95 protein-coding genes and 3 pseudogenes (1 of these 98 cut by a window edge) are annotated in these 115,343 nt (G+C 68.7%); 36 read left to right on the forward strand and 62 right to left on the reverse strand.

The genetic code is table 11. From position 1 onward, the window contains the following. Both OG251_RS41450 and OG251_RS41455 read right to left on the reverse strand, forming a co-directional pair. Window positions 1–144: the beginning of an ABC transporter ATP-binding protein gene (locus OG251_RS41450; RefSeq protein ID WP_326682432.1), read on the reverse strand. 1,500 nt of this gene lie to the left of the window's left edge; the window shows 144 of its 1,644 coding nt (coding positions 1–144); the start codon lies at window positions 142–144; its stop codon lies off the left edge, out of view. Next, a complete protein-coding gene (locus OG251_RS41455) occupies window positions 141–1,760 on the reverse strand; it encodes an ABC transporter ATP-binding protein (protein ID WP_326682433.1) in 1,620 nt (539 codons plus the stop codon). The genes OG251_RS41450 and OG251_RS41455 overlap by 4 nt, the downstream gene beginning before the upstream one ends. A gap of 193 nt (window positions 1,761–1,953) precedes the next feature. Between OG251_RS41455 and OG251_RS41460 the strand changes: the two genes are divergently transcribed. The 3 genes from OG251_RS41460 to OG251_RS41470 are packed head-to-tail and all read left to right on the forward strand — an operon-like array spanning window position 1,954 to window position 5,074. After that, on the forward strand, window positions 1,954–2,985 hold the full coding sequence (locus tag OG251_RS41460) for an ABC transporter substrate-binding protein (RefSeq protein ID WP_326682434.1): 1,032 nt from the start codon (window positions 1,954–1,956) through the stop codon (window positions 2,983–2,985). Further along, window positions 2,982–4,016 (forward strand): FecCD family ABC transporter permease, encoded by a 1,035-nt coding sequence (locus OG251_RS41465; RefSeq protein WP_326682435.1) that lies wholly within the window; start codon window positions 2,982–2,984, stop codon window positions 4,014–4,016. The genes OG251_RS41460 and OG251_RS41465 overlap by 4 nt, the downstream gene beginning before the upstream one ends. Beyond that, complete coding sequence (locus OG251_RS41470; protein ID WP_326682436.1) at window positions 4,013–5,074, forward strand: FecCD family ABC transporter permease; 1,062 nt, start codon at window positions 4,013–4,015, stop codon at window positions 5,072–5,074. The genes OG251_RS41465 and OG251_RS41470 overlap by 4 nt, the downstream gene beginning before the upstream one ends. 2 nt (window positions 5,075–5,076) lie before the next feature. Here OG251_RS41470 and OG251_RS41475 read toward each other — a convergent pair whose 3' ends face one another. The 23 genes from OG251_RS41475 to OG251_RS41585 all read right to left on the reverse strand — a co-directional run bounded on the left by OG251_RS41475 (window position 5,077) and on the right by OG251_RS41585 (window position 30,445). Continuing rightward, a complete protein-coding gene (locus OG251_RS41475; protein WP_326682437.1) occupies window positions 5,077–6,465 on the reverse strand; it encodes a condensation domain-containing protein in 1,389 nt (462 codons plus the stop codon). Beyond that, complete coding sequence (locus tag OG251_RS41480; RefSeq protein WP_326682438.1) at window positions 6,462–7,550, reverse strand: hypothetical protein; 1,089 nt, start codon at window positions 7,548–7,550, stop codon at window positions 6,462–6,464. The genes OG251_RS41475 and OG251_RS41480 overlap by 4 nt, the downstream gene beginning before the upstream one ends. Next, complete coding sequence (locus OG251_RS41485; protein WP_326682792.1) at window positions 7,547–8,563, reverse strand: phosphotransferase family protein; 1,017 nt, start codon at window positions 8,561–8,563, stop codon at window positions 7,547–7,549. Before OG251_RS41485 ends, OG251_RS41480 begins: the two co-directional genes overlap by 4 nt. A gap of 2 nt (window positions 8,564–8,565) precedes the next feature. Beyond that, window positions 8,566–9,576: a Gfo/Idh/MocA family protein gene (locus OG251_RS41490; protein ID WP_326682439.1), complete on the reverse strand. Its 1,011-nt coding sequence runs from the start codon at window positions 9,574–9,576 to the stop codon at window positions 8,566–8,568. Continuing rightward, entirely contained in the window at window positions 9,573–10,895 is a 1,323-nt protein-coding gene (locus OG251_RS41495; RefSeq protein WP_326682440.1) for a hypothetical protein, read from the reverse strand. The genes OG251_RS41490 and OG251_RS41495 overlap by 4 nt, the downstream gene beginning before the upstream one ends. Further along, on the reverse strand, window positions 10,892–11,170 hold the full coding sequence (locus tag OG251_RS41500) for an acyl carrier protein (protein WP_326682441.1): 279 nt from the start codon (window positions 11,168–11,170) through the stop codon (window positions 10,892–10,894). Before OG251_RS41500 ends, OG251_RS41495 begins: the two co-directional genes overlap by 4 nt. 21 nt (window positions 11,171–11,191) lie before the next feature. After that, a complete protein-coding gene (locus OG251_RS41505; protein WP_326682442.1) occupies window positions 11,192–12,367 on the reverse strand; it encodes a radical SAM protein in 1,176 nt (391 codons plus the stop codon). An 8-nt stretch (window positions 12,368–12,375) separates the two neighbouring features. Then, window positions 12,376–13,632: an MFS transporter gene (locus tag OG251_RS41510; RefSeq protein WP_326682443.1), complete on the reverse strand. Its 1,257-nt coding sequence runs from the start codon at window positions 13,630–13,632 to the stop codon at window positions 12,376–12,378. A 49-nt stretch (window positions 13,633–13,681) separates the two neighbouring features. Further along, complete coding sequence (rfbA, locus tag OG251_RS41515; RefSeq protein WP_326682444.1) at window positions 13,682–14,572, reverse strand: glucose-1-phosphate thymidylyltransferase RfbA; 891 nt, start codon at window positions 14,570–14,572, stop codon at window positions 13,682–13,684. Between the two features lie 130 nt (window positions 14,573–14,702). Then, window positions 14,703–15,896 carry a serine hydrolase domain-containing protein gene (locus OG251_RS41520; protein ID WP_326682445.1) on the reverse strand — a complete coding sequence of 398 codons (1,194 nt, stop codon included), beginning with the start codon at window positions 15,894–15,896 and terminating at the stop codon, window positions 14,703–14,705. 209 nt (window positions 15,897–16,105) lie between these two features. Continuing rightward, complete coding sequence (gene cs1, locus OG251_RS41525; RefSeq protein WP_326682446.1) at window positions 16,106–17,098, reverse strand: clavaminate synthase Cs1; 993 nt, start codon at window positions 17,096–17,098, stop codon at window positions 16,106–16,108. A 96-nt stretch (window positions 17,099–17,194) separates the two neighbouring features. After that, window positions 17,195–18,532: a hypothetical protein gene (locus OG251_RS41530; protein ID WP_326682447.1), complete on the reverse strand. Its 1,338-nt coding sequence runs from the start codon at window positions 18,530–18,532 to the stop codon at window positions 17,195–17,197. Window positions 18,533–18,693: 161 nt separating this feature from the next. Further along, window positions 18,694–19,524 carry a TauD/TfdA family dioxygenase gene (locus tag OG251_RS41535; protein WP_326682448.1) on the reverse strand — a complete coding sequence of 277 codons (831 nt, stop codon included), beginning with the start codon at window positions 19,522–19,524 and terminating at the stop codon, window positions 18,694–18,696. An 884-nt stretch (window positions 19,525–20,408) separates the two neighbouring features. Further along, window positions 20,409–21,074, reverse strand: coding sequence for a class I SAM-dependent methyltransferase (locus OG251_RS41540; RefSeq protein WP_326682449.1), 666 nt, complete (start codon window positions 21,072–21,074; stop codon window positions 20,409–20,411). 170 nt (window positions 21,075–21,244) lie between these two features. Continuing rightward, window positions 21,245–21,925, reverse strand: coding sequence for an FkbM family methyltransferase (locus OG251_RS41545; protein WP_326682450.1), 681 nt, complete (start codon window positions 21,923–21,925; stop codon window positions 21,245–21,247). Between the two features lie 191 nt (window positions 21,926–22,116). After that, complete coding sequence (locus OG251_RS41550; RefSeq protein WP_326682451.1) at window positions 22,117–23,487, reverse strand: condensation domain-containing protein; 1,371 nt, start codon at window positions 23,485–23,487, stop codon at window positions 22,117–22,119. A 123-nt stretch (window positions 23,488–23,610) separates the two neighbouring features. Continuing rightward, entirely contained in the window at window positions 23,611–24,381 is a 771-nt protein-coding gene (locus OG251_RS41555; protein WP_326682452.1) for an ABC transporter permease, read from the reverse strand. A gap of 101 nt (window positions 24,382–24,482) precedes the next feature. Beyond that, window positions 24,483–25,403 (reverse strand): ABC transporter permease, encoded by a 921-nt coding sequence (locus tag OG251_RS41560; RefSeq protein ID WP_326682453.1) that lies wholly within the window; start codon window positions 25,401–25,403, stop codon window positions 24,483–24,485. Between the two features lie 68 nt (window positions 25,404–25,471). Then, window positions 25,472–26,347, reverse strand: coding sequence for an FAD binding domain-containing protein (locus OG251_RS41565; RefSeq protein WP_326682454.1), 876 nt, complete (start codon window positions 26,345–26,347; stop codon window positions 25,472–25,474). A 97-nt stretch (window positions 26,348–26,444) separates the two neighbouring features. After that, the gene (locus OG251_RS41570) at window positions 26,445–26,951 is read right to left on the reverse strand and encodes a (2Fe-2S)-binding protein (protein ID WP_326682455.1); all 507 of its coding nucleotides are present in this window, start codon (window positions 26,949–26,951) and stop codon (window positions 26,445–26,447) included. 157 nt (window positions 26,952–27,108) lie between these two features. Further along, window positions 27,109–29,394 (reverse strand): xanthine dehydrogenase family protein molybdopterin-binding subunit, encoded by a 2,286-nt coding sequence (locus OG251_RS41575; protein WP_326682456.1) that lies wholly within the window; start codon window positions 29,392–29,394, stop codon window positions 27,109–27,111. Further along, window positions 29,391–30,173 (reverse strand): class I SAM-dependent methyltransferase, encoded by a 783-nt coding sequence (locus OG251_RS41580; RefSeq protein ID WP_326682457.1) that lies wholly within the window; start codon window positions 30,171–30,173, stop codon window positions 29,391–29,393. The genes OG251_RS41575 and OG251_RS41580 overlap by 4 nt, the downstream gene beginning before the upstream one ends. A 23-nt stretch (window positions 30,174–30,196) precedes the next feature. Next, a complete protein-coding gene (locus tag OG251_RS41585; RefSeq protein ID WP_326682458.1) occupies window positions 30,197–30,445 on the reverse strand; it encodes a hypothetical protein in 249 nt (82 codons plus the stop codon). Window positions 30,446–30,997: 552 nt separating this feature from the next. Between OG251_RS41585 and OG251_RS41590 the strand changes: the two genes are divergently transcribed. From OG251_RS41590 to rfbB, 8 genes are all read left to right on the forward strand, one after another. After that, window positions 30,998–31,882, forward strand: a complete 885-nt coding sequence (locus tag OG251_RS41590; protein WP_326682459.1) for an aminoglycoside phosphotransferase family protein — start codon at window positions 30,998–31,000, stop codon at window positions 31,880–31,882. A 472-nt stretch (window positions 31,883–32,354) separates the two neighbouring features. Next, complete coding sequence (locus OG251_RS41595; RefSeq protein WP_326682460.1) at window positions 32,355–33,506, forward strand: hypothetical protein; 1,152 nt, start codon at window positions 32,355–32,357, stop codon at window positions 33,504–33,506. 102 nt (window positions 33,507–33,608) lie between these two features. Next, window positions 33,609–34,727, forward strand: a complete 1,119-nt coding sequence (locus OG251_RS41600; protein WP_326682461.1) for a hypothetical protein — start codon at window positions 33,609–33,611, stop codon at window positions 34,725–34,727. Beyond that, entirely contained in the window at window positions 34,724–35,662 is a 939-nt protein-coding gene (locus OG251_RS41605; protein ID WP_326682462.1) for an NAD-dependent epimerase/dehydratase family protein, read from the forward strand. The genes OG251_RS41600 and OG251_RS41605 overlap by 4 nt, the downstream gene beginning before the upstream one ends. Before the next feature lie 4 nt (window positions 35,663–35,666). After that, a complete protein-coding gene (locus tag OG251_RS41610) occupies window positions 35,667–37,055 on the forward strand; it encodes an NDP-hexose 2,3-dehydratase family protein (RefSeq protein ID WP_326682463.1) in 1,389 nt (462 codons plus the stop codon). Window positions 37,056–37,224: 169 nt separating this feature from the next. Further along, window positions 37,225–38,205: a Gfo/Idh/MocA family protein gene (locus OG251_RS41615; protein ID WP_326682464.1), complete on the forward strand. Its 981-nt coding sequence runs from the start codon at window positions 37,225–37,227 to the stop codon at window positions 38,203–38,205. A gap of 19 nt (window positions 38,206–38,224) precedes the next feature. Further along, window positions 38,225–38,650 carry a sugar phosphate nucleotidyltransferase gene (locus OG251_RS41620; protein ID WP_326682465.1) on the forward strand — a complete coding sequence of 142 codons (426 nt, stop codon included), beginning with the start codon at window positions 38,225–38,227 and terminating at the stop codon, window positions 38,648–38,650. After that, entirely contained in the window at window positions 38,647–39,618 is a 972-nt protein-coding gene (gene rfbB, locus OG251_RS41625) for a dTDP-glucose 4,6-dehydratase (protein ID WP_326682466.1), read from the forward strand. The genes OG251_RS41620 and rfbB overlap by 4 nt, the downstream gene beginning before the upstream one ends. Window positions 39,619–39,785: 167 nt before the next feature. On the opposite strand, the gene OG251_RS41630 is transcribed toward rfbB, so the two are convergent. Both OG251_RS41630 and OG251_RS41635 read right to left on the reverse strand, forming a co-directional pair. Next, window positions 39,786–40,976, reverse strand: coding sequence for a hypothetical protein (locus tag OG251_RS41630; RefSeq protein WP_326682467.1), 1,191 nt, complete (start codon window positions 40,974–40,976; stop codon window positions 39,786–39,788). A gap of 689 nt (window positions 40,977–41,665) precedes the next feature. Next, window positions 41,666–41,941 (reverse strand): response regulator transcription factor, encoded by a 276-nt coding sequence (locus OG251_RS41635; protein ID WP_326682468.1) that lies wholly within the window; start codon window positions 41,939–41,941, stop codon window positions 41,666–41,668. Between the two features lie 667 nt (window positions 41,942–42,608). Here OG251_RS41635 and OG251_RS41640 point away from each other — a divergent pair. The 3 genes from OG251_RS41640 (at window position 42,609) to OG251_RS41650 (ending at window position 46,592) form a co-directional block, all read left to right on the forward strand. Further along, a complete protein-coding gene (locus OG251_RS41640) occupies window positions 42,609–43,613 on the forward strand; it encodes an ABC transporter ATP-binding protein (RefSeq protein WP_326682469.1) in 1,005 nt (334 codons plus the stop codon). Between the two features lie 317 nt (window positions 43,614–43,930). Then, entirely contained in the window at window positions 43,931–45,103 is a 1,173-nt protein-coding gene (locus OG251_RS41645; RefSeq protein ID WP_326682470.1) for an argininosuccinate synthase, read from the forward strand. Between the two features lie 406 nt (window positions 45,104–45,509). After that, on the forward strand, window positions 45,510–46,592 hold the full coding sequence (locus OG251_RS41650; protein ID WP_326682471.1) for an NAD-dependent epimerase/dehydratase family protein: 1,083 nt from the start codon (window positions 45,510–45,512) through the stop codon (window positions 46,590–46,592). A gap of 3 nt (window positions 46,593–46,595) precedes the next feature. On the opposite strand, the gene OG251_RS41655 is transcribed toward OG251_RS41650, so the two are convergent. Then, window positions 46,596–47,702: a sensor histidine kinase gene (locus OG251_RS41655; RefSeq protein ID WP_326682472.1), complete on the reverse strand. Its 1,107-nt coding sequence runs from the start codon at window positions 47,700–47,702 to the stop codon at window positions 46,596–46,598. Further along, window positions 47,699–48,632 (reverse strand): annotated as a pseudogene (locus OG251_RS41660) (response regulator transcription factor). The gene OG251_RS41655 and the pseudogene OG251_RS41660 overlap by 4 nt, the downstream one beginning before the upstream one ends. A 124-nt stretch (window positions 48,633–48,756) precedes the next feature. Here OG251_RS41660 and OG251_RS41665 point away from each other — a divergent pair. From OG251_RS41665 to OG251_RS41675, 3 genes are read left to right on the forward strand one after another with little or no spacing between them, the layout of a single operon-like run. Next, entirely contained in the window at window positions 48,757–49,461 is a 705-nt protein-coding gene (locus OG251_RS41665) for a glycosyltransferase family 2 protein (RefSeq protein ID WP_326682473.1), read from the forward strand. Further along, a complete protein-coding gene (locus tag OG251_RS41670; protein WP_326682474.1) occupies window positions 49,458–50,135 on the forward strand; it encodes a TIGR04282 family arsenosugar biosynthesis glycosyltransferase in 678 nt (225 codons plus the stop codon). Before OG251_RS41665 ends, OG251_RS41670 begins: the two co-directional genes overlap by 4 nt. Beyond that, window positions 50,132–50,938, forward strand: coding sequence for a class I SAM-dependent methyltransferase (locus OG251_RS41675; protein ID WP_442818465.1), 807 nt, complete (start codon window positions 50,132–50,134; stop codon window positions 50,936–50,938). Before OG251_RS41670 ends, OG251_RS41675 begins: the two co-directional genes overlap by 4 nt. Window positions 50,939–51,263: 325 nt before the next feature. On the opposite strand, the gene OG251_RS41680 is transcribed toward OG251_RS41675, so the two are convergent. Then, the gene (locus OG251_RS41680; protein WP_326682476.1) at window positions 51,264–52,574 is read right to left on the reverse strand and encodes a molybdopterin-dependent oxidoreductase; all 1,311 of its coding nucleotides are present in this window, start codon (window positions 52,572–52,574) and stop codon (window positions 51,264–51,266) included. A 198-nt stretch (window positions 52,575–52,772) separates the two neighbouring features. On the opposite strand from OG251_RS41680, the gene OG251_RS41685 reads away from it, so the two are divergent. After that, window positions 52,773–54,167 (forward strand): hypothetical protein, encoded by a 1,395-nt coding sequence (locus tag OG251_RS41685; RefSeq protein ID WP_326682477.1) that lies wholly within the window; start codon window positions 52,773–52,775, stop codon window positions 54,165–54,167. Window positions 54,168–54,206: 39 nt separating this feature from the next. Here the strand turns inward: OG251_RS41685 and OG251_RS41690 are convergent, their stop codons facing one another. Then, window positions 54,207–54,479: a DUF5133 domain-containing protein gene (locus OG251_RS41690; RefSeq protein WP_326682478.1), complete on the reverse strand. Its 273-nt coding sequence runs from the start codon at window positions 54,477–54,479 to the stop codon at window positions 54,207–54,209. Between the two features lie 569 nt (window positions 54,480–55,048). Between OG251_RS41690 and OG251_RS41695 the strand changes: the two genes are divergently transcribed. Next, on the forward strand, window positions 55,049–55,705 hold the full coding sequence (locus OG251_RS41695) for an HAD family hydrolase (protein ID WP_326682479.1): 657 nt from the start codon (window positions 55,049–55,051) through the stop codon (window positions 55,703–55,705). Between the two features lie 27 nt (window positions 55,706–55,732). Here the strand turns inward: OG251_RS41695 and OG251_RS41700 are convergent, their stop codons facing one another. Together OG251_RS41700 and trhA are read right to left on the reverse strand one after the other, a co-directional pair. Further along, the gene (locus OG251_RS41700) at window positions 55,733–57,487 is read right to left on the reverse strand and encodes a dihydroxyacetone kinase subunit DhaK (RefSeq protein ID WP_326682480.1); all 1,755 of its coding nucleotides are present in this window, start codon (window positions 57,485–57,487) and stop codon (window positions 55,733–55,735) included. Between the two features lie 567 nt (window positions 57,488–58,054). Further along, window positions 58,055–58,708, reverse strand: a complete 654-nt coding sequence (gene trhA / locus OG251_RS41705) for a PAQR family membrane homeostasis protein TrhA (RefSeq protein WP_326682793.1) — start codon at window positions 58,706–58,708, stop codon at window positions 58,055–58,057. Between trhA and OG251_RS41710 the strand changes: the two genes are divergently transcribed. Continuing rightward, a complete protein-coding gene (locus tag OG251_RS41710; RefSeq protein ID WP_326682820.1) occupies window positions 58,649–58,798 on the forward strand; it encodes a hypothetical protein in 150 nt (49 codons plus the stop codon). The genes trhA and OG251_RS41710 overlap by 60 nt on opposite strands. Before the next feature lie 294 nt (window positions 58,799–59,092). Further along, entirely contained in the window at window positions 59,093–59,647 is a 555-nt protein-coding gene (locus OG251_RS41715; protein ID WP_326682481.1) for a hypothetical protein, read from the forward strand. 734 nt (window positions 59,648–60,381) lie between these two features. Here the strand turns inward: OG251_RS41715 and OG251_RS41720 are convergent. From OG251_RS41720 to rhaI, 4 genes and pseudogenes are all read right to left on the reverse strand, one after another. Next, window positions 60,382–60,726 (reverse strand): annotated as a pseudogene (locus OG251_RS41720) (heterodisulfide reductase-related iron-sulfur binding cluster); the annotation flags it as partial. A gap of 84 nt (window positions 60,727–60,810) precedes the next feature. Continuing rightward, a complete protein-coding gene (locus OG251_RS41725) occupies window positions 60,811–62,262 on the reverse strand; it encodes a rhamnulokinase (RefSeq protein WP_326682482.1) in 1,452 nt (483 codons plus the stop codon). Then, window positions 62,259–64,301, reverse strand: coding sequence for a bifunctional aldolase/short-chain dehydrogenase (locus OG251_RS41730; protein ID WP_326682483.1), 2,043 nt, complete (start codon window positions 64,299–64,301; stop codon window positions 62,259–62,261). Before OG251_RS41730 ends, OG251_RS41725 begins: the two co-directional genes overlap by 4 nt. 94 nt (window positions 64,302–64,395) lie before the next feature. Then, window positions 64,396–65,565: an L-rhamnose isomerase gene (rhaI, locus tag OG251_RS41735; protein ID WP_326682484.1), complete on the reverse strand. Its 1,170-nt coding sequence runs from the start codon at window positions 65,563–65,565 to the stop codon at window positions 64,396–64,398. A gap of 184 nt (window positions 65,566–65,749) precedes the next feature. Here rhaI and OG251_RS41740 point away from each other — a divergent pair, with 184 nt between their 5' ends. After that, window positions 65,750–66,760, forward strand: a complete 1,011-nt coding sequence (locus tag OG251_RS41740; protein ID WP_326682485.1) for a LacI family DNA-binding transcriptional regulator — start codon at window positions 65,750–65,752, stop codon at window positions 66,758–66,760. A 95-nt stretch (window positions 66,761–66,855) separates the two neighbouring features. On the opposite strand, the gene OG251_RS41745 is transcribed toward OG251_RS41740, so the two are convergent. From OG251_RS41745 to OG251_RS41800, 12 genes are all read right to left on the reverse strand, one after another. Continuing rightward, complete coding sequence (locus OG251_RS41745; protein WP_326682486.1) at window positions 66,856–67,719, reverse strand: fumarylacetoacetate hydrolase family protein; 864 nt, start codon at window positions 67,717–67,719, stop codon at window positions 66,856–66,858. A gap of 36 nt (window positions 67,720–67,755) precedes the next feature. Further along, window positions 67,756–68,793, reverse strand: coding sequence for a cupin domain-containing protein (locus OG251_RS41750; protein WP_326682487.1), 1,038 nt, complete (start codon window positions 68,791–68,793; stop codon window positions 67,756–67,758). A gap of 22 nt (window positions 68,794–68,815) precedes the next feature. Continuing rightward, on the reverse strand, window positions 68,816–70,036 hold the full coding sequence (locus OG251_RS41755) for an FAD-dependent monooxygenase (protein WP_326682488.1): 1,221 nt from the start codon (window positions 70,034–70,036) through the stop codon (window positions 68,816–68,818). 126 nt (window positions 70,037–70,162) lie between these two features. Continuing rightward, window positions 70,163–70,813, reverse strand: coding sequence for a CoA transferase subunit B (locus OG251_RS41760; protein WP_326682489.1), 651 nt, complete (start codon window positions 70,811–70,813; stop codon window positions 70,163–70,165). Further along, entirely contained in the window at window positions 70,813–71,568 is a 756-nt protein-coding gene (locus OG251_RS41765; protein ID WP_326682490.1) for a CoA transferase subunit A, read from the reverse strand. Before OG251_RS41765 ends, OG251_RS41760 begins: the two co-directional genes overlap by 1 nt. Window positions 71,569–71,693: 125 nt before the next feature. Further along, the gene (locus OG251_RS41770; RefSeq protein ID WP_326682491.1) at window positions 71,694–72,437 is read right to left on the reverse strand and encodes an SDR family NAD(P)-dependent oxidoreductase; all 744 of its coding nucleotides are present in this window, start codon (window positions 72,435–72,437) and stop codon (window positions 71,694–71,696) included. Next, a complete protein-coding gene (locus OG251_RS41775; protein WP_326682492.1) occupies window positions 72,434–73,405 on the reverse strand; it encodes a fumarylacetoacetate hydrolase family protein in 972 nt (323 codons plus the stop codon). Before OG251_RS41775 ends, OG251_RS41770 begins: the two co-directional genes overlap by 4 nt. A gap of 182 nt (window positions 73,406–73,587) precedes the next feature. Further along, complete coding sequence (locus OG251_RS41780) at window positions 73,588–74,529, reverse strand: VOC family protein (protein ID WP_326682493.1); 942 nt, start codon at window positions 74,527–74,529, stop codon at window positions 73,588–73,590. A gap of 13 nt (window positions 74,530–74,542) precedes the next feature. Then, on the reverse strand, window positions 74,543–75,547 hold the full coding sequence (locus OG251_RS41785) for an amidohydrolase family protein (RefSeq protein ID WP_326682494.1): 1,005 nt from the start codon (window positions 75,545–75,547) through the stop codon (window positions 74,543–74,545). Further along, on the reverse strand, window positions 75,544–76,674 hold the full coding sequence (locus OG251_RS41790) for an FAD-dependent oxidoreductase (protein WP_326682495.1): 1,131 nt from the start codon (window positions 76,672–76,674) through the stop codon (window positions 75,544–75,546). The genes OG251_RS41785 and OG251_RS41790 overlap by 4 nt, the downstream gene beginning before the upstream one ends. A 38-nt stretch (window positions 76,675–76,712) precedes the next feature. After that, window positions 76,713–77,669 carry a cyclase family protein gene (locus OG251_RS41795; protein ID WP_326682496.1) on the reverse strand — a complete coding sequence of 319 codons (957 nt, stop codon included), beginning with the start codon at window positions 77,667–77,669 and terminating at the stop codon, window positions 76,713–76,715. Continuing rightward, complete coding sequence (locus OG251_RS41800) at window positions 77,666–78,664, reverse strand: fumarylacetoacetate hydrolase family protein (protein WP_326682497.1); 999 nt, start codon at window positions 78,662–78,664, stop codon at window positions 77,666–77,668. Before OG251_RS41800 ends, OG251_RS41795 begins: the two co-directional genes overlap by 4 nt. A gap of 128 nt (window positions 78,665–78,792) precedes the next feature. Here OG251_RS41800 and OG251_RS41805 point away from each other — a divergent pair, with 128 nt between their 5' ends. Next, window positions 78,793–79,707, forward strand: a complete 915-nt coding sequence (locus tag OG251_RS41805; RefSeq protein WP_326682498.1) for a LysR family transcriptional regulator — start codon at window positions 78,793–78,795, stop codon at window positions 79,705–79,707. 308 nt (window positions 79,708–80,015) lie between these two features. Then, a complete protein-coding gene (locus OG251_RS41810; protein WP_326682499.1) occupies window positions 80,016–81,170 on the forward strand; it encodes an MFS transporter in 1,155 nt (384 codons plus the stop codon). Window positions 81,171–81,526: 356 nt separating this feature from the next. Here OG251_RS41810 and OG251_RS41815 read toward each other — a convergent pair whose 3' ends face one another. Next, on the reverse strand, window positions 81,527–82,540 hold the full coding sequence (locus OG251_RS41815; RefSeq protein ID WP_326682500.1) for a LacI family DNA-binding transcriptional regulator: 1,014 nt from the start codon (window positions 82,538–82,540) through the stop codon (window positions 81,527–81,529). Window positions 82,541–82,823: 283 nt separating this feature from the next. Between OG251_RS41815 and OG251_RS41820 the strand changes: the two genes are divergently transcribed. The 6 genes and pseudogenes from OG251_RS41820 (at window position 82,824) to OG251_RS41845 (ending at window position 92,127) form a co-directional block, all read left to right on the forward strand. Further along, window positions 82,824–84,134 (forward strand): ABC transporter substrate-binding protein, encoded by a 1,311-nt coding sequence (locus OG251_RS41820; RefSeq protein ID WP_326682501.1) that lies wholly within the window; start codon window positions 82,824–82,826, stop codon window positions 84,132–84,134. Window positions 84,135–84,227: 93 nt separating this feature from the next. Beyond that, a complete protein-coding gene (locus tag OG251_RS41825) occupies window positions 84,228–85,112 on the forward strand; it encodes a carbohydrate ABC transporter permease (RefSeq protein ID WP_326682502.1) in 885 nt (294 codons plus the stop codon). A gap of 5 nt (window positions 85,113–85,117) precedes the next feature. Further along, on the forward strand, window positions 85,118–86,020 hold the full coding sequence (locus OG251_RS41830) for a carbohydrate ABC transporter permease (RefSeq protein ID WP_326682503.1): 903 nt from the start codon (window positions 85,118–85,120) through the stop codon (window positions 86,018–86,020). 68 nt (window positions 86,021–86,088) lie between these two features. Next, the gene (locus OG251_RS41835) at window positions 86,089–88,653 is read left to right on the forward strand and encodes a family 78 glycoside hydrolase catalytic domain (protein WP_326682504.1); all 2,565 of its coding nucleotides are present in this window, start codon (window positions 86,089–86,091) and stop codon (window positions 88,651–88,653) included. 454 nt (window positions 88,654–89,107) lie between these two features. After that, window positions 89,108–91,585, forward strand: coding sequence for a beta-glucosidase (locus OG251_RS41840; protein WP_326682505.1), 2,478 nt, complete (start codon window positions 89,108–89,110; stop codon window positions 91,583–91,585). 127 nt (window positions 91,586–91,712) lie between these two features. Next, a pseudogene (locus tag OG251_RS41845) lies at window positions 91,713–92,127 on the forward strand (cupin domain-containing protein). Between the two features lie 1,530 nt (window positions 92,128–93,657). Here the strand turns inward: OG251_RS41845 and OG251_RS41850 are convergent. Then, entirely contained in the window at window positions 93,658–94,512 is an 855-nt protein-coding gene (locus tag OG251_RS41850; RefSeq protein WP_326682506.1) for a MurR/RpiR family transcriptional regulator, read from the reverse strand. 63 nt (window positions 94,513–94,575) lie between these two features. On the opposite strand from OG251_RS41850, the gene OG251_RS41855 reads away from it, so the two are divergent. After that, entirely contained in the window at window positions 94,576–95,442 is an 867-nt protein-coding gene (locus OG251_RS41855; RefSeq protein WP_326682507.1) for an EamA family transporter, read from the forward strand. Window positions 95,443–96,143: 701 nt separating this feature from the next. Then, on the forward strand, window positions 96,144–96,692 hold the full coding sequence (locus tag OG251_RS41860; protein WP_326682794.1) for an adenosine deaminase family protein: 549 nt from the start codon (window positions 96,144–96,146) through the stop codon (window positions 96,690–96,692). On the opposite strand, the gene OG251_RS41865 is transcribed toward OG251_RS41860, so the two are convergent. From OG251_RS41865 to OG251_RS41885, 5 genes are all read right to left on the reverse strand, one after another. Beyond that, window positions 96,673–97,353, reverse strand: coding sequence for a hypothetical protein (locus OG251_RS41865; protein WP_326682508.1), 681 nt, complete (start codon window positions 97,351–97,353; stop codon window positions 96,673–96,675). The genes OG251_RS41860 and OG251_RS41865 overlap by 20 nt on opposite strands. 89 nt (window positions 97,354–97,442) lie before the next feature. Then, window positions 97,443–98,555: a cytochrome P450 gene (locus tag OG251_RS41870; protein ID WP_326682509.1), complete on the reverse strand. Its 1,113-nt coding sequence runs from the start codon at window positions 98,553–98,555 to the stop codon at window positions 97,443–97,445. A gap of 374 nt (window positions 98,556–98,929) precedes the next feature. Further along, entirely contained in the window at window positions 98,930–99,526 is a 597-nt protein-coding gene (locus OG251_RS41875; protein ID WP_326682510.1) for a DUF6415 family natural product biosynthesis protein, read from the reverse strand. 272 nt (window positions 99,527–99,798) lie between these two features. Further along, entirely contained in the window at window positions 99,799–100,119 is a 321-nt protein-coding gene (locus OG251_RS41880; protein WP_326682511.1) for a hypothetical protein, read from the reverse strand. A 528-nt stretch (window positions 100,120–100,647) separates the two neighbouring features. Next, a complete protein-coding gene (locus OG251_RS41885; RefSeq protein WP_326682512.1) occupies window positions 100,648–102,438 on the reverse strand; it encodes a YVTN family beta-propeller repeat protein in 1,791 nt (596 codons plus the stop codon). Window positions 102,439–103,653: 1,215 nt separating this feature from the next. Here OG251_RS41885 and OG251_RS41890 point away from each other — a divergent pair. Continuing rightward, complete coding sequence (locus OG251_RS41890; RefSeq protein WP_326682513.1) at window positions 103,654–105,213, forward strand: RICIN domain-containing protein; 1,560 nt, start codon at window positions 103,654–103,656, stop codon at window positions 105,211–105,213. A gap of 551 nt (window positions 105,214–105,764) precedes the next feature. Next, on the forward strand, window positions 105,765–106,004 hold the full coding sequence (locus tag OG251_RS41895) for a hypothetical protein (protein WP_326682514.1): 240 nt from the start codon (window positions 105,765–105,767) through the stop codon (window positions 106,002–106,004). 1,143 nt (window positions 106,005–107,147) lie between these two features. Here OG251_RS41895 and OG251_RS41900 read toward each other — a convergent pair. Then, window positions 107,148–107,468: a MerR family transcriptional regulator gene (locus OG251_RS41900; protein ID WP_326682515.1), complete on the reverse strand. Its 321-nt coding sequence runs from the start codon at window positions 107,466–107,468 to the stop codon at window positions 107,148–107,150. A gap of 871 nt (window positions 107,469–108,339) precedes the next feature. Between OG251_RS41900 and OG251_RS41905 the strand changes: the two genes are divergently transcribed. Next, window positions 108,340–108,732: an ATP-binding protein gene (locus OG251_RS41905; protein WP_326682516.1), complete on the forward strand. Its 393-nt coding sequence runs from the start codon at window positions 108,340–108,342 to the stop codon at window positions 108,730–108,732. A 510-nt stretch (window positions 108,733–109,242) separates the two neighbouring features. On the opposite strand, the gene OG251_RS41910 is transcribed toward OG251_RS41905, so the two are convergent. The 5 genes from OG251_RS41910 to OG251_RS41930 all read right to left on the reverse strand — a co-directional run bounded on the left by OG251_RS41910 (window position 109,243) and on the right by OG251_RS41930 (window position 114,593). Next, window positions 109,243–109,560: an SCO5918 family protein gene (locus OG251_RS41910; protein WP_326682517.1), complete on the reverse strand. Its 318-nt coding sequence runs from the start codon at window positions 109,558–109,560 to the stop codon at window positions 109,243–109,245. Window positions 109,561–109,608: 48 nt separating this feature from the next. Then, window positions 109,609–110,013 carry a CBS domain-containing protein gene (locus tag OG251_RS41915; protein ID WP_326682518.1) on the reverse strand — a complete coding sequence of 135 codons (405 nt, stop codon included), beginning with the start codon at window positions 110,011–110,013 and terminating at the stop codon, window positions 109,609–109,611. A gap of 46 nt (window positions 110,014–110,059) precedes the next feature. After that, window positions 110,060–111,580: a DEAD/DEAH box helicase gene (locus OG251_RS41920; RefSeq protein ID WP_326682519.1), complete on the reverse strand. Its 1,521-nt coding sequence runs from the start codon at window positions 111,578–111,580 to the stop codon at window positions 110,060–110,062. Window positions 111,581–111,906: 326 nt separating this feature from the next. After that, window positions 111,907–112,110 carry a cold-shock protein gene (locus tag OG251_RS41925; protein ID WP_326682520.1) on the reverse strand — a complete coding sequence of 68 codons (204 nt, stop codon included), beginning with the start codon at window positions 112,108–112,110 and terminating at the stop codon, window positions 111,907–111,909. Between the two features lie 1,517 nt (window positions 112,111–113,627). After that, window positions 113,628–114,593, reverse strand: a complete 966-nt coding sequence (locus OG251_RS41930; RefSeq protein ID WP_326682521.1) for a pirin family protein — start codon at window positions 114,591–114,593, stop codon at window positions 113,628–113,630. Window positions 114,594–114,747: 154 nt separating this feature from the next. Here OG251_RS41930 and OG251_RS41935 point away from each other — a divergent pair, with 154 nt between their 5' ends. Beyond that, a complete protein-coding gene (locus OG251_RS41935; protein WP_326682522.1) occupies window positions 114,748–115,101 on the forward strand; it encodes a tetratricopeptide repeat protein in 354 nt (117 codons plus the stop codon). Window positions 115,102–115,343 lie beyond the last annotated feature (242 nt).

Raw genomic sequence — 115,343 nt, forward strand, 5'->3', positions numbered from 1 at the left:
CACCGCCCAGCCCAGGGGCGTTCCGTGTACGAGGGTGGCCGCGAGCAGTGCGGCCACGGTGGCTTCGAGGGCGGTGACGCAGATCCAGGCGAGCGCGACGGCGCGTACGCGCCGCGCGGCCGTGGTGCCGAGCGCGGTCCTCATGCGACCACCTCCCCGTGCTCCAGGACGATGCGGTGGTCGGCCCGGGCCGCGAGGGCGTGGTCATGGGTGGTCAGCACGATGGTGCGGCCGGGGAGGGTGAGCAGGGTGTTCATGACGGCCTCCGCCGTGTCGGGGTCGAGGGCGCTGGTGGGTTCGTCGAGCACAAGCACCGGGGCCTGGGTGAGCAGCGCGCGGGCGAGGGCGAGGCGTTGGCGCTCCCCGCCGGACAGCGGTCCGGCCGGGGCGTCGAGCGGGACGTCCAGGGCGGTGGCCGCCAGGGCCGCCCGTAGTTCCGGATCGGTGGCACGGGGGCGGGCGGGCAACAGGTTCTCGCGGACGCTTCGGGGAAGGACATCGGGCGACTGGGGAACGGTGGCGACGCGTCGTGCCATCGATTCCAGCGGCAGGTCGCGGTAGGGCGTGTCCCCGAGGCGGATCGTGCCGTCGTCGGGGTCGATGCCCCGGCCGAGCAGGCGCAGCAGGGTGGTCTTGCCGGAACCGCTGGGACCGGTCACCGCTGTGACCGCGTTCGGCGTGATGACCAGGTTCAGCGGGCCGACGAGCCGCCGTCCGCCCTCCCGTACGGTGACCGCTTCGAGGACGGGTGCCGGCTTCGGGTCCCCGGCCGCACGGGGGGTACCGGCGGTTTCGTCCCGGGGTGCCGGGCTGTCTCCCGCGGGACCGGGATGCAGCAGGGGTTCGGCGATCAGGGCGTCGATGCGCCGGGCCGCGTCCCGGGCGGCGCCGAGGTAGTCCAGGCCGTGGCCGAGGCGCAGGACCGGCGCGAGGGAGGCGAGGGCGAAGAGGCAGACGGCGGTGAGCTGCCAGACCGGCATCCGGTGGCCGACGCAGAACGCCGCGACCAGGGTCACGCTCGGCTGGAGCAGCGCGGTGGCCACCGCTGCCGGGGTCGCGACCCGTCCGACCCAGTCCCGGAACCCGTGCCCGAACTCCCGTGTCGCGGCGGCGTATCGGGCCGAGGCGCCGGATTCGTCGCCGTGGACCTGGGTGATCACCGCGCCGCGGACCATGTCGTCGACGGCGGTGACGATGCGGCCGACGGTCCGGCCCCGGTCCGCCGCGTAGCGCCGTGACAGCCGCGGGATGACCACCAGGCGGAACACGGCCGCCAGGGCGGCGGGCACGACCGCGAGGAGGCCGGGCGGACCGGCGTATCCGACCAGCAGGACGAGCGCCGCGAGCGGGGCGATCACCACGGTCGCGATCTCGCCGGGCAGATGGGCCACCGCGTGGTGCAGCGCCGAGACGTCGCCGTCGAGCCGGGTGCGCAGACCCTGGGCGCCGAGCCGGGCCAGGGCGGACGTGGGCAGCCGGGAGACATGGGCCGCCAGCACGCGGCGGAGCCGGTGTTCGAACTCCGCCTCCGCGCCGTGCGCCAGCCAGGACGACAGGGAGTTCAGGGCTCCCGCCGCGACGAGGGCCAGGGCGCCCCACCACACCCATCGGGGGTCCGGGGCGCGGACGAACTCGACCACCGCGGCCAGGAGTGCGACTCCCGCCCCGGCGGCGAGCGCCGCGCAGCCGATCCCCGTGGCGAGACGTGCGACCGAGCCGTGCAGCGCCCGTCCGATACCGGGTCCCGTAGAAGTAAGCATTGCCTTACCGTACATGTAAAAATATCCGCAGGATAAGGCTAGGCTTACCTTCCTGCGGCGCTGATCATGACCAGCGACACGTGAGGGCACCGGTGCGTCATCGCCGTCGGCACCCCATACCGCCGCCCCCCGCCGTACCGGCGATCCCGCACACCCTTTTGACGCGAACACAACCCCTGCGAAAGAGAGAACCATGCGCCGCCCCCTCCGCCCGTGGACACCGCTGGTCGGTGCCCTGCTCGCCGCCACCATCGCCCTGAGCGGCTGCACCGCCACCAAGAGCACCGAGGGTTCCGCCGCCCCGGACGCCGCGAGCGGGACGAGCAAGGGCTTCCCCGCCACCTTCACCAATGCCTGGGGCACGGCAACCGTCCCGGCCGCGCCCCGGCGCGTCGTCACCCTCGGCTACGCGGACACCGCCGTCGCGGGCGCCTTGGGCGCGCACATCGTCGGCGCGGTCAAGAGCTACGGCAGCCTCAGCGGGGAGACGAAGGACGAGAACCTCCCCTACACCGAGCCGCTCGACGACTCCGTGACCTGGCTCGACCCGATGAACATCAACACCGAGCGGATAGCGGCGCTCAGGCCGGATCTCATCCTGGCGAGCACCGCGTTCACCCTCGACGAGCCCACCTACAAGCGCCTGTCCACCGTGGCGCCCGTCGTCGCCTACGAGAAGCGGCTCTACGGGGCGGACGCCACCGACGAGGCCCTGCGGATCGGGCGGGCCCTCGGCGACGAGCCGGGCGCGCGCAAGGTCCTGGACACCGCCGACCGAGCGGTGGAGAAGCTCAGGACCGACCTGCCGGGCCTGGCCGGAAAGACATACCTGTACGGCCAGGCCCGTGACGGGTTCGCCGTGATGATCACCGAGGAGACCAACGCCACCGCCCGGTTCATGAACCGGCTCGGCCTGACCCCGCTGCCCGCCGTCGCGAACCTGGAAGGGAAGGGCTCCGTACCGGGCGCCGTCGACGTCAGCTACGAACGGGCCGCCCTGTACGACCGCGCCGATGTCCTCTTCATGACGTACCAGAGCGGCGCGCTCAAGGAGAAGTTCGAGTCCGACCCCGTCGTGTCACGGCTCCGGATCGTCAAGTCCGACCGGTACCTGCCGCTCGGAATCGAGGCGGCGACCGCGCTCCAGTCCCCGAACGCCGCCGCCGTGCCGTGGCTCATCGGTGAACTCCGCGCCACCCTCGCCACCGCCGCCTCCGCTCGATGACCGCTTCCACCCCGCCCGTCGGGCGGCGCGCCCCCCGGCCCGGCGCCCGCGTCCTCGCGTTCGCCGGGGCCGGGTGCGGCGTCCTGCTGCTCGTCGCCGCCGCCAGTGTCGCGTTCGGCTCGCGGACCGTCGGAATCCATCAGATCGTCCAGGGGCTCGCCCACACCGGACCGGCGGACATCGTCACCCTGGTCCGGGAGGTCCGAGTGCCGCGTACGGCGGCGGGGCTCGTCGCCGGGGCCGCGCTCGGCGCTGCGGGCATCCTGATCCAGGCCGTGACCCGCAACCCGCTCGGCGACCCCGGACTGCTGGGCGTCAGCAGCGGTTCCGGCTTCGCCGTCACCCTCACCGTCGCCCTCACCGGATCCACCGGCGTCACCGCCACCGTCTGGTCCGCCTTCGCGGGGGCAGCCGCCGTAACCGTGCTGATCGTCGTCGTCGCCGCGGCGACCGGCAACCGCCACCCCGGACAACTGGTCCTCGTCGGGGTCGCGCTCGGCGCCGTCCTCTCGGGAATCCAGGCCGCCCTGACCCTGCTCAACCCCCGCACCCTCGACACCATGCGCGCCTGGAGCGCCGGCACCCTGACCGGGATCCCGCCCGGCACCACCGCGTTCCTCACGCTCTTCGTCGCCGTCGGGCTGTTCGCCGCCCTGACCGTCGCCAGGGGCCTGGACATGGCGGCGATGGGCGAGGACCTGGCGCGGGGCCTCGGCACCCGCACCCATCTCACCCGGGCCGTCGCCATCGCCGCGATCACCCTGCTCGCGGGCTCGGCGACCGCACTGGCCGGACCCCTGTCGTTCCTCGGGCTGATGGTCCCCCATCTGCTGCGGCCACTCATCGGTCCCGGCACCCGGCGCCTGCTCCTGGGTTCGCTGATCGTCGGACCCGTGCTGCTGCTGACCGCCGACGTGGCCGCCCGGCTCGTCACCCGGCCGGGCGAACTCCCCGTCGGAGTCGTCACCGCCTTCCTCGGAGCACCGCTGCTCCTCATACTGCTCCACTCCCGGAAAGGGCGGATCCGGTGACCGGCCCCACCACCACCGTGCCCACCACCACCGCCCCCGGCGCCCGTCGCTCCCGGGGCAGGCGCCGGCACCGGGCGGCCGGCACCACACTGACGCTGACGCTCCTGGGCGCGGCCGTTCTCATCGCCTCCCTGGCAGCGGGCGACATCTCCGTCCCCGTACCCGATGTCCTCCACGCCCTCGCCGGGCGGGGGGACCCGCTGACCAGCACGGTGGTCCTCACCTGGCGCCTGCCGCGCGCCCTGCTCGCCCTGGCCCTCGGGGCGGCCCTGGGGCTGTCCGGGGCGATCTTCCAGACCCTGACCCGCAACCCGCTCGGCAGCCCCGACGTGATCGGGTTCAACACCGGCGCCTCGACCGGTGCCCTGGCCGTGCTCCTCTCCGGCACCGCCGGTTACACCCGGACCGCACTGGGCGCTCTCATCGGCGGGCTCGCCACGGCGGCCCTGGTGTACGCGCTCGGCGGCAGGCGCTCCACGGCCACCACCCGCTTCGTCGTCACCGGCATCGCCGTGAGCGCGATCCTCACCTCGGTCAACACCTGGCTGATGTACGGCGCCGACACGGCCGTCGCCGCCCGTGCGGCCCAGTGGACCGCGGGCAGTCTCGACGCGCTCGGCTGGGAACACGCCGTACCGGCCCTGGTGGCCCTCGCACCGCTCGCCCTGATCACCCCGTTCCTCGTCCGTACCCTGCGGGTTCTCGAACTCGGCGACGACGTGGCCACCGCGCTCGGTGCGCGGGTCGTACGGGGGCGGCTGATCCTCGCGACGGTGGGTGTCGCACTCACGGCCGTCGCCACCTCGGTCGCCGGGCCCCTGGCCTTCGTCGCCCTCGCAGCACCGCAGATCGCCCGGCTTCTGTACCGCCGCACCCCGGGCATCAGTCTGCCGGGCGCCGCCCTGACCGGCGCCCTCCTGCTCGCCGGGGCCGACTGGGTCGCCGCACACGCCTTCGCCCCCGTCCAGCTCCCGACGGGAGTCGTCACGGTCAGCACCGGGGGCGCGTATCTGCTCTGGCTGCTGCTCGGCCCGCGGCGCGGAGGCCGGAAGGGATGAGGTCAGCGGCCCACTGCCTCAGCCACCCGAGTGCCCGGGTCGGCGGCGAAGCGGCGCAGGACACTCACGTAACGTGCCAGGAACTCCTCCGCCCATTCCGCGCGGTACTCCCCCGTGTCCGTCCGCAGTTCGACCAGCGCGCTCCCACCGCTGTCACGGATGTGCACCCGCATTCCGCCCCGGGGCACCTCGTCGCGAGCGATGCGCACGGTGGTCACGGTCAGCCCGTCGGTCCGGAGCTTCCAGGAGGAGCCGCCCGAGGTGAGGTCGAAGTTCACGTACCTCGGTCCGTGCCCCGTCGCGGAGAGGTAACGGATGCCGTAGTTCTCCGGGTCGAGTTCTCTGGCCATCAGGGCGTGGGGCAGTTCCTGGTGGCGCAGGGCCCCGAATATCGTGCGGCTCTCGCTCTGCGCCACTTCCGCGAGCGACTCCTCGCCCGAGAACGTGGTGCGCAGCACGCACGGAGTGGCGAAGTAGCCCACGGCACGGCGGACTTCGCTCTGGGACCGGTTGGCCAACGAACCCATGATCGCGACATCGGACGCCGTCCCGTCGCTCTCGCCGAGTGCGAGCCGGTGGTGCCGTACGGTGACTTTGAGGGCGGCCGCGCACACCGCGGTCAGCGTCACACGCTGCCGGCGAACGATGTGCGTCAGCCCCGCGTGCAAGGGCTGATCCACGGTGAACCGGTCCACCCGCAGCCTGCGTTCCGCGCCGTCCCCCCTCGCGGGGTCACGAAGCCTCGAAAGGGGGACGGTGGCGACACCGTCCAATTTCCGACGCCAGTAGCTCAGCAGTTTCTCGCGTTCCTGACCGGCCAGGAAAAGGCGCTCCGAGTGGGCGAAGTCCAGGAACTGGAAGGGGAGGGGCGGCAGTTCGGTGCCGTCGCCCGTACGTCCGTTCGCCGCGTAGAGGGCGAACAGGTCCTCGGCGAGGATCTGGCACGACTCGCCGTCCGCGATGACGTGGTCCAGGACGAACCCCACCAGATGGTGCGCGGGTGCCACGCGGATGCACCGCACGCGCAGGAGAGGACCGCTCGCCAGGTCGAAGGGGACCGCGGCGGTCTCGGCGACGAGCCTTCGGGCGGCCTCCCAGGACTCCTCAGCCGTGGCCCCCTCCACGGAGAGGACCGCGAAGTCCAGCTCGTCCGCGGGACGCAGGGCGATGTCGTGGGAGCCCTCCGGGAAGACGATCCGCACGCTCTCGTGGCGCAACTGCAGCTGGGCCAGGGCCGCTTCCAGCCGGCCGGTGTCGAGTTCCCCCTCGACGGAGCAGCCGAAGACGAGCACATTGCTCTGCTGGCTCACCTCGCGGCCGTGGACCAGGCGTTCCTCCTGGGTGAACGACGCCCTCTGGACCTGTCCGCGGTCGGCTTCGTACAGCTTCATTCTGAACACAGGGAGACCTCGCTGCCGGAGAGGGCCGCCGCGAGGTCTCGCGGACCTTCGGCGGCGCCGAGCAGGGCGTGGTGCATCTTCTCCAGCGGGTGGAGGGAGAACCCGTCCGCGCGCCAGTCCTCGTAGCGCACCCCGAATCCCAGGTCGCACCACAACTGGGCGTTGTGGGACTCGTGTTCGCCCGAGGGTTCCAGCAGCACGAGAGGGGTGGCCGACCACAGCGAGTCCAGAAGTGTGCCTCCGCCGGGCTTGCTGACCATGGCGTGTGCCGTACGTGCCAGATCGAAGGAGGAGTGGTGCGCGCTGCCCCGTGTGTAGGTGATGTCCGACATCGACCGGCCCGGCAGCAGGCGGCCGAGCGGGGGGTACCCGTTGTCCAGCCACGGGTGCCACGTCGGACTCAGGGCGAAGTGACGGGCCCGTCCGCCCCGGGGGTCCGCCTCCTCGGCGGCGTGCACGACCAGGTCGATGTCATGCCCGGCGGAAGCGAGTTCGGCGGCCCGGTCGCGGTAGGTTCCCATGCCCCACCCGCCCCCGTGCACCAGGAGGCGCGGTTCACGCCGGCCCCAGTCGAGCGGGGGCTCCGCGGTGACCGGGATCGTCCAGGGCAGCGCGGTGTCCGACCGCGAGGCCAGCCAGACCTCCTCGGTACCCGGCAGGGGGAGCCCCGCGTTCCGGAAGGACGGCGAGGCGACCGAGTCGACATGGCAGAGGATCACGCGCGGCTTCAGGCCGGTGCGTTCGGTGAAGAGACGTACGAGGTTCAGCCAGAATCCGGAGAAGACGACCACGGTGCGCACCCCGCTCGCCTCCCAGCGGCGGAACAGCTCCTCCCGTGCTCCGGCATCGATCGCCGACAGCGGGTCGGAGGCGATCCGCTGCCCCGCTCGCGCCACGCGAAAATCACGGTGGAACACCTCACGTGAGGCGGTCACGGCCGCGAGCCGTTCGGCGGGGAGCAGCCGCTCCAGCACCTCGACCGCGGCGGGTACGCCTCGCTCCCGCAGCCGGGACGCGAGCAGCAGCCCCGGCACATGCACGCCCAGGGCGACCCCCGAAGTGAGTATCGCGATCACTGGCGGCCGCCCTGGAGCCCCGATTCCACGTCCTCCAGTGCCGAGAGGAGCTGGGGGGCCACATGGTTCCACGCCCACTCCCGGTCGGCAGGCGCGGCGTTGCGGGGTTCGACCTCCACGAGCATGATCAGGTAGAGGTAGGTCCGGTAGAGGGCGAGGCGCCGGCGTACGGAGTCGTCGAAGACGGTCTTCCCGCCGGCGCTCGCGTAGCCGGCCAGGAATTCCTTGTCCTGTTCGATGTCGGCGAAGAGCGCCAGTGAGACGAAGTCGGCCACCGGGTCGCCCCAGAACATCCGTTCGCCGTCGATGAGCCCGCTCAGCCGGACGGCGCCGGGCGGCCCGGAGAGCAGGCGGTTTCCCTGCCAGAGGTCGAAGTGGACCAGGGCGGGCCGGGTCACGTCGTCCAGTACGCCGGACGCGGCGGCGAACACCTCCCGGATGGCGGTGGTGGTACGCGGAAGCCGTGCGGCGTACCGGTCCGCGTCGTCCAGGACGGCACCGGCCATCGTGGTGAACGCCTCCCGCCAGGTCGGTGCCAGCGGCCCCAGCGGCTGCGCGGGGTAGCCGAACCCCGGCCCCGTGACCGTGTGCAGCCGCGCCACCAGTCGTCCCAGCTCCTCCCGCAGCCGCCCCTGTTCGCCGTCCTCCAGGGAACCGGCGACCTCGTGCCAGGGAGTACCCGGGCAGGCCGTCATGATCAGGTAGGGGCCGGCATCCGTGGCGGCCCCGGTATCGCTGTGGACCACCCGGGGCACGATGCCCGCGTCGTCGACCGCCGCGGCGGACCCGTAGAAAGTGATCTCGCCGGTCAACAGCCCCCGCTCGTACGCCATCCCCTCAGCCGCACGCGGCGGAAGCTTCAGCACCCACTCACGGCCCCGGTCCAGAGTGACCCGGAGAACCGTGTTGTACGTACCACCGGCCAACGGGGCGAAGCGGGCCGACTCCCGCCCCCGCACACCGACTTCCCCCAGAATCGCGGCAGCCACCTCAGCGGGATTCTCGTGCGACATACTCATTCTCGCTCCTCCTCGACGGACCCGGACATGCTGCGCCGTGCCGACTCATGGATCCGGTCCATGAGCGCGATTCGCGGTTCGGAGGCCCCGAGTTCGGCGCCCCAGTGCGTGCCCTCCTGCCGCAGCAGGGCACGGATGCGTGCGAACTGCTGTGTGTAGTAGGACACCGCGGGTGTTCTGGTCACCGTTCTGCTGCCGTCACGGGCGACCACCGTGATGTTCAGGGAAACAGCCCCGGCGACGGGCAGCAGGACGCCCCGGATCCGGACGGTGCCCTCACGGAACACAAACACGTGCTCGGTGGTACGGGTCGTGCCGAAGGAGCACTCCAGCAGGGCGCGCTGTCCCGTGGGCAGCACCAGGGCCGCGGAGAACCGGCGGTCCACGTTGCCGAAGCCGTCGAAGTCGGAGTGCCCCGTCCCTCGGACGTCGGTGATGCCCACCGTGTCCTGGAGTGCCTGGAGCCAGTACCCCGCGGAGTCGTAGAAGCACCCCCCACCGAGGTCGGGCCGCCAGCGGTAGCCCGGCCCCGGCTGCACCGCGAAGTCGAACCGGCTGCGCACACCGTCGAGTTCGCCGAACGTGCCCGCCCGCAGCCATTCGCGCACCGTCCGGTGCCAGGGGTGTCCGAGCGTGGGCAACGCCTCCAGCACATGGCCGCCCCCGTGCCGCTGCGCGGCGGCGATCGCCGAGAGCTCCGGCCGGGTCAGGCACAGGGGCTTCTCGACGACCACGTGCTTGCCCGCCCGCGCCGCACGTTCCGCCCATCGCGCGTGTCCCGCGGTGTGCAGGGAGATGTAGACCAGGTCGATCGCGGGGTCGGCGATCAGGTCCTCGTAGTCCGCGTGGACGTGCGGGATCGAGTGACGGCGGGCATAGTCCTCGGCACGGTCGGGATCGGACGCGGCCACCGCCCGTACGCTGACATCGTGGTACTCCTGACTGGGGCGGATCATGGTGCGTTCGGCTATCCCGGTCGCCCCGATCAGTCCGATGGCCAGGCTCATACCGGGACACCTCCTCGTTTCCCATGGATCCCCGCACGCCCGGCACTGATCCCGGTACGTGCCCGGAGCCGCGGAAAGTCCTCCGGGGCGCAGAAGGCGGCGCAGAACAGGCGCCCGGACGAGGTGCGGAGCGAGCCGCCGACGAGCGGCAGCACACCTGCCTGCGGTCCTTGTGTGTAGAGCAGCCCGTCCTCCGAGAGCGCGCGCAGCAGCCGGTCGATGCCTGCTCCCGGCTCCACGACGACATCGCTCTGCCACAGGTGGCCGCTCAGCCCGTAGCGGGCGGCCCGCCGGTCGAGATGCAGGCTGAGCAGGCCCAGCGAGCTCCGGGCGTTGACTTCCAGGAGCGGGACCCATGCGTCGCCCTCGACCAGCATCGCGTCGACACCGACCGGGCCGAAGTAGCCCTCCGCCACCAGGGCCGCGGCCACTTCGTCCAGAACCGCCGTGTGGTCCCCGCGCCGGGCGCGGCGCGTCACATCGGGCGCCGGCGGCCCCGAGGCGTGGTGGCGGTAGCCGTCGTTCATCATGTTCCGCAGACCCAGGTGCTCCCAGGTACCGTCGCATCCGATGACGAGGTGGCCGGAGAAGTCCGCACGCCGGGCATGGCGCGGCTGTACCACGAACGTGACCCGCAGCCCGCGCTCCTCCTGGCGCCGGACGTGTCTGACCAGTCGGGCGGATGCCCGGGGTGTCATGACCTCCACGGCGCCCTGGCCGGCGACCCCGTAGGCGTCCTTGACCAGGGCTACGCGCTCTCCCCCGGCCAGTGTGCGGATGAGCGCGGTCTCCAGTTCCTCCGCGGAGTACACGAGGCGGCCCGTCCCCGGGAGCCCGAGGCGCTGTGCCAGCGCCGTCGACCACGCTTTGCCGTTGACCCGGGCCACCGTCTCCGCGGGCGGCACCGCGGACGGCCGCCCTGCCTTGGTCAGCAGCCGCTGCGTGGCGGGCAGCACCGCGAAGGGGAGGGCGCGCTCATGCCCGCTGATGGCCTCCACCGACTCCTGGTCCCGCGCGAGCAGCTCCTCGACGGCGGACTCCTCCGCGATGGCCGCCCCGTCGCCGTCCGCCACCGGCGTTCGCACGCAACGGTGTTCGAAGTCGAAGCCCGCCTTCGCCATCGCTTCCCGGTGCGGTGCCGTCAGCGCTCCCCGGGTGACCAGAAGGTCACCGGGCGAGGTGAAGCCGAAGAGCATCTCGTCCATGCTCCCGACGACGGGGCCCGTCCCCGACGGCGCCAGCCGGGGCAGCTCCGCCAAGTCGTGCGGGCGCCAGTGATGTTCGGCCCCGAACGTGCCGAAGTGGACAGCGGTGGTCACGTCCGCGATTCCTGAGGCTCCGCTCCCTCTTCGCCACCGGCCAGCGGCTGGACGGTCTCGGCGCTGAACTGCCGAACCGAGCGAAGCGTCTGGAGGCTGAGACTCTCGTACTCCAACTCGATGTCGAACTCTTCCTCGATCCGCAGCAGGAATTCGATGGCCTGGAGGGAGTCGAGCCCCAGGTCCTGGACGATGTCCGCGTCGACGGATATCTCATGGGCCTCGAACTTCCCCTTGAAGATATCGACGAGGACCTTCTTCACACGCGTTTCCATGTCGGATTCCGGCACCATGACTCACACCCCATTCAAGTAGAGAAGAATGCACTTCGAGCACACCGGCATCATGCCGGTCTCCGCGAGGATCGATCGGACCCGCCGGAACCTATCGCTCTGCCAGAGGTCGATCACGGGGGTGTCGTACAGATTCCCGACCACGAACTCCGGAAAGAACTTGCAGGAGCTGACGTTTCCGTCGGCGTGGACCTCCATGCGGTTGGTGACGGCCAGGCAGCGCTTGCGCTGCTGAGCCGGCTGCGAGGTACCCCGGATGAACGACTCGACCTCGCTCTCCTCCAGCTGCGGCTGGTAGCGGACACGAGGCCCCCACACCCGGCCGGCGAGCCGCGCCATCGAGTCCCGCAGCACCGGAAGCAGTTCTTCGGGCAGCCGATAGGTGTACGAGTGCCAGGTCGGCTGCGCGGTTCCGGTGTCGGGCTCCAGCCAGGCGAAGTGCTCGGCGTACACCTCGTCCATGGAGTGCGCCACATCCGGGCTGATGTACCAGGGGAACTGGAAGTAGACGGTGTTGACCCCGACTTCCTCGGCCCACTCCATGAACTCGTACATCCGGCCCACGGTGGCTTCCGACACCATGCAGGAGACCGACACCTCGCCCTGGAACTCGCCCTTTCGTTTCAGGTCGAGCATCGCCCGGATGTTGCGCACGGTCCGCCCGAACGTACCTTTGCCCCGCAGCGTTTCATGATCGGCTCCCAGCCCGTCCAGGCTGACCAGCAGGTTCAGATGCCTGCCGATCCTCAGCAGGTCGTCCATCTTGCGCTCGAAGAGCAGGCCGTTGGTGCACATGTTGACCGTTCGCGGGTATCGCTCGATGAGCCGGGACACCTCGTCGAACTTGCTGTGCATCAGCGGTTCGCCGCCCCACAGGAACAGCTTTCCCCGGACCTTCTCCGTCGCCGAGAGGACATCCTCGACGACGCTCGTGTCCAGCTCCGTCCGCTGCTTGGCGACGTCCCAGTCGCGGAAGAATCCCTGGTCGTTCCACTGGTAGCAGTGGGTGCAGCGCAGGTTGCAGCGGTAGGTGAGCTGAAGGCTCACCTCGCGCGGCACCTCCGAGGCGTAGGCGAGGTCGGTACGCATCCGGGCCCGCGACTTGGACCGGATCGACACGGTGTGCTTGATGTCGGCGAATTCTTTGTCGGTGAGCGTGCGACGTGTCTGCGGATACACGGAATCCCCTAGAGTCGGTGGGAATCAACGGTCTGTTCTCTGCCGCTGGTGGCCTGTTCGGCCGGAGCCGGCCGGCCCAGACGGACAACGGCGGGTACGAGCAGTAGCGCCAGGCCTCCCAGGAGGAGGAAAGCGGTTGAAGTCAGCAATACGGCCGAGGCGCCGATTCCCGCCGCGACGGGACCCGCCAGGGCGCGTCCCGCGGGGACCAGTCCGATCGAGCCGAGGACCTCGTAGGAGTGAATACGGCTGAGCACGTGCGGCGGAGAGTGGGACTGGACGGTGGTCGCCCACATGACGGCCCAGAAAGCGTTCGCCGTACCGCCCATGAAGAAGAAGAGGGCCAGCAGGGACAGGGGCGCGCCGAAGGCGATACCCGCGGGCAGTGGTGCGAAAGCCATCAGGCTCAGTACACCGACCATCAGCGGCCTGGCCGGCTTGGACCACCAGGCGAGAACTCCGCCCGCTATGGCCCCGAGACTGAAGGTCGAGATCAGGAAACCATAGGTGGTCGCCCCGAATCTCTCAATGAGCAGAACTGCTTTGAGAACGTCGAACGGACCGAATACCAGAAGTCCGAACAGTGCGAAAACACTCACGGTCGACCACAGCCACGGACGTCCCGCGAACTCGCGCCAGCCCTCCTTCAGTTCGCGTCGCATGTCGGGCCGGCCCACCGGTCTGCGGACGGCCGCCAGACGAATGCGCCGCAGAAGCACGGCGCTGGCCGCGAACGAGAGTGCGTCGAGCACGATCACCACGGGCGCGGAGAGGGCCATGATGACGAACCCGGCGCCCGCCGGCGCCGCCAGGGAGACGACGGACTCCGCCGCCCGCAGGGTCGCGTTGGCCGGCTGGGTGTCCCCCTGAACCACCTGTTTCAGCAGACTTCCCGCTCCGGGCTGAAAGAGCGCCTGGGCCACTCCCGTACAGAGGACGATCACCAGGATCTGCCACAGTGCCGGTCTGCCGGTGAGGAAGAGCAGGGCGAGGACAGCCTGCAGTGCGCACCTCGTCAAGTCCGCCATCACCATGGGAGTCCGGGGCTGGAAGTGATCGAGCAGCACTCCGCCCACGAGCATCAGCGCCACGACCGGGACCATGGAGGCGCCGAGCACCAGGCCCACGGCCGAGGTGCTGAAGTCCTGCTCGACCATGACGGCCGTGAGCCCGATGGGGAACACCGCGTCGCCGGCCCGCGAGAACGACCGCGCGAGGATGAACCGCCTCAGGTTCGGGTCCCTCAGCAACAGCGGCCTCACCATGTACCGACTCCTTCCTCGCTCCGCCGTGTATGGCTGGGGTGGACAGTCCTCAGGGACGTACGGCCTCCTCGCCGGACGGATCGTCGAGCAGGCCGAGCAGATAGCGGCCGTATCCGCTGCGCAGCAGGGGACGGCTCAACTCGCGCAGCTCCCTGTCACCGATGAGGCCGCAGCGCCAGGCCGCTTCCTCCACGCAGCCGATCTTCAGGCCCTGGCGTTCCTCGATCACACGCACGTATTCCGACGCCTGCACCATGGCGGAGAAGGTCCCGGTGTCCAGCCATGCCGTACCCCGGTCCAGGACGGTCACCGTCAGTTCGCCCTCGCGCAGGTAGGCGCTGTTTATGGCACTGATCTCCAGCTCACCGCGGTCGCTCGGCACGAGGTCGCGAGCGAACTTCACCGCCTTGTGGTCGTAGAAGTAGAGTCCGGGCACCGCGTACCTGGATTTCGGTACGAGCGGTTTCTCCTCGATCGAGACCACCACTCCTTTCTCGTCGAATTCGACGACCCCGTACGCCGTCGGGTCATCAACCGGGTAGGCAAAGATCCGGCCGCCCTCCGGATCGGTGTGCTCGCACAGCCCGCTTCCCAGGTTGCCGCCGTGAAAGATGTTGTCGCCGAGTATGAGTGCGACCGGTTCATCCTCCAGGAAATCCGCACCGAGCAGAAGGCCCTGCGCAATTCCTTTCGGTTCTTCCTGCACCATATAGTCCAGCTGTATGCCGAGATGAGATCCGTCACCGAGAAGCCGCCGGAAACCGGGCAGATCGTAGGGGGTGGTGACGAGCAGAATCTCTCTCATTCCGGCCATGATGAGCGTGGTCAACGGATAGTAGACCATAGGCTTATCGAAAACCGGCAGAAGTTGCTTCGAAATAGAATGGGTGACCGGCCACAGCCGGGAGCCGGTCCCGCCCGCCAAAATGATGCCGCGCATTACAGGACAAAGGCCAGAACATACTCGGACATAGGTTTTCTACCCTTTCCGTTACGGGTGCCCGGCATTCGGTCCGCGATGCAGATGACGACGGGACAGCAGCCCGGCACGGCGGTCTCCGGAACCGCGGTCAGTCGGCGATCGCCCGGTAGGCGGCTGTCAGAAACCCGAGGTACACCGGCAGACGCTCCCACTCCGTCCGCTGGAGGATGAGCACCGCCGTCAGGTCCTCGGCAGGGTCGTTGATCCAGTAACTGCCGTACTTTCCGTACCATCCGTAACTCCCGACGGACGGTCCGAAGCGCGCGCTCCGGGTGCGGACCGACACCCCGAAACCCCACCCGTACTCCCTGAAGAACCACTCCGGCGTGAAGCTGGAGACCGCCTTCTGCGCCGGCGTCAGGTGATCACTGGTCATGAGCCCCACCGACGGCCTGGAGAGGATGCGCTCGCCGTGGAGCAGCGCCGAGGCGAACGTGAGGAAGTCCTCGGGGGTCGACACCAGCCCGCCGGCGGGCGCCTTGAACGTCGGCGGCTGCCTCCAGCGCCCGTCGGGGCCGTCCTCGACCACAAGTTCGCCGGTGGCTTCGTCGAGTTCGTACGCGGTCGCCAGCCGTCCGGCGCTCTCGGGGCCCACACGGAAGCCGGTGTCCTTCATCCCGAGCGGCTCGCAGATCCGTTCGCGCACGACGTCCTCAAGGGACATGCCGGTGGCGCGGGCGATGAGCACGCCGGTGACGGTGGGGCCGATGTTGTAGATGAAGCGCTCACCCGGCTGGCAGACGAGCGGCAGCGCACCGAGCCGGCGGATCCACTCGTCCGGTGACGGCCCGGGATCGTCCGGGCCCCGACCGCGCCAGAGCGCATCCAGTGCGTCGGCGATAGGCACCGTTCCCGGCTCGGCGATGATCGCGCCGGTGCCGAGGCGGCAGGTGAGCAGATCCCTCAGCGTGATCGGGCGTTCCGCCGGGACGGTTTCGTCCATCGGCCCGTTCGGATCGGCGAGCACGGTCATGTCCGCCAGTTCCGGAAGGAGCGTGTCGACCGGGTCGTCGAGGCGGAGCACACTGTCCTCGACGAGCGTCATCGCGCAGGCGGCGATGACCGGCTTCGTCATCGACGCGATGCGGACGAGCGTGTCGGCCGCCATCGGCGTCCCCGACCCCGCGCCCTCGAAGGCGAGAGTGCCCGTCGCCTCGATGTGGACCTCGCCGTGGCGGGCGAGCACGGCGACCGCGCCCGGGCCGTGGCCTGCCTCGACGTGACGCTGGAGCACCTCTCGCACCCGGGCCAGCCCTCTCTGCGAGAAGCCGTCTGCCGTCACTCTCTGCACCTCATTCTCTCTGTGTCCGCACGTGGTCCGATACGGGGTCCGCTCGGTGAACGCGGTGGCTCCCGGGCTTCGAGCGGCATCCGTTGACCGCGCCGGCCGAGCGCGGGGGCCGGCGGGCCCGGTGCCCCTGACCGGCGTACCCGGCGCGGAGGACGTAGCTTCCTGTCCTTCCCGGCAACGGACAGCACGCGCACGGCCCGCTACCGACGGGGTACGAAGTCGACGACATCGCCGGCGCGTTCGCCGCCCGACAGCTGTCCGTCCCGATCGGTGCGGACGTAGGCCCGGTGAAGCCACCGGTCCTTGCCGTCCCAACGCGCGGTGAACGGCCTGCGCGCGTGCGCGGTGCGGAAGTTGTCGATGATCAGCAGGGCGCCCGGGACGAGCTGCACCTCTTCGGCCACGTCGTCCAGGGCCCGGGACAGTGCGGCAAGGGCTTCCTTGTCGGCCGGCTCCTCAGCCGTGAGGATCGACCGGTCATAGCCGAGGTGCGGATCGTCCACATCCCCGTGCAGCGGCCTGACGACGGCGGTGACCTCCGGGTCCTCGACACGGTCACCGAAGGTCACTCCGACGGGCCGGGGCAGCTCACGGTCGAACAGACGCTTCTTCACCTCGTCGCCGAGCCGCGGCAGGGCCTTGCGGATCGAGCTGATGACGGTCGCCGCCCTGCGCTCATGGTCGGCGCGCGAGCAGGAGAGGATGATGTAGTTCGGCTGAAGAGCGTGATGGTTCAGGTCCGAGTGAAACTCCAGTTGCGTCTCGGTGGTCCCTCCTGACAGGGGATGCGCGTCGGGTGCCGGGTACAGCTCGTGGAGGACCGAGCGGGAACGACGGTTCCCGTATCCCTGGTCATAGCCGGTGAGCAGCCCCAGCCGGCCCCCGACGACGGCGAGCATCGCCTCCATGTTCAGCAGCCTGCGGTCCTCCGGCGTGGGCGCGGACGTGGGAGTGGGAGGCAGCTCCGCTTCCGACTCGACGGGCAGGCCCGTCAGGAGCAGATAGCCGTCCTGGTTGCCGTTGACATTGAACTCGTCCAGCCCCTTGGACAGTTCCTCCGGCAGGCCCCCGGACAGTTGCTTCGCGGTCCCCAGAAAGCCGTACAGATCCGCGCGGGGAACCTCCGGGAGCGCCGAGGCCATACCGAGCAACTGCTCTCTGAACGGGGCGCAGTCAAGGATCGGAGAGGTCATGATACGTATCTCCCTTGCATTGATTGGAATGTGCGCGGGCGACCTGACGGAGCCGGGGCCATGCGGTCGCGTGGACCTTGGCTGTCTCGTCAGGGGTCAGGGAAGGTCTGCGAAGTAGTGCGGGGGGCCGTACTGTTCGCGAACTCGCAGACTCCCCTTTCCATCCCGGCGGATGTCGGACCGTGCGTTGCCGAACTCCTTGACCAGGGCGTGCACTGCGGCCTCACGTCCTCCCAGGAACGTGAATTCGCTGACACCGAGACGCAGGAGCGGGCCGGGCACGCCCGGGAGGTCCACCTGGACATTCACTCGGATGCCGTGGTCGTAGAGCGCCCGCGAGAGGCTGTCGGTCCGTGCGGCGTTCCCGATCTTCACCCACACCTGGTGTGTGCTGGTGGCATGGCCGTCGTCGTCCGTGACGACGTCGAAGCCTTCCGCTCCCAGCAGTTTGCTGAAGAGCTGTGCATTGCCGATCAATTGCTCCGCATATGCCTGGCCAAAGTGAAGAAACTCCGAAGCGGCAAGACCCAACGCAAGGGTCTCGGCGAAGTGGTGACTGCTGAGCATCTTGAACTGGGCGTCCCGCAGCTTGCGGTGCATTTCACCCGACCGCGTGAACAGGACCCCCTTGTGAGGACCCGGAAAGGATTTGTGGGTGGACCCTCCCATGGTGTCGGCGCCCGCATCGAGCGGGTTCTCCAGGGCTCCCCCGAGGACGAGCCCCAGCGTGTGACTGCAGTCCACATGCAGGAGTGTTCGCGGGGAGTGCGCCGCGATGAGCTCGGCGACGCGGGACACCTGCAACTCGTGGCGGCTGTTCTGGAGGTCCAGGTAGACCAGTTTCGGTGCGCGTTCACGCAGGGCCCGCTCCAGCCGGACCTCGTCGACCCGGCCTTGTGCGACAGGCACCGTGGCGGAGGCGAAGCCGAGCCGAAGCGCCAGATCCGCAGTGGCGTAGTGACCGCCGGACGCTGCATCGACGGAGACAACGGTTCCGCCGGGCTCACCGCCCAGGCCGGCCATGGCGATCATCATGGCCGACATCCCGGATATGGGCCGTACGTTGACGTAGGGGGCCCGGCCCAGCCGGGCCAAGCTGCGAACGGCCAGTCCCGTCTCCAGCTCGGCCGCCGCCTGGCCGCCCCGGAACTGCCAGAAGTCCGGGTCCAGCGCGTCATTGAAGAAGTAGCGGTTGTAGTAGTCACTGCCGAGGGGCATGCTCGCCAGCGGTGACATCTTGTTCTCGCTCGGCACGAGGTTGACAGCGGATTCGGCACTCTTCTCGTGGCAGCGGAATTCGCGGATTGCCTTGCGAAGTTCCGAGATGTCCGCCATCTTAAGTTCCCTTTCTTCCTTGCAGATTTCTCTGACACCGCCGTCCGCCCTGATGAAAACGAGCAGGTGACCGATCGCTCCGAAGGGCTGACCCGTCATGACTGACGGATCAGTGCGCGGTGTCGGATGCAGTGCATCGCAAGTCGGAGAGATGCTCGCATACAGAGGTGTTCGGGCGATCCGACAACCTGGAGAGGCGCCCTGGCTGTCCTCACGCGCCGGGGGTCGGGGGGATGACCCCGGGTATTCCCCTGCTCGGCTCAGCCCTCCGGCCGGGGTGGACGGCCGTACACCGCCCTGACCAGAAGGCGTCGATATCGTGGACTGTCCTGGTATGCGGTACGGCCGTGCGAGACCCGGTCGTTGCGGAATATCAGGGCTTCCCCCGGAGCCAGCCGCACCGTGGTGCGGTATCGGGGCTCCTGAGCTGCCTCCCGAAGGAACTCAAGACCGCGCGCCAGGCTGCCGGCCGAGCCGACGGAATGATTCCATTCGCATGTGTCGTTGTCCGTGAATCGCGTGATGACACTGCCGTCGGGCTCAACAGCGAAGACAGGGCCGATCGCGCTGGCCTCGACACCGGGGATCGTGGCCCGCCGCTCCAGCGCACGTGGGGCCAGCAGCGCGGAAGCCGCTTCGGAGTCGGATGCACGCAACGCCGCGAAAGCGGCCACGGCATTGAAGATCACCGTTTCCCCGCCGGTGTGCGCAGCACGCACACAGTAGAGGATCGAGGTCTTGAGCTTTCCGATCTCGTCCGCCAGACCGTCCGCGTGCAACGCCTGGCCATCGGTCGTACTGAAACCGGGATGCTCGTCCGCAGGGTTTCTCTGCACTTCGTGATAGAGACTCGCGTACTGTTCGGCATTCTCGCGACGGTACAGAGAGGGAACCACTGGATCGCCCAGTCCCAGCGAGGAGGACAGTCTCTTCAGACAGGTTTCAGGGCCGTCTACGGAATCACCCATGACGGCGACGGAAAATCCATTGCGCTCAAGGTCACTCACCAGCGATACGGCTGCGCCGGGAGCAGAGAACTCGATCCTGCGCCCAATATCCTGGCTACGGTAGTCTGCTTGGGCCTGCTTCAACGGATCTCACCTTCCGGAAAATAGAGTTCCATAGGCCGGCGATGGACACCACGCGACGTACCGCTTCCCGCCTCGCGGCACTGCCCCCGAACTGCCCAGGAACGGGTGGCAGATCACCGTGTGCCGCGGCCACCGGACGCAGACCGGTGGAAGCGGTTGCGAAGCGTCCGTCTCGCCCGTCACGGGCCGCTGGAACACCGGTCCGTCGGACTCCGCGTCAGCCCTGCGCAGGGCATGGCCCTCATACAGCGGAAGACGTACCCCGCCCTGCGCTTGTTCCTACCCGGGGTACCTCCTGCACGTTCACCTTTCCGGAGCTCGAAGAGCTCCAAAGACAAGGCGACGGTCTGATGGCTCCTCAGCACCGCGTTCTCCCAGTGATTCGATGCAGAGAATTGACGTCCAATCGTTTCCCCCGAGTACGGGCCCGTTCGTGCTCGCTGGAATACAAAGCGATACTCCTGCCGAGCCCGCCGCTGTGTCTAGTGGCCCATCGACCATGGAGCATCAGCCACGTCACCCCGACGACGGTGAATTGGGGAGCGCCCCATCAAGCGGCTCTGTCCCGCATTCAGTGGTGACGCGGCTCCGCCGCGGCCCTCGACACTCGTGTGCGCGACGACAACACGCCTGCGGATGCGGCGACTTCGGGTCCGGCGGCGCATGGTCGCGTTCCGCCGGCGACGCTCGGGCTCCGCCGCCACGCCACACGGCCATGCGTCCCGCCGCCCGTTGCGCGGCCCGCCTCGCGAGCACCTCAGCGTCTCGCGCCTCCGCACATCTCGGCCCGGATCAAGCGGGGGCCGGACGAGGTCAGGGCCGGGGTCCGCCGTGTCGGCCCGTGGGCACAGTCGGTACGGAGGTACACGCAGGACGCAGTCGGTTCATTGGACCACGCCGATGGCCCAGCAATGAGATACCGGCCTCGTCTCCGGCCCCGGAGCAAGCAGATTCAAGAAGACGTCCGTACTCGGTTCGGCGAAATGCCGTGCGATCTCCCGCACCTTTCCGGACGCAATCGCCTTCTCCCACGCCTCGGTCGGGCCGATTCCCCAGGGCCACTCTGGAACGATGTCGTCCATGACGATCGTCGCGCCCTTTCGGCACATGCGAACGAGGTTTTCGATGTCGGACCGGGCCTCGTCCAGGCTGTGCCCGCCGTCCACGAAAGCCAAATCGAAGGCAACGTCCGGGTGAAACTCCCGGTAGGTCGGCAGCGTCCTGCTCGAATCACCGATCACCAGTTCATGACGCCCGGGAAATTCTTCGTCCACAAATTCCTTGGCGCGCGGAACACATTCATGGAAGCCGATATCGAAGGACGTCACGGAAGCCCTCTTGTTCGCCCCGAGGAAAGCAAAGCTCGAAAGGCCCGCGTGAAAACCCACCTCCGCTATCCTCTCAATGCCTTCGCCTTCGGCTATGTGCATGAGGTCAGCGATCTGATGCACGGACGACGATCCCTCGTGTATCCGGATCCCGTTCGACTGCAAACGAGAATACATCGACCGCACAATGTTTCCGGCCGCAGCTTCCAATTCCGACTTCATCAGTCATCTCCTCCAGGAGTTTCAAGGACCGACTCGTACTGTGTACAGAAATGCGCAGATTCACCGTCAAAGGGCCGTGCGGCACCGGGCAAACGCTGTTCCCGGCCGGCCATAGGGCCACCGCTGCCCCAAGGGCTGTCCCGAAATCCCTGGCGGGACAGCCCTTGGCGTCACTGCCGGCCCGGCCCGGCATCGAAGGGTCCGGCGCTCGACGACCGGAAGATGCCGTCGATCATCAGCATCTGACCGGTCGCGTCGTCGCCGCTGTGGTTCTGCTCCAGGGCGACCACCGAGAAGCCCCGTCCGGTCAGGAAGTTCAGCACCTCGTCGAACGCCGGTGCGCCGCGGTGCATGTCGACCAGCGACAGTTCGAGTTCGAGCAGCGCCACACGGTCGAGGAGCGGCCCCGCACCCTTGAGTACGGAAAGCTCCGCCCCCTCCACGTCCAGCTTCAGGTACACCCGCTGCCCGTCGCAGCCCAACTCGTCCCACAGCGAGCGCAACGAACGCATCGGGACCAGCTCCGTGCCGGCCTCGATGTCGCCGGGCCAGACGCGGCGGTGGAGATCGGTCCGCCGGAAGACCGATGAGCCGAGCGACGTACGTGTCAGGTGCAACTGGACCTGGCCGTCCTCCGGCCCGAGCGCCGCGTTGTAGCAGTGCCAGTCGTCGTCCGACCGGGCGGCGTCGGACAGCACGTCGAACGTCGCCGACGCCGGCTCGAAGGAGATCATCTTTCCGCGAAAACCGCACTGCCGCATCCACTTCGCGTACTGACCGCAATTCGCGCCTCCGTCGATGACCACATCGATGTCACGGAGCAGGAGACGTCGCCGCTCCTGTGAGGTCATCAGGTTCTCCGTGTACGGCGGGAGATCCCTCACCCCCTGTGGTTTCGGACGTTCCATGAGACCCTCGCAATCGCAGGATGAATGGTGGGTACGGAACCGCCATGGAGCGTGGCCGCGCCCCCGCGGATCTTGCTGGTCCTGATGACGGTGCCCGCTCTCCGGGACTGGGTATCGCCTCGTACGAGGGCCGATCATCCGCCGATGGTGGAGTATTCCAACAGGGCATCTCGGCAACGGGACATGAAGGTGTCGACCATGGATTTCTCGTGCAGATATCCGTCATGCAGCCAGCTCATCCTCAGACCCTCGTCGTGAAACTGCGCTCTCACGTTCAGCTCAGGGGCGCCGGTATGCGTCGAGTACGTTTCCTCGAACGGCAGTCGAAGGCGTTGGAACGTGCGGTCGTCCCGCTTCTTCGGGGCCTGCCCGAAGTAATTGAAGTGGACCTGCGGGCCCCAACCCTTGTCGTCGATGTGCCGGCGCATACGGTCCGGGTGCCCGAGCCATCGGAGAAGGCCGAAGCTGATGCCGCTGTTGGGAACGGAGCGGATAACATCGCGTACCCGTTGCATGTACGTCGCAGCGTCACATTCGCCTCGACGAGGCAGCACCACTACACCGCAAGTGGCCAGCCAGCCGACCGTGTTGAAGACCCTGGGTGGCAGGAGATGACGCCTGACAGCCTTCTCGTGGTCATCATTTCCGCTCGCTGAACCATACGTTATCGCTCTGCCGTTGTGGACGACTTTGATGCAGATATCTCGCCCTGTCAGCGATGTCACAGAATCCGCGACGGCGGCGAGGAGCAGCTCCTGTTCGGTGACTTCCAAGATCTTTGGTATCTCTTGGGCGAGGCGTGTCGCCGTATCGGCCGGGATGTCAATGTCCTGACTGCATACCTGGCGGACCGAGTCCGCGTGGTAGTCCGGGGTCCTGGTCGGTATCCGGGTGAGATCTCCCCACGGCAGATTTAGCCAATGGTCGAGTTCGCCTTCGAGCTCGCCGGACCTGGAAAATTCCTGAATCCTGTGCGCATATTCCTCAAAAGGAACCGAGTTGGAGGTGAAATGCTTCCCGGAGGAACGCATGGTGCACGCCGCCTGAAGATCTCGCTCCAGCAACGACAGGGAGATCCCATCCGCCACAAGGTGGTGAGCGGCCACCACAAGGTACGGAGATTCATCCGCTCCGGGATCGACCACGGCGAAGCGTGCAAGTGTTCCGGAATCCACATTGACCATGCGGCCGACCTCTGCCGCTATCTGCGTCGCCACGGTGCGAAGCTGATCACGTGGAATCGTCCTGGCATCGAAGTGGCGAATCGGTACCGAATCCGATCGATCCACTATCCGTTGGCGCCATCCGTCATGGCGGTGCTCGAACTGCGCCCGCAGAGCGGAGTGTGAATTCCAGATATCGTGAATGGCGCCCTCCAGTGTTCGGCGGTCGACATCGTGGGGCATTTTATAGAGTCGTGTCAATGTCCACAGGTTCGGATTCCATAGCGCCGGATGGATCACATCCAGAAACCAGGCTTGTTCGGAGGTAAGAGGAACTTCCAAGGTCTTCTCTCCATGCTCGCTCTTGTTGCGCCAAGAACAGATCGGTCCCTTGCCGCAGTACTCACTCTTCGAATGCGCCGGAAGTGTGCCTCGCTTCGCCGCCGAGACGCGTGGCCGGGCCACTCAATGGCCGCTGCTCGAATAGTGCTTGATCTGGCTCCGCCACAGCCGGTGGGCGAGGAGGAGAAGAACCGGTCCCACCACTGGCGCCCCGAAGGCGAGCCAGGGACTGACGTGCAGGCCAGCGGAGTGTCCCAGCAGCACCCCGGCGGGCAGATAGGCGACAAAAGCCAGCGGCACGAGGAAGGTGAGGGCGAACTGCGTCGCCGTGGGAAAGATTCTCATCGGATAGCCACCGAAGTTGTTGAAGACACTGTCGATGAGCATGCGCAGGGACTGGGTGGACAGGGCCCGAAACGACAGCGAAGCGATGGCGAGCTGCAATGCCCCTTCGATCATGGCGCCTCCGGCCACGGCCAGGAGCAGATAGACCACGCCGAGAAACGACCAGCCCATGTGGAGCCGGGATGCGGCGGCTCCGAGGACCACGACACCGGTCACGAGATCGCCCACGTGTTCCAGCTGGAACCGCTGGGTGAGCAGCTGTACCAGTGGACCGCCAGGACGGATCAGATAACGGTCGAAAACCCCCGTACGCAAGGCCGCGTCAATGCGGTACACCTGGCTGCACGGCACCAGCCACAGCCCGTGGGACACCAGCCGCATGCCGTACAGAAAAGCGACCTCGGCCATGGACCAGCCGTCGATGGCACCGAATCTCTCGACGACCAGCCACACGAAGACCAGCCCGACGCTCTGGAAGGCCGCTCCGCCGGCGAAGGTGAGGAGGAGATTGCTGCGGTACTGCAACTGGGCCCGGACGGCAGCGCCCATCAACAGCAAGTAGGCCCGCCACCACGGCACAGGCAGGTTTGCGACCGGTCGCGGTGGATGACATGCGGGCGAATTTCCGTCCTTTCCTGCGACTCTCATGATCACCCTCCCTGGATGACGACTTGCCTCATGGCCCGGAGCCATACGAAACGCAGTACCAGCCACAGAACTGCTACCCAGGCACACTGGACACCCAGGGCCGTCAGCGTCTCGCCCGGACCGCTGATTTGGCCGAGGTATATGGAGAGCGGCGTGTAGATAGTGGCGTGGAACGGCAGCCATTGAATCTGCGTCGCAAGCCAGTCCGGCATGAACCACAGCGGCACCAGAGTCCCTGAGAGCAGTTGGGACACCATGCGATAGATGAAGAAGATTCCGCCGATCTCCATGGTCCAGAACGCCACCATGCTCACGGTTTCGGACAACAGGACGGTGATCAGATAGGCAGGGACCAGACTGATCAGATAGGCGCATGCCGCGCCTGCCGAGGCGGGTGGCTGCATACCGCCGATCAGTACCGCGAACGGCAGGGCTATCACCGCGAACGGCACCATGGCGAAAGTGGTTCCGACTTGGGAGAAGAACATCTGCGAGGTGAAGCTGATCGGACGGACCAGGTCGATGACCACGCTGCCCTGTCGAATACGATCGGGAATGAGTGAGAGTCTCGACGGATTGAACAGCCAGTATTGAAGCATGGCGAGTGTTGCGTAGGCGATCTGAGTGGAGAGGGTGATCCGGCTTCCGTCGGAGCCGGCAGCCGAGCCCGAGTCCGGGAAGACCGCCGTCCATACCAGCTTGAGCAGGTAGATCTGTGTGAGAATCCCGATCAGACCGAAGAGGAAGTCCGCACGGTAGATCAGCTGCGTACGGATCTGAACTTTTATTATTCCGGCGTAGGCGATGCCCTCCTGACGCCAGGTCATGGGAGGTGCGCCCTCACCGTTCACACTGTCCTGCTTGCCGAACCGGTTTCTCGGTCGCGGTGCTGAGGAAGGAAAACCGAAGCGTGGGTTGTTCATTCGACCCGTTCCTGATTCAAGAGGAGGACTGCGCCGTCCACGGGCACCCTCAGATAGGTGCTTGGACCTCAGACAGCGTTCCTTCCGGTGCTCCGGACCGCCCTGAGAACGGCACGGCGTGTCAGCACCCGTGCCAGGTGAGCCCGGTACTCGGACGGAGTGCCCCCGCAGGACATCGGCGAGGTGCCCTCGGCCGCCGCCCCGGCGGCCCGCGCCACGGCTTCCTCAGTGGCGTCCGCACCGGCCAGCGCCGCCTCGGCTGCGGCGGCCCGCAGCGGGGTGGCGCCCATATTGGCCAGCCCGATACGCGCCTCGGCGATACTCCCGCTCTCGCGTCGTACCGCCACGGCCACGCCGACCAAGGTGGGCGCCTGCGCCGAGGGTTGGAACTTCTCGTAGTGGAAGCCCCAGCCCTCCGCCGGTTTGGGCACCCGTATCCCGACGAGCAGTTCGTCGGCCTCCAGCGCGGTAACCAGGCGGTCGACGAAGAACTCGGCAGCCGGGATGGTGCGCCGTCCTCGCGGGCCCTCCGCCACCATCCCGGCATTCAGCGCCAGCATCACCGGAGGCAGGTCCCCGGCCGGGTCGGCGTGGGCGGCGCTGCCGCCCACGGTTCCACGGTGGCGGACGGCGGGGTCACCGACCGTCTCCGTCGCGGAGGCCAGCAGCGGGGCATGTCGGCGGACCAACGCGTCGTGGATGACGTCGTGGTGGGTGGTCATGGCGCCGATGACAAGCGAGTCCGCCTCCTCCCGCACACCGCGAAGCCGCTGCACCCGGTTGACGTCGATGACCAACCGCGGCCGGGCGGCCCGCCGTCGCAGCATCGGCAGCAGGCTCTGGCCGCCGGCCAGGACCTTCGCCTCCTCGCCGTACTCGGCCAGCAGACGCACGGCCTCTTCGACGCTCGTCGGGCAGGCGTAGTCGAATGCCGCGGGAATCATGCCGCACCTCCGGGTTCCCGCGAATCCCGCGTCCGGGGCGGGACGGGGAAGCCGCGCCCCGGGCCGGCATCGGCGGAGGTGCTGGGCTCCGTGGCGGTCACGGCCACGTCTGCTCACCTCCCGCTGCCGGTGCTGTCACGGAGTCCGGCGCGGCAGCCGCGGCGAGCACGGCCTGGACGATGTTCTGGTAGCCGGTGCAACGGCAGAGGTTGCCCCTCAGCGAGTACCGGACCTCCTCGGGACTCGGATCGGGGTTGTGCCGCAGCAGATCGCGGGCGGCCATGATCATCCCGGGAGTGCAGTAGCCGCACTGGAGGGCGTGCCGCTCGTGGAAGGACCGTTGCAGCGGATGCCACTCGCCGTCCTGTGCGAGCCCCTGGAGGGTCGTCACCTCACCGCCGTCGGCCTGGACCGCCAGGACGGAGCAGCTCTTGACGCTCGCCCCGTCCAGGTCGACGGTGCACGCCCCGCAGTTCCCTGTGTCACAGCCGATCTGGGTGCCGGTCAGGGCCGGCCGGTCCCGCAGGTAGTGGACAAGGAGGAGCCTCGGTTCCACCTCGTCCTCGTACGTCGTGCCGTCCACGTTCACCGAGATGCGATTCATGTCTTCCCTCTTGAGGACGGACGGACGGACGGGCGGACGGGCGGGCGGGCCTTGTCGGTGGCGCGCGACGTGTGCCGGTTGTCCTGTGGGACCGGCGGCGATGGAGACGGCCTTCGCGCGGTCACCCGCACCCGCCCGCCGGCCGGGTATCCGCCGTTCAACGTGGAGACCGTCGCTCGGCGTCCGCTTCCCTGATCGCCGCCCAGACGCGGCCCGGCGTCATCGGCATGTCGATGTGCCGGACACCGAGATGGGCGAGCGCGTCGATGACGGCGTTCTGCACCGCGGGAATGGAACCGATCGTGCCCGCCTCGCCGATTCCCTTCACGCCCAGGGGATTCACATCCGTGGGGGTCTCGCCGGCCTCCAGCTCGAAGTCGGGCAGGTCGGCGGCGGCGACGGCCCCGTAGTCGGCGAGCGTCGCGTTGAGCGGGGTGCCGTCAGCGTCGTATCGCACCTCCTCGAACAGGACCTGGGCGATACCCTGCGCGATGCCGCCGTGTCGTTGGCCCTCGGCCAGGACCGGGTTGAGGATCGGCCCCGCGTCGTCCACGGTCACGTGCCGCAGCACCGTGACCATCCCGGTCTCGGTGTCGACCTCGACGGCCGAGAGGTGCGCGCCGAACGGAAACGTCGGCCGGTCCGAGGCGAACTCGACATCGGCGCAGATGCTCGCCGTTCCGGTGTGGTCGGCGACCTGGCCCCAGGTCAGGAACCGGCCGGGGTCGTCCGCCACGTGCCATGTGCCGGAACCCACGTCCAGGGTGACGTCGCTCTCGCGGACTCCGAGAAGGCCGGCGGCATGCCGCCGGGCCTGGCTCCTGACATCGGAGGCTGCCTTGTGGACCGCGGAACCGCCGAGTTGCAAGGACCGGCTCGAATAGGTGCCGACGGCCTTCGGGATGAGGTCGGTGTCCCCGTGCACGACGGTGATCCGGTCCACCGGAATGCCGAGCTCGGCCTCGACCAGCATCGCCCAGGCGGTGTGGTGGCCCTGACCCTGCGTCGAGCTGCCGGTCAGAACCGTCGCCTGCCCTTTGCCGTCCACGGTCACCTTGGCGGTCTCACCACCGCCGCCGGTCATCTCCACGTACACGGACATGCCGATGCCGAGCACCTTGACGCATCCGCTGTCCCTGCGGGCGGCCTGCTCGGCCCTGAGCCGGGGGTACGCCGCGGCGCCGAGGGCCCTGTCGAGGGCCGCCCCGTACTCACCGGAGTCGTAGCAGGCCCCCGTTGCGCTACGGAAGGGGAAGGCGTCCGCGGCGATGACGTTGCGACGGCGGACCTCGGCCGGATCCATGCCGATCTCGGCGGCGAACAGGTCGACGGCCCGCTCGATGGCGGCCGTGGCCTCGGGACGGCCCGCGCCGCGGTACTTGTTGACGGGGGTCGCGTTCGTGACGACGACCCGGTAGCCGGACTGCACATGCGGGATGTCGTACACACCGGGAGCCATCGTGCAGGTCACGGGGGCGAGCGTGCTGGTGCGCGGGTAGGCGCCCGCGTCCTGGACGACGTCGAGGCGGTACGCCGTGATCGTGCCGTCGCGTCTGCCGCCGAGCTTGATCCGGTTGAGCTGGGCGCGGCCCTGGGTCATGGCGACGAGGTTCTCGGCGCGGCTCTCCGCCCACCGCACCGCTCTTCCCGACCGCCACGCGGCCCAGGCGACGACGATCGCGTCCCGGTCGATGCCGATCTTCGCGCCGAACCCGCCGCCGACATCCGGGACGATCACCCGGATCGCTTCGGACGGGATGCCCAGGGACTCGGCCAGGGTGCTCCGGCAGCGCTGGGCGTTCTGGCTGCTGTGCCACACGGTGAGCCTCGTGCCGTCGAAGACCGCCGCGGTGGCACGGCCCTCCATGGGGACGCAGGCCACACGGTGGTTCACGATCTCCCGTTCGACGACCACGTCCGCCTCATCGAAGACGGTGTCGTCGTAGGTGTCGCGGTCCCGTTGGCCGGCCAGGTTGGTCCCGGCCTCCTCGAACAGGAGGGTTTCGTCGAGGAGCGCCTCGGCGGGGCCCACGACCGCGGGGAGCCGCCGGTACTCCACGTCGACGAGTTCCGCGGCGTCCCGGCCGTCGTACCGCGCGTCGGTGAGCACGACCGCGACCGGCTCCCCCACGAACCGGACCTTCTCGCCGGCGAGCAGGAGCTCGGCGAAGAACCCGCCACTGTGCGCCGGACGCCCGAACGGCTGCGGTGCGGGGAGGCCGGTCAGGTCCGTGGCCGTGTAGACGGCCACCACTCCGGGGTGGGCCCGCGCCCGGGACGTGTCGATGCGGGTGATCACCGCATGCGCGACCGGGGAACGTACGAAGGTCACGTACGCCGCTCCGCGGAGCTCGGGTACCCGCAGATCGTCGACGTAGACGCCGCCCGAGGTGAGCAGCCGCCGGTCCTCCACCCGGTTCATCCGGGTGCCGAAGGCGCTCATGGTGCGGTGTCGGGGTTCCTGGTGGTGCGCAGACAGCGGCACGCCACAGGCAATTCGATCGTCCGGTCCCCCGACAGGCCCAGTTCGTCACGTGCGTACCGGGCCACCTGCTCGTCAACCGCCCGACGGGCCTCCGCCGGCAAGGCGATCGCACTGGCATCGGTGCCCAGGAGCCCGACGATCTCCTCGGCGGTGACGGTCATCGACCAGGTCATGCGCATTTCGACGAGAGGGCTGAACAGTGTCCCGGGCGGCGGGTCCAGGGCGCGGCCCGGCGACTGCGCCGCGCCGCCGCCGCTCTCCCTGGCCCGCAACGCGCGGGTGAACCGGTCGAGTTCGGCGACCCAGGGGACGGATACGTCCCGGTGGTTCCACAGGACGCCGAACGTACCGCCGCCACGGAGCACGCGGGCGATCTCCGGCATGGCGCGCTGCGGGTCCATCCAGTGCCAGGCCATGGCTATCAGCAGTGCGTCGGCCTGACCGTCGGGCAGCGGCATCTGCTCGGCGGTTCCCGGCAGGAGCCGCACCTGCGGACAGTTGACGGCGAGGGTCTCGCGCATCCGCGGGTCGGGCTCGACGGCGACGATGTGCCGCACGCGGCCCACCAGGCGCCGGGTCAGCGCGCCGGTGCCGGCGGCGAGATCGACCACTGTCCCGCAGTCGTCCGGGAGGAGCCAGTCCAGGGCCTCCGGCGGCACGCTGGGCCGGTACCGGTCGTAACGATCGACGATCTCACCGAAGGACAGTGCTCGCGCTCCGCTGTCGACAGTGCCCATGACGTTCTCAGCTCCCCTGTCTCTCAATCCGGACGTGCCGCGTTCTTGTCGACCTTCGTCCGGACGGCTTCCTGCAGATCGAGGCCGGCCATCTCGGCGATGCTCGTCGCATAGAGGACGACATCGGCGAGTTCCTCCCCGAGGATCTCCGTCCCCTTCCGCCATGAGGTGAAGGCCGCGGCCGCCTTTTCCTGGAGCATGCAGAACTCCAGGGGCAAGTCGGTGGTGTTGTATCCCTTCAGCACCTTGTTGTCCCATGCGATTCGCTGCACAGAATTGATGTCCAAGTTTTTCTCCCGGAGAGCGGACCTGCTCGTGCTCGTTGGAATACGAAGCGATACTCCTGCCGAGCTGTCGCCGTGTCTAGTGGCCCATCGACCATGGAGCATCGGCCATGTCACCCCGACGGCCGTGAATGGGTAGTGTCTGATCGCCGGCCCTGCCCCGCATTCGATGGGGACGCAGTGCCGGTCAGGTCTCATGCACGAGATGTCAACGAGCTTGTTGATACGGTGACTTCGGGGCAGGATCCCCGGATCGCGGAGAAATTGACCGGTGAGGGGAAACGGATCTGGATGCTCGCCGGGAACCGGAGACCTGGGCACCGTGCTGTCCGTACTGCGGGCGACATCGGGGCCTGTGCGCGGCCGCCGGAGCCACTGACTCCGCGGTCGGCCGACGGGCGGCGCCCTTTGTCCGGCTCCCGATGCTGCGCACCCTTGGGGAACACGGCGAATAGCACCGCTCCCGCAGTCGCGCACTATTGCTCTCCGACCGGCGCCAGATTTTCGATGCATGTCGATGAAACGATGGGAAGCCCCTCGATGGAAGAGTTGAAATTCGAGCAGGATCTGGTGCGCGCACTGCTGCGGGATCAGCACCCGGATCTCGCGGACCTCGAACTGCGTGACGTCCACGGAGGCTGGGACAATCAGCAGTTCCGCCTCGGGGAGGAACTGGCGGTGCGCATGCCGCGTACCGAGCGGGCACCGGCTCTGCTGCGCATGGAGCAGAGGTGGCTTCCGCCGTTGGCCGAGATCCTTCCGCTGCCGACGCCCGCCCCGGTGCGCATCGGCGAGCCGTCCCCCCTGTTCGAGCACACCTGGACCATCGTGCGCTGGGTCCAGGGCGAGCCGGCCGACTACGCGCCGATCACCCGCATCGGGGCCGCCGAGGTCCTCGCGGACTTCCTGCGGGCGCTGCATCAGCAGGCACCGGCCGACGCGCCGGTCAACCCTTCACGTGGCATCCCCCTGGCCGGATTGCCGCCCATCGACGACGTGTTCGAGGTCATTGCGGACCATGCGGACGCCGACGCCGCGCGGGAGGTGTGGGAGACGGCCGTGAAGGCACCCGCCTGGCAGGGCGCGCCGCTCTGGCTGCACGGCGACCTGCATCCGGCGAACGTGGTCGTCCAGGACGGAACGCTCGCCGGGGTGATCGACTTCGGCGAACTGTGCGCCGGCGATCCGGCGACCGATCTCTCGGCCGCCTGGATCCTGTTGCCCGCCGGAGCGGCGGGCCGGTTCTTCGACGCCTATGAGCGTGCCGACGAAGCCACGGTCACCCGGGCCCGGGGCTGGGCCGTCCTGCGCGCCCTCAATCTGATCGCGATCGGACGCAACGGCAGGCTCGGGCTGCCCGGGGGCAAGCCGACCTGGGAACCGGCCGGCTACGCGACGCTCGAACGGGTCCTGGCGACGGACTGACCGTGCGGCTTCGCGTCGAGAACGGTCCGGCCGGCCGAAGTCCCGGCGGACGCCGCGCGCCACACCGGCCGTGAGCGCCGCTTCGTGGCGCACAACGAGAGTGCGGCGGGCCGGTGCGCGTACGGAAATGGCCGCCCTCACCCGCCCCGTACGCAACTGCCGGACGCTCCCGCACCCTCGCGCCTCCGGCCACTGCCCAGAGCAGCCACCACATGCCTCCGTCCCAACGTCCGGGCCCGGCCGGCCGGTCGCGCCCCGGCCGATGCCGCGGCCGGGGCGGGGGGACCGCCTGCACGGGCGGTGCGAAGCGAAGTCGCGTGCCGGCACGGGAGTTCATGAGTGCACCGAGGCGCGCCGGCCGCCACACGGACGGCAGAGCCGACCGGAGGAGCCGGGCAGCCCGTCCCTGTTTCACCGATGACCTGTCCCGTCATTCGGGTCGCCCGCGACCCCCGAGGAATCTGGAGGCCCAGTGCCCGAGCAACCGATCGTCGTGGACGCCGGTTCGTACTCGCTGTCGGACACGTCCATCGCCGGCGCGGGGCAGCGCCTTGCCGAGATCACCCAGGTCCTCAGCCGGCACTTCCGCGTGTTCGTGGTCGCTCCGCCCGCGGCGGATCCCGTCGATCTGGGTGAGGCCGAACTCGTCGGGGACGGCCCGGACGCGGACAGGGCCGTCGCGGCGGCGAAGGCCGTCCTGTTCTTCGACACCGCCGACCGGGACCGTCTCGAACTCGCGGTGAGCCGACGTAAGTTGATCGTCGGTGAGTGCCGTGCGCCGATCGAGCAGATGGACTTTCCGTCACTCCTGGCCCACAGCGACCCGACCGGCGAGTACCAGCGCTATCTGGCCACCTACCAGCGGCAGATACAGGTCAGCCACCACTTCCTCTCCAGATCTCCGTCCGAGCGGACCGCGCTGCTCACGGTGCTCTGTGCCTTCGGAAGGCTCAGGCCGGCCGACATCGTCCGCTCGCGGACGCTGGACCATCTGGTCAGCACCGTGCCGGTCGGGTTCAGCAGCGGCAGCATGCGGCTGGCCGACGCGGCAGGGGCGCGCCCCATGGCGGACTTCCTCTGGACGGGCGGTATGTGGGCGTTCTACGATCCGCTGATGCTTGTGCAGGCCATGCGTCTGCTGCGCGAGCGGGGCGTGGACGCGACGGCGGCGTTCATGTACGCGAGGCCGATCGAGGACACCCGGGCCACCATCGAGCTCGTACGAAGGACCATCGGCGAACTGGGCCTCACCAGCAGTGTCCTGCTGAACGAGGAACCGCCGGCCCTCTCCGAGCGAGACCAGTACGTCAAGGCGGCGAAGGCATTCGTCTGCATCACCAAGCCCGGTGCGGAGAACGAGACCGCCACGCGCCTTCGCCTGCGTGACACCTGGCTCCACGGTATTCCGAGCATCGTGGACGCCTTCGGCACCTCGGGCGAGGTCGTCGCCCGCGAAGGGCTGGGCGTCGCGCTGCACCGGCCGGACGCCGGGACCCTGGCCGACGCGCTGCAACAGGTGGCCGACGGCGAGGTCACCACTCCGGGCCGACGGCTGGAGCGCCTCTACGACACCACGCTGGGCGGCTTCGTGTCCTGGCTCGACGCCGAACTGGCCTCGGGCTGACGGACGGCGGTTCCGAGCCGCGGCCGTACGCGGCGCGGGCACCGGATCTCGGAGCACCTCGTCCACCCGACCTGATGAATCACTGCGACTAGGAGCCAGAGTATGGAGTACGGGGATCTCGGCGTCTCTCCCATAGTGAGCGCCCAGGCGAATTCGACACCACTGGGCGGATGCACCCTCAGCCCCGGTGTGATCGCGGCGATGAGCGACGCGGCCAGGTATCACGTCGACATGGACAGGCTGGCGCGGGCCGCCGGCGAGTACCTGGCGGAGGCCACCGGCAGCGAGGACGCCTGGCCGGTTCTCGGCGCCGCCGCCGGCCTGGCCGTGTGCGTGGCGGCCTGCGTTGCCGGCACCGACCTGACGAGCATCCAGCGGCTGCCCGACGCCGGTGGGCGGCCCGCCGAGGTCGTGCTGCAGAAGGGCCACTCCATCAGCTACGGCGGGGCTCCGATCAGCCAGATGATCGCGCTCGGCGGCGGCCGGACGGTCGAGGTGGGGTCCGTCAACGAGACCCTTCCCGGCCATGTCGCCGGAGCCATCGGCCCGCGGACCGCGGCTCTGGTGTACGTGACGTCACACACGCACGCCGTCCATCGTCGGCAGGTGCCCCTCGCCGACCTGGTCGCGATCGGCCGGGAGCACGGCGTGCCGGTGATCGTCGACGCAGCGGGGGAAGAGGACATCAGCCGCTGGCCGGCCGAAGGCGCCGACCTGGTGATCTACAGCGGTCCCAAGGCGCTGGGCGCGCCGACCTCCGGATTCGTGTGCGGGCGGGCCGATCTGATCGAGGCCTGCCGGGCGCAGTACGCGGGCATCGCCCGGCCGATGAAGGTGGGCAAGGAGAACCTCATGGGGTTGCTCCAGGCGGTCAAGGAGTTCACGGCGACGACGCCCGAGGAGCGTGCCGCGGCTCAGTTCGCCAGGATGAGCAAGGTCGCCGCCCGGCTGGAGGGACTGCCGGGCCTCTCCGTGGCGGTCGTCGCGGACGAATCGGGGCGGGCCATCCACCGTGTGCTGCTGACCGTCGACCCGGCCGGGGCCGGACGGGATGCCCGGACTCTCGCCAGGGAAGCGGCGCAGGGCACCCCCGCCGTCCATCTCCGCGACTTCAAGATGCACCAGGGCCGGCTCGAAGTGGATCCGCGCGCCCTCGACGACGACGGCGAGGAGACGGTGGTGGCACGTCTGACCGCCCTGCTGACGGGCGACGCCGGATGAACGAGGCTACGACGGCGCCGCGGATCGCGGTCATCGGTGCCGGCTTCCTGGGCAGCGCCCTGGCGTCCGGCGCGGCTCGTCGTGGCCTCGCGGTCACGGTGATCGGCCGTTCCGATCCCTATGGGCTCGGTGACAGCGCCTCCCCCGCCGATGTCGTGTTCGTGCCCGGCTGCGGGGCGGAGCGGCTCCCGGAGGTACTCCGCTCCGGCGTGGACGTGGTCGTCATCGCCGCCGGCGGTCACTTCCCGGTGCCCTCCGGCAGCGAGCCGGCCGCAGATGTGATCGGAACCCTGTCGCTCGTCATCCCCGTCTGCGAGCTGGTCCGCGCCGAGAGTCCCGGGACGGCGGTGGTGCTCCTGTCGTCCGCGGGCGCCGTCTACGCCCTGGGAACGGAACCCAAGCGGGAGTCGGAAACCGCCGAGCCCACTTCGCCGTACGGGATGTCCCGCATGGTCGCCGAGCAGTACCTGGCGTACTACGGCAGAGTGCACGGGCTGCGGACGTGCGCGCTTCGATGCAGCAACATCTACGGCCGCCTCCTGCCGCGGACGCGGGGGCAGAACGTCGTCTCGGCCGCCTTCTGGAGCGCCCTGACCTCGACGCCGTTCACGCTGCACGGTGGTGGACGGCAGATCAGGGACTTCCTCCATGTGGACGACTTCGTAGGGGCGACCCTGGATCTGCTCGCCGGACATCAGCAGCTGCCGCGCGTCGTCAATGTCGGCACCGGTGTCGGGCACTCGGTATCCGACCTGATCAGCGCGGTCGAGACGGCGACGGACTCCGTCGTGCCGACCGTCCCCGGTGCCGCCGCCATCACGGACCGGGGCCGGCTCGTCGTGGACACGGCGCTGCTGCGGTCACTGATCGGCTTCGAACCGCTGGGCCTGGCCGCCGGGGTGGCGCTCATGGCCCGTGACGTGGGAAAGAGGTAGCAGCGTGACAACCGAGGCATGCGGGGCCGAGGACTTCCTCGCGTCGGCGATGGTGACGGGGTCCCCCCTCACTCCCGATGCGAGTGCCTTCCTCGAAGAACGGGACCGGTCCGCTTCGTACGAGGTCGAGCGGGTGCCGCTGGCCGCCCTCCCGCAATGGCGGCTGGGCGAGCGGCTCGGGCATGTGTCGGGCCGGTTCTTCGGAGTCGAGGGACTGTCCGTGCGTACGGACTTCGGGCCCGTTCCGCAGTGGTGCCAGCCGATCATCGTCCAGCCCGAGATCGGCATCCTGGGCATCCTCGCCAAGCGTTTCGACGGTGTGCTGCATTTCCTCATGCAGGCGAAGATGGAGCCCGGCAACAGCGCGTTCGTCCAGTACGCGGCGACGGTCCAGGCAACGCCGAGCAACTACCAGCGCGTGCACGGCGGCAGGTCCACCCCGTACCTGGACTACTTCATGGCGGGCACGCGACGCCGTGTTCTCTTCGACCAGCTCCTGTCCGAGCATGCCTCCTGGTACCTGTTCAAAAGGAACCGGAACATGATCGTCGAAGTGCAGGAGGACGAAGAGGTACCGGTCGAGGAGGATTTCGCCTGGCTCACCCTGGGGCAGCTGCGCGAGCAACTCGGACTCGGCAATCGCGTCAACATGAACGCCCGTACGGTACTTTCCGGAATCTCCTACGGAGATCTCGGGAGCGGCCCCTCTCCGCAGGAGTCACGGCCCGGCGGATTCCGCTCCGATGTACTGGAGTCGCACCGGACGCCCGGCTCGGCTGCCGAGCTCTCCGGTGTCTCGACCTGGCTCATCGACCAGAAGGCGAGGTTCAGCCTCGACGTCACACGGACCGGTCTGCGGGGGCTGGACGGGTGGATCTGCGACGACGACAGCATCCGCCATCGTGACGGCCGCTATTTCGAGATCATCGGCATGTCGGTACGGGCCACCAGCCGTGAGGTCGGTGCGTGGTGGCAGCCGATGCTCGAACCGCGCGCCGGCAACGTCGTGGCCCTGATCTGCCAGCGGCGTGCCGGGGTACTGCGATTCCTCGCCCAGGCCATGGTCCAGCCGGGTCTGACGGACCGGCTCGAACTCGGACCGTCCATACAGTTCGTCCCCGGCGCGTACCGCGGGCCGCAGGACCACCCGCCGCTGAGCGAGTATCTCGAAGCACCTGAATCCTGGATCCGGCTGCGGACCGTCCAGTCGGAGGACGGCGGACGCTTCTCCCGGGCCGACACCCTTCACGTCGTGATCCAGCTTCCCGAGGACCACAGCATCGAAGTCCCGGACAACTACCGGTGGATGACCCTCGGTCTGCTCAATCGCATGAACCGGCTCGGTTACCACCTCAACGTCGAGGTGCGAAGCCTGGCCGCCTGTCTTCTGTGACGGCCGGCGCACCTGGAGCGGCAGGACCGGCGCCGGACGGCATCGCCCCCAGGATCCCCGCCTGCCGGTCCCCGGCGGCCGTACGTTTTGCACCCGCACGAGTTCCGCGCCCGGATGCCCGTCCGGGCGCCGTGCATCCGACTCCCCGACCGAGAGCCGTGAGAGTGAGATGGACTTCCTCCTGATAGGTATGTCTAGGTTCGCGCGGCGCCGCGTTCTGCCGGCCGCGGCGGCCATGAGCGGGATCGATTCCATCGACGTCGCCAGCGCGTACGCCGATGCCGAATCGGTCGGACAGCTCGCGAAGCTACGACGCGTCCACCGCGACTGGCGGGTGGCGCTGGACACGGCCCGCCCCGGCCTGGTCTATGTGTCGCTGGTGAACAGTGAGCACGCGGCAGCGGTGCGTCACGCCCTGAAGGCCGGTCACCACGTCGTGGTCGACAAACCCGGCCTGCTGGACCCGGACACGGCGCGGGAGATGGTGTCGCTGGCCCGGTCCTCGTCCCTCGTCCTGGCGGAGGCGGTGTGCTACAGCTTCCATCCGGCGTACGCGCAAGTCACGTCGATCGCCGAACGGTTCGGAGGGATCACCAACGCGGTCGCGGTCTTCACGCCGCCGGTTCCCCGCGGCGACTTCCGCTACGACCGCTCCCGGGGAGGCGGCGCGTTCCTCGACACGGGTCCCTATATGGCGTCCCTGGGCAGGGTGCTCTGGCAGGCCGAACCCGAGCAGGTGAACGTGCTGGTGAGCGGGCGCACCGAGGACGGCCTGGAGACCGCGTACAGCGTGCTGGCGGGCTATCCGGGCGGCAGGACGGCCATCGGGCACTTCGGATTCACGACCGTGTACCAGAACACGCTGCGGCTGCTGGGCAGTGGCTGCGCCATCGACATCGAGCGCCCGTTCTCGCTGCCCCCGGAGACGCAGGGCAGCATCCGAGTCCACTCCGGGGAGGCGCAGCACGTCCATCGGGTGGCCCGTGCCGACAGCATGCGGCTCTTCCTGGCCCGGGTCCTGGAAGCCGTGCGAACGGGCTCGCGGGAGTGGGACGCCCCGCTGCTGAGCGACGCGCGAACGCTCGGCCGCATCATCGCAGCCGGGTCTTCCGCCGATCCCGCCCCCCGACGGTTCGCCGTCGGCTCGTGACCAGCCAGGGAGCATGAACATGAAAGCGCTCGTACTGTCCGCAGGCATGGGTTCCCGGCTGCGCCCGCTCACCGATCACATGCCCGAGCAGCTCATCCCCCGCGCCAAGAAGCCTGTGCTGATCCACTGTCCGGAACGGATTCGCGAGGCCGGCATCATCGACAGCGGCCGACGGGTGCGCGCGAGCCTGCACACCGGCTTCTGGCAGGACACCGGCCGGGAGGACTGCTTCGCCGGGCCGTACACGGCAGTGGGTGACCGCGCCACTCCGCGACGTGCCGGGATCGAGCGGAGCATCGTCCTGGACGGGGCGGAGCTGATCGACGCGGGCGACGTCCAGGACTCTCTGATCGGCCCCGAGGTCACGATCACCGAGGAGACCTCCGGTGCGCCGGGGTCCGGCCCGACGGCCGCCGACGGCGCGCGGGCGGTGGTCGGCATATGAGGATCCTGGTCACCGGCGCCGCCGGGTTCATCGGATCGAACTACGTACGGGAACTGCTGGGCGGCAGTTACGCAGGCTACGAAGGCGCCCGGGTCACGGCACTGGACAGTCTCACCTACGCCGGCAACCTGGCCAACCTGCCCACCGGCCACCCGCGTCTGGAAGTCGTACGGGCTGACGTGCGCTCCAGGGACGCACTGCTCGATGTGCTCCCCGGGCACGACGCGGTCGTGCACTTCGCCGCCGAGTCGCATGTGGACCGGTCCGTGGCCGATGCCGCGCCGTTCTTCAGCACCAATGTGCTGGGGACACAGAATCTGCTCGACTGCTGCCTGGCCACCGGGGTTCCGCGGGTGGTGCACATCTCCACGGACGAGGTCTACGGCTCCATCGCCGAGGGTTCCTGGGACGAGGCACAGCCGCTGCTGCCCAACTCGCCCTACGCCGCCTCGAAGGCCGCCTCGGACCTCGTGGTGAGGAGCTACTGGCGGACCCACGGGGTGGACGTCAGCATCACCCGCTGTGCGAACAACTACGGCCCCTACCAGTACGTGGAGAAGGCCATCCCGCGCTTCATCTCCAATCTGCTGGACGGAGGCACCGTTCCGCTCTACGGCGACGGGAGGAACGTACGGGAGTGGCTGCATGTGGCGGATCACTGCCGGGCTGTGCAACTGGTGCTGGAGAAGGGGCGCGCCGGCGGCATCTACAACATCCGCGGCGGAACGGAGTTGACCAACCTCCAGCTCGTCGACCACCTGTTGGAGCTGTTCGGTGCCGGCCCGGAGCGGATCCGGTGGGTCGCGGACCGCAAGGGGCACGACCTGCGCTACTCGCTGGACGACAGCCTGATCCGGGAGGAGTTGGGCTACCGGCCGCAGGTGGACTTCCGTCAGGGGATCGAAGAGGTCGTGGAGTGGTACCGCGACCACCGCGACTGGTGGGAGCCGGCGAAGCACTCCGAATAAGGGCCCACGCCCGGTGCGGGATCAGGTTGTCCGGGCTGCGGCCGCTCGGACACCCGGTGCTCGGGGGCCCCGCGATCCCACCCCCAAAGCCCGCGGTCCGGCGCCCAGTTCATCGAGAACGCGGGATCGCGGGCGGTGGCCCGCACTTCGTGCGGGGCTCGCACCGCTCAGAGGCCGAGAGCTCTCCGGACGGATCCGGGCCAGTTACCCAGCTCAGGCCCGTACTGGCAGAAGAAGGAGTAAGCAAACCGTTCCAGACCGAAACCCACACACGCGGAACTCGCGGTGGAGCCGTCAGCCAACGCTATCTCGAACGGCTCCCCGAAGAGCGTGCCGTGTGCGTTGAATGACGCCACAGAGACAGTGCGCCCCGCTTCAACAGGCAGCCGCAGTTCGTATTTGAGGCCGCTCAGCCGCTGCGCAAGCATCCGCCGAGGGTTCCGCCCGTCCCCGAAGAACGGATCATTGGCTCCTTCGACATGACCGGGCAGACCCAGTTCATCGATGAGGTCGCACGACGCTTCGAGGAAGGACTGCCGAAGATCGGCAACTGCCTTGCCCTCCCCGAAGAAGACCATCTCCCGTATGGTGAAGTCCCACAGCCGCTCCACGGAGCGGCTGTAGCGCGACTCGTGACGGAATGATTTTCCGCGCGAAGTCACTGCGGTTCCACCGGAATCCAGCCTTTTGCCATGGAATTGCTGATAGGTGTGGAAGCACATGGTCGGCGGCAGGCAGTAGCCCGAGTGTTCGCCATACCTGGCCAGGCGTGCGCCGATATCCTCTGCGCTTTCCCCTTCGCCCACGAAGTCACTGTATGTGTCCACATCGGCATGGAGACGATGCGCAGACATGAGGAACTGGGGAAACGAATCGAGATAGCCGCCACGCCGAAGAGTCTCTGTGGAGATGAGCGTGGGGTACCGCTGCTCCTTTGCCCCGAATCTTCCGATGGCAAGGTTACGGATGCGTTCGTCAAGCGCATCGAGAGTGGCGGTGAAGAGTCCGCCGGAGGCAATCAACCCCTGTCCCATCTCATGGACCAGCCCAAGCGCAAGGAGCTGTTCATAGACTGCGCCATCAGCGAATCTCTCCGAATGGGGCGAGTTCCACACGCGCTCCACGGACGTGATCCGCTGGGGAAGAACATCTCGATCACTGATGAGGTTCACCTTGCGCGCGAGATCGTCGGTTCCGACCTCGCGTACAGTAGTCACCTCCACGGCCACTATGCGAAGTTCCTCTTCGATGAGCCGGAACGATTCGATATCCGACGACGCGTAATAGATGCGCTTCGCAAGTTCGTCACCGTGCGAGAGCGGCAGCGGAGAATCGAGCCGCAATTGGTGAATGTGCATAGCCCCTGCCTTCACTGGATCCATCCGACGTCGCGATCCACCATCGGAGCGTTTCGGCACTGATGCACGGACCGCGCCGATCGCCCGATGCCGAATCGCAGACCCGAAGGTTCACGAAACTGACATTCTCGCGAATCTTTCCCCTACGCCGAGGCCGCGGCACGGCTGCCGGGAACAGCACGGACCGCCTTGGCTTCGTCGGTGGACGACGGTCACACCGCAGGGCGTACCAGCCGGCGTCCGGGTCCTGTCCCGGCCACTCGTGCGGTGCGGGTCACCGATCGCACCGCCCGGACACCGCCCGGGAATCCGCCGGCCACCGAGGCGATTCGCGGAGACCCCGTCGCAGCAGGCCGCCGCGGGACCGGATCCGTCCGGCGCAAAAGGAACACGACAGGCGGAACTCTCCGCCGGCGGTCGTTACGACGAAACCCTCAACCACGCCGACGGGACCCTGCCGTGAACGGCAGCCCTCAGCCCGATGGAAGCGGGCCTCCGGCCGACGCCGCGCGCTTGCGTACCGAAAGGCTCCACGGGGCAGGGACCTGCGGAGAGAGGCGGCGGATCCGCCCGTACCCGCTCCCATTCCCGCCGGAGCCCATCCAATACCCGCACCGGGTTTCCGTATTTGACCGCCTACGGCGTACCCGATGCCCCCAGGAGAGCCCGGGGGCACCGCTCAGCCCACTTCACGAGCGTTCCTGAGCCATCGCCTCGAATCTTGCCTCTGCGGCAATCACAGCGGCTTCGACCCGCGAACGGACCCGGAGCTTCAGGAGAATGCGAGCGACATGCTCCCTGGAAGTTCTCTCCGATATCCCCAGCGCGGAACCGATTTTTCGGTTCGTCATGCCCTTGGTCACGAGATGCAACACCTCAAGCTCACGCTTGCTCAGAGGATCCAAAGCCGCCGAGGGCTTAATCGACTGGTTGCTCGTGCTCCCTGGTTCATCCCGGAAAGCCATGACACTCCTCAACTAACACACCTCGACAGCATCAAACATCCGCATTAGGACACAAGGGGCAAGCTTCGCTCCTCGCTGCCGCGTAAGCGCTTACAAAGCTAATAGATCACGGAACAGCTGTCTACGTCATCCACCAGCGGCCCGGTGAACCGGACGCTCCGACGAGTCTGATTTGCTGCGCTATGGCAGACAATTGGTTCTGCGGTTCTCGGGGTACCAGTGCCGCACATCGAGCGGGCCCGCCCATGGGCCGTTGGAGAGTCGCGGCCCGGTTCCATGGCTCGCCCTCCGGCCGGGAAGCCAAGCCTTCCCGCCGCCTGGGCGGGGTGTCGTGCCCGCTTGCGTGCCACCGGGACGTCCCGCGCTCCCGGTGCGGGACAGTTCGCGTCGACCGTCGCATTCACGAGTGACGACGGGCCCGGCGACCTGCGCGTTCCAGTGACAATTCAGGCCGAGTTGGCCGGAATTCCACCGTGCGTCAGCTCCCGGGCCGACGCCGGCCGGGTCATGTCCGTCGTATCCGAGATGGATGGTGGGTCTTCTCGCCCTCCGGCCGGGCATCCTCGACCACCCCGGCAGAGACGATCACCTCTTTACCAGGCGTTACTTCCATGATCGGGAGTCGCACCGTTGACCGTACGCACCCCGGCCACCCAGAATATTGATCATGTCGATCATTAGGGTAGCCGGGCTGGTGAAGGAGTTTCGCAGGCCCAAACGGTTCACTGGAGCATTCGGCGGTATGCGGACTCTGCTGACGCGGGAGTACGTGAGCAAACTCGCCGTCGATGGAGTCGGGTTCACCATCGATGAGGGTGAGGTGGTCGGCTACCTGGGCCCGAATGGCGCGGGGAAGTCCACAACCATCAAGATTCTCACGGGAGTTCTGCATCCCACGGCAGGCCACGTCGAGGTCGCCGGTGTCGTGCCGTGGCGCGAGCGCGAGCGCAACGCCCGTAATATCGGCGTCGTCTTCGGTCAGCGCAGCCAGTTGTGGTGGGACCTGCCGCTGCGGGACTCGCTCGATCTGATCGGCAAGCTGTACGGAGTCGAGCGTTCCCGTCATCGTGCCAACATCACGCGCTTCACCGAACTGCTCGGCCTCGGCCCCTTCCTCGACACCCCCGTGCGCCAACTGTCGCTGGGGCAGCGGATGCTCGGCGATCTCGCCGCCGCCATGCTGCCGGAACCTCGCATCCTCTACCTCGACGAGCCGACCATCGGTCTGGATGTCGTCGCCAAGGAGCGCATTCGCGAGTTCATCGGCGTACTCAATCGCGACGAGGGCGTCACCGCGATCCTGACCACGCACGACCTGGACGATGTCGAGCAGTTGTGCCGTCGCATCGTGCTCATCGACGACGGAAAGGTCCTCTACGACGGCGACGTGAACACGCTCAAGACCCGCTACGCCCCGCACCGGCAGCTGGTGGTGCAACTGGCCGAAAACCACCAGTGGCAGGGGATCGCGTTGGATGGCGTGTTCCAGGACCCGCCCGGCGCCAAGGCCGACTCGGTCACGCTGCGCTTCGACCCGGAGCAGAACCAGATCTCCGACCTGATCAGCGCGGTCCTGGCCAGGCACGCAGTCACTGACCTTTCCATCATCGAACCCGAGCTGGAAGGCGTGGTCCGCACGATCTACTCGGCCCGCGAAGCCTGTTCGAGCTGAGAAGCCGGCTCCGGTCCGCGAGTTCGCCCCCGGAGCGTGTCTCTTGGATGGGCAGGCCGGTCGCCGACCGGCCGGACGCGGCGCCGGCCCCTTCCGGGGTGTCACGGAGCAGCTCCGCGCTTCAGGGGAGCGGCGGTCCGGCGGGGGCCGCGGCGTGGTGGCGGCTCTCGTGAGGCTGTGGGCCCCGGGGCGGGGGTGTGGTGCGTGCGGGATGGACAGACTCAGGGACGGGGCAGTCCGCGGCAGAGTGCCCTGGACGGTGCCGGCGGTGACGCCACCGGCGTCGCCCCTTGCCCGGCATCATCTCTGGAGGGCTCATGAAGATCGTGCTCGCCTATTCAGGAGGTCTGGACACCTCCGTGGCCCTGCACTGGCTCAAGAAGCGGTACGACGCCGAGATCATCGCGTTCTGCGCGGACATCGGCCAGATCGAGTCGCTGGACACGATCGAGGAGCGGGCGCTGCGTACCGGTGCCTCGAAGGTGTATGTCGAGCCGCTCACCGACCGGTTCCTGAAGGACTTCGCGCTGCCCGCCATGCGGGCCCACGCCCGTTACGAGAACAAGTACCTGGTGGCCGCGCCGCTCTCACGTCCGCTGATCGCCCAGCGCATGGTCGAGGTCGCCCATGCGGAGAGGGCGGACGCGGTCGCCCACGGAGCGACGGGCAAGGGAAACGACCAGGTGCGCTTCTTCACCGGCGTCACCGCTCTCGACCCCAGCCTGCGGGTCCTCGCACCCGTCATCGACTGGGAACTGACCACCCGGGAGTCGGAATTCGCGTACGCACGGGAACACGGCATCCAGGTGCCGGTCACCCCTGACAGCCCCTACAGCATCGACACCAACATCTGGGGCACCAGCATCGAGTGCGGCGAGCTGGACGACATCGGCCGGCCTCCGCCCGCGGGAGCCTGGCAGCTCACGGCCGATCCCGGGACGGCCCCGGACCGGGCGGAGCGGGTCACGATCGGATTCGAGACCGGGATCCCCGTCGCCCTCGACGGCGAGAGGCTCCAACTCGCCGAGCTGGTGCACCGGCTCAACACGCTCGCCGCACGGCACGGAGTGGGCCGCGTCGACATCGTCGAGAACCGCATCGTCGGCTTCAAGACCCGCGGCATCTATGAAGCGCCGGCCGCGACCGTACTGATGACCGCACACGAGGAACTCGAAGCGATCGTCCTCGACCGCGAGACACTCCACCACAAGCAGTCCATGGCCCTGCGCTACGCCGAACTCGTCTACTACGGCTACTGGTTCTCCGACCTGCGCCGCGCCCTGGACGCGTTCGTCTCCAGCCTCCAGACCGCCGTGACCGGCGACATCACCCTGGAGCTGTACAAGGGCTCGCACACCGTCGTCGCCCGGCACTCCCCGCACTCCCGTTACAGCGGTTCCCTGGCCACCTACGAAGCCGGCGACACCTTCAACCACCAGGCAGGCGCCGCATTCGCCTACGTATGGTCCCTCCCCCTGACCCGTCCATAACCGGAAGAACACCGAACGGAGTGGAGTCCAGGACATCGCCCGCCCCCCGTGGTGCGGGCCTGCCACCCCGGAGCAGTGCTGCATGCCGACGACGGCCCCACCGGGGAGGCGCTGATCAGCGAACGTAACCGCCTCACTCCACCGATCACCGTGATCGGTTCGGCAGGGGAGGCCGAGTCGTGAGCTTCCTCGAATCTGCGTTTCGTCACGGATCGGAACACGGGGGCCCGGTGAGGAGCCGGTGACGGATCGGGCGGACTTCCGAATGCCGGCAGGGCGCACCGGGCCCAGGACATCAGATCCCCGTCTCTGGGTCGGTCCCGGCATGGAAAGCAATCACTGACGGTCTCGTGACATGCCGTCTCAGAGGCGTTGGGCTCGGCTCCAAGCGTCCTAACGTGGGCGTATGCGCGTATTGGTTACCGGCGGAGCCGGGTTCATCGGGTCGGAGATCGTCCGGACTCTCGCCCATGCCGGACATGAGGCGGTGGTGCTCGACGCTCTGTTGCCCTCGGCGCACGGCGGCAGCGCGGTCCGGCGGTCCGCCGTCGAGGGCCGCGGGCGGATGATCATCGCGGACGTACGTGACCGCGAGGCCGTGGACCGCGCCTTGCTGGGCGTCGATGTGGTCTGCCATCAGGCGGCGATGGTCGGTCTGGGCAAGGATTTCGCCGATGCCCCGCAGTACGTGGGGTGCAACGACCTGGGAACTGCTGTGCTACTGGCCGCGATGGCCGCTGCCGGGGTGCGGAGTCTGGTGCTCGCCGGATCGATGGTGGTCTACGGAGAGGGGCGCTACTCCTGCCCCCGTCATGGCGGGGTCCGGCCGGGCCCGCGGGCGGAGGCCGACCTGGTGGCGGGCCGGTTCGAACCGCGCTGTCCGGACTGCGGTGCCGAGCTGGTCTCCGGGCTGGTCGCGGAGGACGCTCCGGCCGACCCGCGCAACGTGTACGCGGCTACCAAGCTCACCCAGGAGCATCTGGCCGCGGCCTGGGCACGGGCGACGGGGGGCAGCGCGGTGTCACTGCGGTACCACAACGTGTACGGGCCCGGGATGCCGCGCGACACCCCGTACGCCGGTGTCGCCTCCTTCTTCCGTTCGGCCCTGGCCCGGGGCGAGTCGCCCCGCGTTTTCGAGGACGGCCGCCAGCGGCGGGACTTCATCCATGTGCGGGACGTGGCCTGCGCGAACGCTGTGGCGCTGGAGGCGGTCGGGGGAAGGGGGCCGGGCAGCTTCGCCGCGTACAACACCGGGAGCGGAGAGCCTCACACCATCGGTGAGATGGCCGCTGCCCTGGCTGCCGCCCACGGGGGCCCCGCGCCGGTGGTCACCGGTGAATACCGGCTCGGGGACGTACGCCACGTCACGGCGGACTCGCGACGACTGCGCGAGGAACTGGGCTGGAAACCGGAAGTGGGCTTCGCCGAGGGGATGGTGGAGTTCGCGGCCGCGCCGCAGCGGGAAGCGACCGAGGCACTGCCCGCCTGAGGCTCACGCCGGGGGGAGGGTCACCTCGAAGCAGCAACCGCCGGTGACGTTGCGGACCTCCGCCCGGCCTGCGTGTGCCTCGACGATCCCCCTCACGATGGCGAGCCCCAGGCCCGCGCCCGCCGGGGGCGTACGGGCGTGGCTGCCGCGCCAGCCGGTGTCGAAGACCCTGGGCAGATCCTCCTCCGGGATCCCACCGCAGCCGTCGGTGACCGACAGGACCACACCCTTCTCCGACCGGTGCGCGGCCACCGCCACGGTGCCGTCGGCAGGGGTGCGACGGATCGCGTTGATCAGGAGATTGCCCAGGACCCGGCTCATCTCCTTGGCGTCCACCTCGACGGGAACGGCCTGGACCCGGTCGCCGACGAGCCGCACACCGTGTTCGCGGGCCAGCGGGTCCGCCCCGGCGAGCGCGTCGCCCACCAAGTCGTACACGGAGATCCGGGTGGGGGTCAGGGCGAGTGAACCTGCGTGGATACGGGAGAGTTCGAAGAGGTCGCCGACCATGTCGTTCATCCGCTCGACCTCTGTGCGTATCTGTCCCAGATAGCGCTGCGAGTCGACGGCCATGCCGTCCTCCAGCGCCTCGGACATGGCGCGCAGACCGGCGAGCGGGGTGCGCAGATCGTGCGAGATCCAGGCGACCAGCTCGCGCCGCGAGGTCTCCAGGGCGCGCTCCCGCTCCCGTGATCTGTCGAGCTTGGCACTGGTGGAGGCCAGTTCACGGGTGAGAGCGGCGAGTTCGGCGGTGGCCGGGGCCTCGGGGGCCGCGAAGGTGCCGCCGTCCCCGAAGGAACGAGCGGCGAGGGTCAGGTCGCGGCTTCTCGCCGCCACCCAGCGGCCGAGCAGTGTCGCGGTAGCGAGCGAGACGACGGCTGCCATGGCGACGACGGTCGTGACCACCGTCAGGTCGTGCGGCGACAGGAACATCGCCCAGGCGACGGCCAACGTGCCGACGAGCATCGCGGTCACGGCGACGGCAACCACCACGGTCAGCGAGACGATGAGTGAACGATGCCGGGAGAACCGCAGCACGAGGGCGCCGAGCAGGCCGGCCGCGGCAGCGCCGAGGAAGGCGAGGAGCCCGATGAGGAGGATATCGGTCACGAGGGCGTCCAGGAGCGGGAATCGATGGTGGTGGCGCCGGAGGCCGGGCCCGGGGGAAGGTCCAGGCGGTAGCCGATGCCCCAGACCGTGCGGATCAGGCCGGGGCGGGCCGGGTCGGCTTCCACCTTCCCGCGCAGACGGCGGACATGGACGGTCACCGTCGAGAGGTCACCGAAGTCCCAGCCCCAGACCTCGCGCATCAACTCCTCCCGGGTGAACGCCCGTCCAGGATTGCGCAGGAGAAAGGCGAGCAGGTCGAACTCCCTCAGGGTGAGGGCCAGTACACGGCCCTCCCAGGTCGCACGTCTGGCCGCGGGGTCGAGGACGAGGCCCGCGCCTTCGAGCATCGCCGAGCGGCGGGACGGTGTTGCGTCCCTCTCGGCGCGGCGCAGCACGGAGCCGACGGGGACGGTGTTGCGTCCCTCTCGGCGCGGCGCAGCACGGAGCCGACGGGGACGGTGTTGCGTCCCTCTCGGCGCGGCGCAGCACGGAGCCGACGCGCAGGACGAGCTCGCGGGGGCTGAACGGCTTGGTGACGTAGTCGTCCGCCCCTGTCTCCAGACCGAGGATGCGATCGTCCTCATCGCCGCGCGCCGTCAGCATGATGACCGGCACCGGCGCGTGCGCCCGCATGCGACGGCACACCTCAAGTCCGTCCATACCGGGCAGCATCAGGTCCAGTACGGCCAGGTCGGGGCGCCGGAGTGCGTACTGTTCGAGCGCGGCCGGGCCGTCCGCTGCTCGGGCCACGTCGTATCCGGCTCCGGTCAGGTATTGGGTGACGACTTCCGCGACGGTGGGGTCGTCGTCCACGACGAGTACGTGACCGCGGGCGGGGTCACCGTGCGCCGCACGGGCAGGCCGTTCGGGCCGATCCGGAGGCACCCCGTCGGCAGGACAGGGGGGCGGAGCGTCCGGGGTCGTCTGCATGTCACCCACCTTGGCACCCATGGCGGCGCACCGCCGACACTCCCGCGCCACCACCTGACGGCGTCCATATTTCGTAAGAATCCGGAACCCGAAATGTCGGTTTTCGCTCCGTAGGGTGAGCCACGTGATCTCTTCCTCCGATACTTCCGACCTCCGTGCCGACATCGTCCTGCCCTGTCTGGACGAAGTCGCCGCACTGCCCGGGGTGCTGGCCTCGGTCCCTCATGGCTGGCGTGCGATTGTCGTGGACAACGGCTCCACCGACGGCTCGGCGGAACTGGCCCGCTCCCTCGGTGCGACCGTGGTGCATGAACCGCGGCGCGGTTTCGGCTCGGCCTGCCATGCGGGGCTTCTCGCCTCCGACGCGGAGTTCGTCTGCTTCTGCGACTGTGACGGCTCCCTGGACCCCGGGCTGCTGGCCGGCTTCGTCCGCCGGATCGCCGACGGTGAGAGCGACTTGCTGCTCGGTCGTCGTCGTCCCGAAGGGCGTGGCGCCTGGCCGCTGCACGCGCGGGCGGGGAACGCGGCGCTGGCCCGGATGCTGCGCCGCCGCACGGGACTGCGACTGCGTGACCTCGGGCCGATGCGAGCCGCGCGCCGCGCCGATCTGCTCGCGCTCGATCTCACCGACCGGCGCAGTGGTTACCCGCTGCAGATGGTGGTGCGCGCGGCCGACGCGGGCCTGCGGGTCACCGAGACGGATGTCCCCTACCTCGCGCGGACCGGGAAGTCGAAGGTCACCGGCACATGGCTGGGCACCTGGCACGCGGTGCGCGACATGCGGGCCGTGCTGAGCGGGCCGCCGGTCCGGGCGGGGGCCTCGCGATGAAGCCGCCCGAGCACGGCGCTGCCCGACCGGTCTCAACCGGGGCGACGACCGTGTTGGTCATCGCCAAGGAGCCGCTTCCCGGCCGGGTGAAGACCCGGCTCACGCCGTCCTTCTCACCCGGCGAGGCGGCCCAGCTGGCCGAGGCGGCGCTCGGCGACACCTTGCGTACCGTTCGCGCGCTGCCCGCCGCGCGGCGCGTGGTCGTCCTGGACGGGGCGCCCGGACCGTGGCTGCCGCCCGGCATCGAGGTGATGGAGCAGGGCACAGGGGGTCTCGACGAACGACTCGCCGCCGCGTTCGGCGCCTTCTCGGGGCCGACGCTCCTGATCGGAATGGACACCCCCCAGATCACTGTGGCCGATCTGGCCCCTGCCCTCTCACCCGTTGCGTGGGACGGCTGCGACGCCTGGTTCGGCCCCGCGGAGGACGGCGGATTCTGGGCGCTGGGCCTGGCCGAACCAGATCCCGAACTCCTGCGCGGTGTGCCGATGTCCGTGCCCGAGACCGGCGCCGTACAGCGGCGTCGGCTGATCGATGCCGGACTGACGGTTCGCGAGCTTCCCCTGCTGCGGGACGTGGACACGGCGGCCGACGCCGCGCACGTCGCCGCTGTCGCGCCGCACGGGCTGTTCGCCGCCGCTCTGGCCCGGCTGACTCGGGCGGCGATCCGATGAGCCGCACGATGTCGGAACCCGGTCTGACCGGCCCGTCGCTCAGGGACGCCCTCTCGTGGACCACCGACCCGTATGCCAACGCCTTGCGCAAGGAGCGCGGTCCGCTCTTCCTCCGCCGTACGGACGGCTGGCTTCTACCGCTGGACATCGAGCGCTGGTGCGCCGACGCGGACGCCACGGACCTGTCGGCACTGCGCCGCTGCGAGGGCCCCGTCCTGGACATCGGCTGCGGCCCGGGGCGGCTGGTCGCCGCGCTGACGGCCCACGGCCACCGCGCACTCGGCATCGACGTCAGCGAGGCGGCGGTCGCCCGCACGCTGCGGCTCGGCGGTTCCGCGCTGCGCCGCTCCGTCTTCGAACCGCTCCCGGGCGAAGGACGGTGGGGCACCGCCCTGCTCATCGACGGCAACATCGGCATCGGGGGCGACCCGCGGCATCTCCTCCACCGCACAGCCGCCCTGGTCGCCCCCGGCGGGCTGCTCATCGCCGAGACAGCGCCCCAGGACATCGACGAGCGGTCAGAAGTGCGGCTGGACGATGGAAGGACCGCCCGCTCCGGGACGGCAGCGCCGCAGTTCTCGTGGGCGCGGCTCGGCGCTCCCGCACTGCTGCGATACGCGCAGCCTCTCGGCTGGCATCCGGTGGATCAGTGGGAGTCGGACGGCCGCCCGTTCGTCTCCCTGCGACGCAGCCGGGCCGTCCTGACGACCAGCCAGAGCCCCGAGACCGTGAACAGTGCGGCAGTCACCAGCAGCCAGTTCCCGAGGAACACATCAGGTGACAGTCCGCTCGCCGGATCGTAGTGGTCTGCCTGCCGAGTAATCAGCGGAAACCACACGAGCAGCAGCAGTCCGGAGAGGAATGCCGGCACCCGGACAAAGTTGACCAGCCCGGAACGGCGGCCGGCCGACCGGCAGAGCAGTCGGTCCACCGACGCGTACACCGGAACCAGCACCAGGTCGTGCACGAGGGCCGCTCCGACGAACCACACGATGACACCGAAGGTGTCCCCTGCCAGAAGCCGCACACCCGCATAGCCCGCCAGGGCGAAGGAAGCGGCCATCAGGAGGAGGTGCAACGGGCCCTCCCCGTACCAACGCCGAACGACGGTGCGCGGGTCCACTCTGCTCACCACTCTCCGAAGGTCAGCCGGGACACCCATTTGGTGTTGAGTACTCCGGGGGCGGCCGGGACGATGATGCGTGCCGGGTATCCGTGGTCGGGCGACAGGTCCTCGCCGTTGACCTGCACCGCCAGCAGGGAACGCGGATCGCGCACCTGGTTGTCGCGCAGCGCCGCCCGGCGGAACGGCCCTCCGCGCTGAACCGACTCCACCAGCACCCCGGGCGGATGGTCCGGGTATCCGGCGAGCGCCGCGAGATCGCTCAGCCGTACACCGCGCCACCACTGGTCCGAGGTCGACCAGCCCTCGACACACGCGATCGGCAGCGCCGCGCTGTACTGGTCCATGGCCAGCAGTTGTTCCCGGGTGAACCGCAGGTCTCCGCCAGGCCCGCTGACCGTGAGCCACCAGCCCTCCCCGGTCTCGGCCGTGGTCACGCCGACCGAGGCGGCGGTCTTGTTGATCTGGAAGCCGTTGGGGCCGGAGCCGGGCTCGGCACCGCCGTGCGGGGTGAGCACCGCGAGACGCCGCAACGGCCCGTCGAAGCTCCGGCCGGCCGAAGTGATCAGCAGGACCAGTGAACCGGCGCCCACCATGGCCAGCGCCCCGCGGCGGGACAGCGTGGGCGCGGCCGGCGCGGGGGGCTCCAGAAGGTCGCCCCGGACCGTCCCGCTCAGCCCGCCCTGCCTCAGCACCCGTACGGCCTGAGGCGCCCGCAGACCCACATGTGCGAGGAACGCGGCGAAGAATACCCACGCCCCGTAGAAATGCAGCGGGTAGAACGACCCGGGGAACAGATACTCCAGCTGGATGTTGAGCAGCCCGGTGACGAATTCGAACAGCGCCCCGCCCACCAGGAGCAGCAGCGAGAGCCGCTCCAGCGCATGTCCGAAGGACCGGGCGGGCGGCAGCGCGAAGAGCTTCGGCACCACCGACCAGAGTTTCGCCAGCAGAACGGGGACGAGCACGATGCCGAGGGTGACGTGGATGCCTTGAGTCATCCGGTACAACCAGTGCGGCCCGGTCGGCCAGGCGAAGAGATAGAAGCCCAACAGCCCTTTGTCCGGCGTCTTGTCATTGACCGGGTTCAGGTCCGGGTTGTAGGCGGCGTACGACAAAAGGCCCGTCACGAAGAGCAGGGTGATCCCGACGAGCAGGACGAGGCCGAGCACGGCGGTGAACCGCACGCCACGCACCGGGCTTCGCCAGAACCCCGGTGCCGATGGCAGGCGTTCAGGAATCGTCGTGGCACGTACGGAGAAGAGACGGGAGAAGGAAGTGGCAAGGGTCGGACTTTTCCGATGGCTGTCGCCCATGCCCCGACGCTATGCCCGGGGTAGCGGAGTGGGACGGTTGCGACTCCTGACGAAACGGTGACGTCACCCCCCGGGACGCACCAGCCCGGCGCCCCGGCCCTTTCCGCCTTGCACCTTGCAGGTGGTCCGAATCCGACGGTTCGATGACGCGCCCGTCGCAACCCCACCGCGGCGTCCCGTCGTGCGTACGGTGCCTGCGTGAAGACCGAGCAGCGCACCGCACACACCACCGAGCCGATGCCCCCGCACAACTCCGGGCACCGCCGCGACCTGGCGGCCGCCTGCGCGGGCGTCGTACTGGTCACCGCCGCCGCGCTGATCGGCTCGGCCATCGAGCGCGCCGACCACACCCTGTATGTGCACTGGCCACCTCTGTTGGCGACCTGGTTCCCGCACGTCGGCCCCGGCACAGCTGCCGCGCTCGCCGTGGCCGTGGCCGTGATCGCCTACGGCCCCGTGCTCGCCGACCGGCTGCGCTGGCGGACGCTGCTCCTCGGCGTGTACGCCGCGTCCCTCTCCTGGGTCCTCTCGCTCGCGCTGATCGACGGCTGGGAACGCGGGATCGCCGGACGGCTCACCACCAAGAACGAGTATCTGAGGGTCATCGGCCGCTTCGACGACATCGGCGCCGCTCTGCGCGGATTCGACGAGCACATCCTGATCGGGCCGCCGGGCAACTGGCCCGCGCACGTCGCCGGACACCCGCCGGGCGCCACCCTCACCTTCGTGCTGCTGGACCGCATCGGGCTCGGCGGCGGTGCCTGGGCCGGAATCTGGTGCATCGTGATCGGAGCCAGTGCTGCGGTAGCGGCGCTGATCGCCGTCCGCACCCTGGCCGACGAGCACACCGCCCGCCGCGCCGCACCGTTCCTGGCCCTCGCACCGGTCGCGGTCTGGGCCGGCACCTCGGCCGATGGCTACTTCACCGCCGTCGCCGCCTGGTCCATCGCCCTGCTGGCCCTGGCCGCGACCCGCAAGGTCCGCAGCCCCGCGACCGCCGCGCTGTGCGCCGGTCTCCTGTTCGGTCTGGTCTGCTACCTGAGCTACGGCCTGACACTCATCGCCGTGCCGCTTCTGGCCGTCCTCGTACTCACCCGCACCGTCCGGCCGATCCCCGTCTTCGCCCTGGGGGCCCTGGTGGCGCCGGTCGTCTTCAGCCTGGCGGGCTTCAACTGGTGGGAGGCGTACCACCTGCTCGTCGAACGCTACTACCAGGGGGCGGGAGGGCTCCGGCCGTACTCCTACTGGGTCTGGGCCAACCTCGCCTGCACCGCGATCGCCGTCGGACCGGCCGCCCTCGCCGGTCTGCGCCGGGTCGCCGCAGGTGCCCCGGCGGCCGTACGAACCCTGCGAACCGGAACAGCGAATTCACCACAGAAACTGATCCTGTTCGTATCGGCAGCGCTCCTCGCGCTGCTGATCGCCGACCTGTCCGGGATGAGCAAGGCGGAGACAGAACGGATCTGGCAGCCCTTCGTCCTCTGGCTGCTCCCCGCCGCCGCGCTCCTGCCCGCACCGCACCGGCGTGGCTGGCTGGCCGCCCAGGCAGCTGTCGCCCTTGCGGTCAACCACCTCCTCTGGACCGGATGGTAGGAGCGGTGCCGGCCCGTATCCGGCCGTGGAGCGGGGCGGTCACCGGTCCGTGGACGTGGCGGAATCTCGCAGCGGGTCCGGGCGGGGCGGGAGGTGCTCCGAGCGGGGTGGATCGGGGTGCGCGAGCAGGCTGCGAGCGGCGGCCAGAGCGTTCGGCTCGTCGCGAGTGCCGGTCAGGACACAGAGCGTGTAGACGACACCCTCGATTCCGGGGTTGATCGAGGATCCCCGGCGGGGTGCGTCGAGACTCCGAAGCTTGTCGTAGCGGTGGACCAGCTCACGCACGACTTTGGGGTCGGCCTTCAGTGCCATGGGCCCTCCTCGGGTCCGGTTGCGTCCGGGCGTCTCTCCGATGGTGCGGTGTCCGCTCGGACCTTGCCACCGTAGACGGACATCGTTCAGGGAAAAGCGGTGCGCCGACCGGGTGACCGGTTGCGCTCCCGCTCGGTCGCCCCGGAACTCCGACTTCTCCGCGAAAGGCGGAGAGGGGATTGCGTCGGGGTTGAGGAACATGCGAGGGGTGAACATTCTTACCAGGGCACATGATTGCTAAGACATGCCCAGGACCGCTCCCGTTCGGTACATATCCTTCCTTTTCGTTCCCGTTTTCGCGATGTGAATTAAATTCCATGAGTGGAATTCTTTATTTTCTTCTCATTTCACTTCCAGTAAACCCCTTCCTTTCCCTCGCTTTCGCGAATACCTTTCCTTTCACAATTCCGTGCAGCAGTGGCGGGAATTCCCCTGCCTCCAGGCAATGCGTAGACGGCAGCGTTCTGAACCATCCGTCTCACTGTTCGGGTTCACCGGGCTGCACGAATTCGCGAAAGAGGTGGGAAGTGCTGGAATCCAGAGGAAAAGCATGGTCCCCCAGAGCGGTCGTGTTCGACTGCGATGGAACCCTGATGGACAGTGAGAAGCACTGGGTGGACGCCCGCAAGCAGGTCCTCGATGAATACGGAGTTGTCCCGGACAGGAAGTTCTGGGAACTCTCGCAGGGAATCCACTACACCGAGTGCGGGAGGCTCATGGCGCGGGTGGCCGGGCGGAAGGAATTGGCGTCGCAGATGACGGATCAACTGCTGGGCGCGTTCCGGATGCTGGCTTCCGCCGAGCCGGTGACATGCCTCGGCGCGTCCGCGGTGGTGGAGGCCGCGGCCGGAAAGCTGCCGCTCGCGGTGGCCAGCAACTGCCCCGGGGACGTGGTGGAGGCCTGCCTGGGTTCGGCAGGGCTCCTCGGGCACTTCCGCCACGTTGTGGTGCCGGTCGGCCGGATGCGGCCCAAGCCCCATCCCGACGTGTACACCCGCGCGGCGGACCTGCTGGGTGTGGAACCCGCCCACTGCCTGGCCATCGAGGACTCGCTGTGCGGGATCCAGTCCGCCGTGCACGCGGGGATGCCTGTCATCGGTGTCGGCGCGGGTTCTTCCCCTGAGTGCGCCGCGCTCGCCGACGCCTGGGTCGAGTCCCTGGAGGACGAGGTACTGGCCGCCTGGATCGCAAGCTGGGGCGACCGGGACCCGACGACCACGGGCTGAGGGCACCGTACTCCCGCACCGGAAGGCTCACCCCGGTGCGGGAGTTCGCGATCCCCCGAGGTCATCGGCGCGGGTGACCTCGGCGGGGTCGGGAAGAGCGGCGGCCGGGCCCGGTTCGTGAACACGCGCGAGCGCGATGAGGACGAGGGCGATCGCGACCGCGCCGGGATCGGGCTGCCCGGTGCCGTGGGCGCCGGTGTAGCTGGCCCTGCCTCGGCGGGCGGGAAGTGCCGCGCTGGCGAGGGCGCCGTCGATGGCTGCCCGCGCCGCAGCGGTCACCGGCTGGCGGTGGCTGCCCGGTGACGCGGCCGTGAGGGATACGGCCGCGGGGGCGAGCGCGTCGAGCAGAGTACGGTCACCGGGCGCCGCACCGCCGATGGCGCTGATACGGGTGAGCGCCTGCTGGAGGGCGGCGGCGAGATGGGCGATGTCCGGCGGGGTGTGGTCGGCAGCAGGCTCCAGAGCGGTGAACAGGAGGCCGAACAGGGGACCGCTGGAGCCGCCGACACGGTCACGGAACGTTTCGGCGAGCGCGGCTGTGCCGGCGAGCCGGTTCTCGCGGGCACACCGCACGGCGGCAGTGACGCCACCGCAGAAGTTGTCGCCGAAATCGCCGTCCCCCGCCGCCTGGTCGAGGGCGGTGAGGTCTGCGTGCGCCGCCAGACATATCCGGTGCAGTTCGTCCAGGAAGGCGCCTCCGGCTCGTGACCCGACAGCGGGCGAGGCGTGAAGGGGAGCTCGGCTGAACCCGTCCGGGGGTTCGAGGAGCACGCCGCCGGGGTTCGCCGGGCCGGGGAGGCACAGCGGTGTGTCCGCGGGTGCCGTCCACAGTTCCAGCCATCCCGGGGCCACACGGGTGAGGGTGATACTGAACCCCGCCATGTCCAGAGCGGTGGCGTAGACGCCCGTGGCCAGGGAGCGTACCGGGACCCCGCGTGCGGTCAGATTCTGGTGGACGAGCGCACTGATCGCCCTCAGTTCCAGCTCCCCCGTCCCTCCCAGCCCCGATATCACGGCGATGACCCCGTCCCCGGCCAGCGGGAGATCGGCCAGCAGCTCGTCGAGCATGCAGCCGACGGTGTCTTCGACCGGACGGGAGGCAGTGACGGTGCGGGCAGCCCGTTCGCCATGGATCCCGACGCCGTAGTCCAGAGCGCCCGGCGGCAGAGCGAACGCGGGCGACCTGAGCGCCGGGGACGTGTGGGCGCGTGCGCAGACGGCGAGGCTCCGCGTGGCGGCCACCACCTGGGTACCCAGCCCGGTCAGATCCCCCAGGCCGGCGCCCCGGTCGGCCATCGCCCCCAGCATCTTCTCCACCACGAGCACGCCCCCCGTCCCGCGCCGTCCCGCCGCCGTGCACGCGGTGGCGAGATCGTCGTCGACCACCACCTCGTCCACCCTGATCCCGGCGGCGCGGACCCGCTCCGCCGCGAGAGCGAAGTTGATCCGGTCCCCGGTGTAGTTCTTCACGATCAGCAGGACAGCGCCACGCGAGCCGACCGCGGCGGCGGCCAGGGCTCCCGCTTCCACCTGGGCGCCTGTCGGAGAGGTGAACACCGGGCCCGGCACCACGGCGTCCACGCCACCGCGCCCCAGCAGTCCGCCGTCGAGTGGCTCGTGTCCGGCGCCGCCCCCGGCCACCAGCGCCACCTTCCGTCCTGGCGCCGGCCGGGTCGCCAGCATGTACAGCGGGTCCGGACACACCCCTATGCCTGGATGGGACAGCGCCAGCCCCTGGCATCCCGCCAGGACCGCCTCGCGATCAGGAAGGAAGAAGCTCATCTGGACCTCCAGGGCGAGCGCCTCACAGGAACGGTCCCCACGGGCCACTTCCCGACGACCAGTTGGCGGGCCCGCAGAACCAGCGGCCCGGGGGGACATCGCGGAACCCCATTGTCGCCTCCGGCGGGCCGGCCGCAACGCGAACGGGTCTCACCGAGAACACCGCTCGTCGCCCACCGTCCGCGTCTGACCGTCTGCCCCCGTGAGTCGCCCACGTGCGCCACCGGCTTCAACAAATAAATGAATGTCAAATTCTGCAATTCACTACATGCTGTGTTGGCTGTGTCCGCAGGCAGCCACGGACACGGCACCAGGCGGTGCGTCGGGGGCCGGGGGCGGGTGGCCGTCCACGACAGAAGCCCTCGGGCCCCGCGCATGCGTATCCGCGAACTGAACGGCGACGCCGGAGGCTTCGGCTGGCCCGTGGTCAACCGGCTCCCCCGCATCACTGCGGCGGCAGGACCGTCAGCGCCGACCTCGCCCGGCAACACTGCGGCCCTGGAACACTCCGGTAGGGCCATCGTGGTTCGCTACACCGCGGCTCGCCCCTGGAAAGTAGCGACCTGGTCAGTAAGCGGCCAGAAGGATGGCGACGTAGTGTGCGGTGAACGCTGCCACGGTGAGCGCGTGGAACACCTCGTGGAAGCCGAACCAGCGAGGTGAGGGATCGGGGCGCTGGAGTGCGTAGACGACCGCGCCCGCGCTGTAGAGGAGACCGCCGACCACGATCAGGGTGAGTACTGCCGCTCCTCCGGTGTGCAGGAAGTCTGCCAGGTACCACACCGGCGCCCACCCCAGAGCCAGGTAACACGGGGTGTACAGCCAGCGTGGCGCTCCGACCCACAGCGCCCGGAAGGCAATACCGGCCGACGCGCCGGCCCACACGGTCCACAGCAGCACGGACCTATCGCTCGGCGGCAGAAGCAGCACGGCCAGGGGGGTGCAGGTACCTGCGATGATCAGGAAGATGTTGGCATGGTCGAGACGTCGCAGAAGAGCCTCCCCTAGCGGCCCCCAGGTACCGCGGTGGTAGATGGCACTCGTCGCGAACAGCAGCCAGGCAGTGACCGCGTACACGGCGCAGGCCCAGACCGCCTGCGGCGTGCGAGCCAGCCAGATGAGCGCGATGCCCGCGGTCAATGAGGCGGGGACCATCCCCGCATGCAGCCAGCCACGCAGCCTCGGCTTGACCGGCTCCACCAGGTCGGCAGCCTGCTCCACCAGAGCAGCGCCCAGATGACCACTCTCCGCTCCACCGTCACCCTGCGCTTCGCGGGGCAGTGCGACTTCGCCGCGCTCTCCACGCCCTGAGCCGACGTGGACACTTCCGGCCTCAGCTGCATCGCGGGACATAGCTTCCCGACCTCCACCGGACTCATGGGCGTCACTGGCAATCATGCGCTCATGCTAGGAAAGTCCGTGCGAGACCCTTCCAGAGGTCCGGGCGAAAGGGCTTGTCGCCGATGCGGGACCGTCGCCGCCATGCGAGCCGCCGCGACCCCGAGGTCGGTTGGGCCTTCCGGAGCAGAGTAGACCGGCTGGCCGTGGGGAACGATCAGGGCTTCCGAACCGGCATCTCCGCTCGCCTACCCGCAAGGATCGCCAATGCTTCCTGAGGTTCGTCCCCACCTGTCCACCCCTCTGACCGATCAGTTGGAACATCAGCTGGGCCCCGCTTCGGAAACCGGTCAGCTCGATGTGGAGCGCGTCGCAGGCATCGCAGTCGTCGCAGCTGCCCACTCCGGTGGTTACGCGGCAATCGGCCATCTCCTCGGACTGCTGGCCGCGCTGCCGGTTCCCACCGGGGCAGGAGAACGCTTCTGGTCGGACCTGTGGAGGTCTTCAGGCACCGCCTACCTGCTGCCCGGCACTATCAGGGCCGGCGTACTCGAATCACTGACAGGCGAGGGAACCACCCTGGCCCGGCAGATTCTGTCGGCCGTCGACGAGATGACCCCGCCCCAACGCCTCGCAGCTGGAGAGGTGATCGGTCAAGCCCTCATCGAGTCCGACCACCTTCCCGACCTCAAGACACAGGTCATCGGTGAACTGTGGCTCCGCGATCTCGAACTCACCGCGTGGCACGTCCTGCACGCCGACCGCAGGTCGGACGGTGCTGCTGGACGGAAAGCCTTCCTCGAAGCTTGGTCGAACGTCTAAACGCAGGCCCTCGCCCACTGGGACCGCCAATGACGCGCCCTCGGCGGAGGGCCGCCAGCTCATCTCGGATACGTCCAGCCGAATCGTGAGTGAGGCGCTACAGCCTTGCGGCACACCGCGAGGCCGTCTCCCTCGAAGCGCTTTGCCCGCCCCCGAGCGGTCGCCGCGCTCCTGCACACAGCGAGGGAGGAAACGGCGGACGGCGATCAACAGGTCGGCCGGAACAGCGACGGCCAGCTGCTCAGAGATGCCCTCCGCATGTCGGAACAGCACAGGCCCTTCCGCCGCCGACCCCCTTCCCCAGGCACCCGAAGCTGTCTCCATCCCATGGAAAGCGAAGGTATCCCTGACGTAGCGTCACGCTTGTCCATCGGCTGTCCACCGAACCATTTGGCTGCTCGATCACCCGAAGGGCTCAGCCATACCGGATCTGCAGGTCAAAGCCTTGCCGTAGCGCGCAGGCGACAGCGAGACGACCCTGCGACCTTCGCAGTGAAGTGCAGAGGCCATAAGTGACCGATCTACCGTAGCTTCGAGGTCAGCAGAAGGGAAAACCCCAGGTCATGGAGCTGACCTGGGGTTTTTCTGAGCCGCCTTCGGGATTCGAACCCGGGACCAACGCATTACGAGACTGAAAGCGTTCATGTCATGCGGTGCCGCGCGATGCCACCACATGACGTTTTCCCTGATCAGAGCATGTGTGCTGGTCTTTCCCGTGGTGCCTCGTACTGCCCCGTCACGGGAACGACCTTGGCGAGGGCCTCGGCCAGCGAGGAACCTCGCCCTTCTGCTTCTGCCCGACGCACCATCCTCGGGCAGAGCTCGCGCACCATGGCGCCGCACGACCCCGAAGGCGTGACGATGGCGTCGTAGTCGGCGAAGACGTCGGCAAACCGGTGAGCGAGCAGTCCGGCCTTGCGCCGGTAGCCGGTGTTGTAGTGCGGCTGACCGCAACAGGTCTGTCCGAGCGGGAAGTCGACGTCGACGCCGAGCCGGTTCAGCAGTCGCACCACACGGCGCGGCCTGTGCCCGGGGTGGAGCGTGTCGTTGACACAGGTGAGGAAGAGAACGACACGCATCGCGGCCCTTCGGTTCGGGTGGCAGGGCTCCGGATGGGCGCGGTGTCAGGTTCCGCGCCCATCCGGAGGTTCGGGCGTCCGGTCTCAGCCGGAGATCCGCCGGGCAGCGGCATCCCAGGCCGCTCGGTCGCCGGACGGTTCGTAGCGGTGCAGCGGCTGGCTGTCCGCCACCTGCTGCCGCATCTGGGGGACGTCGCCGACCAGGCCGAGTGCGCGGGCCTGGACGAGTACGTTGCCCAGGGCGGCGGCTTCCACCGGGCCTGCGACGACGGGCAGTCCGGACGCGTCGGCGGTGAGTTGGCACAGCAGCCTGTTGCGGGCGGCGCCGCCCACCATGTGGATGATGTCGACGTGGCGGCCGGAGAGCTCCTGTGCCTGCTCGATCGCGCGCCGGTGGGCCAGCGCGAGGGAATCGAGGATGCACCGCGTGATCTGCCCGCGCGTGACCGGCTCGGGCTGTCCTGTGGCCGAACACGCTTGTGCGATGCGTCGCGGCATCAGGCCCGGTGCGAGAAAGGCCGTGTCGGAAGCGTCGATCACCGACCGCAGCCCCTTTACCGAGGCGGCCTCCCGCAGCAGTCCCACCACATCGTCATCACCCCAGTCGCGCATGCATTCCTGGAGCAGCCACAAGCCCATGACGTTGCGCAGGTATCGCACGGTGCCGTCGATACCGGCTTCGTTGGTGAAGTTGGCCAGCCGGCTGGCTTCGGTCAGCACGGGTGACGACAGCTCCAGGCCCACGAGTGACCAGGTGCCGGTGCAGATGTAGGCGAAGTGGTCCTTGCGGCCGGCGGGCACCGCGGCGACAGCGGAGGCGGTGTCGTGGGACGCGACCGTGGTGACCGGTACCTGCCGCTGCAAGTCCAGTTGCTGGAGCACGTCCGGCAGCAGGGTGCCGGCCTTGTCGCCGGGGGCGCGCAGTGGGGCGAACAGGCTCAGGTCGATGCCGAGAGGGCGGGCGATGTCCTCGGCCCAGGTTCCGGTGCTCGCGTCGAGAAGCTGGGTGGTCGAGGCATTGGTGACTTCTGTGCCCTGCTCGCCGGTCAGCCAGTAGGTGATCAAGTCAGGGATCAACAGCAGTCCTGAGGCGATCGACGCCTGTGCTGTGCGCTGGGCGGCGACGAGCTGGTAGAGGGTGTTGAACGGGGCGTGCTGGATACCGGTGCGGGCGTACAACTGCTCGGCGGGGACGGTCTGCCAGACCTGCTCCGGGACGTTGTCCGTGCGCGTGTCGCGGTAGTGGACGGGAGCGGAGAGCAGGTGGCCGTCGGCGTCGAGGAGTCCGTAGTCCACGGCCCAGCTGTCGATGCCCACGCTGTCGACTTCCCCGGCTGCTTTCAGTCCGTCGAGGACCCCCGTGTAGAGGGCGTGGATGTCCCAGCGCAAGCCTTCGGGCAGACGGACAGGGCGGTTCGCGAACCGGTGGATCTCGGTGAGGTCGACTCGGCCGGCGGTGACGCGACCGGTGATGACGCGGCCGCTGCTGGCGCCGAGGTCGACGGCGGCGAGGACCGCGCTGTCGGGTGTGCTCATCGAAGGAAGGCCGGGGCGACACCCGCGTCGACGGGGATGTGCAGACCGGTGGTGTGGGTGAGGTCGCCCGCGGTGAGGGCGAAGACCGCGTTCGCCACGTGCTCGGGCAGGACTTCCCGCTTAAGCAGGGTCCGCCGGGCGTAGAACTCGCCGAGCTTGTCCTCCTCGATGCCGTAGGTGGCTGCCCGCTGGGCGCCCCACCCACCGGCGAATATCCCCGAACCACGGACGACGCCGTCGGGGTTGACTCCGTTGACGCGGATGCCGTGCTGGCCCAGCTCGGCCGCGAGAAGGCGCACCTGGTGGGCCTGGTCTGCCTTGGTGGCGGAGTAGGCGATGTTGTTCGGGCCGGCGAAGACGGCGTTCTTCGAGACGATGTAGACGATGTCGCCGCCGAGGCCCTGCTCGATCATGAGCCGGGCTGCTTCGCGGGAGACGAGAAAGGAGCCGCGGGCCATGATGTCGTGCTGCAGGTCCCAGTCCTTCGCAGTGGTCTCCAGCAAGGGCTTGGAGATGGAGATGCCGGCGTTGTTGACGACCAGGTCGACGCCTCCGAACGCGAGGACGGCCTCGCGAAACGCGGCGGCGATCTCTTCCTCGTCCGTGACGTTCATGGTGACGGCAACCGCCCGGTCCGGTCCGCCGAGTTCGTCCGCGACCGCTTCGGCGCTGTCCGCGTCGAGGTCCGCGACGATGACACAGGCGCCTTCGGCGGCGAGCCGGTGCGCGATCGCCTTCCCGATGCCGCTTCCGGCTCCGGTCACCAGGGCGACCCGGGTGGCGAGGGGCTTGGGCTCGGGCATGCGCCGCAGTTTGGCCTCCTCCAGTTCCCAGTACTCGATGCGGAACTTCTCGGACTCCTCGATCGGGGTGTAGGTGGAGACGGCCTCGGCGCCGCGCATCACGTTGATCGCGTTGACATAGAACTCTCCGGCGACCCGGCTGGTCTGCTTGTCCTTGCCGAAGGAGAACATCCCCACCCCGGGCACGAGGACGATCACCGGGTCGGCTCCGCGCATCGCGGGCGAGTCGGCGGTCGCGTGCCGCTGGTAGTAGGCCGCGTACTGCTCGCGGTAGGCCGCGTGGAGCTCCTTGAGCCGTCGTACGGTCGTCTCCAGCGGTGCGGTGGGCAGCAGGTCCAGGACCAGAGGGGCGACCTTGGTGCGCAGGAAATGGTCGGGACACGAGGTACCGAGAGCGGCGAGTCGGGGGTGCTCGGCGCGTGACACGAAGTCGAGGACGACCTCTGTGTCAGTGAAGTGTCCGACCTGAGGACGGTCCTGTGAGGCAAGGGCTCGGATGTGAGGGGCCAGGGCAGCAGCCCGCTCGTGGCGTTCCCTGACGGGGAGCGCCTGGTAGCCCTCGATCACCGGCCCGAAGGGCTCGGGTCGGCCACGGTCGGCGAGGAAGGCTTCGGCGGTGCGGATGATGCGCAGGGAGTTGTTCTCGCACTCTTCGGACGTGTCGCCCCAGGCGGTGATGCCATGGCCGCCGAGAACGCAGCCGATCGCCTGCGGGTTTGCCGCCTTGACTGCGGCGATGTCCATCCCGAGCTGGAAGCCCGGGCGGCGCCACGGCACCCAGACCACGCTGTCGCCGAAGCACTCGGCTGTCAGCTTCTCCCCGCCGGCAGCGCAGGCGAGTGCGATGCCGGAGTCGGGGTGGAGATGGTCGACGTGGGCCGCCTCCACCAGCCCGTGCATGGCGGTGTCGATGGAGGGGGCGGCGCCGGCCTTGCCGAAGGCGCAGTGGTCGAAAGCGGCAACCATCTCGTCCTCACGGTCAACGCCCGGATAGACGTCCTTCAGAGCGCGAAGCCGGTCGAGCCGGAGCACGGCGAGACCGTCTTCGGTCAGAGTTCCCAGGTCGCCGCCTGATCCCTTGACCCACAGCAGGTCGACCTCTGCACCGGTGACGGGATCAGCCCCGGCTCCCTTTGCCGACGTGTTCCCGCCGGCGTAGTTCGTGTTGCGGGCATCGGAGCCGAGGCGGTGCGAACGCTTCAGCAGATCGGAGGCGGGGCGGCGGACGGAAGACATGAGCATCCTTCTGGAACGGGCGGGAGGGCGGGGTGGGGCGGCAGCTGGGGAGTCGCGATGGGCCGAATGAACGCCGGCGCGCGAGGGCGTGGGGTCAGGCGCCCCAGCCGGCCTGCTCGCCACCGACTCGCTCGGTGACGGTCTTCTCGGACCAGCCGGATGCTGCGTACGCGGCGACGGGATCGGCGTTCAGGCCCGCCTCCTCGCGTACCTCACGCAGGAGCGGGCGTACATCGGTGGCGTAGGCGTCCATCAGGACGGCGTTGGCGGCGAGCACGTCTCCGGTCCGCTGAGCGGATGCGAGAGCGTCGTGGTCGACCAGGAGAGCCTTGGCCGTTGCCTCCTGCACGTTCATCACCGAGCGGATGACCGCTGGGACTTTCGCCTCGATGTTGTGGCACTGGTCGAGCATGAACGCGATCCCGGTCTCCGCCGCCAGTCCCCCGCCCCGGATCACCTCGTACATGATCCGGAAGAGCTGGAAGGGGTCGGCGGCCCCGGCCATCAGGTCGTCGTCGGCGTAGAAGCGCGAGTTGAAGTCGAAGCCCCCGAGCCGGCCCTCTCGCAGCAGCAACGCCACGATGAACTCGATGTTCGTGCCCGGCGCGTGGTGCCCGGTGTCGACGACCACTTGCGCTTTCGGGCCCAGCTTGAGGCAGTGGGCGTACGCGGTGCCCCAGTCCGGGACATCGGTGGTGTAGAACGCCGGCTCGAAGAACTTGTACTCCAGCAGGATCCGCTGATTCTCGCCGAGGCGCGCGTACACCGTGGCGAGGGACTCGGCCAGCCGCTCCTGCCGGGCGGAGACGTCGTCCTGACCGGGGTAGTTGGTGCCGTCGGCGAACCAGAGCTTGAGGTCCGGCGAGCCGGTCACGTCCATGATGTCGACGCACGCCAGCAGGTGGTCCACGGCGCGGCGTCGCACGTGCGCATCCGGGTGGCAGACGCTGCCCAGCTTGTAGGCATCGTCCTGGAAGGTGTTGGCGTTGATGGCACCGAGCTTCAGGCCATGGTCTTCGGCGTACGCGGCCAAGGCCGCGTAGTCCTCGACCTCGTCCCAGGGGATGTGCAGCGAGACCTTAGGCGCGACACCGGTGTATGCGTGCACCTTCGCCGCATCCTCCAGCTTCTCCCACGGCGTGCGGGGAACGCCGGGCTGGGCGAACACCTTGAAGCGAGTCCCGGAGTTCCCATAGCCCCAGGAGGGTGTCTCTATGGTCTGGGCCCTGAGCGTGGCCTTCACGGCCTCCCGCACGACAGTCATGGTCAACCTCGGAACCTGGGGCGCCGCGTCGACGCCATTGATGAATCGTTTCATAGAAACGAAAGCACTTGCGGCGAAGCCCGTCAAGAGGATGCGGTTGACGCGTAATGAAAGCATTCAACGCACACGGCTGCGCCGACTAGGATGGCGTTCGCTCAGATCGAAGAGGAACGGATGGCCGGCTGTGGTGGGGATCAAGGAGGTAGCACGCGAAGCAGGAGTATCCGTGGGCACGGTGTCCAACGTCCTGAACCGGCCGGACCAGGTGTCCGAGCAGACGCGTGCACGTGTGCAGGCGGCCATCGAAATCCTCGGGTACGTCCGGAGCGAATCGGCACGTCAACTCCGCGCGGGACGAAGCCGCATGCTGGGCTTGCTCGTGACGGACACCGGCAACCCCTTCTTCGCCGCCCTGGCACGGGGTACGGAAGAGGCGGCGGTCCGGGCCGGGCTCGGGGTGATGGTCTGCAACAGTGCCGAGAGCCAGTCCGCCGAGCAGGCCTACCTGTCGCTCTTCGCCGAGCAGCGGATGCGCGGCGTGCTGCTGGCGCCCGTCGACTCGCACGGGGCACCCTGGCACGCGCTGAGCCGCCAGAACATCCCCTTCGTCGTCGTCGACCGGGCGGTCGGCGAGAACGAGGTGTGCTCGGTGGCCGCCGACGACGTTCTTGGCGGACTGCTGGCAGGCCGGCACCTCCTGAAGGCCGGACACCGCCGCATCGCCTACGTGGGCGGCCCCGAGCAGCTGCGGCAGGTCCGTGACCGGCGGGACGGCCTCCTGCGTGCTGTGCAGGAAGCCGGCATGAGCGCCGACACCGTCGTCGATGTGCCGGTGCACCGGCATGACGTACGAAGCGGCCGGGACGCCGGTCACCGCCTCATCGGCCTCAGCCCGCGGCCGAGCGCTGTCTTCTGCGCGAACGATCTGCTTGCCTTGGGCATCATGCAGACCGTCTTTGACGCAGGAGTGCGGGTGCCGGATGATCTCGCGGTCATCGGGTACGACGACATCGAATTCGCCGAAGCCTGCCTCATCCCGCTGACCTCCGTCCGCCACCCTGCTGGTGAGATCGGCCGTCTGGCCGCCGAGCTCCTCCTGAAGGAAATCGACCCGTCATCGGAGGGCCACCGGCACGAGAGCATCGTGCTCCAGCCGGAGCTCGTAGTACGTCGCTCCACCGTTCCCAGGGCCTGAGCCCCCCTGACCGTGGCTGGTCGGATTAGGGCTCAAGGCCGCGCGGTACCGAGCCACCGCCTTCTGGCTCGGTACCGGCCCGACCGCATGGCGGCTCAGCTGCGGCGGTCTCCCGGCCGGGACGCGTAGGAGGTGGCCTGGGAGCCGTCGACGGACACCTCAAGCCGTCCGATGCTTTCGATCTCCACGACGACGCGGTCCCCGTGGGCGAGCGGGCCGACCCCGGCCGGCGTGCCCGTCGCGATCACGTCGCCCGGGTACAGAGTCATCACCGAGGAGGCGTAGGCGATCAGTTCACGGACTCCGAATATGAGGTCGGCGGTGTTGGTGCGCTGCCGGGTCTCCCCCGCCACGTCGCAGCGCAGATGGAGCCGGCCGGGATCGGGAATGCCGTCGGCGGTGACCACCCACGGCCCGATGGGGGTGAAGGTGTCGAAGGACTTACGGGTGGACCGGTCCTCACCGGACCTGACGGTGATGTCGAGCAGGCAGGTGTAGCCGAAGACGTGGTCCAGCGCGTCCTCGGCGCTCACTCGCGACGCGGTGCGGCCGATGACGACGCCCAGCTCGCCTTCCTGGTCGGTGCGCTGGTCGGAGTAGGGCAGGACGATGGCCTGACCGGGGCCGATCACCGATGAGTTGGCTTTCAGGAAGACGCCCAGGTCGGCGATGGACGTGGGGTAGTCCATCTCGGCCTTGTGATCGAGGTAGTTGACCGGGGCACCGATGATCTTTCCGGGGCGGGGCAGTGGCGCTTCGAGCGTCACCTCCGACAGCGGCGCCCGGCGGCCGCGTGATGGCACCAGTACCGGGCCGGTTCCCTCGGCCAGCGTCTCGATGTAGTGGTGGAGTGCACCGGCCGCGCCGGTGGAGGGAGAACCGGCCTGGTCGGTCACGTCGATGATCGTGTCGCCGTCGACGACACCGAGCCGTCCCTGGTTGAAAAGGGCCAGACGCATCGTGGCCTCCTTGGGGGTGTCAGAGGGGTGGGGTGGTCAGGCGCCGGGGTCGGCGCTCTCGGTGCGGTAGAGGCCCAGGGAGCGCATGACCGGCTCGTCGCTGTAGGAGAACAGGACCGCGTCGCCGGACGTGGAGGTGTTCAGGTGCCGGTAGGAGGCCCAGCCGGGTATGGCGAAGGTGTCGTTCTCGGTCCAGTCGAGGCGCGTGCCGTCGACGATGGTGGCGCCTTCGCCGCGGACGACATTGAAGATGGTCGATGCGGTCTGGCGGCGGCCGGCTCCGTCGAAGCCCGGGCGCAGCCTCTGGACACGGCAGCCGATGGTGGGCATGACGGGCCCGCCGGTCCAGGGGTTGGTGTACTCCAGCACGATGCCGTCGACGTCGCTGCCTGCGGCCGTGTCCGCGATGGCTTCCAGTGCCCGGTCGGTCTCCTGCCAGGTGTAGCGGGTGACAGGAGAGTTGGGTCCCTGCGGAGTGATCCACGCCGGAGTCAGGCGGCCGTGGAGGAACTGACGGGACCCGGCGTCGTCGGGCAGGGTCACGGGCTGGAGGCGTTGAGGATACTTCTCGTAGAACCCTGCCTCCAGGGCGTTGACGAGGGGGTAGTCCAGCGCGTCGAGCCAGATCATCGGCACGTCGCCCTCGTGTGTGTGGTCGTGCCAGTGCCACCCGGGGGTGAGCAGGAGGTCGCCGGGGGCCATGAAGACGCGTTCACCGTTGACGGTGGTCCAGGCGCCGTCGCCCTCCAGGATGAAGCGGAAGGCGTTGGAGGTGTGCCGGTGTGCTTGGGCCGTTTCACCGGGGAGGATGACCTGCAGCCCCGCGTAGAGAGTGTTGACCGTGGCCGGTGGATCGGTCAGGCCGGGATTGACGAGCATGAGGACCCGTCGTTCGGCCTCCTCCAGAGACAGCGTCTGGGAGAAGTGCAGCAGGTGGGGCCGCAACTCCTTCCAGCTCCACCGGTGGGGCACGGCCCGGCTGCGGGGCTGGGCGGGGAACAGGTTTCCGTAGAAGCGCCACAGCGGGGCGGCGCCGAGGCCGTCGAGGGCCTTGTAGGCGGGGTCGTCGGTCATTTCGTCTCCTCGCGGGGGTCGCTCACGGGGCGGTCGATGCCTCGGGTTCGGTGGTCGGGGTCCACACCCAGGCGATGTCGTCGAAGTCGTCGGGGGCGCGGGTGGCCAGGAGCTGATTGCGCATGACGGCTCCCATGCCGTCCAGGTGGCAGATGTCACCGAACCGCCGGGCGTTGGTCTGGATGCCTGTGGCTCGTTCACTGCGCAGGCCGGCGTAGGAAGTGAAGGCATCCGCCGGGTCGGTGTGCTCGCGCAGAGACCTTCCCAGGGCCACCGCGTCCTCCAGGGCCTGGCAGGCACCCTGAGCCAGGTACTGCAGCATCGGGTGAGCGGCGTCGCCCAGCAGCACGATTCGTCCATGGACCCAGTCGGCGACCGGCAGCCGGTCGAACAGGGGCCAGCGCCGGTCCCGCGCGACCAGAGGCAGGGCGTCGCGCACCGTACTGCACGCTCCGGCGAACCGCTCCTCCAGCTCCGCCTCGGTGCCCCAGTCGTCCGAGTCGGGGGTGTAGTGGTCGCTCTCGAAGACCGCGACCTGGTTGTAGAGCTCGCCGCGCCGTACGGGGTACTGCACGAGATGCATCCGCGGACCGGCCCACACGATCACCGATTCCGACGACGCGTGCTGGGACATGGATCCGGTCATGCTGCTGACCGGCAGGGCTCCTCGGTAGGCCACGTAGCGGGAGCAGACGGGGTCGCCGTCGCCCACGAGGAGCTGCCGCAGACGCGAGTGGAGGCCGTCCGCCGCCACCACCGCGTCCGCCGTCAGCCGCTCGGGCGTCTCGGCGAAGTCCAGGCGCACCTCGTGCGGTGTCTGTTCCGCGCCGGTGACGGTGTGTCCGGTGCGCAGACTGATCGAGGGGTGCTCCTGGCAGGCTGCCAAAAGTGCCTGGTGCAGATCGGTGCGGTGGGTGACGAGGTAGGGATGCTTGAAGCGGCTGCGGTAGGCGTTGCTTCGCAGGTCGAGGGCGGCTATCTGCTCGCCGCCGAGTGCGTCCATCATGACGAGTCGCGGCGGCGCGACTGCTGAACGTTGTACGGCGTCGAGAACGCCGAGTTCCGCAAGAGCGAGCGAGGCGTTCGGGGCCAGCTGGAGGCCGGCTCCGATCTCTCCGAAGCGTGCGGCTCGCTCCACCAGTGTCACGCGGTGGCCGGTCCGGGCGACCGCGAGGGCTGCGGCCAGCCCACCGATGCCGCCTCCGACGACGGCGATGTGCAGGGGCGGAGAAGTCAAAGGCACCAGGGCCTCCTTGGAGGGGGTCGGTCCGCGTCCATTGCGGTCGCTGTGTCGGGATCGTTGTCGTGCGGACCATCAGGGCGGAAGGGCGGCAGGTTGCTGCGGGTCCTCGGGGTGACCCGCGAAGGCTCAGCAGGCGGCAGCCGCGCTGTCGATGTGCACGGGTGCACCGGTGTGGGCGCGGATGTCTTCGACGGTGACACCGGGCGCGGTCTCCACCAGGACCAGACCGCGGTCGGTGACGTCCAGGACGCCGAGATCGGTGATGATCCGGCCGACGCAGAGGCGGCCGGTCAGCGGCAGGGTGCAGTCCTGGACGATCTTCGCAGAGCCGTCCTTGGCGGTGTGCTCCATCAGCGCGATGACTCGGCGTGCGCCGTGGACGAGGTCCATGGCTCCACCCATGCCCTTGACCATCTTGCCGGGGACCATCCAGTTCGCCAGGTCGCCTCGGTGCGAGACCTGCATGGCTCCCAGTACGGCGGTGTCGATGTGACCGCCGCGGATCATCCCGAACGACAGGGCCGAGTCGAAGAAGGACGCGCCCGGAAGGACGGTGACGGTCTCCTTGCCCGCGTTGATCAGATCGGAGTCGATCTCGTCCTCGGTGGGGTAGGGGCCTGTGCCGAGGATGCCGTTCTCCGAGTGCAGCACGACGTGCACACCGGCTGGTACGAATGCCGGGATGAGGGTGGGCAGACCGATGCCGAGATTGACGTACGAGCCGTCGGTCAGCTCGTTGGCGGCCCGCGCGGCCATCTGGTTGCGGTTCCAGGCCATCAGCTGCGCACCGTCCTCTTCTCGATCTGCTTGTCGGCCGCCTGGGCGGGGGTGAGGGGCACGACGCGCTGGACGAAGACGCCCGGCAGATGCACGTGGTCCGGGTCGAGGTCTCCCGGCTCGACGAGCTCCTCGACTTCGGCGATCGTGATGCGGCCGGCCATGGCGGCCAGTGGATTGAAGTTGGCTGCGGCGTGGCGGAAGACGAGGTTGCCGTGCCGGTCGCCCCGCCGGGCGCGCACGAGCGCGAAGTCAGCGGTGATGCCGCGTTCGAGGACGTGGGTCCGGCCGTCGTACTCCCGGGTCTCCTTGGGCGGGGAGGCGAGGGCCACAGCGCCGTCGGGCGCATACCGCCAGGGCAGTCCGCCGTCGGCGATCTGGGTGCCGACGCCGGCGGGTGTGTAGAAGGCGGGGATGCCGCAGCCTCCGGCACGCAGCCGTTCTGCGAGGGTTCCCTGGGGTACGAGCTCGACTTCGAGTTCGCCGCCGAGGTACTGCCGGGCGAACTCCTTGTTCTCGCCGACGTAGGAGCCGGTGACCCGGGAGATGCGTCCGGCCGACAGCAGGATCCCGAGCCCTCGGCCGTCAGTGCCGCAGTTGTTGGACACGACCTTGAGGTCGGTGGTGTTCTGGCTGTGCAGGGCTCGTATCAGCGTCTCGGGTATGCCACTGAGGCCGAACCCGCCGACGGCGATGGACGCGCCGTGAGGGATGTCGGCGACGGCCTCCGTGGCTTCATGGATGACCTTGTCCACGGTTCCAGATTCCTTTCAGGTCAGTGGGCTGGGCAGCACGGCCAGCCTCCAGCCGTCGGCGACGGCCCGGCCGGTGCCACCGGCCGTGCCGAAGTTCAGGTCGGCTTTCCCTTCGTGCACTCCCATCAGCCGGCCTCGGTACGCAGTGCGTCGGACACCGACTTCACACCGCCGTGCGAGGTGAGGCCGCCGTCCACCGGTATGTCGGCGCCGGTGATGAAGGACGACTCTTCCGAGAGGAGGAACACCACCAGGGGGGCAACCTCCTCGACTCGTCCGACGCGGCCCAGCGGTGTTTCCGCGATGTTCGCTTTACGGAATGCCGGTGCCGCTGAAGCCGTCATCTCTGTTTCGATGAAACCGGGGTGGATCGTGTTCACCCGGATTCCGCGCGGTCCGAGCTCAAGGGCAGCGGTCTTCGACAGGCCCCGCAGCGCCCACTTGCTCGTGGTGTAGGCAACGGGGTAGTGCGCTGTGAGCGCGGCGGAGGAGCCGACGTTCACGACCGACGCCCCAGGGGGCATCAGCGGAGCAAGGTGCTGCATACCCAGCAGTGGTCCGTGGACGTTGACGGCGTGGACGCGGCTCATGTCCTCGGAGGTGATCTCGTCCAGCCGGGCACGCCAGGTGATGCCGGCGTTGTTGACCAGGCCGTTGACCGTCCCGTAGGTCTCGCGCAGGTAGCTGGCGAGGTCGGCCCAGTCCTCGGCCAGGGTGACATCGAGCCGACGTACGTTCTCGCCGCCACGCACATCGGTGGCGACGACGGTGGCGCCCTCGCGCGCCAAGGCCGCAGCCTCGGCAGCGCCCTGCCCCCGTGCCGCTCCGGTGACGACGATGACTTTTCCTGCGAGCCTTCCGCTGCTCACGGCCGCTCCCGGTTGCGGCGCCGCGCGCGGGGCAGCTGGACCGGAGCCACGCCGGGCGTGATGCGAGTGGTGAGCGACCCGAGACCTTCCACGGTCAAGGTGACCGTGTCGCCGGGCCCCAGTGGCGACGGGCTCTGTTCGCCGGAACGGCCCCATAGTTCGGCCAGGCAGCCGCCGTTGCCGCAGGTGCCCGACCCCAGGACGTCGCCGGCGACGATGCTGGTGCCGCGCGAGGCGTAGGCGGCCATTTCCTCGAAAGTCCAGCTCATGTTGGACAGGAGGTCGTTGCCGACCTTTGCACCATTGATCTCGGCGGTCAGCGCGAGGCGCAGAAAGCCTTCGCTGTCCCGGTAGGGCTCCAGCTCGTCGGCGGTCACCAGGTAGGGGCCGAGAGTGGAGGCGGTGTCCTTCCCCTTGCACGGTCCGAGACCCACCTGCATCTCTGCCGACTGCAGGTCCCGCGCGGACCAGTCGTTGAAGATCGTGTAGCCGACGATGTGGTCCTGCGCCTGTGCCGAGGTCAAGTCACGGCCGTCCCGTCCGATGACGGCTGCCACCTCCAGTTCGAAGTCGAGTACGGAGGATCCGGGAGGCATGGGAACGTCGTCGTGGGGGCCGAACACCGCGTGCGGGTTGGTGAAATAGAAGGTGGGTGCCTCGTACCACTGCTCGGGAACGCCCGCTTCGCCGCTCACGGACCGGCGTACACCTTCTACGTGTTCTTCGAAGGTGACGAAGTCCCTCACGGACGACGGCTGCAGGGGTGCCAGGAGCCGCACCTGGGAGACGTGCGGGCCGGGCGGCACGTCCTGGGCCACCGCCGCGGCGGCGAGCAGGCCGGCCAAGCCACCGGTTTCACGAATCAGGTCGGTCAGCGAGGTGACGCCCGGCAGGGGGAAGAGTGTGCCGTCGTCGTCCACTACAGCGACACGCGGGCGGTGGCGGTACTCGAAAGCGGCGAAGCGCATGATGCGGCTCCAAGAGGGAGGGGAAACGAGGTCGAATACACGACGCGCCGGCCTGGACACGCCAGGCGAGTGGCGGGACCACGGGGCGGGCTCAGGGCCGGACGCCCTCGACCGGGAGCGCGGAGGCAGGGGTCCCAGCGGGACACCGCCCCCGCGCTCCCGGGGGCAACGCGGGCCGGAGGCTAGACCGGTGGGGCGACGAAGCTGCCGCGGTCGGGGTCGTTGAAGGACTCCTTGGCGACAAGTTCGTTCATCGGGTTCGCCGTACCCCACTGGTCGGCGACCTCGGGCTGGGAGAAGTCGTAGACGTGGGGGTGCCAGGTGTCCTCGTCGAGTTCCTCCAGCTCGGTGGTGTACTCGACGGTGTTGCCGTGGGGGTCGAGGAAGTAGGTGAACGTGTTGTCACCCGCCGTGTGCCGGCCCGGGCCCCAGATCTTGGTGAATCCGGCCCGGGTCACTCGCCCTGAGCCGCGCATGTACTCGTCGATGCCACGCATCTCGAAGGAGATGTGATGGAGCGATGTGTGCGGTCCCTTGGCCAGTGCCATGGAGTGGTGCTGGCTGCTGATGCGCATGAAGTGCATGACGTCGCCCATGTGGGGCGAACTGAGCGTGTCGGAGAGCCGGAAGCCGAGGTGCTGCTCGTACCAGGTCCGGGTCCGCTCCAGGTCGGGCGAGTTGAGCACGACGTGCGACAGCTTGACCGGGATCGCCTCCTTCTCCTCGATCTTGCGGTGACGCCGGACCTCGACGTCCGCGGAGACTTCGATGGTGCGTCCGTCGACGTCGAAGAAGCGGAAGCCGTAGCCCCCTCCTGGGGTGTTGCCGGTGCCCGGCTGCGAGATCAGTTTCACGCCTGTGGACAGGAGCTGTTCGGCGAGCGTGTCGACGTCCGCCGGAGTGGCGGCGCCGTAGGAGACGAGGTCCAAGCGCTTCTCGTCCGCCTTGCGCAGCCGGACCACATACTGCTCCGGGCTGCCCTCGGCAGCGAGGAAGGAGATGCCGGAATCCTCGGCGACCTTGGTGAGTCCCCAGACACCGGCGTAGAAGTCGAGCTGTTTGTCGTAGTCGGGCACGGCGAGGTCCACGTGCCGAAGGTGGGTCAACAGGCGGCTTGTGCTCATGCGGGTTGCCTCCTCAGGCGGGAGAGATGTTGAGCAGTGCGGCGGCGTTCCGGCCGCGGATGGCGTCGAGATCGGCCTCGTCCAGTTCGGCGGACCGCAGGGCGGCGACAGGGTCGGCCGCACCCATGTCGAAGGGGAAGTCGGAACCGAGCAGCACCCGGTCGGCTCCTGCGGCTCGCACCAGTGCCCGGAGCACCTGCGGGTCGTGCACCAGGGAGTCGAAGTACAGCCGCCGCAAATAGCTGCTCGGGGGCTGGGCGCAGTCGGCGGACGCGTCGTTCCGGGCGCGCCAGGCGTGGTCGCTGCGCCCGATATGGGTCGGCAGGTAGCCGCCGCCGTGCGCCGCGATGATCTTCAGTCCGGGATGCCGGTCCAGGACCCCGGAGAAGATCAGGTGGGACAGGGCGACGGCGTTTTCGCTGGGTTGACCCACGGTGTTGGACAGGTACCACTGGTCAAGACGCTCGTCGAGCGTGCAGCCGAAGGGGTGCAGGAAGATGACGGCGCCCGTCTCCTCGGCACGCGTCCACAAGGAGTTGTAGGCGGGATCGGACAGTTCCCGACCGGGGGCGTGGCTGGAGATCTCCACCCCGGCCAGGCCCTGTTCGAGGGCGTGATCCAGTGCCGCGACGGTCTGCTCGGGGTGCTGGAGGGGTACCAGGCCGAGGCCCCGGAGCCGGTCCGGTGCCTGGGCGCAGTGGGCTGCTGTGGCCTCGTTGGCGAGTCGGTAGACCTTCTCGGCCGTCGGAGCGTCGGTCCAGTAGTGGTAGTGCGAGGGTGAGGGGCTGACCAGCTGGACGTCGACGCCCTGCGCGTCCATAGCGGCCAGGCGTTCCGTCACTTCGGTCAGACGGGGCAGGCGGTCGCGGACCATCGGGCCGCTGACCGCGAGAGCGGCGGGGCCGTTGCGCCGGGCGTCGAGCTCCTTGGCCAGCGCGTACCCGGGCTGATCGGCCAGGAGAGCCTCGACCTGGGGGAGCAGGACGTGGGCGTGCACATCCACGGTGGGGGCGGTCACGGCAGCTCCCTGAGCATCGTCATCGTACGGGCCATCAGCCCCGGCACGTCGGCGTCCCGGACGTGGTCGAGCTGCCACTGGCCGATCTGGACGGACGCCTCGACGACGGGGCGAACCCGGCTGATCCGCCGCTCGTAGTAGGCCTGCAGCAGTTCCCCGTCCCAGACTTCGGCCTCGGTCAGCAACTGTGCGAGCACCCACGCGTCCTCCAGCGACAGCGCGGCGCCCTGCGCGAGGGTCGGGGGGCAGCAGTGGGCTGCGTCGCCGATGAGGACGACGCGGCCGCGGTGCCACGAACCCTCGACCAGCAGCCGGTCGAACCAGGTGTAGTTGACCTTGGACGGGTCGGTGATCGTGGCGGTGATGGCCGGCCAGGCACCTCCGTACGTGGAGGCGATCTTCCGCATCTCCTGCGCGTACGACTCGGGCGGTATGGAGGCGCGGTCCCGGTTCCTCTCCACCACGTACGCGTACAGGGTGGTGTCGCTGGTGGGGCAGTAGCCGGCGATGAATGCCGCGCCGCCGTAGGCGAGGTCGGTGCGCTCGACTCCGGCGGGTCTCGGGGCGGCCGCACGCCAGATGGCCATGCCGGTCGGTTCCGGCTTGTCCGTGATGCCGATCTGTGCGCGCGTGGCCGAGCCCAGTCCGTCGGCGGCGATGACCAGGTCGTAGCAGTGCTTGCTGCCATCGCTCAGGCGGACGGAGACGCCGGTGTCGTCCTGGGTCTCGATGGTGGCGGTGGTGCCCAGACGGATGGTCGCGCCACTTGCACGGACGGCCTCGATGAGGATGTGCTGCAGACGCGGGCGCTGCATGCCCACGGTTGCCGGAAGGTCGTCGCCGCCGGTGCGCAGGTCGCGCTGGACGTGCAGGACGGTGCCGTCGGGGGCGGTGATCCCGACCGACCCGAACGCGAACCCGGAGGCCTTGACGTCCTCCCAGACGCCCAGTTCGCGTAGCACCCGCAGGGCGTTTCCCTGGAGGGTGATGCCGGATCCGGCGGTGGCGTTCCAGTCGTCCTTCGCTTCGACGAGGTCGACCTCGATTCCGGCGCGGCGCAGCAGGATGGTGACGGTGTTGCCGGCTGCTCCGCCTCCGATGACCAGGACTTTGCGAGGTGTGCTCATGGGGAACTCCCTTGTTCCTCGGGCTGTGGGCCCCGGGACTACTTGACGGCGATGGGGTTGACGGGTGACCCGACGGCGCCGGTGATGGGCAGGGGTGCGGCAGTGAGCCAGAACTCGTAGACGCCGTCGGCCGCGCAGTCCTCGGCGAGAGCCTCCAGGTCCCACATCTCGCCGATGAGCAGGCCGATGTGGGGGATGACGACTTGGTGCAGTGGCTGGAAGGCGTGGTCGAACTCGTTGGGCCGTACCTCGAAGCCCCAGGTGTCGGTGGCGATCGCGGCGATCTCGCTGCCGTGGAGCCAGGGCGCCGTGGTGAAGGAGAGCCCCGGGGCAGCGCCGCCGGCGTAGTCGCCCCAGCCGTCCCGGCGCACGCGGGCGAGCTGCCCGGTTCGGACGAGGACGATGTCGCCGCGGCCGACCGTCACCGCGTGGGCTTCGGCGGCGGCCACCAGGTGCTCCTCGGTGATGGCGAACCCGTCGGGAAGTTCACCGTCCTCTCCGGTCGTCCGGCCGACGTCCAGCAGCACGGCTCGCCCGGCGATGTGTGGCGCCATGTGCTCGATGCCGGTGACCTGGTCGCCGTCGGAGGTGACGACCTGCTCGGCCGGCCGGCCGTTCCACGCCTTGCCGTGGTCGAAGATGTGGCCCAGGCCGTCCCACTGGGTGGAGCACTGCAGCGGCATCGCGATCACGTCGTCGGCGCCGCCGATGCCGTGGGGAAGTCCCTGGTTGCCCAGGGCTGCGTCCGTGCCGGTGTCGAGCATGGTGTGGACCGGGTTGGTCCGCCGCCGCCAGCCCTTCTGGGGGCCGTTGATGTCGAAGCGCTGGGACAGGGAGAAGCTGACGCCTCGCCGTATCAGGGCCGCGCCTTGACGGCGCTTGGCCTCGTCGAGGTAGTTCACGGTGCCGAGGCGGTCGTCCTCGCCCCAGCGGCCCCAGTTGGAGCACTGCTCGGCCGCTTGAGCGACCGCGCCCGCGGGGTCGGTGCGGTTCATTTCCCCTCCGCGACACATCGGGTGCGCTGGGCGCCCAGTCCGGAGATGGAGGCGTCCATGACGTCGCCGTCGCGCAGCAGGCGCCCCCAGTGCATGCCATTGCCGGCCGGCGACCCGGTGAGTACGAGGTCGCCGGGGAGCAGGCGCGCGCTCTGGGAGGCGTACGCGACCATGCGCGCCACGTCGAAGATCATGTCCTTGGTGGACTCGTCCTGCATGACCTCGCCGTTCAGCTTCAAGGTGAGCTGCAGGTCGCCGGTGTCGCCGATCGATTCGGCGGGCACGATCCACGGCCCCAGGGGGGTGAACCCGGGAGCGTTCTTGCTGCGCAGCCAGTCCGTTCCAATCTGTGGCATGTCCCTGCGGAAGACGGTGGCCCGGTCGGTGAGGTCGTTGGCGATCGTGTAGCCGGCCACGTAGTCCAGCGCCTCCTGAGGGGAGACCTGGTAGGCGGGGCGGGCGATCACCGCGGCCAGCTCCAGTTCCCAGTCCGGCTTTGCCGCCCACGCGGGCAGCGTGACGTCGTCGTTGGGGCCGGAGATGGAGCTGGGCAGGCCGATGAACATGTACGGAAGATCGTCGGCGGCACGTCGGTCCATGATCTCGGCCGCTTCGGCGCGCGCCTCCTCCTCGGAGCGCCCGTCGGACGGATCGCGGTGTGCGACGTGCAGGTCGATGACGTGCTGGCGGTAGTTGGCGCCCGACTGGAAGATCTGCCGCGGTTCCACGGGAGCGAGGACACGGAAGTCGGCCAGAGGACGGCGGGGCAGTCCCTCCTCGGCTGCGAGATCACGCAGCAGCGGGAGAATGGTCGGCCACTGCTCCAGCAGGGCCCGCATGGTCAGCGCCGGATCGGCCAGGGCCGTACGCAGGTCGAGGACCTGACTGTCGCGGTCGACGAGAGCGGGGAAGGCCGGGCCGTCAGCGGTTGAGAGGGTGCCCAGGGCGAAAGGCCCGGCAAATGAGTCAGAAGCGGATCGAGATTTCACCGGCATGTCCTCCTGGTTGCGGTGGGACTAATCTGGACCCGCTCCCAGCAATCAGGGAAATCGATTATCTGGATCACTACCATTCACCAGGCAGATAACCTCTGGTGGCAGCGCACGTGAAGGGAAGCCGTCCCGTGAACCTGGCCCGTCTCGACCTCAACCTCGTCGTGGCCCTCCGTGCCCTCCTCGAAGAGCGCAACGTCACCAAGGCGGGGCAGCGTGTAGGGCTCAGCCAGCCCGCGATGAGTGCCGCGTTGGGCCGGCTGCGGCGGCATTTCGGCGACGAGCTCCTGTCCCGCGTGGGGAGCCAGTACGAACTCACCGCGCTCGGCCAGGTCCTCCTGGACCGCACCGCCACCGCATATGACGTCATCGAACGGCTCTTCGCCAGCCAGGCCGCCTTCGACCCGTCCACGGAGACCCGCGAGTTCCGCCTCGTGGCCTCCGACTACGCCGTCGACGTCTTCGGCGTCGAACTGGCCCGCGTCATCCACGAGGAGGCCCCGGGAATCCGGCTGCGCTTCACCCGCACCCCCATCACCATCGTCGATGACACCGCGAGCCTGCTCAGCGCCACCGACGGGCTACTGATGCCCCACGGCGTCATCAGCGACTTCCCCGCCACCGATCTGTACGACGACCGCTGGGTCTTCGTCGTCGCCGACGACCACCCCAGCATCGAGGACCGGTTGACCCGCCAGGACCTTGCCCGGCTGCCCTGGGTCACCTACCAACGCACCTACGACGCCCCCGCCGTACGCCAGCTCGGCATGCTCGGCATCGAACCGCGCGTCGAGGTCTCCGTCGACAGCTTCCACGCCCTTCCCGCCCTTGTCGCCGGGACCCGCCGCATCGCACTCGTCCAAGCCCGCCTCGCCCGCCTGCTCGCCCCCATCGCGGCCGTACGCGTACTCGATCCTCCTTACGAGGCGGTGCCGCTGCGCGAAGCGCTCTGGTGGCACCCGGTCCACACGCACGACGCCGCCCACATCTGGCTCCGCGAAACCGCGGCCAGGGTCGGCCGGCGCGTCGCCGATGCGGAGATCTGACGCCTTCGCCTGTCGCGCGGGGCCCACAGGCAGGGCGTGAGAACGTCGCTCAGATGTCATCCATCTGATGGATGGAACACATCGTGAACACAGATGACGCAAGGGGTGGGCAGCGCGTTCACCGGCACGCATAGTCGAGGGCACCTCCGCCCCTCGTTCCACGCCGCCCCGGCCAGACGGGCGGCAGGACCAGGCGCAGCCCTCTTCCCCTTCGCGCGCTCTGGAGTGCCGCCATGCCAGCGTCCCACGCCCCGCTGTCGTCCGACCATGCCGCAGCGCCCGCCGGCCGTCTTCCAGCCGCTGTGCTCATGGCCGGCAGTTGCCTGCCCGTCCTCGGGGCGGTGCTCCTTGCCCCCGTACTGCCGCGCATACAGGAGCACTTCGACCACGTCCCCGGTAGCGCGGCCCTGGTCCCTGTCGTCCTGACCGTCCCCGCGCTCGCGCTCGCCCTGCTCGCCCCGTTCGCCGGCGTCATCGTCGACCGGCTCGGGCGTAAGCGGCTCCTCGTCATCGCCACGGCGCTCTACGCGGTGTTCGGAACCGCTCCCCTCTGGCTGGAGTCGCTCCACGCCATCGTCGTCAGCCGCGTACTGGTCGGCGTCACCGAAGCGGCCATCATGACCGCCTGCACCACTCTGATCGGCGACTACTACAGCGGCGAGGTACGCGACCGCTACCTTGCCCTGCAGACCATGTGCGCCTCAGCTTCTGCCACGGTCTTCTTCGTCCTCGGCGGGGTACTGGGAGCGGCTGACTGGCGTGCTCCGTTCTGGCTGTACGCGGCGGGTTTGCTCGTCGCTCCGGTGATGGCCCGCGTCCTACCGAAACCCGCCCTCCCGCAGAAAGAACAGGGGGCATCCGCCCGGTCGGCCCAGCACCCCTTCCCGGTGCGCCGCATGGCCGGGATCTGCCTTCTCACGGTCTTCGGCGCCGTGGTCTTCTACACGGTCCCCGTGGAGATGGCATATCTCCTGGATGATCTCGGCATCGACTCCACCAGCGCCATCGGTGTCGTCACCGCGGCGGCCAGCGCCGCCACCGTCCTCGGTTCCGTCATCTTCGCCCGGCTGCCCCAGCACCGACGTCTCCGGCTCCCCGCGCTGTTCGCCTGGTGCGCTGCCGGCTTCCTCGTCATGGGCCTGGCCGACAGCCTCCCGCTGCTGATCACCGGAGCCGTCATCAACTGCGTGGGCACCGGCATGCTTCTGCCGTCGCTGGTGACCCGCGCCATGTCCAGGCTCGGATTCGCCGACCGCGGCCGCGGCATGGGCCTTTGGACTGCGGCCTTCTTCCTCGGTCAGTTCCTCTGCCCCCTGGTCCTGTTGGCCGGCAAGGGCGCCGTAGGCAGCCTCGCAGTCGCCGTCGCCGCTCTCGGTGCCGCCACCGCCATCACCGCCGCCCTGATCCTCCCGGCAGCACGCCGGAACTCCGTCGACGCAGAAGTGACGACGGGCGACCGGTAGGCGATGTCATCAGCCAACAGCAGTGTCGACACACGCCGGACATGCCTCCGTACGTCCACGCCGGTCGTCAGCACCCCGTGAACATCGACGTGAGCCGTTCCTTGGGCCGTCTGCTCGGTGAGCCGGCGGCCCCCAGGCATGTCCGCGGGACGTCTGCCGGCCCCCTGTACAACGCGGGAGTCATCGGCCACACCTCACTGGTTGACCGGAGCACCGCAGGGGCTCAACGGCTATGGGAAAGGCCCGCGTTGGCGCCAGGCGTGGAACCTCCCCGAGCCCCTGACGGCACGTGTGGCCGACGAGGTCCGAGCCGGTGCGAGGCCGGGCAGGGGGCGGCGGCCTCTTGGGCACTGCTCCTACGGGAGACTCGGTGCCGCCGTGCTGCGCCGCACCACCAGCCGTGGGGTCATCGTGGTCCGCATGGCCCGGTCGCGTCGGCCTTCCACCCGCTCGATCAGCATCCGCGCGGCGGCCAGGCCCATGGTGTGTCCTGCCTGGTCGACGCTGGTCAGCTGGACCGGGGCGAGCGAGGCGATCGCGGTGTTGTTGTAGCCGACGAGAGAGATGTCCCCGGGGATCGACAGACCGAGGTCGGCGGCGGCTCGGTAGATGCCGAGGGCTGCTACGTCAGCTCCGGCCAGGATCGCGGTGGGCCGCTGCGCACCGGACAGAAGCGCGAGACCGGCTGTATGGCCGCCGTCGTCGGAGTAAGCGGAGTGGTGCACCCGCGCCCGGTCGGCCAGTCCGTGCCGGTCCATCGCCTGGAGGAATCCGTCGGCCAGAGCGATCTCCGGAGGTCGCTGCCAGCGTCCGCTCCTGCTGCCGGGCGCGGAGACAAGGGCGATGTCACGGTGGCCGAGTTCGACAAGGTGGTCCACCACCAGCCCCGCCCCGACATCGTCCGCGTCGATGACGGAATCGTGCACGTCAGAGCTGTCGTGGTGTCCGATGACCACGGTAGGAGTCGTTGCCGCCATGCTCAGAACCTCGGAACGCGGGGTTCCTGGAGCGATGAGGACCAGACCGTCCATCTGGCGGTCCACCATGGCACGGATGGTCCGGGACTGCTCGTCCGCACCGAAGCCTGCCGCTCCGATCAGCACCGTGTACTCGCTGTCGCTCAGCTCCTCGCGGATGCCGTCGAGGACGTCGGCGAAGAACGCGTTGCGGACGTTGTCGAGCAGGACACCGATCGTGTACGTACGTCCTCGCATACCGCGGGCGGCCGCGTGTGGGCGGTACTCCAACTCGGCCATGGCGGCCCGGACCCGCTCCTGCATGCCCGGGCTCACGCCGTAGGCGTTGCGCATGACCTTGGATACGGCGGCGGTGGACACGCCTGCATGACGGGCGACATCGGTGATCGTCACCCGTTTCGTTTCTCTGGGCGAGCTGTCCGCAGCCACAAGAACCTCATTCTCCTCACAGTTGGTGTAACGGTCTACACGCACGGCCACAGGAGGACCGGGTCATTCGACCATGCAAAGTCGATGTTACGCGCCTGTGTCTTGACGACGCCATAGAGATGGCGTCATGGTGTGACCATCTTAAATGGAGAACGTTCTACACGACTCCATTCTCTCAGCGGCCGCCCCACCGCCGCCCCGCGCCTGCTCGGCGCCCCCTCTCCTTCACGATCCCTGGGAGTCACCAGTGCCCCATCGCATGATCCGCGCCCGCCGTACTCGTCTGACCCTCTTCTCGGCCGGCGTCACGTCCCTGGCCCTTCTCGCTTCCGCTTGCGGCGGCAGTGGCACCTCCGCGGCACCCAAGGATTTCAAGTACCTCAGCGTCACTGAGAACACGACCACCAGAACGGCACTGACCAAGCTCTCCAAAAGCTCCTGCAAGGCCGAGAACGATGCCCTGCCGCTGAAGGTCGAAACCGTGCCTCAGGCGAGTCTGGACCAGAAGCTCCAGCTGCTCGCTGGCCAGGACGCACTGCCCGCCCAGTTCGCCGCCGGCAACGCGCCCGCGCTCACCAAGCAGCTCGCCGAGTCCGGCAAGGTGGCCAACCTGGATCTCGAACTCGAACGGCTCGGCGTCTTCGATGAGCTCGAGCCCGCTGCCGTCTCCACCATCAAGGCCCTGTACGACGGCAAGGTGCAGACGCTGCCCTACGAGTACAACATCGAGGGAATCTTCTACAACAAGAAGATTTTCAAGGAGAAGGGTATCGAGGTCCCCGGCACCTGGGACGAATTGATCGCGGCCTCGGACAAGCTCAACGCCAAGGACGTCCAGCCCTTCGCCGCCTCCGGCCAGCAGGGCTGGCCGATCACCCGCCTCATCAGCGGGTACCTCTACCGGAGCCTTGGGCCCGACGCTCTCGACAAGGTCAACGCCGGCCTGGCCCAGCTGACCGAGCCCGAGTACGTCAAGGCCGCCGAGGAGATCGCTGCTCTCGGCAAGAAGGGCTACTTCGGCAAGGGGGTCGGTTCCATCGACTACGACACGGCGATGAACCAGTTCCTCACCGGCAAGTCCGCCATGTTCTACATGGGCAGCTGGGCCCTGGCCAACATCTCCGACCCCAAGCAGAACAAGGTCGGCGCCGAAAACGTCGGCTTCATGCCTTTCCCCGCCGTCACCGGCGGCGCCGGCTCCGCCGACCAGTACCCCTCCAACGTGGGTCTGGCCGTCACCCTCGGCTCGAAGAACTTCGACAAGAAGACCGACGCCTGGGTGCGCTGCATCGCCAAGAACTACGGCAGCACCGCGCTCAAGGACCACGGCTCCATCTCCGGCTTCAAGGTCAACACGCCGGTCAAGGACGCCAACGAGGTCACGACCACCGTGCGCAAGACGATCAGCTCCTCCCAGCAGAACGTCCTGTGGTTCGAAGCGTTCTTCAGCACCAAGGCGACCACGGCCAGCCAGACCAACGCCGCCGGACTAGTCACCGGCAGCGTAAGTCCCAAGCAGTTCATGGAGACCGTCCAGAGCGCACTCAGCAGCAAGTAGAGCCCGGCTGACGGACGGCTCGCCACCCGGCGGGCGAGCCGTCCCCCGGATACCTGGCCGGCCCCTCCACCTGAAACGAAGTGGACACCACTCATGCACCGCGTACTCGGTGACCGCAGAGCGATCATGATCCTGCTCGGTCCCGCACTCCTCGTGTACACCCTGATCATGCTCGTCCCCACGGTGTGGTCGCTCGGGTACTCCTTCACCAAGGGCAACTCCATCGACGGCTTCACCGGCAACGGTCTGGCCAACTTCACCAGGCTCCTCTCCGACCAAGCCGTCCACGACGCCCTCTGGTTCACCGTGAAGTACGCGGTCCTCGTCACCGTCGGGCAGGTCATCGCCGGCTACCTCCTGGCCCTGCTCTACGTCTTCTTCCTCAAGAAGGCGTCCGCGCTCATCCGCACCCTGGTCTTCTTCCCGGTCGTCCTGCCCACCGTCGCCGTCGGCCTGCTCTTCCAGAAGTTCTTCCAGGTCGCCCCACAGACCGGACCCGTCAACTCCCTGCTCAACACCTTCGGCTTGGAGTCCATAGACTTCTTCGGCAGCGCGGGAAGCGCCTTCTGGGTGCTGGTCAGCATGGACATCTGGCGCTCCATGGGCTTCTACGCCGTACTCCTGTTCGCCGGCCTCGTCGACATCCCCGACGAGGTCCTCGAATCAGCCCGCCTCGACGGCGCTTCCGGCCTTCGCCTCATCCGCCATATCGTCCTGCCGCTCTCCCTGCCGGTCCTCATGTCCTCCTTGATCTTCAGCATCAACGGCACTCTCAAAGTCTTCGACTCCGTCGTCGCCCTCACCAACGGCGGCCCCGGAAGCGGCACCACCCCGCTGACCCTGTACATGTTCCAAACGTCGTTCACCTACAGCGAGTACGGCTACGGCAGCACCATCGCGCTGCTCCTCACCGTCGTCTGCCTTCTGGTGAGCCTGGCGGTCTACCGCGTCTCGCGACGCGACATCACGGAGGGCTGAACGCCATGGCCATCGAAACTCCCCTCAAGCCCGCCTCTCCCGGACAAGGGCGCACCAGGCACCAGAAACGCAATCCCGTCCGCAAGTCGGGCGGCCGTCTCTGGATCAAGATCGCCGTAACCTTCCTGCTGGTCATCGAGGTCTACCCGCTGATCTGGATGTTCCTCACATCGCTGAAGTCCAACAGCGACTACCTCAACAACTCCACCTGGAGCCTTCCCACCACCTGGGAGTGGGGCAACTACACCGAAGCCTGGACCACAGGGAACATAGGTCTCTATGTCCAGAACAGTCTGCTGGCCGTCGTCCCCGCCCTGGCCCTCATCCTGCTTCTTGGCACCGCGGCCGGATTCGCCCTGCAGATCATGGTCTGGAAGGGCCGAAGCCTGACCCTCCTGGTCTTTCTCGCAGGAATGATGGTCCCGCCGCAGATGATCCTGCTGCCCCTGTTCACCGTCTATTTCCAGGCCGGCCTCTCCGGAACCTTGTGGCCGCTCATCCTTACCTACACGGGCACGGGCCTCCCGTTGACCGTATTCATGATGGCCACCTATTACCGAACCGTGCCCCGAGAGCTCTTCGAAGCGGCGACTCTGGACGGTGCCGGGATCTTGCGTGCTTTCTGGACCATCAGCGTGCCGATGGTCCGCAACGCACTGCTCACGGTCGGGCTGGTGCAGTTCTTCTTCATCTGGAACGACCTCCTCATCGCCCTCACCTTCACCAACAGCCAGGATCTGCGCACCATTCAGGTCGGTCTGCTGAACTTCACCGGCGACTTCGGTGCCACCCAGTACGGCCCGCTGTTCGCAGCCATCTGCATCAACGTGTTCGGCACACTCGTGATCTACCTGTTCCTCAACCAGAAGGTCATGAAGGGCCTCACCTCAGGAGCGGTCAAGGGCTGAACCACCCCCGCCCCGCACTCCCGAGCACACGAAAGGTCCCTTCCTTGCAGTCCCTCCAGCCTTCCCCGGTGCGCTTCGAGCATCTGCCGGACGGCCTCGGCATCGGAACCAGCACCCCCCGCCTGTCCTGGACCTCCCCGCCCGAAGCCGGGGACCAGCATGCCTACGAAGTCGAGCTTCGCCGCGACGACCGACTCCACCGCACGGGCCGTATCACCGCACCCGACCACCTGCTCGTACCTTGGCCCGACGAACCACTCAGCTCACGCGAGCGTGTTGCCGTGCGCGTGCGCACCTGGTCGACAGAAGGCGGCGCGCCCTCGCCGTGGAGTCGGCCCGCGGTCGTCGAGGCCGGCCTGTTCGAGCCGGGTGACTGGACCGCTCTCCCCGTCGGTGCCGCCTGGCAGGAGGACCCTGCAGCCGAACGCCGCCCGGCCCGCGTCCGTAAGCACTTCCGAGCGGACGACAAGCCGGTCGAGCGCGCCCGGCTCTACATCACCGCCCATGGTCTGTACGAGGCGGAGATCAACGGGACCCGAGTCGGTGACGAGACCCTGGCACCCGGCTGGACCGTCTATCAACATCGTCTGCGCTACCGCACCTACGACGTCACCTCCCTCCTCGCCTGCGGCACCAACACCATCGGTGCCTGGCTCGCGGACGGCTGGTACCGCGGCAAGTACGGCTTCGACGGCGGCACACGCAACATCTACGGCACCGACCAGTCCCTCATAGCCCAACTCGAGATCACCTACACCGACGGAACCAGCACGGTGGTCGCCACCGACCACACCTGGCACGCCGCCTTCGGCCCCATCCTGACCAGCGGCCTGTACGAAGGCGAGACGTTCGATGCCCGGCTGGACGACCCGCACTGGGCCACTCCGAGCGCGCCCCAGGACAACTGGACACCCGTACGCGTCGGAAGCCGAGACCCCAGGACACTGGTCGCGCCCGAAGGTCCCCCGGTCCGGTGCACCCAGGAAATCGCTCCTGTGTCCGTCACCCGCACCTCCGACGGCCGGCACCTGATCGACTTCGGGCAGAACCTGGTGGGCCGTCTACGGATCACCGCGGAGGGGCCGGCCGGCGCCACCCTCATCTTCCGGCACGCAGAGGTCCTCCAGAACGGAGAACTCGCCACCCTCCCCCTGCGCGAAGCACACTCCACGGACATCCTCGTCCTGCCGGGCAACGGTCCCTATACGTGGGAACCTCGCTTCACCCTCCACGGCTTTCGCTATGCAGAGATAAGGGGCTGGACCGGCGAGCTCGCCCCGCATGCCGTGACCGCGCGCGTCCACCACACGGACATGCGTCGCACGGGCTGGTTCGAGTGCAGCGATCCCCTGGTCAACCGCCTCCACGAGAACGTCCTGTGGAGCATGCGAGGCAACTTCGTCGACATCCCGACCGACTGCCCTCAGCGCGATGAGCGCCTTGGCTGGACCGGAGACATCCAGGTCTTCACCCCCACCGCGAGCTTCCTCTACGACTGCGCCGGCATGCTCAACTCCTGGCTCACCGACGTGGGCAGGGAACAGCTGCCGGATGGCACCATCCCCTGGTACGTGCCGGTCATCCCCGGCAATGCGATGTGGACCCCGATCCAACCGGGGGCCGCCTGGGGAGACGTCGCCACCCTCACTCCCTGGGCCCTGTACCAGCGCTTCGGTGATCTCGAACTTCTACGGCGTCACTACCCCATGGCCAAGGCGTGGGTCGACCTCGTCGAGAAGCTCGCCGGCCCCGAGCGACTCTGGGACACCGGGTTCCAACTAGGGGACTGGCTCGACCCGGCCGCCCCACCGGATGACCCCGCCGCCGGCCGCACCGACCGCCACCTCGTCGCCACCGCCTACTTCGCAAACTCCACCCGGCACCTCGCCCGTGCCGCCCAAGCGCTGGGTCGTACAGGCGAAACAGATCGGTACGACACACTCGCCGACGAAGTCACCACGGCGTTCCGACGACGCTACGCCCAACCCGACGGCCGCCTGTCGAGCGACAGCCCCACCGCGTACGCCATCGCCATCGTGTTCAACCTTCTTGAGACCCCACAGCGTGTAGTGGCAGGCGACCGTCTTGCCGAACTCGTCCGCCAGGACGACGCGCGCATCGCCACAGGCTTCGTCGGGACCCCTCTCATCTGCGACGCACTGACGGATACCGGCCACCTCGACAGCGCCTACCGTCTGCTTCTGCAGACCGAATGCCCGTCGTGGCTCTACCCCGTCACCATGGGCGCCACCACCATCTGGGAACGCTGGGACAGTCTCCGCCCGGACGGAACCCTCAACCCAGGCGGCATGACTTCCTTCAATCACTACGCTCTCGGTGCGGTCGCCGACTGGCTCCACCGAGTCGTCGGAGGCATCGAGGTCACAGCGCCGGGCGCTGCCACACTTGCCTTCCGACCCCGCCCCGGCGGCGGCATCACGTGGGCCCGCACCCGCCATGAGACGCCCCACGGAACCGCCGCGATCTCCTGGCAAACCACTCCGGCCGGCATCAAGGCCCAGATCACCGTGCCCCCGAACTGCACAGCACTCGCCGAGCTGCCGGGCTACGCAGCCCAAACTCTCGGCCCCGGCACACACATATTTCCTCAAGAAAATCGCAGAATCGACTGAGCAGGCGCCGCAAAAGTCCCAAATACCCTCGCTCATGCCCGGCATGACTCCACCTTTCATGCCGGGCATTTGCGTGCCTTGAAAGGTCACCTGCATCCATGAGGCGGATGGCCGTCATCTAAATTTCGTATGGATGCTTCACTAAATCGTCAGCCATGCAGTGGAGAAATTCATCACCCTGCCGAAATTTTGAGCATCCGTGCAGATCAGGGGCAGCTCAGCGAATTCACGGCGCCTGAGGGGTTGACCAGAAACACTGAGAGCCATAACTTTCCGAATCACGCAAGGCGCTCAACCGTCGAGCCCTTGAAAAGTCCTCGGTAAGGGTCGCGGGACGCACAAACCCGCCCAGGACAGTAATTCGGATAAATCCGAACCGGCGAATTATCCGCCGGATGGCAACACCGACGTCGACGGGTCCCCACCCCGCCGCCCCACTCCTCGGAGAGCCGCCGTGAACCGACGCACCTTCCTGTCCTCCGCCATCGCCACCGCACTCGCCGTCACCATGGTCCCCACCGCCAACGGTCAGGCCATCGCCGCGACTGATCCCCGCGCCTTCGACCGCGCCGACGCTCTTCTCGCCCGGATGTCCGCTGCCGACAAGGACGCCCTCATCCGGTGCGACTTCGCCGCCCTCAGCCACCTCGGTATCCCCGCCCTCACCATGGTCGACGCCTCCGCCGGACTGCGTGGCGAACAGAACGTCACCGCGTTCCCCGTACCCCTCGCCCAGGCCGCCACCTTCGACGAGGACCTCACGCGCCGCATCGGGGCCGCCATCGGCACCGAGGGACGCGCCAAGGGGTACAACAGCCTCCTCGGGCCGACCATCGATCTGACGCGGACCTGGCACTTCGGGCGCCAGGCCGAGAGCCTGGGAGAAGACCCGTTCCTCGCGGGCCGCCTCGGCGCCGCCCTCACCACCGGCATGCAGAGCCGTCAGGTCACGGCCACGGTCAAGCACTTCGCGGCCTACACCCAGGAAGTGAACCGCTTCTTCAGCGACACCCTGGTGTCCGACCGCGCGATGCACGAGATCTACCAAGCGCCCTTCCGCCGCGTCATCGCCGCCGCGCCCACCACCTCGGTCATGATGGCCTATCCCAAGATCAACGGGACCTTCGCCACCCAGAGCCCCACCCTCTTCAACGACGTCAAGTCCCGCCTCGGCCTCCAGGGTTACACCGTCCCTGACTTCTGGGCCGGCGACGACCAGGTAGCCGCCGCCAAGGCCGGCATGGACCTCGCAGGGCTCGGCCCCGGCGGCGTCAAGCTCGCACCCGGTGAGCTCACCCGCAGCGTGTCCACCGCACGGCTCGACGACGCCGCGCGCCGCATCCTCGTCACCATGTTCGCCAACGGCCTCGTGGACAACCCGGTCCCGGCACCGGCTCAAGACGTCAGCACCGCCGAACACAAGAGCCTCGCCCACGAAGCAGCCCTCGCCTCCACCGTGCTGCTGGCCAACCGTTCCTCAGCCCTGCCTCTGCCCACCAGGCTCAGGTCGCTCGCCGTCATCGGGCCCGCCGGAACCGACGCGCTCACCGGCGTCGCCGGCTCCACCTACGTCGACCCCGGCACCTGGACCACTCCCCTGCAGGCCATCAAGGCCCGTGCCGGCAGCGGCATCACCGTCACACACGCCCAAGGCACCACCGGCGACGTCCCCCTCAGCACCGTTCCCTCCGGCGTGCTGCGCACCACCACCGGTAAGGTCCCCGGCCTCACCGGCCGCTACTACGCCTCCCCCGAGCCCACCGGCACACCGGTCGTCACCCGCACCGACAGCGTCATCGACTTCACCAGCACTCCGGTCGACACCCTTCCCGCAATCTGGTCCGCGACCTGGTCAGGCACGCTGACCCCGACGCACAACGGCCTGCACCGCTTCTCCCTCCTGGCCGCGGGCACCGCCACCCTGAAGATCAACGGCGTCACCGTGGTCACCGGATCCCGTGGCACACGGCGCTTCTTCCTCGGCACTTACGACTATCCCCTCCAGGGCACCATCGACCTGGCCGCGGGCAGAACCGTGTCCCTCGAACTCACCTACAGCAACGCCACCGCCGACCCCGGCACCAGCGGCCTCACCCTCGGCTGGCAGCCCGGCTCCCTGATACCGGCCGCCGTCCAGGCCGCCACCAAGGCCGAGGCCGCCGTCGTCTTCGTCAACCGCATCGCCGGCGAAGCCATGGACCACGAACAGCTCGCCCTCCCCGCAGACCAGAACCAGCTCATCACCGCCGTCGCCGCCGCGAACTCCCGCACCATCGTCGTCCTGAACACGGACGGCCCCGTCGCGATGCCCTGGCTGAACGACGTCGAGGCCGTCATCCAGACCTGGTACGGAGGCCGCGGCATGGGCACCGCCCTCGCGGCCGTCCTGTTCGGCGACAGCGACCCCTCGGGCAGGCTGCCCATCACCTTCCCCGCCGACGCCTCCCAAGGCCCCGGCACCACGGCGGCGACGTACCCGGGCAAGAACGGCACCGTCTCCTACGACGAGGGAACCGCCATCGGCTACCGCTACTACGACGCCAAGGGGCAGCAGCCCCACTTCCCCTTCGGGCACGGCCTCTCCTACACGACCTTCGCCCACGGCTCCCCCGAAGCCTCCTACAGCGCCGCCAGCAGGATCGTGACTCTCTCCGTCACCGTCACCAACAGCGGTAGCCGCCCGGGCACCGAGGTCGTCCAGGTCTACGCCACCCTCCCCACGGCCGCGGCCGCCGAGGCGCGCCGACTCGTCGCTTTCCGTAAGACGACTCTCGCTCCCGGAGCCAGCCGGCGTCTCACCTTCACCATCTCCACCGACGACCTCACTGTCTGGACGTCCGGAACGTGGGCCCTGGTCCCCGGCCTCTACACCTTCGCAACGGCACGCAACGCCCGAGCCGTCACCGCGCAGAGGAGCCTCACCATCGGCTGATCCGGCAAGAGAATAACGGGTGCAGGAAGCAGAAGCCGATGCGAGCCGACAGACCATCACTTCGTCTGCGGTCCCATCAGCCCCCGTGGAGCGTCGCCCGCGACGACCACGGGGGCAGCACCGTGGCCTGCAAGCCTCGCTCACGGCGTCGTGCTGGGCAGCCAGCCGGGGCACCGCCTTCTGCGATGTCTACCTCAACATGATCGAGGCCCCTGCCGAACCCGCCCGCCTCGCAGCCGCCTTGGTCCGCTTCACTCCTGGCGCCCGCACCGACTGGCACAGCCACGCCAACGGCCAGATCCTCTACATCACCGACGGGATCGGCCTGGTCGGTACGCGCGACGGCAGCGTTGTGTGTCAGTGCCGGACAGACCGTCAAGTGCCCAGCCGGTGAGGAGCACTGGCACCGCGGTACCGACACCAGGCTCATGGCGCACATCGCCATGGTCGTAGGCGACACCGGCGGCGACGGCACCACATGGCTCGAACCCGTCACCGACGAGCAGTACACCCACGCCCTCAACAGTACGACCGGGAGCTGACCCGCCCGCACGCCACCAGGCCGCGACGTGAAACGACCGGAAAGGAAACTGGTCAGCAGGCTGGACCGTGCCACGAAGCACGAGATCCCACAACACCGAAGCCAGTCGCATGCCGAGGACGCCGGCACCTGGAGAACTGCTGCTCGGGAACGCGCTTTGCCCTCGTAGTCGGTGACGGCAACAGTGACGGCGCCACCGACTGGAGCTGGTCACCGACGGGCAGTGCGCAGACTCCCTCGCCAGGGGCCCTGCCTGGTCGGCGCGCCCGCCGCTCTCCCACACCACCTCGCCGGAAGGCGGCGGGCTGCCTCATATCCGGAAGCAGCCGCATGCCCTCGACGACCATAACCGCCCTGTCCGGGGCACCGCCCCGACTGGCACAGCGCCTGGTATCCGCGCCCGAACCGAGGCCAGGGACCGTGGTCCGCGCCCGCACGGTGGCGCTCAACAGCGCGGATACGTCCGTGCTCGCCGCCGACTACGAGCGCAGTCCATTCAGCAAGGCCGTGGGCGACGGGTTCCTGCGCGACATTCCAGCAGGGGCGTATCGAGCCGCGAGACGCCGGCACGCAAGCTGCACCCATCCGGATTCCTCTGAAGCCTGTACATACCTCGATTGTCCGGCGCGTACCGGGGAAGGGGAAAATTCTGCAAGGAGATGAGGCCACCGGCTCGGTTGCCGAGGGTAAGGAGACAGGTCTATGAGCAGTGTGTGGATGTACGGGCAGGACAGCGGCTACATGTCCCGGCAGTCGTTGGTGGGCTCACCAGGGCCCCGTGGGCCGGTCGCCCCTCCGCCGGGGGCGGCATGGAGCCCAGAGAGCGCAGCATGGTGTTGCGCTGCTCCAGTGCCCGGGCGGTGGTCGGGAAGAGCGTGAAGGCTGCCCAGGCGGTGGCGGAGCAGTGGCGGTGGCCTGCTCCCTGAACGGCGATGGCCTGCACGAGCGGACGGACCGCTCAGTGGCGCGAAGCGGTCGACGACGCGGCCCGGACCCCGAACCCCGGACCCCGAAGGGCTGCGGCTGACCCTGCCCTTCGAGCGGACGGCGCGGTGGCGGAGCTGGCCACGGCCGAGCAGCAGCGCTGTCCCTTCTTCGGCTTCCGGCGTGCCTGGCTGTCGGGCGGCCGGTGCCGGGCTGCCGGGGGTGCCTGGGTCAGGGGACGATGCGGGCGATCAGAGCGAGGAGTACGAGTGCTCCGAGCACGATCGCGGTGATCTGCCAGGTTCGCTTCTGCGAGGGAAGCACCAGCACGTGCGGGCCCCCGGAGGCGGGGAGCGGCTCGGCGGACTCGGTGTAACACCCGACAAGCCTGTGCCCGCTCCGGTGAAGGCGCACGCGGCGAAAGGGGCGGGCCGGCTGACAGCACCCTTCCGGCGGGGGGCGCGGCCCTTGCCCGGTACCTCCAGCGCGAAGGACACGAACGGCCGAGGAAACACGAAGAACCGGTCGACATCGACGGCCAACAGCACATCGTGAAGCTTGGTGTGTTCATCAGCAACACCAAGAGCCGTGGGGCGATGAGGCGAGGCTAGTAGGCGTGGTCGGCTGTGACGTCCGCCGAGAGGTCGAGAGCCCGTTGGGCGGCCGTGGCGCGTTGGGCCATGAGGGTCTGGGTGAGGGCATCGACAGTGGCGAGGTGGGCGATGCGGCTGGCGGTGGTCTCCAGGCCGAACACGAGGTCCTGCCCGCCTGCCACGAGAGTGTGGGTACTTGTCTCACTCAGCGGGGACTGGGCGTAGCTGGTGAGGGCGACGACGGTGGCGCCGGCTTCACGGGCGCGGCGTGCGGTGTCGACCGTGCTGCGGGTGGCGCCGGTGTGGCTGATCGCCAGGCACACGGCGCCGGCGGGGAGTTGGGCAGCGGCCAGTTGGGCGGTGAGGGGGTCGGTGGGGGCGTCGACGATGCAGCCCAGGGCGCGCAGGCGGTAGGCGGCGTCGATGGCCACGGCCGCGGAGAGCCCGGCGGCGGTCACGACGACATGGGGGGCGGCGTTCAGTGCGGCTGCTACTGCCTGGAGTTGCGCCGGGGTAAGGGTCGTGGTGAGTCCGTCGAGGGCTTCGTGGGAGGCGCGCAGGGTGTCATTGAGGGCGCGTGATGCGGGGTCGTCGTCAAGGTCGGGTGCGGGCATGCGGGCGGGGATCTGTCGCGCGGCGGCGATCTTCAGCTCCTGGTAGCCGCGGAACCCCAGGCGCTGGCACGCGCGGACGACGGAGGAGGACGCGGTGCCTGCGAGCTTGGCGACATCGCTGACGCTGAGCGCGACGAGATCGGGGCCTTGGTCGAGGATCACTTGGGCGACTCGGGCCTCGGTCTCGCGGAGCTCCGGGAGCCTCGCGCGCAGGTGGGACGTGAGACTGTATCCCGGTGCGGAATTTTGTTCCATGTGCTTAGAGTAGCGCGGAAATATGTTCCCCACCTGTTCCTGGCCGTCAGGAGTTCCCTCTCCATGCCCTCTTTCCTACCCGCGGGCGCCTTCGTTCCTGCGGCGGTGCTCAGCGCCGCCGTCCTGCATGCCGTGTGGAATGCCATGGCTCACCGCATCCCCGACAAGCTTGTCGGCTTCACGCTGATCAACCTCGCCTATACCGGATGCGCGGCCGTCATGGTCTGCTTCGTGCCGTTTCCTCCCGCCTCGGCGTGGCCGTTCATCCTGACCTCGGCCGTCCTTGAGGTGCTCTCACAGCTCTTCCTGCTGCGCGCCTACCAGCTCGGCGACTTCGGTCAGATGTACCCGCTGGCGCGCGGCACCGCTCCGTTGCTGGTCGCTTTCGCCGCAGTGAGCATCCTGGGCCAGTCCCTGACCGCGGTCGAGACCGCGGGCATCGTGGCCATCTCCGCAGGTCTGGCGGGGCTGGCCTTCGCCAACGGGTGGCCCGGACGCGCCCAGCTGCCCGCTCTGGCCGCAGCGGTGGCCACCGGCGCGGTCATCGCCGCGTACACCGTCATCGACGGCACCGGGGTACGCCACTCGGAGACGGTGGCCGGATACATCGCCTGGCTCTTCCTCCTCCAGGGACCGGTCCTGCCGCTTCTCGCCCTGGCCCGCCGCGGCCGCGCCCTGCCCGCCCAGCTCCGGCCCGACCTCGCCGTGGGCCTGCTGGGCGGCACCCTCTCCCTGCTCGCCTACGGACTCGTCATCTGGGCACAGGCCCACGGCGACCTCGCCACGATCGCCGCCCTGCGCGAGACCAGCATCCTCATCGCCGCGCTCATCGCCACCCTCATGTTCCGTGAACGCTTCGGCCGCCTGCGCCTGGCTGCGAGCGCGGCCGTCCTGACAGGCATAGCCGTCCTGGAACTCGCCCATCCTTGAACGTAGCCACGCCACTAAGAACACGGCCGACTCCCTCGCGACGCCGCCACCGCCGACACCCTCCACGACGACCTCGCCTGCGGGGAGGGGATCTCGGGGCCAGCCGCAAGGCGTGCGATCCACGCCGCCGCCCAGGCACCCACGTTCGCCGGATCGATCCGCGCCCTCCGTCAGGCCCGGGACATCCTCGACAACCCGGCCCTGACCGTCTACGACAACCCGCGCTCCTTCCTGATGTGCGTCTACAACCGCGAGCGGGCCCTGTGCCACCGCCTGGACACCGCTGAGACCCCGAGCCTGGACTGGTGCTGGCCGACCTGCGCGAACGTGGCGCGCACCGACCAGCACGCCGCCCAACTCCGCAACCACGCAAGTACCTTGGAAAAGCGGCCACGCCCGGCACCGCCCGGGCCCTCGAAGCCGCACACCTCGGGCTTGAGTGCCACGGCCATGGCCACAGGGTCGGGCGCTTCTCCGTGCTCGTTCCGTAAAACCGCCCCACAACCGGTTCGGGCACCGCTCTTCGCCGTCAGCCGGCAGGTCCGACGGCTGAAAGAGCTACGAACCGCGGATGCAGAAGAAGTCGCCCGGCTCACCGCTGACGTCGAGGCACTCGTGGGCGCCCCGAGGCCGCCCGGATCGTCACCCAGGCCGCCACTCCCGAGAAGGTCGGCGTGGGCACCGGACTGCTCCTGTAATGCCTGCGCCACCAGAGCCCGGACGAAAGCCTCGCCGTCGCCGAGACCGCCCTCAGGCACCGGAACATCGTCGCCGGCCTCGACCTCGCCGGCGACGAAACCCTGTACACCGCCCAACCCCACAGGGCCGCCTTCGACCTCGCCCACAGTGCTGGCATGCCATGCACCGTCCACGCCGGAGAAGCAGCAGGCCCCGAGAGCATGTGGGAGGCGATCGACATCCTCGGCGCCCGTCGCATCGGGCACGGTGTGCGCTGCACCTCCGACACCGCACTCCTGAACCGGCTCCGTACCGAGAGAATCGCCCTGGAGATGTGCCCCACCAGCAACGTGCAGACCGGCGCCGTCCGCAACCTGCCCGGCCACCCCGCCATCCCTCTCCTGGCTGCCGGGCTGCCTGTCACCATCAGCACCGACACCCGAACCACCTCCGATACGACCCTGCAACGCGAATCCGACGCACTACGGCACCTCAGCGGATGGACCAGCGAGTACGAGGCGCTCGCACAACAGAACGCCGCCCAGGCGTCCTTCAGCCCCCAAAGTGAATAGAGGCTAGTGATCTTGCTTTGTGGATCATGGCGTTGCGATACGTAGACATGAGTTGTCCGATGCCAAGTGGGATCGGATACGTCCGTGGATACCCCACCCTGTGCTGGGGCGGCCCCGGCTGAACGACCGGACAGTAGGTCAACGCCGGCGGGGAGGGCGACCTGCCCCGACGAGCACTGACCGATACCACAGCGGACCTCAACCGTCGACGAAGAGCGAAGACGCACCGCTGGGCACCGTGGCCCCACGTCATCGCTCTCAAGTTCAACACGTTGAACTTGACAGAGAACAACTTAGGCGCCAGCTCCCGCGCACGCACCCGCTGCAGCTTGTTCACCTCCGTCAGCAGACTGTCCAGGCGCAGCGCCCCCGGCTCCGCCTTCAGCTCGGAGAAGAACGTCACCCCGCCGCCCGCCGAGTCCTCGACACCGCCGTCCTCAGCGACCAGGTTGTCCAGCCGGGACCGAGTCACCGCCGAGAGCCGATCCACGGTGGCCTCGCAGAACCGTTCGTGGAAGGTGGTGACCGCCGAACCGACCAGGCGGGCGACGCGTCCCGGTGTCGGCGGCTCAGCGACCTGCCGGATCCTCGCCTCGGGCCGCGACTTGTACAGCGCGACCGCATCCGCCGTGAACTGCGGCGGACAGTTCATCACGACCACGAGATGTCCGTTCCCCGATCCTCAGGATCCAGTGTCTCGTGTGTCCATGATTCGAACTCAAGGCCGCGCCCGGTTCTGCCAGCCCTGCCCTACGACCGAGTGCCCAGCAGTACAGGAACGTCCAGCCGGCCATTGAGCATGAGGGAGGGGAAGTGCTGGAGGGCTGCGGCGGGTACGGCGATACGGATGCCCGGGAATCGTTCGAACAGTGCAGGCAGCGCTGTGGTGGCTTCGAGTCGGGCCAGCGGCGCACCGATGCACACATGAGGTCCGTGACCGAAGCCGGTGTGTCCGCCTTGCGGGCGTCGGGTGATGTCGAAGGTGGACGCCTCAGGACCGTAGCGTTCAGGGTCGCGGCCCATGGCCAGATAGTTGACCAGCAGAGGGTCTCCGCGCCGTACATCCGCGTCGCCGATCCGCACGGTCTGCGTGGCGTAGCGAGCAAAGAATGAGGCGAGGGGAGCGTCGTAGCGCAGGATTTCCTCGACAGCACCGGCCCACAGTGCCGGGTCTTCCGACGCGCAACGCAGTTGCTCAGGGTGGGCGAGCAGCGCACGAAGACCATTGACCAAGACGTGCACCGTGGTTTCGTGGCCCGCCCCGATCACCACCAGGAGGGTGCCGATCAACTCCTCGTCGGAGTAGGGTTCGTCGGCGCAAGCGGCCAGCAAGCCGCTGACGAGATCATCCCCGGCCTCCATCCGGCGACGAGTAATCAACTCGGTGATGAGCTCACGGATTCCCCGGACAGCGGCACTCTTCCGCTCGGCGGTCACGGCTTCACTGAAGAAGTCCTCGAACAGCACGCGCAACGTCTCATGCCAGCCCTCTGGGATCCCCAATAAAGCGCCAATGACCTTCATCGGAACCTGGAACGCGAAAAGGGTGCGGTAGTCGACGATCCCTCCGTCGCTGGCCGCGGATGCCTCGGCAAGTCGGTCCAGTTGCTCCTCGACGATGGCGCTCACCCGGCCACGCAGAGCTTCCACTCGTGTCGGCGTGAGTGTCCGGGCGAGCGGGGCCCTCAGTCGGCGATGCTCCACGCCGTCCACGGTGATCATGCTACGTGGCGTGTCCACGACGGCCCGCAAAGGCCAATCCGCCGGGACCTCTCCACGCTGCCAGGCGTGCCATACAGCGATGTCCTTCACGAAGCGAGGGTCGACCAGCAGTGCCCGCCCCAACGCGTCGGACGTCACCACCCAGGCAGCCAAGCCGCCTGGGAGCTCGACAGGGACAAGCGGTCCGAAGTGCCGGAGACGAGCCGCTTGACGGTGCAGATCACCGTCGGAGGGGGCGATCCGGAGAGCGGGGCGGGACAAGGCCAGATCCACGGGCGGTACTCCGTTTACCTAGGGGGGCAGGAAGGGGTAGGCCCCTGCTGTTTCCTCGCACCAGCATGAGGGAAATCGCACTCACGACGAAAGTGTCTCGGCTGAACTGCCGAGGCCAGCCTCAAAAGGATCAGTGAACCCTCGGGCGACAGAGCTCGGCACGTCGTGATCTGAGTCCACACGGCATGTCTCGTGCTCAGAGATGGGTGTCAAAGCCCACAGTGCCCAGTGCCCGAAGCTGGTCAGGGCCGTGGCGGCACCCGCACGAGACTGTCTCCCGCTCTCCTGGGTATCGGGGCCATGGATGGCTCCGACCCCAGGTGAGACCAAGGCGCGTTCTCCGATTCTCCGTCGACAGCGGACGACCGACCCCGGCTCATGTCGGCACTGCACAGCGAGACCCCGCACCATCGCCCGGGGTCTTGTGCTGTCGGCTGCGGTGACTGTTGGTGGTTCAGGTCGGGGGCGGCCTGGAGACGGTCGAGGCGTTCGTAGAGCGCGCGGACGAGGCGGGCCCGGTTCTGCACACTGCGCAGGGTGCCCTGGTGGGCTGTGTCGAGGCGGCGTTGTGTTTCGGCGAGGATGATCTCGGCCAGGGCGCGGGGCCCGGTGTCCTCGTCGAGGAGATCGGCATGGTGGCGGACGTCGGTGGCGACGGCGCGGGCGTAGCCGGTCAGCTGCAGGGCGATCTGCTCGAAGTCGTGCGGGGTGAGAGCGGCCGGGTCGGTCCAGGACAGGACTGCGGCGACCAAGCGTTCGTAGGGGGCGCGGTCCAGGGGTAACCGGGCTCCGAACATCCCGTGCGGGTCGTAAAGCACGGTGTGCGTGTTCGGTTTCATCAGCCCTCACCCCGGGTGGTTTCTCCTGGTCACCGGCGGCCGGCCGCCACCTGATGATCATTCGCCACCGTCACCCCCGCCGGATGGGTCTCCCCCGATTGCAACCTTATGCAACCCCCACTCACCCGCTCCGGACCAGGACGGCACGCCGGGACATCCTGGCAGGAATGCCACCCTCGCGCGGCACAAACAGGGAACTGCCGGAGCGGACACCGGCACGGCCGGGCGGTGTGGGACACCGGCCTGTCCGGTCGTTGAACCAGGTGGACGCGTCAGTGCGCAGAGAGGCCCCGGGCATCGCCCGGGGTCTCGTGCTGTCGGCGTGGTGTGCTCGTGGGTCGGGCGGGCTGGAGGCCGGCGGTCACGAGGCTGCGGATCATCTGTGCGCGGTCAGGTGCCCTCGGCCGCGGCCCGTGCGTCCAGAGGGCCGCCAGGACGTCGTCCGGGAGCCGGGTCCCGGCCTTCGTGCCCACCGCGGGGCGCCCGCCGACACTCGTGGGGCCGCACTCCTCCTCCACCGGGCCGAACAACATCTCCACGACGACGTCGTCCGCGTTGCGCTGCAGCCAGTCCTTCGCAGCAGCGTCACCCATGAACGTGCAGCCGCCTGCGGACGCCGAAACCGTTGTCCTGACGGCTGCTCCGAGGAAGAGGCGTAGGTCCTTCGGCCTCAGGAGGTGCGGTGGACTCCGCCTTCCGCGCTGGTGACTCGCCATTCGCCGCTCTCGCGGGTCAGGTGAATAGCCATGGACGCTTTGGGGTTCTTGTTCACGGTCGTCACGATGGCGGTGTTGTCACTGGCAGGTTCGACGACTCGGCCTCCCACCCCTCTGCGAAAGCACGCTGGTCCTCCGGAACGGTGCTTGCCTCTGCCTCGGCCTTCGCTTCCTCCGCCGTTTCCTTGGTGCGGCAACACGGTTGACCCGGTCGATGTCCCAGCTCCGCGCGAACAGCCGCGCCCTGGGCAACCACGACGCCGTCGTGCGGCCGGATCCATCCCGGCCGCACGACGGCGTTGTGAACTCTGCGTTCCCCTGTACGGGGAGGCCGCTTGCCGCAAGGGGTCATGCGGCTTGGTCACGGTCGCTGTCCGGCGTGCTGCGAGTGGTGCGGCCTGCCGGTCAGGGGCAGGTGGCCAGGAGGATGGAGACGACGGTGCAGGTCGCCGATCCGGTGTCGTTGGCTGCGTTGGGGTCGGTGGGTGAGGAGCCGGTGCGGGTGCCGGTGACCTGGACGGGGCCCAGCGACAGGAGCGAGAGCGGGACGCGGAAGGTCTTGTTCACGGAGGTTCCGTTGGCGATGGCGCCGTAGGCACAGGTGACGGTGCCGGTGGTGGTGGTGCATCCGGCGGACAGGTTCGTCGCGGTCGCGCCCGGGGGCAGCGTGGCGGTGACGGTTGCCGAACTCACGGCTGCGGGGCCGGTGTCGCGGGCGGTGAGGGTGTAGGTGAGGTAGGGGACCAGGATGCCCAGGTGCGGCTGTGCGGTGACGTCGACGTCGATGTCCGCGGTCGGCGGGGTGGCGACGGTGGTGGACTGGGCCGCGGTGTTGTTGCCGGGGACCGGGTCGGTCTCGGTGGCGGTGGCCGTGGCGGTGGCGGTCAGGGTGCCGGCCGCGGTCGGGGTCACGTTCACGTTGACGGTGGCCGACGCGCCGTCGGCGACCGTGCCCAGGGCGCACGTGACGGTCGGCGCGGTGATGACGCAGGAGCCCTGGGAGGCGCTCGCGGACGTGATGGTGCGGGCGGTCCCGGAGAGGGTGACCGTGGCAGTGGTGCCCGTGGCGGCGTCGGAGCCGTTGTTGCCGACGGTGGCGGTATAGGTGAGCGGGTCGCCGGCGTTGACCGGGTCGACTGAGTCGGCGACGGCCACAGTCAGATCGGCGTCGGGTACCGCGGTGGTGGCGGGGACGAAGGCGGCCGCGTAGGGAAAGGAGCCGAGGGGGAAGGTCGTGGTGACGGTGTTGGTGGCGGTGTCGATCACCGACAATGTGCCGTCGTAGCCGTTGGGGACGTATACCGAGGCGCCGTCAGGGGTGACCGCGGACTCGAACGGGCCATTGCCGACGCCAACGGTGGCGGTGACGGTGTTGGTGGCGGTGTCGATCACCGAGACCGAGCTTGCGCTGTTGTTGCTGGCGTAGGCGCGGGTACCGTCCGGGGACAGCGAGAGACCGAACGGGCCGATACCGACGGGGACGGTGGCGGTGACGGTGCTGGTGGCGGTGTCGATCACCGACACCGTGTGCGAGTTCTGGTTGCCGACATAGGCGCGGGTGCCGTCCGGGGTCATCTTGATGACGTTGGGTTTGGTGCCGACGCCGATGGTGGCGGTGACCGTGTCGGTGGTGGTGTCGATCACCGAGACGGTGTTGCCGTTGTTGTTGGAGACGTAGGCGCGGGTGCCGTTCGGGGACAGCGCGATGCCGAACGGGAGGGCGCCGACCGCGACGGTTCCGGTGACCGTGTTGGTGGCGGTGTCGACGACGGAGACAGTGTTCGCGCTGGAGTTGGCGGTGTAGAGGGTGCCGCCGTCCGGGGACACCGCGAGCTTGATGGGGCCGGTGCCGACCGCGATGGTCGCGGTGACGGTGTTGGTGGCGGTGTCGATCACTGACACCGAGGCCGAGCCGTTGTTGGCGGCGTAGGCGCGGGTACCGTCCGGGGACACCACCACACCGAGCGGGGAGGAACCGACGGGGATGGTCGCGACCGCCGTGTTGGTGGCGGTGTCGAGCGCCGTCACGGCGTTGTCGAGCAGGTCGGCGACGTACGCCACCGGGGCGGGCGGCAGCGCCTGCGCGGCGGGGGCGGGCAGTGCGACCAGCCCGGTGATGGCGAGCGCGCCGGCGGCGACCAGCGCGGAGAATCTTCGTCGCAGACGCGACGGGCGTAACGCGGAACGTGAGGACATCAGGCGTCTCAACCCTTCTTCGAGGCCCGCCCCGGCGTCAGGGTGTCGGAGGGGGCGACCCGAGGGCGCCGCGTGTTCACCGGCCCCCGGTCACCGCCACCGGGACGTACCCGCGACGGAGCGAACATCCTTGGCGGCCAAAGACGTTGGCCCCCTCGACTCGCTCAGCATGGCACTCCGGACTCCCGCATCAGGTGGGAACGAGCACATGCACGCTTCCCGCCCCCGAGCAGACGGCCCTGTCCCACCCCACGCGCCAGGGACCGCGCGGTCCAGCTGCGATCCTCCGGGCGGCCGCCCCTCGCAGCTCGGGGCGTCGTCGACTCGCCTGTCGGAGTTCCGAGTCCTTGCGGGATTCGGCCAAGGCAAGCCCCAAAGGCCCCGCATCTGCTCCCTGGTGAGCAGGTGCGGGGCCTTTGGGCCGTGGGTCTCCTCCTCCGCCGGCCAGGCGCGCGCTGCCGACCTTCTTCAGCAGCGAGACGCTGTTGTTGAAGTCGTACCAGCGCGCGGGGGGGGCCTGGTGCCGAGGACGTCCTGGACACGGTGGTGGGCTTCGTCCGGCGGGCGGTGGAGCTGGCGGGGGCACGCTGCCGGTGTACCGGGTGGCGCTGGCCGCCAGGCACCATCGCGGCCTGGTCCACGAGCAGGCCGCGTGACGTACGGCCAGGCCAAGGCCCGGCAGATCATCGAGCAGTCGGTGCGCGGGGAGGCCGCGGCGAAGATCAGCCCGGCGGACCTGATCCCTATCGCACTGGAGAAGGTGGTGAAGGCCGGACTGGAGCTGCCGGGATTTTCCACGACAAAGAACCCCACCGAGGCCGCCCGCCTCGATCCGTACGGTCATGGGGGGCGCACGGGCTTTTGTGCACTCAACAGCCGGCTCGCCAGCCTGGCTTCGCCTTCCTTGCTCCGCCGGACACCCGCAGCTCAGCGGCGAATCCGGACGAGGGTGCTGCGGCGATTGAGGGGCACGCGTGGGTCAGAGCGGGCACCGTGTGTGCACGCAAAATCCCTGCCGGGTGTTCACATGAGCCTCACAACTGCCGGCTGTGATTCTGTGCGCCCTGGTGACGGCGTGGTGCTGCCCCGACGATGCGCTCACGGTTCAGACCGCCGGTACCTGGCGGCGTCTCATGGGCCGGGCCGGGAGCCCTCGGCCTCCCCTCGCGCCAGGTCTGCCGTCGGCGGGCCTGGGCACCCTCCGGAAGGACGTCCATGTCAGGCAGACCCAGAGCTCTGCTCCGCCTGCTGGTGCCCGCGGTACTCGCCGCCGGCGCCCTCGTGCCGCTCACGGCAGGCGCGGCTTCCGCCGCGCAGCCGATCTGCGTGAGCGGCACCCTGCAGTTCGACTACCAGTCCGCCGAGGGGGGCATCCCCAAGCCGACTCTGACCCGGGGCGCCCGCAACGCCTCGGTCGAGCTCTGGGGCCGGGAGCAGGCAACCGACACCGACCACAAGCTGAACACCGACACCCAGCTGACCGGAGCGGCCAACGGCTCGTTCAACCTCTGCTACACCCCGGTCAACACCACCGCCATGGACCACCTGTTCGTGCGGTTCGCCACCCGCAGCAACCAGGTGTGGCGGGTCGCCAACTCCACCGGCACGGTCTACACCCACGACACGCCGACACTGTCGAACGTATCGGCGAACGTCGCTCTCGGCACCGTCAAACCGACCACCGCGACCCGCGCCTGGCACGCTTTCGACACCGTCAACTCGCTGTGGTCGCGCCGGGCCAACTCGACCACACCGTGCTGGACGACCGCCGAGACCAACGCCGCGACCTGCACCACACTGACGGTGCGCTGGCAGACCGGCTCCAACGACGGCCCGTACTACGACCTGTCGAACACCGTCCACCTGGCCGACGCCGACCCGGACTCCGAGCACACCCTGCTCCACGAAGCGGGCCACTTCTTCCAACACCGGCTCTACAACGGCACCTGGCCCACCATCACCAACTGCAACCCGCACTACATCCAGCTGGTGTCGTCCGCGACCTGCGCCTGGACCGAGGGCTTCGCCGACTCTGCGGCCGCCTACCTCCTGGGCGACCAGCGCTACGTGTTCCCGGACGGCTCGTCCTACCCGTTCACCCCTGCCGCGGGCTGGCAGACCGGCGACCAGGTGCAGGGCAACGTGGACGGCTCGCTGCTCCAGCTGTGGAACCAGGTGGACGGCAGCTGGGACCGCACCATCACCACTCTGGCCTCGCACACGCCCTCCACCTTCGCCGACTGGTTCAAGAACGTCCGCCCGACGGCCGTGCCGCCGCTGTCCACCACGGGCTCGGCGCTGACCGCGCTGGACACGTACGCCATCAACTACGGCCCCACGGTCGTCGGTGACAACGCCTACCACGCGCTCAGCAACGGCGGTGGCGTCGCCCTCCAGCGGGGCACGGGCTGCAGCGTCGCCATCTCCGCGGTGGCCCAGTTCGCCGCCCTGGACACCTCCCGGGCATCCCAGCGCTGGAAGTTCGTCGCCAACGGCGACGGCACCGTGCGGATCTACGACAGCTGCACCGTCCCGCTCTACCTGACCGCGCCGACCACCGCCGGCGGCCAGATAGCCCTCCAGGCCGTCAACCTCGGCGCCGCCAGCCAGCGCTGGCAGGTGACACAGAACTCCGCAGGCACCTACACCCTGACCAACCCGGCCACCGGCTTCGTCCTCGACGGCAACGCGACCGCGGGCCAGGCCGTCACCGCCAACACCGCATCCGCCGGCTCGGCCAGCCAGAAATGGGCGTCGGTCTTCTCCATCTCCTGACACAGCCCCCACCCCGGCCCTGATGATCCACGACCCACAGGCACAGACTTCAAAACCCTGGCGGTTGCCCGCACTCAAGAAGCCCCCGCACGGCCAGGACGATCGTGCGCCCGGGGCGTGATCGCCCGGCCGGGCGATCACGCCCCGGGCGGGCAAGGAAAAAGGGATGACTGCGCAACTCCTGTGCGTCGAGTTCCACTGGCGATCGGCAGGCAGCGGGCGGATCACAGCGCGGCCGCAGCCCTGGAGGCCGAGTGCCACCTCACCGCCCGCAGAGCGGTCGAATCTCCCCTCCCACCGGTCTGACCAACACTCGCAGACCGGGGCCGCCCGGAACCTCCGGACGGCCCCGCCTCCCTCGCCCAAGCCAGCATCGAGAAACAAGCCGATCACCTCCCATGACAGCGGCTTGCCAACCAGCGCGCTGCACCTTCGCCAACTACGCAGCGAAACATCCCTCTGGCCAGCGACAAGCTGCACCGCCACTTGCCAACAAGGCTGCGTAGTCACAGTCGGTACAACGGTGAGAGGGATCGATCCGGGAGGGCTGCGTGACCGCACACGAAGAAGCGACAGAACGCGCAAAGCGTTATGAAAGGCTTGCCGTGTACTGGGCCAAGAGGGCGCAGGAGGGCGATGCGGGTGCAGCACAGCCGGCTCAGACGTTCGAGTCGCTGACGGTCATTGCCCGGATGGAGCACATGGACTGGCGCATGCGGGTGCTCGGTGACCAGCTCGGAGACGTGAAGAAGTCGATGGACGGTTTCCGCCGCAAGCTGCCCGAGCGATGACATTCATCAGCCTGCAGCGGGTGTACTTGCCGTGGGGCCGCGACCAATGCCTCCGATGACGCGGCCAAGCCGGTGCCGGTCCGCGTCGCGCTGCCCGCCGACCAGGGCGGCGTACGTCTGGTGCGGGAGCGTGCCGGAGCGGGGGGGGGCCGTCGTGGTCGTGGCCGTACACCCGGCTGCGCCAGCAACGCGCTGATCACCAGGAGCAGCGCGTGGGCCCCGCTACCTGCGGGCGAGCGGCAGCTGGTCTCTCGTCCGCGATCCGTTGCTGGTCCCGCCGCTGGGTGTCCGCGGGTCTCCCTCGATTGCAACCCTATGCACCCCCCACGCACCCGCACCACACCAGGACGGCAGGCCGGGACACCCGGGCGGGAATGCCGCCCTCTCCCAGCACAAGCGAGAACTGTCTGGCGGGCTGGAGGCCGGCGTTCAGGCTGCGGATCATCTGTGCGCGCGAGGTGCCCCCGGTCGCGGCCCGTTCGGCCGCGACGTCGTCCGGGACCCGGGTCTGTTCCGCGGATACGTGATGCGGGAAGCGCATACGGCGACGCGTCAGTGAGTGTTTGAGGTTCTGGGTCGTTTTCGGGCTCGGTTCGAGGTTTGCATCAGACCCCTCGCAGTCGCGGCAGTCGGCGGCGTACTCCGCCCGGACAGGCAACTCAACGGAATCGTGGTGTCATGTCGGCACACCAGAAACCGGTACGCCATGCCGGAGACACACGCGGCCACCGCAGCAGGAACAAGCGCCGCCCCGTGCTTCGGGCACCCAGATCGCCGCGGGCACGCCCCGGCACGCCGTCCCTTTCCTGATACGGACCGTTGAGGTGACGACTCTTTCCGCCACACCGCGCGTCACCATCCCGACCCGCCCCCGGGGGTTAGAGGATGAGCGGGCTGCGTCCGGGTTCCAGTCCCTGTTTGGCGCCAGCCCCCGGAGGCTCCCGGGACGACGCCGTCACACCGCCCATCCCGGGAGCCCCCGGCAGCCGCACCTCTTCGCCGGGCAGGTTCGCCCTCACGCCCTCGGCATAGCCGCCGTGCTCCACGCGGCACAACGGGATTTCTCGCCGGGCGGGCTGAGTGGGCGCACGATCAAAAGATCTGGCGGGCCTTCGGCCCTCCGAGCCCCGTCGGCCGCTACGGCTATGGCTTCGAGGTACCGCGGCGGTATTCGGCGTTGATCCGCTGGGCTTCCTCCAGCTGGTCTTCGAGGATGACGATGCGGCAGGCCGCTTCGATCGGGGTGCCCTGGTCGACGAGTTCCCGGGCGCGGGCGGCGATGCGCAGCTGGTAGCGGGAGTAGCGGCGGTGGCCGCCCGCGGAGCGGAGTGGGGTGATGAGGCGGGCTTCGCCGATGGCGCGGAGGAAGCCCTGGGTGGTGCCGAGCATTTCGGCGGCCCGGCCCATGGTGTAGGCGGGGTAGTCGTCGTCGTCGAGACGGCCGAACGAGTCGTCTGCTGTCACTTGCACCTCTCATGGAACGCGTTGGAGGGGCCCGGGTGCCATGTGGCACCCGGGCCCCGAAGGAACTGCTACACCATCAGCCGGCCCTGATCGGCTGCGCCGGCCTTCTTGTTCCGCACGAGCTCACGGGGGTGAGGGCGTGTGCGGGGATCGCGGTTGCTTGACCGGAGACCACCTCACTATCGATGTCCTGCGGTACCCGGGCTCAAGACTTCCGCCCGGGCGATCCTGATGGCGGTCAACTCCTCCGTTCTTCCCTCTGGGATCACTCACTTACCTACTACTGGTACTGCTTTGTTGCGTACTGCTGGTGGCCTGCGAAAGCGCCACACTCTTCGGCAGCCAGCCCCGTCGCCCGTCCTGCATCCGCTCTGGCTTGGAACCCCACTGCCGAACCTCCCGGCACGCGCGCCCGCAGCCGACGCCTTCACCGAGGAACTACTCGTTTACCTCACTGCTGGGTAGTGCACTTACGTGTACTGCTACCTGCGGATACCGCGGTACTGCTCACGGCGGCCCCTGACAGCTGCGGGCCACCCGGTCCGGCCGTCAGTCCCGTCGCCTTCCCGCAACAACCCTGGCTCCGGAACTCCACCACCGCACCGCACTGCGAACTACAACTACGGGTACAACTGCCTGGCAGTTCGTTTCTGCCGGGCCCTGCTCGATCTCGGCTACGAGAGAAACCATAACCACACCACCACCCGATGTCTACTCCGGCCACCACAGATTTTGGCGTGCACAGCGGGGAGGTAATCAGCCTCGAACGGGGATGGGAGGCGGGAGCGAGCCGGGTTAACGAGCCGCAGGCCGGGCACAAGCCCCGGACGGGCAGAACCGGACATGATGATCCAGAGACCGGGGTGACCTGATGAACACCATGAGCATCGACGCCGTAACCGTCCGCTCCGCGACATCCGTCGCCGACGCACGCGAGAACACTCGGAACTTCCTCGACAGCCTCCGGCAGCCGCCCATCGCGGCCGAGGCCGCCGACACCGTGGTCCTGGTCGTCTCCGAACTCGTCACCAACGCCCTGCGCCACGGCGGCGGCACCTGCACCCTGAACCTCACCACGCACCCCGACAGCGTCGAAGTCGCCGTGCACGACTCCAGCCCGCAGGCACCACGCGTCCGCACCCCCGACCTGACCGGCGGCACGGGGGGCTTCGGATGGCCCATGGTCAACCACCTCGCCCGCACCACCGCCATCACCCACCAGGCAGCCGGCGGCAAGACCATCACCGCCTTCCTCCCCCGGTAGCACCGGAGCACCCGGGGCGCGGGCGGGTGTACCGGCTGCTTCCCACAGAGAGGTACGTGCACAACCGGACCGGACACCACCGCCCGACGCGGTAGCCAGTAGCAGCCCGACCTGGCCGCCGCCGTCTTGTTCCTGCACCCATCAGCGGGCGGCGTGCCCGAACGCGGTCAGCGGGACACGCTCCCACGGTCCGGGCCCGTCGATCCAGGTCCACGAGATCTGCGTTCAGCGCGAGCGGGCACGTCATCCCACGCCGGTCGTCGGCGGGGACCGGTCCGATCTGGTCCCGCCAGGCCACCGGGTCACGCCCGTCAATGCGCGACGGGAACGACCTGGCGGACCTTCGGCAGGACAGACGGCTGGACAAGACCATGGGCGTCTTCAGCTACTTTGTGCACTCGCCCCGCCGCTGTGCGCTCGTCAAACGTCTCGGCACGCGATGAGGGTCCGACCGGCGCTGCCGGTCGGACCCTCACTGCTGCTTGGTGGCGGTTCACGCCTGCCCGCCGGTCAGACGGCGGCAGGGGCCCCGAGCATCGCGGAAGCCTGGTGGAACGGGCTGAGGGCCCGCCCAGGTCCGGGTGCGGCAGTACGGAGAGTACTGGAGCAGGTGAAGCCGAGTCGGCTCATGGCGCGGAGGATTTCGCCGGCGCTGAAATCGCGGCGGTCCTGGTGCGTGAGGACCTGCCCGACCTGCTTGACAGGGTAGGTACGGCGGCCGATGATCACGGACTCGCCGATGACCTGTTCGGGCTTGACGCCCTTCATGGATTCCAGGACGCCGTTCCTGGTGAGGTCGAACGGGAAGCGGGCGATGACACAGCGCATGATGCCTCACAGGGAGAAGAAGAGAGGGTTCTGCCGCGGTGAGGCGGTTCAGCGAGCAAGGGCGAGGACGCCCGGAGCACTGCCCTGCTCGTCGACGACCGGTTGGACACCGAGCCGGCGGCCGCCCATCGCGTGCTGGGCATCGGCGACCGTGGTCACGGGTGAGGTGAACGGCCCGCGGTTGTCGAGCATGTCGCGCAGCTGAACCCTGTCCGTGTATGCGGAGCTGTCACGGGCGGTGGCGAGCTGGGCCTGGGTGACCAGTCCAGTGCACAGGCCGTCGTTGTCGCAGACGAGCAGGTGCCCGGTGCGGGCACTGGCCATGACGGACAGGGCCACCTCGATGGTCATGTCGTCGCAGACCTGCGGTCCGGCCGTGTCCATGGCGTCGGCCACCGTCCTGTGCGCGAGGGTGGCGCTCTCCGAGCGGGGTTGCATCTGAACCAGCGTCAAAATGTGCCTCCTGCAGAGATGGGTCAGTTTCCTGATCACGAAGGTTCTAGGCCGCCGAATCGAAGGAGGACTGCCGCACGATCGTGCGCCGGGCAGCGGAAGCGGGGCTGCGCCGGCCGCGGGAGGCCGCGCTGCGGCTGCGCTGACGCCGCTCGGCTACCGGCGCGGTGATCGTCACGGGAATGCCGGAGGGGGTCTGGGCACCGGTGATCCGGCTGAGTGCCTCTTCCCCGGAGCGGACCGGGGTGGTCTGGGGGACGATGCCGGCGGCGGCCATGAGGCGGGTCATGTCGCGGCGCTGGTTGGGGGTGACCAGGGTGACGACGCTGCCGGACTCCCCTGCCCGCGCGGTGCGGCCGCCGCGGTGGAGGTAGTCCTTGTGGTCGGTGGGCGGGTCGACGTTGACGACGAGGTCAAGGTTGTCGACGTGGATGCCGCGTGCCGCGACGTTCGTCGCGACGAGCACAGTGACGTGCCCGGTCTTGAACTGGGCCAGGGTCCGGGTGCGCTGCGGCTGCGACTTCCCACCGTGCAGGGCCGCTGCCCGCACCCCGCTGTTCAGAAGATCCTGGGTGAGCCGGTCGACGGCGTGCTTGGTGTCCAGGAACATGATCACCCGGCCCTCGCGCGCCGCGATCTGTGTCGTCGTCCGGTGCTTGTCAGTGCCGTGGATGTGCAGGACGTGGTGCTCCATCGTGGTGACCGCGGCTGCGGACGGGTCGACGGAGTGCACCACCGGGTCGGTGAGGTAGCGGCGGACCAGGAGATCGACGTTGCGGTCGAGGGTTGCGGAGAACAGCATCCGCTGGCCCTCGGGGCGTACCTGGTCCAGGAGCGCGGTGACCTGCGGCATGAAACCCATGTCGGCCATCTGGTCGGCCTCGTCGAGGACGGTGATCGCGACCTGGTTCAGCCGGCAGTCACCCCGGTCGATGAGGTCCTTGAGGCGGCCCGGCGTCGCGACGACGACTTCGGCACCACGGCGCAGTGAACTGACCTGCCTGCCGATCGGCATTCCCCCGACGACAGTGGCCAGGCGCAGCCTCACCGAGCGGGCGTAGGGGGTAAGAGCGTCGGTCACCTGCTGTGCCAGTTCACGCGTGGGCACGAGGACGAGGGCGAGCGGCTGGCAGGGCTCGGCACGCTGCCCGGTGGTGCGGGCCAGCAGGGCCAGGCCGAAGGCGAGGGTCTTGCCGGAGCCGGTGCGCCCCCGGCCGAGGACATCGCGGCCCGCGAGGGTGTTGGGCAGGGTCGCGCCCTGAATCGGGAACGGGACGCTCATGCCTTGCACGGTGAGCGAGGCCAGCAGCTGCTCGGGCATGTCGAGGTCGGCGAACGTCTCAACGGCGGGCAGCGCGGGAGTGATCGTCTTCGGGAGGGCGAACTCGCCCGAGGCCGTCGCGGGCCGCCGGCCGTGGCCGCCCTGGCGGTTCGGCGCTCCGGAACGGCTCGGGGCGGGCGAGCCGAAGCGGCTGCCCCGGTACGAACCGGCGCCGGAGCCGGAAGCGGGACCGCCGGTACGGCTGCGGGTGCGGGAGGAGCGGTCATTCGTACGTGTGGGGTTCATTCAGAACCTTCCTTGATACGGCACGTATCAAGGAATTCCCGCAGCGGAAGAACAGCGCGGGGAATCACAAGAACGGGCCGAAAAGAATGCGAAAGTAAAATCTCGCCTGCGGCGAACCCGGCGGGGCGCAGACGGCAAAATTGGTGACGCCATGCGGACGTGAAATCCAGGACGTCGACGGGATACAGCTCCGAAAGAGCGAGCACCCTGGGAGAAGATCCTGCGGGCGGCGTATGTCCCGCAGGTGACACTCATGCGGGAAATGCCCGTAGCTGGGGCCCGCACCCCGAGGGATGCGGGCCCCAGCTACGAAGTACGCGTCAGCGTCAGGCGGGAACGATGTTCTCGGCCGTCGGGCCCTTCTGGCCCGACGCGATGTCGAAGGTGACCTTCTGGCCTTCGATCAGCTCACGGAAGCCCTGGGCGGCGATGTTCGAGAAGTGGGCGAACACGTCAGCGCCGCCACCGTCCTGCTCGATGAAGCCGAAACCCTTGGCCGCGTTGAACCACTTCACAGTGCCTGACGCCATGTCATATCTCCTTTGGGGCAGTACGCCGGAACCCGCAATCCACGGACACCGGGTCGCCGCGATGATGCCCCGCCCGGAGAATGACCGGAAATACAAAACGCTTCCCGCGGCTGAAAACACCGGCAGGGGCGTTGAAGTTTTTTGGGAACCACAACTGCAACTGGGATCGACAGTAGCATGCGGTAGCGACCTATGTACGGTCAATAATTCCACTCTGTTCGTTGCGGTAAACACACTGCCAGCGCGGCACATTAAACCCTCATCCGGCGGTCATAGATATTAATCCACCCCGAGCGCAGCGTTCCAGGAGAAGCGGTCGACGTTTTGCAGCTCGGCAGCACAACTACTGCGGTGGCACTGTCCTGCCGGACGACGGCCCAACCAATCCGTGTGCCAGTCCCGACACAGACCAGGGCCGCGCAGCACAGCTTCTGCGCGGCACCGGATTCCCGATCTGGTAGGCGCGGACGCCGTGCGCCGGATCCCCGGGCCGGGGCCAAGGCATTCGGCGGGCGGTCACGCGGCCATCGCATGAGGCAGCACGGCCGCTGTCCGGATCGGAAGGGGCAGTCAACGCGGGGCCATCCCGGCGAGGCGCCGGACTCCTGGTAACCAACGCGCTACGGCACCAGCGGACGCGGCCACGGCAGCCGGTTGGCTGGTAGGCCCGCATGTTCCGGTGTCGCGTATGCAGAACCGGGGAGTCGAGTGCTCACCGCGAGTGGTCGCCGGGCGGGCATCTCAGCCCAATCAGCCCGGGTCACCGCGCTCCGGCACGCCCCAGGGTGCCCCGACCTGAGTTGCGACGTTGGCCGGTGGTGCAGTCCGTGTAGCCGAGAGCCTTGGTGACGACCGGGGGTGGCGTGTGCTCGCCGCGCGGGCGAATCACCCCACCGGCAACGATGCGAGTGCGCCATTACTGCGCCGCATCGCGTTCCCTGCAGACGGTGGAGGCAGCTGGCACAGTAGCGATCCGCCCCACAAACCCAGCTCTGCGGCAGCCCGCGATCAACCGCTCAGACGGGTGACACGATGAGGCCGACCAATGCAGCTTCTCCGACGGCATCCTCGCGAACTCGGCCACTCGCATCATGATCCCGCACGCAGACGCGGTCCCGTCACGAACGGGAAGCCGAGAAGGCGTTCTTTGTCGACTGCCCACAATTCGCTGAATCAGCGTAGGCGCGGAGTCGACCGTTGCCCATCGCGCGCGACGCAACACACGCCACGACCCTGCTCCATGTACGGGACCGCCTTGCGGGCGGAGCCTCGACCCCGCGCACTCCTGTCGCGACGGTATGGCGCGGACCACCACCAGATAGATGACTACTCGTCAGCAAAGTCAGCATCGAGTCAGCATTCGTACCATCAAACGTCACCACACCCTGCTCTGCACGGGAGTCGCATCCAAGATCCGCAGCGCACGCCAAGGGCCAAGTGAGCAGCTACGAGTCGACCAGAAACGGAATTTGTCCGAAGCCAGCCAGCCTGAGGCCAGTTCGGGCGAACACCCCAGCTCAGCGCACCCTCCCCCGCGCCTTCAGCGGCACCACAGGCAGCTCCGGAGCTGGAATCGGAGGGCCGTCATAGCCCTTCACCTCGCCGAAGCGGGTCCCGTTCATCCAGTCCTCTCGGGCCTGTGCGATGTCCTCCTGGGAGCGTCCGATCCAGTTCCAGAACATGACGATCTCCTCCTCGAACGGCTCGCCCCCGAGGAGCATCAGCCCAGCATCGGAGAGCGCGCGCACCGGCAGTTCGGAGCGGCCGCAGCCCAGGTAGAGCATCGAGCCCGGCAGGACGGGTACGCCGTCGACCTCCGCCTCGCCGGACATGGACAGAACCGCGTACTCGAAGTCCGGGTCCAGCGGCAACCGGGCCTGGGCACCCTGCGCCAGCGCCAGGTCCGCGCCGACGATCGGGGTGTAGGCGGTGCCCGGCGAGACCGCACCGTCGAGTTCGCCCAGGATCACGGTGGCGGTGAGGCCGGGCGCCGTGACGGTGGGCAGGTCCACGTGGTGCTGGAAGTGCGGCTCGACGCTGCGGTGGGCTTCGGGCAGGGCCACCCAGAGCTGGGCACCGTGCAGAAGCCTGGCGTGCGACTTGGGGCTTTCCTCGGAATGGCTGATGGCCCGGCCCGAGGTCATCAGACCCAACTCGCGGGGGCGCACCGTCTGGAGACTGCCCAGACTGTCGCGGTGCAGAACCTCGCCGTCGTGGAGCCAGCTGACCGTCTGCAGCCCCATGTGGGGGTGGGGCGGTACCTGCATGCCGGGCTCGCCGGCGATGTCGTCGGGGCCGTAGTGGTCCACGAAGGCCCAGGCGCCGACCATGCGTCGCCCCAGGTTGGGCAGCAGGCGGCGCACCTCGGTGGACTCGCCGAGCTGGACGCGGCGCGGGGTGAGGAGTTCACGCACCGGTTCGGCGACGACGAAGCCCCGCCCTCCGCAGACGGAGAGTGCGGCCTGGCGATCGAGATTGCTCATGGCGCACAACCTATTCCCGTACGGGCGCGGAGGCCGGGTCCCCACGCCGAAAATTTAGTGGAATGTTAAACCACTATGCTGTGTTCTCATCCCTGAGCGAACGCGGACGGAGCCCTCGGGCGGCCCGCGCCGGAAGGAAACAGAAGGAGGACACGTGAGCGAGACCTATTACGAGTTCGGCACGGCCGCCGACCGGTGGGACCGGGCACAGATGTTCTTCGAGGCCAAGGAGTACCTGACGGCGGCCCGGATTCTGGGCGGGCTGGTCGAGGAGGTGCCGGAGCAGGTCGCCCCGCGGCTGCTTCTGGCCCGCGCCTACTACCACTCCGCCCGACTCGGCAAGGCCGAGGCCGAGCTGCGCGCCGTACTGGAGCGGGACCCGGTGGAGGACTACGCGCGCCTCATGCTGGGGCGCACCCTGGAGCGCCAGGGGCGGCACAGCGAGGCCGCGCCGCATCTGAGGATGGCTGCCGCGCTGACCGGCGACTTCGACTCCGGCACTTCCTGAGCCGAAGCCGACGGCGAAAGCGAAGGCGAAGGCGGCCTCGTCCGGAGCGGGAGCCCGGGTGATACAGGGGCGGGCCGGAGCGTCCCCGGGCCCGCCTCGGCCCGGCCGTGGTGGTGGGCAGCGGCCCAGCACCACGGCGCCCCCGTTATCTTTTTCGCGGTCCTGCAACGGGGCCGCTGGCCTCCGGGCTCGGCATGACTGTGTCCCCCTGTCGAAGGAATGACCTGGGGGGTGGTGTCACC

Origin of the sequence: Streptomyces sp. NBC_01237 (assembly GCF_035917275.1) — a bacterium.
GTDB lineage: Bacteria > Actinomycetota > Actinomycetes > Streptomycetales > Streptomycetaceae > Streptomyces.

Coding starts and splice junctions, on each gene's coding strand:
- OG251_RS41455 (WP_326682433.1), bottom strand. CDS start 1,760: ATGCTTACTTCTACGGGACCCGGTATCGGACGGGCGCTGCACGGCTCG.
- OG251_RS41460 (WP_326682434.1), top strand. CDS start 1,954: ATGCGCCGCCCCCTCCGCCCGTGGACACCGCTGGTCGGTGCCCTGCTC.
- OG251_RS41465 (WP_326682435.1), top strand. CDS start 2,982: ATGACCGCTTCCACCCCGCCCGTCGGGCGGCGCGCCCCCCGGCCCGGC.
- OG251_RS41475 (WP_326682437.1), bottom strand. CDS start 6,465: ATGAAGCTGTACGAAGCCGACCGCGGACAGGTCCAGAGGGCGTCGTTC.
- OG251_RS41485 (WP_326682792.1), bottom strand. CDS start 8,563: ATGTCGCACGAGAATCCCGCTGAGGTGGCTGCCGCGATTCTGGGGGAA.
- OG251_RS41490 (WP_326682439.1), bottom strand. CDS start 9,576: ATGAGCCTGGCCATCGGACTGATCGGGGCGACCGGGATAGCCGAACGC.
- OG251_RS41500 (WP_326682441.1), bottom strand. CDS start 11,170: ATGGAAACGCGTGTGAAGAAGGTCCTCGTCGATATCTTCAAGGGGAAG.
- OG251_RS41510 (WP_326682443.1), bottom strand. CDS start 13,632: ATGGTGAGGCCGCTGTTGCTGAGGGACCCGAACCTGAGGCGGTTCATC.
- rfbA (WP_326682444.1), bottom strand. CDS start 14,572: ATGCGCGGCATCATTTTGGCGGGCGGGACCGGCTCCCGGCTGTGGCCG.
- cs1 (WP_326682446.1), bottom strand. CDS start 17,098: ATGACCTCTCCGATCCTTGACTGCGCCCCGTTCAGAGAGCAGTTGCTC.
- OG251_RS41530 (WP_326682447.1), bottom strand. CDS start 18,532: ATGACGGGTCAGCCCTTCGGAGCGATCGGTCACCTGCTCGTTTTCATC.
- OG251_RS41540 (WP_326682449.1), bottom strand. CDS start 21,074: ATGAAGTCGGAATTGGAAGCTGCGGCCGGAAACATTGTGCGGTCGATG.
- OG251_RS41545 (WP_326682450.1), bottom strand. CDS start 21,925: ATGACCTCACAGGAGCGGCGACGTCTCCTGCTCCGTGACATCGATGTG.
- OG251_RS41555 (WP_326682452.1), bottom strand. CDS start 24,381: ATGGGCGCTGCCGTCCGGGCCCAGTTGCAGTACCGCAGCAATCTCCTC.
- OG251_RS41560 (WP_326682453.1), bottom strand. CDS start 25,403: ATGAACAACCCACGCTTCGGTTTTCCTTCCTCAGCACCGCGACCGAGA.
- OG251_RS41565 (WP_326682454.1), bottom strand. CDS start 26,347: ATGATTCCCGCGGCATTCGACTACGCCTGCCCGACGAGCGTCGAAGAG.
- OG251_RS41570 (WP_326682455.1), bottom strand. CDS start 26,951: ATGAATCGCATCTCGGTGAACGTGGACGGCACGACGTACGAGGACGAG.
- OG251_RS41575 (WP_326682456.1), bottom strand. CDS start 29,394: ATGAGCGCCTTCGGCACCCGGATGAACCGGGTGGAGGACCGGCGGCTG.
- OG251_RS41580 (WP_326682457.1), bottom strand. CDS start 30,173: ATGGGCACTGTCGACAGCGGAGCGCGAGCACTGTCCTTCGGTGAGATC.
- OG251_RS41590 (WP_326682459.1), top strand. CDS start 30,998: ATGGAAGAGTTGAAATTCGAGCAGGATCTGGTGCGCGCACTGCTGCGG.
- OG251_RS41600 (WP_326682461.1), top strand. CDS start 33,609: ATGGAGTACGGGGATCTCGGCGTCTCTCCCATAGTGAGCGCCCAGGCG.
- OG251_RS41605 (WP_326682462.1), top strand. CDS start 34,724: ATGAACGAGGCTACGACGGCGCCGCGGATCGCGGTCATCGGTGCCGGC.
- OG251_RS41615 (WP_326682464.1), top strand. CDS start 37,225: ATGGACTTCCTCCTGATAGGTATGTCTAGGTTCGCGCGGCGCCGCGTT.
- OG251_RS41620 (WP_326682465.1), top strand. CDS start 38,225: ATGAAAGCGCTCGTACTGTCCGCAGGCATGGGTTCCCGGCTGCGCCCG.
- rfbB (WP_326682466.1), top strand. CDS start 38,647: ATGAGGATCCTGGTCACCGGCGCCGCCGGGTTCATCGGATCGAACTAC.
- OG251_RS41630 (WP_326682467.1), bottom strand. CDS start 40,976: ATGCACATTCACCAATTGCGGCTCGATTCTCCGCTGCCGCTCTCGCAC.
- OG251_RS41635 (WP_326682468.1), bottom strand. CDS start 41,941: ATGGCTTTCCGGGATGAACCAGGGAGCACGAGCAACCAGTCGATTAAG.
- OG251_RS41640 (WP_326682469.1), top strand. CDS start 42,609: ATGTCGATCATTAGGGTAGCCGGGCTGGTGAAGGAGTTTCGCAGGCCC.
- OG251_RS41645 (WP_326682470.1), top strand. CDS start 43,931: ATGAAGATCGTGCTCGCCTATTCAGGAGGTCTGGACACCTCCGTGGCC.
- OG251_RS41650 (WP_326682471.1), top strand. CDS start 45,510: ATGCGCGTATTGGTTACCGGCGGAGCCGGGTTCATCGGGTCGGAGATC.
- OG251_RS41670 (WP_326682474.1), top strand. CDS start 49,458: ATGAAGCCGCCCGAGCACGGCGCTGCCCGACCGGTCTCAACCGGGGCG.
- OG251_RS41675 (WP_442818465.1), top strand. CDS start 50,132: ATGAGCCGCACGATGTCGGAACCCGGTCTGACCGGCCCGTCGCTCAGG.
- OG251_RS41680 (WP_326682476.1), bottom strand. CDS start 52,574: ATGGGCGACAGCCATCGGAAAAGTCCGACCCTTGCCACTTCCTTCTCC.
- OG251_RS41690 (WP_326682478.1), bottom strand. CDS start 54,479: ATGGCACTGAAGGCCGACCCCAAAGTCGTGCGTGAGCTGGTCCACCGC.
- OG251_RS41700 (WP_326682480.1), bottom strand. CDS start 57,487: ATGAGCTTCTTCCTTCCTGATCGCGAGGCGGTCCTGGCGGGATGCCAG.
- OG251_RS41710 (WP_326682820.1), top strand. CDS start 58,649: ATGCAGCCAGCCACGCAGCCTCGGCTTGACCGGCTCCACCAGGTCGGC.
- OG251_RS41715 (WP_326682481.1), top strand. CDS start 59,093: ATGCTTCCTGAGGTTCGTCCCCACCTGTCCACCCCTCTGACCGATCAG.
- OG251_RS41725 (WP_326682482.1), bottom strand. CDS start 62,262: ATGAGCACACCCGACAGCGCGGTCCTCGCCGCCGTCGACCTCGGCGCC.
- OG251_RS41730 (WP_326682483.1), bottom strand. CDS start 64,301: ATGTCTTCCGTCCGCCGCCCCGCCTCCGATCTGCTGAAGCGTTCGCAC.
- rhaI (WP_326682484.1), bottom strand. CDS start 65,565: ATGACTGTCGTGCGGGAGGCCGTGAAGGCCACGCTCAGGGCCCAGACC.
- OG251_RS41745 (WP_326682486.1), bottom strand. CDS start 67,719: ATGCGTCTGGCCCTTTTCAACCAGGGACGGCTCGGTGTCGTCGACGGC.
- OG251_RS41750 (WP_326682487.1), bottom strand. CDS start 68,793: ATGACCGACGACCCCGCCTACAAGGCCCTCGACGGCCTCGGCGCCGCC.
- OG251_RS41760 (WP_326682489.1), bottom strand. CDS start 70,813: ATGGCCTGGAACCGCAACCAGATGGCCGCGCGGGCCGCCAACGAGCTG.
- OG251_RS41775 (WP_326682492.1), bottom strand. CDS start 73,405: ATGCGCTTCGCCGCTTTCGAGTACCGCCACCGCCCGCGTGTCGCTGTA.
- OG251_RS41780 (WP_326682493.1), bottom strand. CDS start 74,529: ATGAGCACAAGCCGCCTGTTGACCCACCTTCGGCACGTGGACCTCGCC.
- OG251_RS41790 (WP_326682495.1), bottom strand. CDS start 76,674: ATGAGCACACCTCGCAAAGTCCTGGTCATCGGAGGCGGAGCAGCCGGC.
- OG251_RS41795 (WP_326682496.1), bottom strand. CDS start 77,669: ATGAACCGCACCGACCCCGCGGGCGCGGTCGCTCAAGCGGCCGAGCAG.
- OG251_RS41800 (WP_326682497.1), bottom strand. CDS start 78,664: ATGCCGGTGAAATCTCGATCCGCTTCTGACTCATTTGCCGGGCCTTTC.
- OG251_RS41810 (WP_326682499.1), top strand. CDS start 80,016: ATGGCCGGCAGTTGCCTGCCCGTCCTCGGGGCGGTGCTCCTTGCCCCC.
- OG251_RS41825 (WP_326682502.1), top strand. CDS start 84,228: ATGCACCGCGTACTCGGTGACCGCAGAGCGATCATGATCCTGCTCGGT.
- OG251_RS41830 (WP_326682503.1), top strand. CDS start 85,118: ATGGCCATCGAAACTCCCCTCAAGCCCGCCTCTCCCGGACAAGGGCGC.
- OG251_RS41850 (WP_326682506.1), bottom strand. CDS start 94,512: ATGGAACAAAATTCCGCACCGGGATACAGTCTCACGTCCCACCTGCGC.
- OG251_RS41855 (WP_326682507.1), top strand. CDS start 94,576: ATGCCCTCTTTCCTACCCGCGGGCGCCTTCGTTCCTGCGGCGGTGCTC.
- OG251_RS41875 (WP_326682510.1), bottom strand. CDS start 99,526: ATGAAACCGAACACGCACACCGTGCTTTACGACCCGCACGGGATGTTC.
- OG251_RS41880 (WP_326682511.1), bottom strand. CDS start 100,119: ATGGGTGACGCTGCTGCGAAGGACTGGCTGCAGCGCAACGCGGACGAC.
- OG251_RS41885 (WP_326682512.1), bottom strand. CDS start 102,438: ATGTCCTCACGTTCCGCGTTACGCCCGTCGCGTCTGCGACGAAGATTC.
- OG251_RS41890 (WP_326682513.1), top strand. CDS start 103,654: ATGTCAGGCAGACCCAGAGCTCTGCTCCGCCTGCTGGTGCCCGCGGTA.
- OG251_RS41905 (WP_326682516.1), top strand. CDS start 108,340: ATGAACACCATGAGCATCGACGCCGTAACCGTCCGCTCCGCGACATCC.
- OG251_RS41910 (WP_326682517.1), bottom strand. CDS start 109,560: ATGCGCTGTGTCATCGCCCGCTTCCCGTTCGACCTCACCAGGAACGGC.
- OG251_RS41920 (WP_326682519.1), bottom strand. CDS start 111,580: ATGAACCCCACACGTACGAATGACCGCTCCTCCCGCACCCGCAGCCGT.
- OG251_RS41925 (WP_326682520.1), bottom strand. CDS start 112,110: ATGGCGTCAGGCACTGTGAAGTGGTTCAACGCGGCCAAGGGTTTCGGC.
- OG251_RS41930 (WP_326682521.1), bottom strand. CDS start 114,593: ATGAGCAATCTCGATCGCCAGGCCGCACTCTCCGTCTGCGGAGGGCGG.